Origin of the sequence: Micrococcus sp. GbtcB5, assembly GCF_019091605.1 — a bacterium.
Taxonomy (GTDB): Bacteria; Actinomycetota; Actinomycetes; order Actinomycetales; family Micrococcaceae; genus Micrococcus; species Micrococcus luteus.
Genome location: NZ_JAGXJK010000004.1, coordinates 1 through 110671 on the forward strand (window position 1 = coordinate 1; position 110671 = coordinate 110671).

99 protein-coding genes and 1 pseudogene are annotated in these 110671 nt (G+C 74.0%); 51 read left to right on the plus strand and 49 right to left on the minus strand.

The genetic code is table 11. The annotated features are described in order from the left end of the window. Nucleotides 1–52 precede the first annotated feature (52 nt). The 4 genes and pseudogenes from KVS67_RS02120 to KVS67_RS02135 all read right to left on the minus strand — a co-directional run bounded on the left by KVS67_RS02120 (nucleotide 53) and on the right by KVS67_RS02135 (nucleotide 4237). Nucleotides 53–1255 (minus strand): IS256 family transposase, encoded by a 1203-nt coding sequence (locus tag KVS67_RS02120; RefSeq protein WP_063190268.1) that lies wholly within the window; start codon nucleotides 1253–1255, stop codon nucleotides 53–55. Between the two features lie 343 nt (nucleotides 1256–1598). Continuing rightward, the gene (locus KVS67_RS02125) at nucleotides 1599–2720 is read right to left on the minus strand and encodes an L-dopachrome tautomerase-related protein (RefSeq protein ID WP_036334589.1); all 1122 of its coding nucleotides are present in this window, start codon (nucleotides 2718–2720) and stop codon (nucleotides 1599–1601) included. A 227-nt stretch (nucleotides 2721–2947) separates the two neighbouring features. Beyond that, nucleotides 2948–3316, minus strand: a pseudogene (locus KVS67_RS02130) (NAD(P)/FAD-dependent oxidoreductase); the annotation flags it as partial. Next, nucleotides 3313–4237, minus strand: a protein-coding gene (locus tag KVS67_RS02135) for an IS5 family transposase (protein ID WP_197458600.1) whose coding sequence is annotated in 2 segments (ribosomal slippage) — nucleotides 3313–3861 and nucleotides 3863–4237 — 924 coding nt in all. Because the reading frame shifts where the segments join, the coding sequence is not laid out codon by codon here. The pseudogene KVS67_RS02130 and the gene KVS67_RS02135, both read right to left, overlap by 4 nt. Nucleotides 4238–4563: 326 nt before the next feature. On the opposite strand from KVS67_RS02135, the gene KVS67_RS02140 reads away from it, so the two are divergent. Genes KVS67_RS02140 through KVS67_RS02150 form a run of 3 tightly spaced genes read left to right on the plus strand, consistent with a single transcriptional unit; the run spans nucleotide 4564 to nucleotide 5647 of the window. Next, the gene (locus tag KVS67_RS02140) at nucleotides 4564–4824 is read left to right on the plus strand and encodes a type II toxin-antitoxin system Phd/YefM family antitoxin (protein ID WP_036340860.1); all 261 of its coding nucleotides are present in this window, start codon (nucleotides 4564–4566) and stop codon (nucleotides 4822–4824) included. Then, a complete protein-coding gene (locus KVS67_RS02145) occupies nucleotides 4825–5079 on the plus strand; it encodes a Txe/YoeB family addiction module toxin (protein WP_041103932.1) in 255 nt (84 codons plus the stop codon). It begins immediately after the preceding gene. Between the two features lies 1 nt (nucleotide 5080). Then, nucleotides 5081–5647, plus strand: coding sequence for a mismatch-specific DNA-glycosylase (locus KVS67_RS02150; RefSeq protein WP_041103934.1), 567 nt, complete (start codon nucleotides 5081–5083; stop codon nucleotides 5645–5647). A gap of 43 nt (nucleotides 5648–5690) precedes the next feature. On the opposite strand, the gene KVS67_RS02155 is transcribed toward KVS67_RS02150, so the two are convergent. The 6 genes from KVS67_RS02155 to KVS67_RS02180 form a co-directional block, all read right to left on the minus strand. After that, complete coding sequence (locus KVS67_RS02155; RefSeq protein ID WP_063190267.1) at nucleotides 5691–6473, minus strand: SCO1664 family protein; 783 nt, start codon at nucleotides 6471–6473, stop codon at nucleotides 5691–5693. Then, nucleotides 6473–7015 (minus strand): DUF3090 domain-containing protein, encoded by a 543-nt coding sequence (locus KVS67_RS02160; RefSeq protein ID WP_063190266.1) that lies wholly within the window; start codon nucleotides 7013–7015, stop codon nucleotides 6473–6475. The genes KVS67_RS02155 and KVS67_RS02160 overlap by 1 nt, the downstream gene beginning before the upstream one ends. Further along, nucleotides 7012–7737: a histidine phosphatase family protein gene (locus KVS67_RS02165; protein ID WP_197458599.1), complete on the minus strand. Its 726-nt coding sequence runs from the start codon at nucleotides 7735–7737 to the stop codon at nucleotides 7012–7014. Before KVS67_RS02165 ends, KVS67_RS02160 begins: the two co-directional genes overlap by 4 nt. A gap of 355 nt (nucleotides 7738–8092) precedes the next feature. After that, nucleotides 8093–9499, minus strand: a complete 1407-nt coding sequence (locus KVS67_RS02170; RefSeq protein WP_063190265.1) for a Dyp-type peroxidase — start codon at nucleotides 9497–9499, stop codon at nucleotides 8093–8095. A 1-nt stretch (nucleotide 9500) separates the two neighbouring features. Beyond that, entirely contained in the window at nucleotides 9501–10196 is a 696-nt protein-coding gene (locus KVS67_RS02175; protein ID WP_063190264.1) for a hypothetical protein, read from the minus strand. Between the two features lie 53 nt (nucleotides 10197–10249). After that, complete coding sequence (locus tag KVS67_RS02180) at nucleotides 10250–11338, minus strand: catalase family protein (RefSeq protein WP_197458598.1); 1089 nt, start codon at nucleotides 11336–11338, stop codon at nucleotides 10250–10252. Nucleotides 11339–11548: 210 nt separating this feature from the next. Here KVS67_RS02180 and abc-f point away from each other — a divergent pair, with 210 nt between their 5' ends. The 4 genes from abc-f (at nucleotide 11549) to KVS67_RS02200 (ending at nucleotide 15860) form a co-directional block, all read left to right on the plus strand. Further along, nucleotides 11549–13201, plus strand: a complete 1653-nt coding sequence (gene abc-f, locus KVS67_RS02185; protein ID WP_036316399.1) for a ribosomal protection-like ABC-F family protein — start codon at nucleotides 11549–11551, stop codon at nucleotides 13199–13201. Nucleotides 13202–13286: 85 nt separating this feature from the next. Continuing rightward, complete coding sequence (locus tag KVS67_RS02190) at nucleotides 13287–13970, plus strand: type 1 glutamine amidotransferase domain-containing protein (RefSeq protein WP_163721249.1); 684 nt, start codon at nucleotides 13287–13289, stop codon at nucleotides 13968–13970. A 46-nt stretch (nucleotides 13971–14016) separates the two neighbouring features. After that, on the plus strand, nucleotides 14017–15027 hold the full coding sequence (locus KVS67_RS02195) for an NADP-dependent oxidoreductase (RefSeq protein ID WP_163721251.1): 1011 nt from the start codon (nucleotides 14017–14019) through the stop codon (nucleotides 15025–15027). A gap of 26 nt (nucleotides 15028–15053) precedes the next feature. Then, entirely contained in the window at nucleotides 15054–15860 is an 807-nt protein-coding gene (locus KVS67_RS02200; RefSeq protein WP_254629178.1) for an alpha/beta fold hydrolase, read from the plus strand. A gap of 31 nt (nucleotides 15861–15891) precedes the next feature. On the opposite strand, the gene KVS67_RS02205 is transcribed toward KVS67_RS02200, so the two are convergent. Further along, nucleotides 15892–16383: a MarR family winged helix-turn-helix transcriptional regulator gene (locus tag KVS67_RS02205; protein WP_036382885.1), complete on the minus strand. Its 492-nt coding sequence runs from the start codon at nucleotides 16381–16383 to the stop codon at nucleotides 15892–15894. Nucleotides 16384–16494: 111 nt separating this feature from the next. Here KVS67_RS02205 and KVS67_RS02210 point away from each other — a divergent pair, with 111 nt between their 5' ends. Together KVS67_RS02210 and KVS67_RS02215 are read left to right on the plus strand one after the other, a co-directional pair. Next, nucleotides 16495–16914 (plus strand): organic hydroperoxide resistance protein, encoded by a 420-nt coding sequence (locus KVS67_RS02210; RefSeq protein ID WP_002855232.1) that lies wholly within the window; start codon nucleotides 16495–16497, stop codon nucleotides 16912–16914. Next, nucleotides 16914–17339 carry a hypothetical protein gene (locus KVS67_RS02215; protein ID WP_095694796.1) on the plus strand — a complete coding sequence of 142 codons (426 nt, stop codon included), beginning with the start codon at nucleotides 16914–16916 and terminating at the stop codon, nucleotides 17337–17339. The genes KVS67_RS02210 and KVS67_RS02215 overlap by 1 nt, the downstream gene beginning before the upstream one ends. Before the next feature lie 115 nt (nucleotides 17340–17454). Here the strand turns inward: KVS67_RS02215 and KVS67_RS02220 are convergent, their stop codons facing one another. Next, complete coding sequence (locus KVS67_RS02220; protein ID WP_217564732.1) at nucleotides 17455–18969, minus strand: acetyl-CoA hydrolase/transferase family protein; 1515 nt, start codon at nucleotides 18967–18969, stop codon at nucleotides 17455–17457. Nucleotides 18970–19156: 187 nt separating this feature from the next. Here KVS67_RS02220 and KVS67_RS02225 point away from each other — a divergent pair, with 187 nt between their 5' ends. From KVS67_RS02225 to KVS67_RS02235, 3 genes are all read left to right on the plus strand, one after another. Then, the gene (locus tag KVS67_RS02225; RefSeq protein WP_036316411.1) at nucleotides 19157–20167 is read left to right on the plus strand and encodes an NADP-dependent oxidoreductase; all 1011 of its coding nucleotides are present in this window, start codon (nucleotides 19157–19159) and stop codon (nucleotides 20165–20167) included. 70 nt (nucleotides 20168–20237) lie between these two features. Then, on the plus strand, nucleotides 20238–21560 hold the full coding sequence (locus tag KVS67_RS02230) for a DUF4921 family protein (protein WP_170747997.1): 1323 nt from the start codon (nucleotides 20238–20240) through the stop codon (nucleotides 21558–21560). Nucleotides 21561–21603: 43 nt separating this feature from the next. Continuing rightward, on the plus strand, nucleotides 21604–23256 hold the full coding sequence (locus KVS67_RS02235; protein ID WP_217564733.1) for an AarF/ABC1/UbiB kinase family protein: 1653 nt from the start codon (nucleotides 21604–21606) through the stop codon (nucleotides 23254–23256). Between the two features lie 28 nt (nucleotides 23257–23284). On the opposite strand, the gene KVS67_RS02240 is transcribed toward KVS67_RS02235, so the two are convergent. Beyond that, nucleotides 23285–24415: a trans-acting enoyl reductase family protein gene (locus KVS67_RS02240; protein WP_217564734.1), complete on the minus strand. Its 1131-nt coding sequence runs from the start codon at nucleotides 24413–24415 to the stop codon at nucleotides 23285–23287. A gap of 143 nt (nucleotides 24416–24558) precedes the next feature. On the opposite strand from KVS67_RS02240, the gene KVS67_RS02245 reads away from it, so the two are divergent. Next, nucleotides 24559–25548 (plus strand): cation diffusion facilitator family transporter, encoded by a 990-nt coding sequence (locus KVS67_RS02245; RefSeq protein ID WP_217564735.1) that lies wholly within the window; start codon nucleotides 24559–24561, stop codon nucleotides 25546–25548. A gap of 27 nt (nucleotides 25549–25575) precedes the next feature. Here KVS67_RS02245 and arfB read toward each other — a convergent pair whose 3' ends face one another. The 3 genes from arfB to KVS67_RS02260 form a co-directional block, all read right to left on the minus strand. Beyond that, complete coding sequence (gene arfB / locus KVS67_RS02250; RefSeq protein ID WP_020626297.1) at nucleotides 25576–26031, minus strand: alternative ribosome rescue aminoacyl-tRNA hydrolase ArfB; 456 nt, start codon at nucleotides 26029–26031, stop codon at nucleotides 25576–25578. Continuing rightward, entirely contained in the window at nucleotides 26024–27469 is a 1446-nt protein-coding gene (locus tag KVS67_RS02255; RefSeq protein ID WP_141843615.1) for an MFS transporter, read from the minus strand. The genes arfB and KVS67_RS02255 overlap by 8 nt, the downstream gene beginning before the upstream one ends. A 137-nt stretch (nucleotides 27470–27606) precedes the next feature. Further along, entirely contained in the window at nucleotides 27607–29343 is a 1737-nt protein-coding gene (locus KVS67_RS02260) for a bifunctional 3'-5' exonuclease/DNA polymerase (RefSeq protein ID WP_141843617.1), read from the minus strand. 249 nt (nucleotides 29344–29592) lie between these two features. Between KVS67_RS02260 and KVS67_RS02265 the strand changes: the two genes are divergently transcribed. Next, nucleotides 29593–31074, plus strand: a complete 1482-nt coding sequence (locus tag KVS67_RS02265) for a sugar porter family MFS transporter (protein ID WP_141843619.1) — start codon at nucleotides 29593–29595, stop codon at nucleotides 31072–31074. 73 nt (nucleotides 31075–31147) lie between these two features. On the opposite strand, the gene KVS67_RS02270 is transcribed toward KVS67_RS02265, so the two are convergent. Next, on the minus strand, nucleotides 31148–32449 hold the full coding sequence (locus KVS67_RS02270; RefSeq protein ID WP_036316429.1) for a dicarboxylate/amino acid:cation symporter: 1302 nt from the start codon (nucleotides 32447–32449) through the stop codon (nucleotides 31148–31150). Nucleotides 32450–32677: 228 nt separating this feature from the next. Between KVS67_RS02270 and KVS67_RS02275 the strand changes: the two genes are divergently transcribed. Genes KVS67_RS02275 through KVS67_RS02290 form a run of 4 tightly spaced genes read left to right on the plus strand, consistent with a single transcriptional unit; the run spans nucleotide 32678 to nucleotide 36076 of the window. Further along, a complete protein-coding gene (locus KVS67_RS02275) occupies nucleotides 32678–33319 on the plus strand; it encodes an ABC transporter permease (protein ID WP_002855197.1) in 642 nt (213 codons plus the stop codon). Continuing rightward, on the plus strand, nucleotides 33316–34323 hold the full coding sequence (locus tag KVS67_RS02280; protein WP_134416722.1) for an ABC transporter ATP-binding protein: 1008 nt from the start codon (nucleotides 33316–33318) through the stop codon (nucleotides 34321–34323). Before KVS67_RS02275 ends, KVS67_RS02280 begins: the two co-directional genes overlap by 4 nt. After that, complete coding sequence (locus tag KVS67_RS02285; protein WP_036316433.1) at nucleotides 34320–35072, plus strand: ABC transporter permease; 753 nt, start codon at nucleotides 34320–34322, stop codon at nucleotides 35070–35072. The genes KVS67_RS02280 and KVS67_RS02285 overlap by 4 nt, the downstream gene beginning before the upstream one ends. Beyond that, a complete protein-coding gene (locus KVS67_RS02290) occupies nucleotides 35069–36076 on the plus strand; it encodes a glycine betaine ABC transporter substrate-binding protein (RefSeq protein WP_134416720.1) in 1008 nt (335 codons plus the stop codon). Before KVS67_RS02285 ends, KVS67_RS02290 begins: the two co-directional genes overlap by 4 nt. Before the next feature lie 27 nt (nucleotides 36077–36103). On the opposite strand, the gene KVS67_RS02295 is transcribed toward KVS67_RS02290, so the two are convergent. The 5 genes from KVS67_RS02295 to KVS67_RS02315 all read right to left on the minus strand — a co-directional run bounded on the left by KVS67_RS02295 (nucleotide 36104) and on the right by KVS67_RS02315 (nucleotide 42029). After that, nucleotides 36104–37741, minus strand: coding sequence for an alkaline phosphatase (locus KVS67_RS02295; protein ID WP_052520106.1), 1638 nt, complete (start codon nucleotides 37739–37741; stop codon nucleotides 36104–36106). Nucleotides 37742–37851: 110 nt separating this feature from the next. Continuing rightward, nucleotides 37852–39024 (minus strand): cysteine desulfurase family protein, encoded by a 1173-nt coding sequence (locus KVS67_RS02300; protein WP_041104960.1) that lies wholly within the window; start codon nucleotides 39022–39024, stop codon nucleotides 37852–37854. Then, complete coding sequence (nadC, locus tag KVS67_RS02305) at nucleotides 39021–39941, minus strand: carboxylating nicotinate-nucleotide diphosphorylase (protein ID WP_041104958.1); 921 nt, start codon at nucleotides 39939–39941, stop codon at nucleotides 39021–39023. Before nadC ends, KVS67_RS02300 begins: the two co-directional genes overlap by 4 nt. Next, nucleotides 39938–41266 carry a quinolinate synthase NadA gene (gene nadA / locus KVS67_RS02310; RefSeq protein ID WP_061867051.1) on the minus strand — a complete coding sequence of 443 codons (1329 nt, stop codon included), beginning with the start codon at nucleotides 41264–41266 and terminating at the stop codon, nucleotides 39938–39940. Before nadA ends, nadC begins: the two co-directional genes overlap by 4 nt. 28 nt (nucleotides 41267–41294) lie before the next feature. After that, nucleotides 41295–42029, minus strand: a complete 735-nt coding sequence (locus tag KVS67_RS02315) for an NUDIX hydrolase (RefSeq protein ID WP_041104954.1) — start codon at nucleotides 42027–42029, stop codon at nucleotides 41295–41297. A gap of 128 nt (nucleotides 42030–42157) precedes the next feature. Between KVS67_RS02315 and KVS67_RS02320 the strand changes: the two genes are divergently transcribed. Continuing rightward, the gene (locus tag KVS67_RS02320; RefSeq protein WP_041104952.1) at nucleotides 42158–42991 is read left to right on the plus strand and encodes an alpha/beta fold hydrolase; all 834 of its coding nucleotides are present in this window, start codon (nucleotides 42158–42160) and stop codon (nucleotides 42989–42991) included. A gap of 126 nt (nucleotides 42992–43117) precedes the next feature. Here the strand turns inward: KVS67_RS02320 and KVS67_RS02325 are convergent, their stop codons facing one another. Together KVS67_RS02325 and KVS67_RS02330 are read right to left on the minus strand one after the other, a co-directional pair. Then, nucleotides 43118–44065: a DUF808 domain-containing protein gene (locus tag KVS67_RS02325; RefSeq protein ID WP_041105414.1), complete on the minus strand. Its 948-nt coding sequence runs from the start codon at nucleotides 44063–44065 to the stop codon at nucleotides 43118–43120. A 145-nt stretch (nucleotides 44066–44210) separates the two neighbouring features. Beyond that, a complete protein-coding gene (locus tag KVS67_RS02330) occupies nucleotides 44211–44729 on the minus strand; it encodes a ferritin (protein WP_041105037.1) in 519 nt (172 codons plus the stop codon). Nucleotides 44730–44858: 129 nt separating this feature from the next. On the opposite strand from KVS67_RS02330, the gene KVS67_RS02335 reads away from it, so the two are divergent. After that, the gene (locus tag KVS67_RS02335) at nucleotides 44859–45398 is read left to right on the plus strand and encodes a PACE efflux transporter (RefSeq protein WP_041105039.1); all 540 of its coding nucleotides are present in this window, start codon (nucleotides 44859–44861) and stop codon (nucleotides 45396–45398) included. Between the two features lie 24 nt (nucleotides 45399–45422). On the opposite strand, the gene KVS67_RS02340 is transcribed toward KVS67_RS02335, so the two are convergent. Further along, complete coding sequence (locus tag KVS67_RS02340) at nucleotides 45423–46325, minus strand: patatin family protein (protein ID WP_041105041.1); 903 nt, start codon at nucleotides 46323–46325, stop codon at nucleotides 45423–45425. Nucleotides 46326–46406: 81 nt separating this feature from the next. Here KVS67_RS02340 and tpx point away from each other — a divergent pair, with 81 nt between their 5' ends. Both tpx and KVS67_RS02350 read left to right on the plus strand, forming a co-directional pair. Next, entirely contained in the window at nucleotides 46407–46907 is a 501-nt protein-coding gene (gene tpx, locus KVS67_RS02345) for a thiol peroxidase (RefSeq protein ID WP_044659388.1), read from the plus strand. A gap of 2 nt (nucleotides 46908–46909) precedes the next feature. Then, the gene (locus tag KVS67_RS02350) at nucleotides 46910–48091 is read left to right on the plus strand and encodes a S1C family serine protease (protein ID WP_044659389.1); all 1182 of its coding nucleotides are present in this window, start codon (nucleotides 46910–46912) and stop codon (nucleotides 48089–48091) included. A gap of 15 nt (nucleotides 48092–48106) precedes the next feature. Here the strand turns inward: KVS67_RS02350 and zupT are convergent, their stop codons facing one another. Then, entirely contained in the window at nucleotides 48107–48895 is a 789-nt protein-coding gene (zupT, locus tag KVS67_RS02355) for a zinc transporter ZupT (protein WP_044659390.1), read from the minus strand. A gap of 65 nt (nucleotides 48896–48960) precedes the next feature. On the opposite strand from zupT, the gene KVS67_RS02360 reads away from it, so the two are divergent. From KVS67_RS02360 to KVS67_RS02405, 10 genes are all read left to right on the plus strand, one after another. Further along, entirely contained in the window at nucleotides 48961–50439 is a 1479-nt protein-coding gene (locus tag KVS67_RS02360; protein ID WP_044659391.1) for an NAD(P)/FAD-dependent oxidoreductase, read from the plus strand. Between the two features lie 251 nt (nucleotides 50440–50690). Further along, nucleotides 50691–52547, plus strand: coding sequence for an ABC transporter family substrate-binding protein (locus tag KVS67_RS02365; RefSeq protein WP_044659392.1), 1857 nt, complete (start codon nucleotides 50691–50693; stop codon nucleotides 52545–52547). Between the two features lie 162 nt (nucleotides 52548–52709). Further along, complete coding sequence (locus tag KVS67_RS02370) at nucleotides 52710–54230, plus strand: ABC transporter permease (RefSeq protein WP_044659393.1); 1521 nt, start codon at nucleotides 52710–52712, stop codon at nucleotides 54228–54230. A gap of 5 nt (nucleotides 54231–54235) precedes the next feature. Then, the gene (locus KVS67_RS02375; protein WP_044659397.1) at nucleotides 54236–55426 is read left to right on the plus strand and encodes an ABC transporter permease; all 1191 of its coding nucleotides are present in this window, start codon (nucleotides 54236–54238) and stop codon (nucleotides 55424–55426) included. Next, on the plus strand, nucleotides 55423–57303 hold the full coding sequence (locus tag KVS67_RS02380; protein ID WP_052833441.1) for an ABC transporter ATP-binding protein: 1881 nt from the start codon (nucleotides 55423–55425) through the stop codon (nucleotides 57301–57303). Before KVS67_RS02375 ends, KVS67_RS02380 begins: the two co-directional genes overlap by 4 nt. Nucleotides 57304–57451: 148 nt before the next feature. Beyond that, nucleotides 57452–59362 carry a translational GTPase TypA gene (typA, locus tag KVS67_RS02385; RefSeq protein WP_002855163.1) on the plus strand — a complete coding sequence of 637 codons (1911 nt, stop codon included), beginning with the start codon at nucleotides 57452–57454 and terminating at the stop codon, nucleotides 59360–59362. Next, nucleotides 59355–59921, plus strand: a complete 567-nt coding sequence (locus tag KVS67_RS02390) for a hypothetical protein (RefSeq protein WP_135019381.1) — start codon at nucleotides 59355–59357, stop codon at nucleotides 59919–59921. The genes typA and KVS67_RS02390 overlap by 8 nt, the downstream gene beginning before the upstream one ends. Further along, nucleotides 59918–60244, plus strand: coding sequence for a ferredoxin (gene fdxA / locus KVS67_RS02395; protein WP_002855160.1), 327 nt, complete (start codon nucleotides 59918–59920; stop codon nucleotides 60242–60244). Before KVS67_RS02390 ends, fdxA begins: the two co-directional genes overlap by 4 nt. A 5-nt stretch (nucleotides 60245–60249) precedes the next feature. After that, on the plus strand, nucleotides 60250–61401 hold the full coding sequence (gene dapC / locus KVS67_RS02400; protein WP_217564736.1) for a succinyldiaminopimelate transaminase: 1152 nt from the start codon (nucleotides 60250–60252) through the stop codon (nucleotides 61399–61401). Nucleotides 61402–61549: 148 nt separating this feature from the next. Beyond that, nucleotides 61550–62836 carry a citrate synthase gene (locus KVS67_RS02405; RefSeq protein ID WP_081339279.1) on the plus strand — a complete coding sequence of 429 codons (1287 nt, stop codon included), beginning with the start codon at nucleotides 61550–61552 and terminating at the stop codon, nucleotides 62834–62836. Nucleotides 62837–62932: 96 nt separating this feature from the next. On the opposite strand, the gene KVS67_RS02410 is transcribed toward KVS67_RS02405, so the two are convergent. Then, nucleotides 62933–63928, minus strand: a complete 996-nt coding sequence (locus KVS67_RS02410) for a DUF559 domain-containing protein (protein WP_368669032.1) — start codon at nucleotides 63926–63928, stop codon at nucleotides 62933–62935. A gap of 262 nt (nucleotides 63929–64190) precedes the next feature. Next, on the minus strand, nucleotides 64191–65156 hold the full coding sequence (gene dapD / locus KVS67_RS02415) for a 2,3,4,5-tetrahydropyridine-2,6-dicarboxylate N-succinyltransferase (protein WP_063190246.1): 966 nt from the start codon (nucleotides 65154–65156) through the stop codon (nucleotides 64191–64193). Nucleotides 65157–65225: 69 nt separating this feature from the next. Between dapD and dapE the strand changes: the two genes are divergently transcribed. Beyond that, nucleotides 65226–66362: a succinyl-diaminopimelate desuccinylase gene (gene dapE / locus KVS67_RS02420; RefSeq protein WP_063190245.1), complete on the plus strand. Its 1137-nt coding sequence runs from the start codon at nucleotides 65226–65228 to the stop codon at nucleotides 66360–66362. Between the two features lie 91 nt (nucleotides 66363–66453). On the opposite strand, the gene KVS67_RS02425 is transcribed toward dapE, so the two are convergent. The 4 genes from KVS67_RS02425 to KVS67_RS02440 all read right to left on the minus strand — a co-directional run bounded on the left by KVS67_RS02425 (nucleotide 66454) and on the right by KVS67_RS02440 (nucleotide 69799). Continuing rightward, nucleotides 66454–67341, minus strand: coding sequence for an amino acid ABC transporter permease (locus KVS67_RS02425; protein WP_061867039.1), 888 nt, complete (start codon nucleotides 67339–67341; stop codon nucleotides 66454–66456). Then, complete coding sequence (locus KVS67_RS02430) at nucleotides 67338–68018, minus strand: amino acid ABC transporter permease (RefSeq protein WP_063190244.1); 681 nt, start codon at nucleotides 68016–68018, stop codon at nucleotides 67338–67340. The genes KVS67_RS02425 and KVS67_RS02430 overlap by 4 nt, the downstream gene beginning before the upstream one ends. A gap of 105 nt (nucleotides 68019–68123) precedes the next feature. Then, a complete protein-coding gene (locus KVS67_RS02435; protein ID WP_041105310.1) occupies nucleotides 68124–69017 on the minus strand; it encodes a glutamate ABC transporter substrate-binding protein in 894 nt (297 codons plus the stop codon). Nucleotides 69018–69064: 47 nt separating this feature from the next. Further along, entirely contained in the window at nucleotides 69065–69799 is a 735-nt protein-coding gene (locus tag KVS67_RS02440; protein WP_179288613.1) for an amino acid ABC transporter ATP-binding protein, read from the minus strand. 178 nt (nucleotides 69800–69977) lie between these two features. Between KVS67_RS02440 and KVS67_RS02445 the strand changes: the two genes are divergently transcribed. The 3 genes from KVS67_RS02445 (at nucleotide 69978) to KVS67_RS02455 (ending at nucleotide 71473) form a co-directional block, all read left to right on the plus strand. Beyond that, nucleotides 69978–70781, plus strand: coding sequence for a TIGR00730 family Rossman fold protein (locus KVS67_RS02445; protein WP_063190243.1), 804 nt, complete (start codon nucleotides 69978–69980; stop codon nucleotides 70779–70781). After that, nucleotides 70778–71122 (plus strand): hypothetical protein, encoded by a 345-nt coding sequence (locus KVS67_RS02450; RefSeq protein ID WP_049146621.1) that lies wholly within the window; start codon nucleotides 70778–70780, stop codon nucleotides 71120–71122. The genes KVS67_RS02445 and KVS67_RS02450 overlap by 4 nt, the downstream gene beginning before the upstream one ends. Nucleotides 71123–71302: 180 nt before the next feature. Next, a complete protein-coding gene (locus KVS67_RS02455; RefSeq protein WP_002855133.1) occupies nucleotides 71303–71473 on the plus strand; it encodes a DUF3117 domain-containing protein in 171 nt (56 codons plus the stop codon). Between the two features lie 22 nt (nucleotides 71474–71495). Here KVS67_RS02455 and KVS67_RS02460 read toward each other — a convergent pair whose 3' ends face one another. Then, the gene (locus tag KVS67_RS02460) at nucleotides 71496–72146 is read right to left on the minus strand and encodes an O-methyltransferase (protein WP_036316483.1); all 651 of its coding nucleotides are present in this window, start codon (nucleotides 72144–72146) and stop codon (nucleotides 71496–71498) included. Between the two features lie 196 nt (nucleotides 72147–72342). On the opposite strand from KVS67_RS02460, the gene KVS67_RS02465 reads away from it, so the two are divergent. Continuing rightward, on the plus strand, nucleotides 72343–73209 hold the full coding sequence (locus KVS67_RS02465; protein WP_061867036.1) for an anti-sigma factor: 867 nt from the start codon (nucleotides 72343–72345) through the stop codon (nucleotides 73207–73209). A gap of 60 nt (nucleotides 73210–73269) precedes the next feature. Next, a complete protein-coding gene (locus KVS67_RS02470; protein ID WP_063189572.1) occupies nucleotides 73270–73878 on the plus strand; it encodes a twin-arginine translocase TatA/TatE family subunit in 609 nt (202 codons plus the stop codon). Between the two features lie 48 nt (nucleotides 73879–73926). On the opposite strand, the gene KVS67_RS14330 is transcribed toward KVS67_RS02470, so the two are convergent. The 3 genes from KVS67_RS14330 to KVS67_RS02485 are packed head-to-tail and all read right to left on the minus strand — an operon-like array spanning nucleotide 73927 to nucleotide 77159. After that, entirely contained in the window at nucleotides 73927–75075 is a 1149-nt protein-coding gene (locus KVS67_RS14330; RefSeq protein WP_063189570.1) for an Mrp/NBP35 family ATP-binding protein, read from the minus strand. Next, entirely contained in the window at nucleotides 75072–75851 is a 780-nt protein-coding gene (locus tag KVS67_RS02480; protein ID WP_063189568.1) for a DUF1003 domain-containing protein, read from the minus strand. The genes KVS67_RS14330 and KVS67_RS02480 overlap by 4 nt, the downstream gene beginning before the upstream one ends. Before the next feature lie 39 nt (nucleotides 75852–75890). Next, nucleotides 75891–77159: a CBS domain-containing protein gene (locus tag KVS67_RS02485; RefSeq protein ID WP_036339212.1), complete on the minus strand. Its 1269-nt coding sequence runs from the start codon at nucleotides 77157–77159 to the stop codon at nucleotides 75891–75893. Between the two features lie 92 nt (nucleotides 77160–77251). Between KVS67_RS02485 and KVS67_RS02490 the strand changes: the two genes are divergently transcribed. Then, a complete protein-coding gene (locus KVS67_RS02490) occupies nucleotides 77252–78028 on the plus strand; it encodes a general stress protein (protein ID WP_036339215.1) in 777 nt (258 codons plus the stop codon). Nucleotides 78029–78034: 6 nt separating this feature from the next. Here KVS67_RS02490 and KVS67_RS02495 read toward each other — a convergent pair whose 3' ends face one another. Beyond that, the gene (locus tag KVS67_RS02495; RefSeq protein ID WP_063189566.1) at nucleotides 78035–79840 is read right to left on the minus strand and encodes a pyruvate kinase; all 1806 of its coding nucleotides are present in this window, start codon (nucleotides 79838–79840) and stop codon (nucleotides 78035–78037) included. Between the two features lie 33 nt (nucleotides 79841–79873). After that, nucleotides 79874–81472 (minus strand): aminopeptidase P family protein, encoded by a 1599-nt coding sequence (locus tag KVS67_RS02500; protein WP_063189564.1) that lies wholly within the window; start codon nucleotides 81470–81472, stop codon nucleotides 79874–79876. Between the two features lie 64 nt (nucleotides 81473–81536). On the opposite strand from KVS67_RS02500, the gene KVS67_RS02505 reads away from it, so the two are divergent. Then, nucleotides 81537–82397, plus strand: coding sequence for a PHP domain-containing protein (locus KVS67_RS02505; RefSeq protein ID WP_063189562.1), 861 nt, complete (start codon nucleotides 81537–81539; stop codon nucleotides 82395–82397). 118 nt (nucleotides 82398–82515) lie between these two features. On the opposite strand, the gene KVS67_RS02510 is transcribed toward KVS67_RS02505, so the two are convergent. The 5 genes from KVS67_RS02510 to KVS67_RS02530 all read right to left on the minus strand — a co-directional run bounded on the left by KVS67_RS02510 (nucleotide 82516) and on the right by KVS67_RS02530 (nucleotide 88589). Then, complete coding sequence (locus tag KVS67_RS02510) at nucleotides 82516–84324, minus strand: DEAD/DEAH box helicase (RefSeq protein ID WP_063189560.1); 1809 nt, start codon at nucleotides 84322–84324, stop codon at nucleotides 82516–82518. Nucleotides 84325–84575: 251 nt separating this feature from the next. Further along, complete coding sequence (locus tag KVS67_RS02515; protein ID WP_063189558.1) at nucleotides 84576–86141, minus strand: RNB domain-containing ribonuclease; 1566 nt, start codon at nucleotides 86139–86141, stop codon at nucleotides 84576–84578. Between the two features lie 68 nt (nucleotides 86142–86209). Beyond that, complete coding sequence (locus KVS67_RS02520) at nucleotides 86210–86434, minus strand: DUF3107 domain-containing protein (RefSeq protein ID WP_002854967.1); 225 nt, start codon at nucleotides 86432–86434, stop codon at nucleotides 86210–86212. A gap of 120 nt (nucleotides 86435–86554) precedes the next feature. Next, nucleotides 86555–87211 carry a TetR/AcrR family transcriptional regulator gene (locus KVS67_RS02525; RefSeq protein ID WP_044659417.1) on the minus strand — a complete coding sequence of 219 codons (657 nt, stop codon included), beginning with the start codon at nucleotides 87209–87211 and terminating at the stop codon, nucleotides 86555–86557. Nucleotides 87212–87236: 25 nt separating this feature from the next. Beyond that, a complete protein-coding gene (locus KVS67_RS02530) occupies nucleotides 87237–88589 on the minus strand; it encodes a glutamyl-tRNA reductase (protein ID WP_063189557.1) in 1353 nt (450 codons plus the stop codon). A 137-nt stretch (nucleotides 88590–88726) separates the two neighbouring features. Between KVS67_RS02530 and hemE the strand changes: the two genes are divergently transcribed. Genes hemE through KVS67_RS02560 form a run of 6 tightly spaced genes read left to right on the plus strand, consistent with a single transcriptional unit; the run spans nucleotide 88727 to nucleotide 95550 of the window. After that, on the plus strand, nucleotides 88727–89950 hold the full coding sequence (hemE, locus tag KVS67_RS02535) for a uroporphyrinogen decarboxylase (protein WP_063189555.1): 1224 nt from the start codon (nucleotides 88727–88729) through the stop codon (nucleotides 89948–89950). Next, complete coding sequence (locus KVS67_RS02540; RefSeq protein ID WP_063189553.1) at nucleotides 89947–91455, plus strand: NAD(P)/FAD-dependent oxidoreductase; 1509 nt, start codon at nucleotides 89947–89949, stop codon at nucleotides 91453–91455. Before hemE ends, KVS67_RS02540 begins: the two co-directional genes overlap by 4 nt. A 50-nt stretch (nucleotides 91456–91505) precedes the next feature. After that, nucleotides 91506–92222, plus strand: coding sequence for a hydrogen peroxide-dependent heme synthase (gene hemQ, locus KVS67_RS02545; RefSeq protein WP_036314319.1), 717 nt, complete (start codon nucleotides 91506–91508; stop codon nucleotides 92220–92222). Next, a complete protein-coding gene (locus tag KVS67_RS02550; RefSeq protein ID WP_063189551.1) occupies nucleotides 92222–93571 on the plus strand; it encodes a ferrochelatase in 1350 nt (449 codons plus the stop codon). Before hemQ ends, KVS67_RS02550 begins: the two co-directional genes overlap by 1 nt. 4 nt (nucleotides 93572–93575) lie before the next feature. After that, the gene (gene hemC / locus KVS67_RS02555) at nucleotides 93576–94709 is read left to right on the plus strand and encodes a hydroxymethylbilane synthase (protein ID WP_036381109.1); all 1134 of its coding nucleotides are present in this window, start codon (nucleotides 93576–93578) and stop codon (nucleotides 94707–94709) included. A gap of 1 nt (nucleotide 94710) precedes the next feature. Further along, on the plus strand, nucleotides 94711–95550 hold the full coding sequence (locus tag KVS67_RS02560) for a uroporphyrinogen-III synthase (protein ID WP_063189549.1): 840 nt from the start codon (nucleotides 94711–94713) through the stop codon (nucleotides 95548–95550). 27 nt (nucleotides 95551–95577) lie between these two features. On the opposite strand, the gene KVS67_RS02565 is transcribed toward KVS67_RS02560, so the two are convergent. The 3 genes from KVS67_RS02565 to brnQ form a co-directional block, all read right to left on the minus strand. Next, nucleotides 95578–95859 (minus strand): hypothetical protein, encoded by a 282-nt coding sequence (locus KVS67_RS02565; protein ID WP_049147275.1) that lies wholly within the window; start codon nucleotides 95857–95859, stop codon nucleotides 95578–95580. A 99-nt stretch (nucleotides 95860–95958) separates the two neighbouring features. Next, complete coding sequence (locus KVS67_RS02570) at nucleotides 95959–97023, minus strand: NYN domain-containing protein (RefSeq protein ID WP_041103338.1); 1065 nt, start codon at nucleotides 97021–97023, stop codon at nucleotides 95959–95961. A 10-nt stretch (nucleotides 97024–97033) separates the two neighbouring features. After that, on the minus strand, nucleotides 97034–98428 hold the full coding sequence (brnQ, locus tag KVS67_RS02575; RefSeq protein WP_063189547.1) for a branched-chain amino acid transport system II carrier protein: 1395 nt from the start codon (nucleotides 98426–98428) through the stop codon (nucleotides 97034–97036). Between the two features lie 107 nt (nucleotides 98429–98535). On the opposite strand from brnQ, the gene hemB reads away from it, so the two are divergent. Together hemB and hemL are read left to right on the plus strand one after the other, a co-directional pair. Beyond that, nucleotides 98536–99522, plus strand: coding sequence for a porphobilinogen synthase (gene hemB, locus KVS67_RS02580; RefSeq protein ID WP_063189545.1), 987 nt, complete (start codon nucleotides 98536–98538; stop codon nucleotides 99520–99522). Further along, a complete protein-coding gene (gene hemL, locus KVS67_RS02585) occupies nucleotides 99522–100859 on the plus strand; it encodes a glutamate-1-semialdehyde 2,1-aminomutase (protein WP_063189543.1) in 1338 nt (445 codons plus the stop codon). The genes hemB and hemL overlap by 1 nt, the downstream gene beginning before the upstream one ends. A 28-nt stretch (nucleotides 100860–100887) precedes the next feature. Here hemL and KVS67_RS02590 read toward each other — a convergent pair whose 3' ends face one another. Continuing rightward, entirely contained in the window at nucleotides 100888–101574 is a 687-nt protein-coding gene (locus KVS67_RS02590) for a 3'-5' exonuclease (RefSeq protein WP_036339262.1), read from the minus strand. 44 nt (nucleotides 101575–101618) lie between these two features. Here KVS67_RS02590 and KVS67_RS02595 point away from each other — a divergent pair, with 44 nt between their 5' ends. From KVS67_RS02595 to KVS67_RS02605, 3 genes are read left to right on the plus strand one after another with little or no spacing between them, the layout of a single operon-like run. Next, nucleotides 101619–102029 carry an MGMT family protein gene (locus tag KVS67_RS02595; RefSeq protein ID WP_036314337.1) on the plus strand — a complete coding sequence of 137 codons (411 nt, stop codon included), beginning with the start codon at nucleotides 101619–101621 and terminating at the stop codon, nucleotides 102027–102029. Beyond that, a complete protein-coding gene (locus KVS67_RS02600; RefSeq protein WP_036339266.1) occupies nucleotides 102026–105466 on the plus strand; it encodes an ATP-dependent DNA helicase in 3441 nt (1146 codons plus the stop codon). Before KVS67_RS02595 ends, KVS67_RS02600 begins: the two co-directional genes overlap by 4 nt. Then, entirely contained in the window at nucleotides 105454–108984 is a 3531-nt protein-coding gene (locus KVS67_RS02605) for an ATP-dependent DNA helicase (protein ID WP_036339269.1), read from the plus strand. The genes KVS67_RS02600 and KVS67_RS02605 overlap by 13 nt, the downstream gene beginning before the upstream one ends. On the opposite strand, the gene KVS67_RS02610 is transcribed toward KVS67_RS02605, so the two are convergent. After that, a complete protein-coding gene (locus KVS67_RS02610; protein WP_036339271.1) occupies nucleotides 108959–110065 on the minus strand; it encodes a macrolide 2'-phosphotransferase in 1107 nt (368 codons plus the stop codon). The genes KVS67_RS02605 and KVS67_RS02610 overlap by 26 nt on opposite strands. 9 nt (nucleotides 110066–110074) lie before the next feature. Then, the coding region (locus tag KVS67_RS02615; protein WP_217564737.1) for an integrase core domain-containing protein at nucleotides 110075–110671 on the minus strand (597 nt) is incomplete at its 5' end.

Genomic DNA, 110671 nt, shown 5'->3' on the forward strand with positions numbered 1-110671 from the left:
GCTCGCCGCGGCCTACCCCGACCGGATCAACCCCTACCTGTGACCACCCCGCTTACACAGACAAGTTGACACGCCCGCAGCGGGCCAGGACTTCGAGACCGAGGTAGCGTCGACCCTCGGCCCATTCATCGGTCTGCTCGGCCAGCACCGCACCCACTAGCCTGACGATGGCCGCCCGGTTGGGGAAGATGCCCACCGCGTCGGTGCGACGGCGGATCTCCCGGTTGAGCCGCTCGGCCGGGTTGTTCGACCAGACCTGCGTCCAGACGTCCTTCGGGAACGTGGTGAAGGCCAGGATGTCCGCCCGGGCGGCGTCGAGGTGCTCAGCCACGGTGGGCAGCTTCTCGCTCACGTAGTCCAGGAGCCGGTCGAACTGCGCGTGCACGCTGGCCGCATCGGGCTGGTCATAGACCGAGTGCAGCATGGCTTTCACGGCCGGCCACATGTTCTTCGGGGTGATGCCCATCAGGTTCGCCGCGTAATGGGTGCGGCAGCGCTGCCACGTCGCTCCGGGCAGGTTCGCCGCGATGGCGTCCTTGAGTCCGGTGTGGGCGTCAGAAGTGACCAACCGGACCCCGGCCAGGCCGCGGGCGACCAGGTCGGCGAAGAACTCGTTCCACGCCGCCCCGGTCTCCGAGGTGGCGACCCGCAGGCCCAGGACCTCGCGGTGGCCGTCAGCGTTGACCCCGGTGGCCAGCAGCACCACGGCGTTGACCACGCGCCCGCCCTCGCGGACCTTCATGCTCAGCGCATCGGCGGCCACGAACGTGAACGGGCCGGCCACCCCGAGCGGGCGGTGGCGGAAGGCCTCGACCTGCTCGTCGAGCTCGGTGGCCATCCGGGAGACTTGGGACTTGGACAGGGCGTTGACGCCCAGAGTCTTGACCAGCTTGTCCATCCGTCGGGTCGAGACCCCGGCGAGGTAGCAGTCAGCGACCACGGTGATCAGCGCCGACTCCGCTCTCTTCCTGCGTTCAAGTAGCCAGTCTGGGAAGTACGTGCCCGATCTGAGCTTGGGGATGGCCACGTCCAGGGTGCCGACCCGGGTGTCCAGGTCCCGGTGGCGGTACCCGTTCCGCTGAGCAGTGCGCGAGGAGCTGGGCTTGCCCCATTCGGCACCGACCACCGCGTCGGCATCCGCGGACAGCAAGGTGTTGATCATGGTCTGCAGCAGATGGCGCATCATGTCCGGGGACGCTTCAGACAGGGCTTCTCCGAGCAGGCCGGCAGGGTCGAGAATATGAGGAGCGGTCATCGTGATGACTCCATTCGAGGATTCTGTGGAAGGTTGACTCGACGGATCACACGGTGGCCGCGTCCACGTCTGAGACGACACGCCCGACCACCGGGCGTTACACCACTATGCGGGACTCAACTCCAGGCCCATGCCGTAATGCCGGTCAGGGCCAGCAGGCGTGGAACATGTGCTGCTGTCCCTGACTGGCCCGGCGGTACAAGAACATCCCCGCAGGAGGAGAACTCGACGTGTCAAAGACAGAGCACAGCAGTGACCTGTAGCGCCCGTTGCGTCCTGACCTCGGAACGAAACCCAGGCGCTTCACTTGTGCATGGCTGCATCCAGTTCCGTCCCGCTGTGGTCAGCGCAGCAGGACGGGTCGGGCGTCGATGCGGGTGCGGAAGAGGGTGTAGGGCTTGACCCGTTCATCCTGCCCCTGCCGGTAGTCGGCCTGGCGGTGGAGCTGGTTCGCGGTGATGTAGAGGTAGCCGTCGGCCGCGACCGAGAGCGTGTCCGGCCACAGCAACCGAGGGTCGCTGACCACGGTCTCCCACGCCCCGACGGTGTCGACCCGACGCCGCAGCACCGCGTTGTGCTCGTAGTTCGTCGCATACACGTTGCCCTGTGCGTCGGACTCCAGGCCGTCGCCGGCCCCGCCCTTGTCGCCTTCATCACGCACGGTCGCGGCCACCGCCGCCTCATCCAGGGCTCGGTCCACCAGCGCGTCGGTAGCCACACTGTAGAGCCGCCGGGATGCCAGCGGGCAGTAGTAGAGGCGGGCGCCGTCGGCGCCGATGGCGATTCCGTCCGCGCCCATCGCGATCGCCGGCGCCACGGTCCCGTCCTCCTGGCGGGCGACCATCGGGCGGCCCTCGACAACCGGCACGAAGTCTGTGAGCGGCTCGGCCTTCGTGGAGGGGTGCTCGTGCAGCCGCCGCCAGCTCTGACCGGTGGCCAGGTCCACCACCACCAGCGCGTTGGGTCCCTGGTCGGAGGAGTCGGTGAGGTAGGCGACGCCCTCGGCTCCGCGGCGCAGGTCGAAGCGCACGTCGTTGAGGTAGCTGGTGGGCAACGCGACATCCTGGGGGAACAGGATGGTCTTGACCACTGTGTCGCTGGTCAGGTCGACGCAGACGAGCTTGGGCCCGCCGTAGGTCGTGGGCTTGAATAGCGGGCTTCCGGTGTCCAGGATCCACAGCCGGTCGGCAGGGTCCACCACCACGCTCTGCACCGAGACCAGGGTGTTCGCCAGGTCGTCGGAATCGGTGCGATTGATGGCCTCGTTCGGGTAGGCCACCGCCTCGCCGTCGCGAATTTCGGCCACCGTGAAGGCGACGTCATCGCCCCACTTCGGATAATTGACGAAGATCCGCCCCCGGTGCGAGACCGTGACGCCGGTGAGCATGGGGCCGTGGAAATGGGCCACCTCCTCCAGCTCGCCCACCGGCTGCTCCGCGGGCAGGCTTTCCGATCGATTCTCCATCACATCGCTCCTGTCGGTCGGGCTCGTGCTCGAAACGGTACACCGGGTTCCCGGCCGCCGGGGCGGGAGCCTTCGGGCAGGACCAGTTCTGCCCGGCAGTCCCAGTGGGTCGCGGTGTGCGGTGCCCAGGGCCCCGGTGCATGGAGAGCCCCCGTCCAAGTCACGTAAGGGGAGTGGTGCGCCGGTCAGCTGGTCCGGGCCACGGCGCTGAGCAGGGTGACCGCGACCGCGTCGATCTCGTGCGCTTCCACGCCGCCGACCTGGTTGAGCACCCGCAGCCGCGCCAGGACGCTGTCTCCGATCGCCAGGACACCGTCTGATGAGACCAGCTCGACGTCGAAGTGTTCGGCCCACTCATCCCAGACGCCGCGGCTTTCGCGCGCGAAAGCAACGAGTCGCGGGTCGTCGTGGGCATGTCGGAAGATCCGCGACTCGCCTCCGGACTGACCCGTCCCGGGCAGACCAGCCTCGTACAAGCGCACCGGCACGCCCTGCTCCCGCAGCGCGTACGCCGTCGACAGACCAACGATCCCACCCCCGATCACTGCTACCTCGGGTGAACGCGTCGTGGCAACGCCGTCGTCAGTTCCTGTCATCGTGGTTCCTCGATCTGTTGGTGATGAGCGATACGCCGCAGGAGAAGGGCCGCTGCCACGACGCCAGCGGGCTGTGTAAGCCCGCAGTCGCCGCGCCATTGCTTGGCTAGGGCGAAGTGGCGTTCCACGACGTTGCGCCCGCGGTAGGCCTGGGCGTCGAAGGCCGGCGGCCGCCCGCCGCGGCTGCCGCGACGGGCTCGGGCCGCGATCTGGTCCCGTTTCTCCGGAATTACCGCGGTGATTCGGCGGCGGCGCAGCTCGTTGCGAATCACTCCGGTGGCATAGGCCCGGTCGGCGATCACCGCCTCCGGGCGGGCTCGGGCGGCGCCGGCGCCGAGTCGGGGAATCTGGATTTCGGCCAGCACCTGCGCCAGCACGGCCTCGTCGTTGCGCTGCCCGCCGGTGACGATCGCGGCCAGCGGCCGGCCGCGGCCATCGACGGCGTGGTGAATCTTGGTCGTCAGCCCGCCGCGGGAACGCCCGATGCCGTGCCCGGGCGGCTCAACCTCATCCAGCGGCAGTTTCTTGTGATTCGCCCCGGCCCCCTGTGTCCTGGTCCGGACGAGTGGTGTTCGTGGCGTGCTGATGGGCCCGGGCGATGGTCGCATCGACCGAGACGGCCCAGTCAATCATCCCGGCCGCATCGGCCTCGGCCAGCACGTGGGTCAGCACCCGATCCCAGGTCCCATCCGCGGCGTAGCGGCGGTGGCGCTTCCACACCGTCTGCCAGGGCCCGAACTGCTCCCGGGGCAGATCCCGCCACGGGACCCCGGTCCGATACCGGTAGGCGATGCCCTCCACCACCCTGCGGTGCTCCCCGAAGGGATGCCCACGCCGGCCCTGATTCGAGGGCAGCAACGGCTCGATCCGCTCCCACTGCTCGTCCGTGAACACCTGATACCGCGACCCTGTCGACCTCACCCGACCAGCCTGCCGCGAGCCTCACCACCGATAAGGGAGACACGCCCTAGGGCAGATGGGACTTCAACGGCGATGTTGTGGCGAACAGGGTTCGGCCGTCTCGATGGTCCTCAGGACAATAGAACGGCCCGCGGGGGCCTGCGTCAGGAGAGCGGGTGTGGACATCTTCGGGAAGCCCAAGGCGCTCCTGGGAGAGCAGGGGACGCCGTCGCCGCGCCCACGGACCACGAGGGCAAGGAGATCTGCATCCCGCACGGCACCCCCCGAGTTCGACAGCCCCAACTGGTACCATAAGCAAGTACCACATCGCACCCGAGGAGGCCAGCATGTCCATCAGCGCCAGTGAAGCCCGCAAGACCCTGTTCCCGCTCATCGAGCGAGTGAATGCGGACCGCGACGCCGTAGAGATCGTCTCCCGCAAGGGGAATGCCGTCCTCATGCCCGCGGACGAGTACGCCGCCTGGCAGGAGACCGCCTACCTGTTCCGCTCCCCGGCCAACGCCCGCCGGCTGCTGGACGCCTACGAGCGCGCCCGCGCAGGGAGCGTCGAGGAGCACGCTCTGGACCGCATGGACGGGGACGCCTGAGTGCGCCTCGTGTGGGACCGCTCGGCCTGGGAGGACTACACGCACTGGCAGACCACGGACCGCAAGGTCCTCAAGCGGATCAACACCCTCATCGACGCCGCCCTGCGTGATCCCTTCGACGGGATCGGCAAGCCCGAGCAGCTGAAGTACGGCGCGCCCGGGGCATGGTCCCGACGCATCACGGAGGAGCACAGGCTCGTCTACCTCGTCGACGGCGAGGACCTGATCATCCTCCAGGCGAGGTATCACTACTGACATGCGCTTCACCCAGGCCGAGCTCCAGCAGTTCCGCGACCGCACCGTCCCCGACCTGCTGCCGGACCCGCTGCGGCTGCTGTTCATCGGCATCAACCCCGGCCTGTGGAGCGCCGCCACCGGTGCGCACTTCGCCCGCCGCGGCAACCGCTTCTACCCGGCCCTGCACCGCGCCGGGCTCACCCGACACCTGATCGACGCCTCCGACGGCTACAAGGCCGAGGACCTCGCCGAGCTGCACGCCCGCGGCATCGGGATCTCCAACCTCGTCCCGCGGGCCTCCGCCCGCGCCGACGAGCTCACCGCGGAGGAGCTCGCCGCCGCCCCCGCCCGCCTGGACGCGCTCGTGGCAGCGCATGCGCCGGCCGTCGTCGCTGTGTTGGGGGTGACGGCCTACCGGCAGGCGTTCGGACGCCCGAAGGCGGTGCTGGGGGAGCAGCAGACGCCGTGGCCGGGCACGCGGCTGTTCGTGGCGCCGAACCCCAGCGGGCTCAACGCTCACGCCACCCTGGACTCGCTCGCCGCGGACTACCGTGCGGCCGGTGCCGCGGCGGGGCTCGTGGACTGAGTGAGCCCGCTGTCCCTGCGGCCGCGCTGACGCCTCAGGCCCGTCAGAAGAGCGGCCAGGGCACGGCCGGCGTCAGCCCGCTCGGGGCAGGGAAGATCCCGTCGTCGAGCAACCGGGTGCAGCGTTCGGCGAGGGCGTCGACTTCCTCGGCACCCAGCAGCTCCGCCAGCCCCTGCCCCAGCTCACCGTCGAGCCCGTCGAGAACCCGGGCGACGCCGTCGCGCTCCTCCTCGCTCAGCGCCTCGCCCAGCCACCCCCAGAGCACGGTCCGCAGCTTGTCCTGCACATGGAACGTCAGCCCGTGGTCCACGCCGTGGCGGTGGCCGCCGGGCATGGCGAGGATGTGGGCGCCCTTGCGGTCGGCGTTGTTGACGAGCACGTCGAACACCGCCATGCGGCGCAGCGCCGCCGAGTCCTCGTGGGCCAGGACCAGCCGATTCCCGCCCTCGTCCTCACCCTCCAGGACCGTGAGCCATCCCGAGGCCGGCACTTCGTCCGCCGGGAACAGGTCCACGGCGTCCTGCTCAGGATCCTGCTCCTGCCAGAGCTGCACCATGCCCTTACCGAACGGGCCGTCGCGCAGCCAGGTGCGCGGCACAATGTCCCACCCCAGCGCCTCGGACACCAGGGACGCGGCCACCTCCCGGCGGGCCAGGGTGCCCGCGGGGAAGTCCCACAGCGGGGCCTCGCCGGCCACCGGCTTGTAGACCACCGGGGTGTCACCGATCGCGCCGAGGAACGTGGCGTTGGACGCCGTCGTGATGCGGCCGGTGAGCATCAGCTCCCCGGACACCAGCTCGCCGGCGGGCACGTCCGCGGCGCTCATCAGGAGTCGGGGAAAGTGCAGTCGTGGCCGTCGGGGTCGATGGGCTGGCCGCAGTCCGAGCAGACCGGACGCCCGGCGTCCACGACCTCCCGGGTGCGCCGAGCGAACGCCCGGGCGGCGCCGACGGGCATCCGCACGCGCACGGCCTCGGCGTCCGCCTCGAGCGCCGGGTCGGCGTCGTCGTCGGTCAGGGGGTGCGCGTCGACGAGCACCTGCGCGGTGGTGGGGTCCCAGCCCAGGCCGATGGCCCCCACCCGGAACCACTCCTGCACCGGGTCCAGCGGATCGTTGTCCACGAGTTCCACGGGCGTGCTGGCCGGGACGCTGTGCGGGTTGCCCTCCAGCGCCATGAGATCGTCGAGGATCTCGTCGATCATCTCCGCCATCAGGGCCGACTGCTGCTTCTCCAGGGCCAGGCTCACCAGCCGGGGTCCGGTGCGCACCTGCAGGTAGAACGTGCGGGCTCCGGGACGCCCGAGCGTCCCGATCACGACCCGATCCGGCCAGTCGAACTCATGGGCGGGGGCAGGTGCATCAGTCATGCCACGATCCTAGGCGTCTGCTCGTCCACTGCACCGGCGCCCGTGCCTGCGCCGCCGCCCACCGGGGCGTCGTCGGACGGGCCGAGGGTCGCCAGCCAGGACAGGTCCCCGGCGTCGGTGTTCATCGCCCAGACCCGCGGGCGGTTCGGGCCGTAGCTCACGATGGACACGGAGGCGGGTCCCACCTCGATCCGCTGGAACAGATCCAGGTGCGTGCCGAGCGCATCGGCCAGGATCGACTTGATGACGTCCCCGTGGCTCACCGCCACCCACACCGCCCCAGGCCCGTGCTCGGCCTCGACCGCGGCGTCGTGCCGGCGGATCGCCGCCACCGCGCGGGCCTGCATGCCCGCCATGGACTCCCCACCGGGGAAGACGACGGCGGACGGCTGGGTCTGCACCGTCGCCCACAGGGGCTCGGTGGCCAGGTCGCTGAGCGCGCGCCCCTGCCACTGGCCGTAGTCGCACTCGGTGAGGTCGTCGTCGACCAGCGAGGGCACCGCCCCCGACTGGCGATCGAGGAGTGCGCGGGCCGTCTGCGCGCACCGCTCCAGGGGACTGGCCACCACCGCGGCCACGGGCACGGCCGCGACCCGATCCCCGGTGCGGGCCGCCTGCTCCCGTCCGTGGTCGTCCAGGCTGACCCCGGGGGTGCGGCCCGCCAGCAGTCCGGTCGCGTTGGCCGTGGTGCGGCCGTGCCGCACGAGAAGTACCGTCGCCATCACTCCAGCCTACTGACGGGGCGGACGCGCCTCAGCGGGACGGGTCACGGGACAGGGGAGTCCACCGCAGGGTGAGGCCCTCGACGGCGGCCATCGCCGCGTGGACGTCGTCGGCGGCGTCCTCCAACCCGTCCGCCACGTCTTCACCGGCCGAGGTGAGCAGCAGGACGGCGTGGTCGTCCGCGCCGGGCTGCTCGCCCGGGTCGGCGCGCCAGCCGCCCCTGCCCCGGACGCCGTCCTCGTCCCCGGGCAGGGAGCTCAGCCACGTGGCCGCGGCCCGGGCCGCCCCGCAGCCAGTCGAGGTTCACCTGTTACGGCTGGGCGCCTGCGGGGCCGCCCGGGGACGGGGGCTGCATCACGCCTCGGCGTCCGACTGCTCGGAGGTCCAGCCCGCCTCACCGATCCACCGCAGGGCGCTGAGCGAGGGCATGAAGAGGTACTCGCCCCCGGCCATCCGGTTGAAGGTGGTGATGCCGTCGATGCGCTTGCGGGCCGGCTCGGCGGGGATGGTGAACCGTCCCTGCGTCGGGTCGTCCTCGTGCAGACCGACGATCGGGTCCCGCTCGGAGCCGAGGTCGACGAAGTTGCCTCCGTTGATCCACTCCTGCTGCATGAACTCGATCGTGTCGAAGGCCCGGGCGCTGATGAAGATGAAGTAGATCCCGCGGTCCTCCTTCGCGTCGTCGGCCGAGGTCACCTCCGGCGACCACCCGGGACCGTAGGTCGAGGAGCGCCGGATGATCCGCTTGATGTTCACGTCCGTCATGATCGACAGGTCGCTGTCCCGCGGGTTGAGGCGACGCATGTGGCTGGAGTGCGGGCACATCAGGCCCTTCGGGTCGTCCTCGAAGGTGAAGTCGTTGCGCCGCTCCGGGTCGTTGCCCAGCTCCTCGTCGTCGTGGTCCGGGGAGAGCACCAGCGGGGCGCCGCTGCGCCACCGGCCGAACATCTTCGCGGCGATCCGGTGCTGCTCCTCCGGGTCCGGGCTCTGCGAGGCCAGGTACTCGTTGAAGGCGCCCACCCGACTGGCGAACTTGCGCAGCACCACGTAGGTCCCGTTGCGGCCCAGCACATCCGGCTGCGGCACGGCCAGCGGGGAGCCGGTCTCGCTGTTCTCGCCCAGGATGAACTCGCCGGCGGAGATGGAGCGCTCCTGGCCCGGCTGAGGCCGCACCCCGCTGCCGGCCACCGTCGGCTGCGAGATGGAGTCCCGGAAGCCGAAGGGGTTCTTGTTCAGCTCGTCGACCCCGAACCGGTGGGTGGCCACCAGGGTCACTCCGGTGGAGTGCTCCAGCACCTTCTCCGCCTGGTCCAAGGCGGCGTCCAGGGCGTCGGCGTCGGCCGCGTAGATCGTCAGCGCGATGTGGCAGGCGTCCTGGGTGAACGCCTCGTCCCAGTGCTCCGGGGCGTTCGGCCCGGTGTCCATGAGCTGCTGAGCGCGGGCGGCCATCCCCTGCTGGTAGGGCAGCGGGAAGCTGGACAGGGAGTCCTCGGGCAGCCCCAGGGCGCGCAGGCCGGCATAGCTGATCGCCACGCCGGTCCAGGACTGCAGGTCGTCGGCCCAGTCCTGCGCGGAGGTCACGTACTCGGCCAGGCGACGGACGAAGTCCCGACCGCCTTCGGCCTCCTCCACGGTCAGCATGGCGTGGGCGCCGACGTAGGGCTCAGGCCGCGACCGCAGCACCAGGCCCTGGATGTCGTCCAGGTCCAGCTCGACCCGCTCCCGATCGAAACGTTCCTTCAGGTCCTTGAGCACGCCCATCTCAGTAGTCCACCGCCTCGGGGGTGGAGATCGTGTCGGTGAGCTGCTTCAGGGCGGCCGCGGTGTCCTCGTCCAGGTCGGTGCGCCCGGCCATCTGGTCCAGGAAGGTGTTCACCGCGTCCTCGGTGCGCTGCAGTCGACGCGTGTCCACCACGGTGACCTGCGGGTTCGCCACGAACCACCCGGAGGCGGTGATCTGGTGGTCGGCGATGAAGTCCTTCACGGTCGGGCTGTCGATGCCCGGCCACCCCTCCACGTTCTGGAAGAGGAGGTCCATCAGCTCGGGGATCTTGGTGGCGAAGTCGTTGATGTACGCGTCCCAGTCGCCGTCGTAGGCCGTGGCGAAGAGGATGCGGGTGTTGTCGTCGAAGAAGACGAAGCGCATGTCGTGCAGCGTGGACACGCGCTGGGCGCCGTCCATGTTGCCGCGGGTCAGGTCGAAGATGCGCTGCAGCCGTTCGGCGCCGCCCGGCTTGAGGCGGGCGATCGCGGTCAGCTCCGAGACCTTGCCCGAGCGCATCCCCACGCGGCCGGCGGAGTCGGCGGTGCCGGACAGGTCCGGGTTGTGCTCACGGATCATCGCCTCGAGGGCGATCTTGGCCAGCGTGGGGGCGTCCTGGGCGACGTCCTCGACGGCGCGCTTGACGGCGTCGAGGCGGCTCTCGTCCTGCAGTCGGGGGTCGGGGCGGTCAGTCATGAGGTCCTCCTTCGAGAATCCTTTGGGGTGAATGGTGAGGGGTGGGGCCGGGATCAGTCCGGGATGTCGTCGAGCGACGACGGCTCGGGGGCCGGGCGGTCGTTGAACTCGTGGCGGAAGCGAGTGGACTGCTCATAGGCGCGCTTGCGGACGCGCATGATGGAGCCCAACGGCTGGTGCTCGACCACGCCGTTCCACGGGTTGAAGGTGAGGGCGTCGTCGCCGTAGACGCGGCGGGGATGGCTGTAGCTCTCCTGCGCCTCGATGCGCAGGGTGGCGACGGGCTGGTGCGGGGCCTCCTCCTCGTCCCACAGGACGGAGGCGTCCTCCACCGGCATGCGCTCCGGGTCGGTCGCCAGCTGCGCCCGCAGGACGTATTCTGCGCTCTCACGCGAGAAGAAGTCGGCGACGATCTCGCTGATCGAGGAGAAGTCCTCCACCTTCATGTCCTGACCGGTCAGGGTGCGCACGTTCTCGGACGCCGGGGCCAGCGAGATCTTCGCGACGTGGTCCCCGTAGCGCAGGGCGCCCTGGGTGAAGTACGTCTCGCCGAGGACGTGGGCGTTGTCCCGCCCCAGGCCCTCCAGGGTGGCGCTGGGGGTCCCCCCGACGGTCTCCACCGCACCCCGGACCACGCGCGCGGCGCCCGTCGTCAGGCGCTGCAGCAGCTCGGGGGACTGGGAGTTCTTCTCCAGCAGGCTCAGCATCTCCTTGTAGCGGGCCACGGTGCCGAAGGCGAGCGTCGGGAAGTTCACCATGAGGAAGTCCTGATTGTGGCTGTCCAGATCCGGCAGCAGCCGCTTGCCCTCCACCCCCAGCACCTTCAAGGCCCAGCCCCGCGGGGCGGGAGTGCGGTCGGTGTGGATGTCCCCGGGTGCGGAGGAGAGCCGCGCCACCGCCTCGTAGGTGCCCGGACGGGCGAAGATGCCCTTCGCCAGCTCGGGAGCCAGGCCCTCGTGCACCTCCAGCGTGGCCTTGAGGACGGCGTGGCTTTTGGCGTGGGCGTCGCGGTGGGCGTGCTTGTGCTCTCCCGCCGCGCGGCGCTGTGCCGCGCCCATCTGGGCCAGGATCTCGCGGGTCAGGTCCTCCTCGCGGTCGACCGAATGCTCGATGTCGGGCGTGTACTTCACCGGTTCAGTCATCAGTGCTCTGCCTTCCCTCTCTGGAGCGCCGTGTGCGCCGCGCGGAGCCGCGCACCTGACCCTGGCGACGCTATGACTCTCCCCCTGTCAGGGCAAGGAAGGAAGCGCGCCGCAGGTCTGGGAGTCGGGGCCCGGGGGCGGTGCCCCGGGGGATCTGTGACAGTGTGGCGGTGACCCGCCCCAGGGAAGCGCACTCGAGCCAGGAGAAGCATGACCGCCACCCTTGTCGCCTCCGGCCTCGCCGGCGGCCACGGTCACCGCACGCTCTTCGAGGATCTGGACCTCACGGTCGCGCCCGGGGACGTCGTCGGCGTCGTGGGGGCCAACGGCGCGGGCAAGTCCACCCTGCTGCGCATCCTCGGCGGGGACCTCGCGCCGCAGGCCGGCACGGTCAGCCTGGCCCCGGCCGACGCGTTCGTGGGCTGGCTGCCGCAGGAGCGCGAGCGGGTGCCGGGGGAGACGGTCGCCGGGTACATCGCCCGCCGCACCGGCTGCGCCGAGGCCACTCGAGAGATGGACGCCTCCGCTTCGGGCCTGGCGGACCCGGACGTCACGGACGCCGCCGCAGACCGCTACAACACCGCCCTCACCCGCTGGCTGGCCTCCGGCGCCGCGGACCTGGAGGAGCGCATCCCCGCCGTCCTGGCCGACCTCGGCCTCGACCTCTCCGCCTCCCCGGAACAGGTCCTCATGACCTCCCTCTCCGGTGGGCAGGCCGCCCGCGTCGGCCTCGCCGCGCTGTTGCTCTCCCGCTTCGACGTCGTGCTCCTGGACGAGCCCACCAACGACCTGGACCTCGACGGTCTGACCCGCCTGGAGGCCTTCGTGCAGGAGCTGCGCGGCGGCGTCGTGCTGGTGAGCCACGACCGCGAGTTCCTGGCCCGCTGCGTCACCCGCGTCCTGGAGCTCGACCTCGCCCAGCGCACCAACCGCGTCTACGGCGGCGGCTACGAGGCCTACCTCGAGGAGCGGGCCACCCTGCGCCGCCAGGCCCGGGAGAAGTACGAGGAGTTCGCCGAGCAGAAGCAGGACCTCGTCTCCCGCGCCCGCATCCAGCGGGAGTGGTCCAGCCAGGGCGTGCGCAACGCGATGAAGAAGTCCCCGGACAACGACAAGCTGCGCCGCAGGGCCAACAGTGAGTCGAGCGAGAAGCAGGCCCAGAAGGTCCGGCAGATGGAGAGCCGCATCGCGCGCCTGGAGGAGGTGGAGGAGCCGCGCAAGGAGTGGAGGCTGGAGTTCACCATCGGTGCGGCGCCGCGCTCCAGCTCGGTGGTCGCCACCCTCAACGACGCCGTCTTCCGGCAGGGAGGCTTCACGCTCGGCCCGGTGTCCCTCCAGGTGAACGCGGGGGAGCGGATCGGCATCACCGGGCCCAACGGGGCCGGCAAGTCCACCCTGCTGCGCGGGCTGCTGGGCCGCCAGGCCCCGGACGAGGGCACGGCCGCCCTGGGGTCCAGCGTGCAGATCGGGGAGATCGACCAGGCGCGCTCGCTGCTGGCCGGGACCGTCCCGCTCGCCGCGGCCGTCGAGGCGCTCGTGCCCGAGATGGCCTCCGGGGAGGTGCGCACCCTGCTGGCCAAGTTCGGCCTCAAGGCCGACCACGTGAACCGCCCCGTGGACGAGCTCTCGCCCGGCGAGCGCACCCGGGCATCCCTGGCCCTGCTCCAGGCCCGCGGGGTGAACGTCCTGGTGCTCGACGAGCCCACCAACCACCTGGACCTGGAGGCCATCGAGCAGCTCGAACAGGCCCTGGAGACCTATGAGGGCGCCCTGCTGCTCGTCACCCACGACCGCCGCATGCTGGACACCGTCCGCACCGACCGTCGCTGGCAGGTCCAGGACGGGCGGGTGACGGAGCGCTGACGACCCGGGCACCGTCACCCTTGCCCGAGATTCGGTTGTGTACGACCATGAGAGTTCAGTCCCCACCGACGAAAGGGCCCCAGACATGTCCCGCATCCTGATGATCCTCACCTCGCACGACCAGCTGGGCGACACCGGCCGCAAGACCGGGTTCTGGCTCGAGGAGTTCGCCTCGCCCTACTACGTCTTCACGGACGCCGGCCACGAGGTCACCCTCGCCTCGCCCCGCGGCGGCCAGCCGCCCATCGATCCGACGAGCTCGCAGCCGGAGATGCAGACCGAGGCCACCCGCCGGTTCGACCAGGACGAGGAGGCCAAGGCCGCCCTGGCCCACACCACGCCCCTGGCCCGGGTGGACGTGGACGGGTTCGACGCCGTCTTCTACCCGGGCGGTCACGGCCCGCTGTGGGACCTGGTGTCCGACGCCGACTCCACGCGGATCATCCTCGACAGCGACGCGGCCGGGCGCCCGCTCGGCCTCGTCTGCCACGCGCCCGGGATCCTGCACCCGATCACCGCGGCCGACGGCACCCCGTTCGTGCGCGGCCGTCAGGTCGCCGGGTTCACCAACGGCGAGGAGGAGGCCGCCCAGCTGACGGACGTCGTCCCGTTCCTCGTCGAGGACGCGCTGATCGCCGCCGACGCGGACTACCGCAAGGGCCCGGACGGGGAGAGCTTCGTGGTCACGGACGGCACCCTGGTGACCGGTCAGAACCCGGCCTCCTCCGCCGACGCCGCCCGCCGCGTCCTCGACCTGCTCGCGCGCTGACCCCCCTCCGCCGAGCCCACCACTTCGACCCCGAGGAGACCACTCGATGAGCACCCCCACCCACACGCGCGAGATCCACCTCGCCTCCCGCCCCCACGGCGCCCCGACGCCGGAGAACTTCCGCCTCACCGAGGTCGAGCTCCCCGAGCTCACCGAGGGCCAGGTCCTCGTGCGCAACACCGTGATGTCCGTGGACCCGTACATGCGCGGCCGCATGAACGACGTCGAGTCCTACGTGCCCCCGTTCCAGCTCGACGCCCCCCTCGACGGCGGCGCGGTGGGCACCGTGATCGCTTCGCGCCACGCGGACGTGCCGGAGGGCACGTCCGTGCTCCACGGCCTCGGCTGGCGCGAGCACGCCGTCCTCGACGGCGACACCGTCCAGGCCGTGGACACCTCCCAGTTCTCGGACAGCACCTACCTGGGCGTGCTGGGCATGACGGGTCTGACCGCCTACACCGGCCTCGTGCACGTGGCCGAGATGCAGGAGGGCGACGCCGTCTTCATCTCGGGCGCCGCGGGGGCCGTCGGCTCGGTCGCCGGCCAGATCGCCCGCCTCCTGGGCGCCTCGCGCGTCGTCGGCTCGGCCGGCACGCCCGAGAAGGTGGCGTGGGTGAAGGAGCTGGGCTTCGACGCCGCGTTCAACTACCACGACGGCTCGCCCACGGACCTGCTGGCCGAGGCCGCGCCGGAGGGGATCGACGTCTACTTCGACAACGTGGGCGGCGACCACCTCGAGGCCGCCATCGCCGCGATGCGGGTCGACGGCCGCGTGGCGATGTGCGGTGCGATCGCCCAGTACAACTCGACGGAGCCGCCGGCGGCCCCGCGCAACCTCGCCCTGGCGATCGGCAAGCGGCTGACCCTGCGCGGCTTCGTCCTGCAGAAGTACGCGGCGCAGGTCCGTCCCGAGTTCCTCGAGCGCGTGGGCCCGTGGGTCGCCGACGGGAAGATCCAGTGGGACGAGACCGTCCGGGAGGGTCTGGAGAACGCGCCCCAGGCGTTCATCGACCTGCTCGAGGGCGCCAACACGGGGAAGATGGTCGTCCGGCTGTGACGAGCGACGGCGCACTCGGGGGCGGCATGGCCACCTTCCGGCATCAGGGCCTGACCTTCGATGTCCGCGACGGCGGGCCGGCCGAGGGGGAGGTGGTCCTGCTGCTGCACGGCTTCCCGCAGGACGCCACGTCCTGGAGGCACGTCGAGCCGCTGCTGCACGCCGCGGGGCTGCGCACCCTCGCGCCGGACCAGCGCGGCTACTCCCCGGGGGCCGCGCCGCGGGCGACGGCGGCCTATCGCCTCCCGGCGCTCGTGGGGGACGCCGTCGCGCTGGCGGACGCGGCGGGGGCGCGGCGCGTCCACGTCGTCGGCCATGACTGGGGTGGCGCCGTCGCCTGGGCGCTGGCCACCGCCCACCCCGAGCGCGTCGCGTCCCTGACGGTCCTGTCCACGCCGCACCCGGCCGCCCTGGCCCGCGCCCTGCGCGGCCCGGACCAGCTGCGCCGCAGCTGGTACATCGCCGCCTTCCAGGCGCCGGCCCTCCCCGAACGAATCCTCGCCCGACGGCTGGGCTCCCTGCTGCAACGGGGGCAGGTCCCCGGGGCGGAGCACTACGCCCGCCGGTTCTCCACCCCGCAGAGCCTGCGCGGCCCGGTGAACTGGTATCGGGCGAACCCGGATCTGGTGACCACCACGAGCAGCGCGCCCGTGTCGGTCCCCACCACGTATGTGTGGGGCACCCGGGACGCGGCCCTGGGGCCGCGGGCCGCCGAGCTCACGGCGGGGCAGGCGGCGGGGGAGTACCGGTTCGTGGCGCTCGACGCGGACCACTGGCTGCCCGAGCGCGAGGCGGACGCCGTCGCCCGGGCGATCCTGGACCGGGTGCGCTGACCCGCGCTCCGCGCGGGCCGCTCCCGCCGTTTCAGCGCGGCCCGGCGGCCTCGGTGATCCGGTTCAGCAGGTCCATGAGGACCTGGCGCTCGGTGGTGTCGAGGGGGATCCGGGTGAGGGCGTCCACCGGGACCGTCCGGGCGGACGCCCGCAGCGCTCGTCCCTCGTCCGTCAGCCGGACCAGCACGCGTCGCTCGTCGTGGACGTCGCGCTCCCGCGTGACGAGCCCCATGCCGGCCAGGCGCCGCACCAGGGGTGTGATCGTCCCGTTGTCCATGCCGAGCCGGTCCCGCAGCGCGCCGACCCCCAGCGCGCCGGCGGCGTCCGACGTCGACGCCTCCGTCTCAGCCGAGGCGTCACTCTCCACCTGCCACAGGGTGAGCATCACGAGGTACTGCGGGTAGGTGAGGCCGAGGCGGGAGAGCAGGGGGCCGTAGCCGCGCGTGACGGCGCGCGCCGCCCGGTGCAGGGCGAAGCAGAGCTGGTCCTCGAGGGCGAGGCTGGGGGTCGGCGCGGCATCCATGGGAGCGATTCTAGTGGTCGCTGGGGAGCGACTTGGTTGCGCGCGACCTAACCGGGTGGCAGGCTGGAGCCGACTCGTCCCGCACGGGGCGGGCGGATGAAAGGACCTCTCATGGAGACCATCTACACCGCCGAGGCGCTCAGCACCGGCGCCGGCCGCGACGGCCATGTCCGCACCACCGACGGGCGGGTCGACCTCGACCTCGCGGTGCCCACCGAGATGGGCGGCTCCGGCCAGGGCACCAACCCCGAGCAGCTGTTCGCCGCCGGCTACGCCGCGTGCTTCCACTCGGCCCTGCAGATGGTCGCCCGGGCCTCCCGTGCCGACATCACCGACTCCTCCGTCGGCGCGCGCGTGGGCATCGGCCGCCAGGGTGAGGGCTTCGGCCTGGAGGTCACCCTCGAGGTCGTGCTGCCCAACGTCCCCGCGGACCAGGCCCGCGCCCTCATGGAGCAGGCGCATCAGGTGTGCCCCTATTCGAACGCCACCCGGGGCAACATCGACGTCGTCCTCGAGCTCGGGGAGGCGTGATGACGAAGCGCCGGCAGTCCGCCCCCCTCTCCCAGACCGCCGCCCGCCTCGGCCTCGGCGGGTTCATGACCGCCGCGGGGCTGTCCCACCTCACCGTGGCGCGCCGTGAGTTCCGCGCCCAGGTGCCCTCGTGGGTCCCGCTCCCGGCGGACCTCGTGGTGCTCGGATCCGGCGTGGCCGAGATCGGCCTCGGGGCCGCTCTCCTGGCGCTCCCCGGGCAGCGCCGCCTGACCGGCACCGCCCTGGCGGCCTTCTACACGGCGATCTACCCCGGGAACATCGGGCAGTACGCCGAGCGCAAGGACGGCTTCGGGCTGGACACCGACGGCCGCCGCCTGGCGCGGCTGTTCGGCCAGCCCGCCCTCATCGCGGCCGCCCTGTGGGCCGCGGGAATCCCCGAGCGGGAGCAGGGCGGGCGCGGCTGACGCCGTCGCCGGTCCTGCGGCCCTGGGCCGGCTCCGGGCACGTGCCCGGAGCCGGCATGACGTCAACCCGTCGCGAGGCGCGGCCCGTTCCGCAGGTGTCCGGTCCGGCGGGCCGTCAGCCGTGACGCATCGTCCCGGTCTCGAGGAAGCGCTGGTGCCAGGACAGGGCCTCGCCCAACAGGTGCGGGGTGTGCAGGCCGTCCGACCCGCGCATCGCGCGGTCGAAGTAGTCCCGCAGCGGATCCCTGTAGTCCGGGTGCGCGCACGTGTCGATGATCGTGCGGGCGCGCTGCTTGGGGGAGAGGCCGCGCAGGTCGGCCAGTCCCTGCTCGGTGACCACCACGTGCACGTCGTGCTCGGTGTGGTCCACGTGCGAGACCATCGGCACGATGCAGGAGATGTCCCCGCCCTTGGCCGTGGAGGGGGTGAGGAAGAACGAGGTGAACGCGTTGCGGGCGAAGTCGCCGGAGCCGCCGAGGCCGTTCATCATCTTCGTGCCCATCAGGTGCGTGGAGTTCACGTTGCCGTACAGGTCGGCCTCGAGCATGCCGTTCATGGCGAGGATGCCGAGGCGACGCACGAGCTCGGGGTGGTTGGAGATCTCCTGGGTGCGCAGGATCAGCTTGTCCCGATACTTCGCGGCGTTGTCGTTGAACCGTTCGGCGGCCTCGGTGGACAGGGAGAACGCGGTCGCGGACGCGGTCGCCAGGGTGCCGGAGTCCAGGGCGTCGAGCATGCCGTCCTGCACCACCTCGGTGAACGCGGACAGGCCCGTGAACCGGGACTTCACCAGCTCGGACATCACCGCGTTCGCGATGTTGCCCACGCCCGACTGCAGCGGCAGCAGTCGCTCGTCGTACCGGCCCTGGGCCACCTCGTGCTCGAAGAACTCCACGAGGTGCTGGGCGATCGCGATCGAGTCCGCGTCGGCGGGCTTGAAGGCAGAGTTCCGGTCCGGGGCGTGGGTCTCGACGACGGCCACCACCTTGGCCGGATCGCACCGCAGGTACGTCTCACCGATGCGGTCCGCGGGGTGGGTGAGCATGATCGGCGTGCGGTGCGGGGGCAGCGCGGTGCCATAGTAGACGTCATGCAGACCCTCGAGGTCCTCGCTCTGCCACGAGTTGACCTCGAGGATCACCTGATCCGCCAGGTCGATCCAGGACTTGTTGTTGCCCACGGAGGAGCTGGGGACGAGACGGCCGTCCTCGCGGATCCCGGACACCTCGATCACCGCGGTGGTCATGGGCCCGTAGAAGCCGTTCCACACGGTCTGCGCCAGGTGGGACAGGTGTGTGTCGATGTACTCGATCGCGCCCGCGTTGATCTTGGCGCGCATCGTCGGGTCCGACTGGAACGGGGTGCGCAGCGCGACGGCGTCCGCCTCGGCCAGCGCACCGTCCATCTCCGCGGAGGTGGACGCCCCCGTGTGGAGGTTGATGCGGAACTCCTCGCCGCGCGCGTGCAGCTCCTTGGCCCGCTCGGCCAGCGCCGTCGGCACGGCCTTCGGGTAGCCGGACCCCGTGAACCCGCTCATGCCCACGGTGGTGCCGTGCTGGATGAACGCCGCCGCCTCCGCGGCGGACATCACCTTCGACCGGAGGCCGGGGTGGTGGATGCGGGACGACATGGGTGAGGCCTCCGTGCGGGTGAGACGAGTCGAGCGAGAGCGCTGTGACGTGGAACAGCGATCAGCGTACCCGCGTCACGGGTGGCCGTGGGGATGATCACGCCGGAGGTCGCCGAGCCCGACCTGCGTGATCGACGACGGCGAACAGGGCTCGGCACTCCGGGGCGGCGCGCCTAGGCTCGGCGTCATGCGAGCACTCGTCCTCCAGTCCTACGGCGGCCGTGAGGCCATGGCCCTCACCGACGTCCCCGCCCCCACGGTCGGCGCCGGTGAGGTGCTGATCCGCACCCGCGCGGTCGGCCTCAACCCCGTCGACGCGATGCATCGCGAAGGCGACTTCAAGGCCATCGCCCCCGACGACTTCCCCACGGTCGCCGGCAACGAGCTCAGCGGCATCGTCGAGACCGTGGGCGCCGGGGTGACCGCGTTCGCCCCGGGTGACGCGGTGATCACCCGCGTGGACCCCTCCGGCCACGGGGCGTTCGCCGAGCTGGCCGCGGTGCGCGCGGACTGGGTGGCCGCCGCGCCCGCCCGCATGCCCCTGACGGACGCGGCCGGCCTGCCGCTCGCCGGCCTGACCGCCCAGCAGGCACTCGGCCCGGAGCACCTGGACCTGCAGCCCGGGGAGCGGTTGCTGATCACCGGGGCCGCCGGCGGCGTCGGGCTGATCGCCACGCGCTTGGCACACCTGCGCGGCGCGCACGTGACCGTGACCGCCTCCGCGGCGGGTGAGCCGTACGTCCGCGAGGCCGGCGCCGACGCGGTGATCGACTATCGCGCCCGCACCGTCGCAGAGGGGGGCGAACGCTTCGACAAGGTGTTCGACCTCATCGGCGGTGATCAGATGGCCGAGCTGCTCGGCTCGATCGAGCCCGGCGGCCGGCTGGTGACCATCGCGGGCCCGCCGAGCCCCGGCAGCCTTCGTGAGACCGCGCGCCCGTCGCGTCGGCCGCTGGCCGCCGTCGTCTCCCGGGTGGCCAGTGCGAAGGTGCGCCGGGCCGCGAAGAAGGCCGGGGTGACCTACGAGTTCTTCCTCATGCATCCGGACGGGGCGGGCCTGGCCGAGCTCGTTCGGCTCGTGGACGCCGGCGAGCTGGCCGTGACCGTGGACAGCCGCTACCCCCTGGCCGACTGGGAGCAGGCGTTCGAGCGTCTCGAATCCCACCATGCCAAGGGCAAGGTGCTGCTCGAGTTCTGACCGGCGGGCGCGTCGGCGCCGGCCTGCCCGGGCCGGCACCGCCTCGTATCCTGGCCTCGTGCACCCGTCTGTGAGCGAGCCCCTCACCCGACTGCCGGACGGCACCGTCAAGCAGCGCAACCCCTTCACCGGTACCGAGGTCTGGACCGTGCCCGGCCGCGGCCACCGCCCGCTCGGCCTCGTCCGGCCCGCCCCGCAGCCGCTCGACCCCGCCCAGCACGGCCGGCACTGCGCCTTCTGCGAGCACCGGATGCTGGAGACGCCGCCGGAGAAGTCACGCATCGTCTCCATGAGGGCCGACGACGGCGCCCCGGCCTGGCAGATCCTGCGGCACCCGGCCGCGGAGCGGCTCGAGGAGACGACCCCGGCCTTTCGCCGGGTCCCCAACCTCTTCGAGATCCTCAGCTACGACTACTGGCGTCTCAACCACGGCTATGAACTTCCCCCGGACGCGCGCCGCCGCCGTGACGAATACCTGGCCACCGAGGCCGGCCGCGCCCACGTGCGCGCCGTCGTCGCCGCGAAGCTGCGCGCCTCCGGCCGCTCCACCGAGGAGGCTGCAGCGATGTCCGAGGCGGAGCTGATCGCGGCGTCGGCCGCATTCTTCGGCGGCACGCACGACGTGGTGATCGCCCGGCGGCACTTCGTCGACGACGCCGTGGACGACCACCAGCTCGCCTCCTCGGGCACCCTCACCCCGGACGAGCACCACGCCTTCCTGGCCCTCACCGCCGACGCGATGCGGGACCTCTACGCGACCACGCCCGCCGTGCGGTACGTCTCCGTGTTCCAGAACTGGCTCAAGCCCGCCGGCGCCTCCTTCGACCACCTGCACAAGCAGCTCGTGGCCATCGACGAGATCGGCGCGCAGAACGCCGCCGCCCTCGACCGGCTGCGCGAGGACCCGCAGGTCTTCAACCACGCCGCGCTGGACGTCGCCGTGGCGCACGACCTCGTCATCGCCGAGAACGAGCACGCCGTGATGTTCGCCGGCTTCGGCCACCGGTACCCGACGGTCGAGGTCTACTCCACGAGCCCGGTGGGGGAGCCGTGGCGGCAGGACCCGGCCGAGCTGCGCGGCATGTCCGACCTGCTGCACGCCGCCCACGCGGCCACCGGCCCGGACGTCCCCTCCAACGAGGAGTGGCACACCCGCCCGCCCGGCGTCGCGGACCCGATGCCGTGGCGCGTGATGCTCAAGTGGCGCGTCTCCACTCTCGCCGGCTTCGAGGGCGCCACCAAGATCAACGTCAACACCCTCAGCCCGTGGGACGTGCGGGACCGGGTGCTGGCGAGGCTGCGGGAGCTGCGGGCGGCGGGCGCGCTCGCGGACGGGATGCGGATCGGGGCCGACGCGCGGGTCCGGCCGGGCATGCTCCGGTACGCGGACTGAGCGGCGGGGCCCGTCCCTCCGCGCGGTCGGTAGCGTGGGCGTCATGGCCCTCCACCTGCAGCGCTACCGCGAGATCGCCCACGTCATGGCCCGCAACGGCCTCATGGCCACGGCCGTGCAGGCCGGGCTCTCCCGGTGGCTGCCCCTCGAGGAGGGGGAGCCGCACCTGGGCATCGACGCCGAGGCCCGCCCCGAGCTGTTCGTGCGCACGTTCGAGGAGCTGGGCGTCACCTTCGTGAAGCTCGGGCAGCTGATCTCGGCGCGCCCGGACGTGTTCCCCGAGGCCTACTGCGCGGCGTTCGCCCGCCTCACGGACAGCACGTCGGCGGTGCCCTTCGAGGCCGTCGCCCGGACGGTCGAGGAGGACCTCGGCGCCGACGTCGACACCCTGTTCGCCTGGTTCGACCGGGCGCCCCTGGCCACCGCCTCCATCGGTCAGGCCCACCGCGCGCGCCTGCATGACGGGCGCGCCGTCGTCGTGAAGGTCCGCAAGCCCGGTGTGGTGGAGCAGGTCCAGGCGGACCTGGAGATCCTGCGGACGCTGGCGGCCACGTGGTCGCGGGCCTCACGGACCTTCGCCGACCTGGACGTGCCGGCCATGGTGGACGAGTTCGACCGCTCGCTGCGCGCCGAGCTCGACTACGTGGTGGAGGCGCGGGCCTGCGAGGAGATCGCCGCCGGCTTCCGGGACACCCCGGGCGTGCGGTTCCCGTGGATCGAGTGGGACCTGACCACCTCGCGCGTGCTGACCATGCAGGAGCTCTCCGGGCTGCGCGTGGACGATCTGGCCGGACTCGACGCCGCCGGCATCGACCGGGAGGAGCTGGCGTACCGGGCCGCCGAGGTGCTGCTGGCCATGGTGTTCGAGCACGGCGTGTTCCACGCGGACCCGCACGCGGGCAACCTGTTCATCGAACCGGACGGGACCGTCGGGTTCATCGACTTCGGCTCCGTCGGGCGGATCTCCCCGTCCCTCCGGCGCCGGTTCGCGGGCCTGGCCATGGCGCTGGCCCGGCAGGACACCGACGGACTGGTGCGGGCCCTGCTGGACATCGCCCCGCCGCGCGGGCCGGTGGACCGCCGTCGGCTCCGGCTGGAGGTGGCCCGGATCGTCGGCCGCCTCGAGGGGCGCGAGCTCGAGGACATCCGCGTGGCGCAGCTGATCTCGGAGATCTTCGCCCTGGTGCGGCGCCACCGGCTGTCCCTGCCGCCCGAGCTCGTGCAGCTGCTGCGGATGCTGATCATCGTGGACGGCATCGGCCGCCGCCTGCACCCCGGCTTCGACTACACCCGCGTGCTCGACCCGTTCGCCCTGCGCCTCGTGGGGGAGCACCTCGACCCCCGGCGGGTGGCGGGCCGGATCGGCCGGGCCACGATCGCGGCGGCCGAGCTCGGCATCGACCTGCCGGAGTACGCCCGCAAGGTGATGGAACGCATCGACGACGGCGGGATCGACGTCACCGTCCGCGCGAGCGAGCTCGAGCCGCTCGTGACGCGCCTCGAGCGGACGGGCGACCGGGTGGTGGCCGCCATGGTGGTGGCCGCGATGATCACCGGCGGCACGAACGTGCTCGTGGCGTACAAGGACCGGCTCGGCCGCTTCGCCGGGCCGGTGGTGGCCGCCGGCGGCGCCGCCCTGACCGGCGGCAGCGCCTATCTGGCCTGGATCAGCCGCCCGCGGCGTCGCCCCCGCTGAGGGCCACGGGCGGGGTCAGTCGTCGGGATCATGCCCGCACCAGGCCGACCGCGGCGCAGGCCGTCTCGAAGTCGTCGAGGCCGAACGCCTGGATCGGGCTGACGACGCCGGCCTCGCGGGCCCGGCCTGCGGCGAGCTGACGGGCGCCCCAGGCCATGAGGTCCCCGGTCAACGTGTAGGCGTTGGGGCCGCGCAGGTGCACGTCCGCCACGACGCGGCCGGCCGCGTCCCGCGCGATCGCCCCGACTCGGGAGCCCGTGCGGGCCCGGTCTGCGGCGTCGGGGCCACCCGGGTCCCCGGCCAAGGGCCGCAGCAGGGCCTGCACGCCGCGGGCGACGCCGGGGAGCCACCCCACCGCGCCGAGGGCGGCGGCGCCGATCTGCGTGGGCCGGGCCGGGAACCAGCCGTTGAAGACCTCGACCTCATCCAGGCCGGGCTGCATCCGCGGCAGGAACAGGGACTCCGTGCCGCCGAACAGCACGCCGCGGCGATCCTGCCCGTCGACCCGGAAGACGGCCGACCGGCTGGCCGGGCCCGTCGTCGCCAGCCGCCCGCCGCGCCACGTGATCGTCCGCTCGGTGAGGGCGTCCACCATCGTCTGGCGCGTCCCGTGGCTGAGGTCGACGCGCGGGTCCAGCTCGCCGTCGGCGAAGTAGCCGATCTGCAGGGACCGTGCGCGTCCACCGGCCTGCGCCAGCGCGAGCCCGCCCGCGAGCATGCCCGGCGCGTAGTCGAAGCCGAGGGCGGGCAGCAGGGTGGCGCCCGTGCGTCGGGCGGTGGCGTCCAGGTCCGCCTTGAGGTCCTTCACGAAGCCGATCTCACCGGTCGAGTCCACGTAGTGCGCGCCCCTCTCCGCGACGGCGCGGGCGACGGGCCGGCCGTAGCGTTCGAAGGGGCCGACCGTGGAGACCAGCACATCGCCCTCCGTGACCAGGGCCCTCAGCGAGGCGGGGTCCCCGGCGTCGGCGACGGCGACCTCCAGCCCGTCGTGCCGCCTCGCCGCGTGCTGGAGCGAGTCCCGGTTTCGGCCCGCCAGCACGGGCCGTGCGCCCTGGGCCACGAGGGCGTCCACGACGAGGGATCCGGCGTAGCCCGTCGCGCCGAGCACGATGATGCGGGGGGCGTCGGGGTGGTCGAGGTGCAGGGGAGAATCCGTCATGGCCCCACGCTAGGCCGCGCACGCGGAGACCTCACGGGCTCGGCGACGCCGATCCGCGTGGACCCCCTCTCGCGCTCCCGGACCGGCGGACCCGGACATGGCGAGCCTGGCCCGGCACCCGCCTGCAGGGGCAGACTCGGGGGATGACCCGTACCCCGCCCGCCGTCGCCCCGCCCGCCGCCGAGTCCGGCGGCGAGAGCCTGCTGACCGTCCTGATCGCCCTCGGCGTGAACACGGTGATCGCCGTCGTCAAGTCGATCGTGGGCGCGGTCACCGGCTCAGCCGCGATGGTGGCGGAGGCCGCGCACTCCTGGGCCGACGCCGGCAATGAGGTCTTCCTGCTGCTGGCGGAGCGTCGGGCCGGCCGAGCCCCCGACGCGCGGCACCCGCTGGGCTACGGGCGCGCGGCCTACGTGTGGTCGATGGTCGCGGCCTTCGGCCTGTTCGCGGTGGGCTCGGCGGTCTCGGTCTGGCACGGGATCACGGCCTGGTCCGCCCCCGAGGAGGAGGCGGAGTACACGATCGCGTACATCGTGCTCGCCGTCGCGTTCGTGCTCGAGGGCATCTCGTTCCTGAACGCGCACCGGCGCGTCCGCCGCGACGCGGAGCGGCGGCACATCAGCGATGCCACGTTCCTGCGCCAGACCTCGGACCCCACCCTGCGCGCCGTGTGGGTGGAGGACGCCTCGGCCCTGATCGGCCTGGCCATCGCGGCCGCCGCCCTCGCCCTGCACCAGCTCACCGGGGACCCCCGGTGGGACGCCGCCGGCTCGATCCTCGTGGGCGTGCTGCTCGGGGTCGTCGCGATCTTCCTGCTCTCGCGGAACATGGCGTTCCTCGTCGGCGAGGTCGCCGACCCGGCGGTCCGGACCCGGGTGCTGCGCTGGCTGCTGGAGCGGCCCGAGGTGCTCTCCGTGAGCTACCTGCACCTCGAGTACGTCGGCCCGGAGAAGCTCTTCGTCGTCGGGGCCGTGGACCTGGCCGGGGACGAGCGGGAGAGCGAGGCCGCGGTCCTGCTCCAGCGCGTGGAGGACGCCCTCCTCGAACACCCGCGCGTGGCCGCCGTCGTGCTCTCCCTGTCCAACCCCGCCCACGCGCCCCTGGCCCCGGAATCGCAGAACACCCGCGTCTGAGCCCGCGCGGCCGGCGGGCGAGCGGCCTCAGTCGAGGCCGGGGCGGCGGCGCGTGCGCTTCACCTCGGAGCGACGGCGTTTGGCCTCCAGGCGGCGCCGCCGGGAGCCGCGCGTCGGCGTCGTGGCCCGCCGCGGCGTCGGCGGGGCCAGGGCCTCGCGCAGCAGCGCCGCGAGCCGCTCGCGGGCGGCCACCCGGTTGCGCCACTGGGCCCGGTGCTCCGCCACGCTGACGGTGAGGACCGTCCCGGCCAGCCGGGGCGCCAGCCGCGCGAGGACGCGGGCGCGCTGGACGTCGTCGAGGGCGGAGGTGGCCGCCAGGTCCAGGCTGAGCTGGACCCGCGAGTCCGCCGTGTTCACGCCCTGACCGCCCGGGCCGGAGGCGTGGGAGAAGCGTTCGACGAGTTCGCCCGCGGGGATGACCAGCCCGCGGGGTGCGCCGGGGCCGGGGGTGACGCGCACGTCGCCGGGGCGGGGCTCAGCCACGGGGGGCCGCCGTCCGTGGTCCGCGCAGGTCCGCGAGTGCGACGAGGAGCGCGAGGGCCATGCACCCGGCCACCAGCGCGAAGGCGGCCATGAACGCCCCGTCCCAGTCGGCACCGGAGGCGACGCCCAGGAACACCCCCACGATCACGGCGGTGCCGACGGCCGTGCCGACGCGCTGGCCGGTCTGCAGGACGCCGCCGGCCGTGCCGGAGTGCCGCGGCGGGACCTCGGCCAGGCTGAGGGTCTGGTTGGGGGAGACCACCAGCCCCTGCCCGGCACCCAAGATGGCGAGGGTGAGCAGCAGCCACCACGGACTCAGGCCGAACTCCCGGTTGGCCCACGCCACCCCGATGGAGCCCACGACGGCGAGCAGCGCCAGCGCGATGCCGAGGACGACGATCTTCCGGCCCGTGCGCAGCACCACGCGCCCGGCCACGGTGGACATCACGCTCGACATGACCGCCGAAGGCAGGCCGATGAGCGCGGCGTGCAGCGCCGGGTAGCCCAGCCCGTTCTGCATGAACATGGCGATCACGACGAACATGCTGGTCGAGCCGGTGAAGTAGATGGCGATCAGCAGGGCGCCGCACGCGAAGCTGCGGGTCTGGAACAGGCGCAGGTCCACCATCGGGGCGCGGCCCCGTCGTGCGTAGCGGGCCTCCCACCGCGTCCAGAGGGCGGCCAGGCCGATGCCGACGGGCACGAGCACGAACCGCCACGGCCCGAGCCCCCGGTCCAGGAACGGGAGCATGACGGCCACGAGGGCGCCGGCCAGCAGGACGACGCCGACCGGGTCCAGGTCCGGACGCCGCGCCCGCTCGGGGACGGTGCGCGGCAGCCACTGGCGGGCCACGATCAGGGCGCCGAGGGCGATGGGCACGTTCACCAGAAAGGTCGCGCGCCAGCCGAGGTCGCCGCCGAGCCACGCGATGAGCCCGCCGCTGAGCAGCGGCCCCACCGCCACGGACACCCCGACGACGGCGCCGAGCGCCCCGAACGCCCGGGCGCGGGAGGCGCCGGAGAACTCGCCCTGGATGAAGCCGGTGACCTGCGGGTTGAGCAGGCCCGCGCCCACGCCCATGACCAGGCGCGCGAGCACGAGCAGGACGCCCGTGGGCGCCAGGCCGGACAGGAGCGCACCGAGCGCGAACACGCCGAGGCCCACCAGGAACAGCCGGCGGCGGCCGAAGAGGTCACCCGCCCGGCCCGCCGGCACGAGCACCATGCCGAACACGAGGGTGTAGCCGGAGATGGCCCACTGCAGCTCCGCGTCGCTGGCGTCCAGGCCCCGCTGCAGGGCGGGCAGGGCCACGTTGATGCTGGACACGGCCAGCAGGGACATGAAGATCGGGATGAGGAGCACCGCGAGGATGCGCTGCTGGTGCGGGGTGAAGACCGAGGACGCGGCGCCGTCGGACGGACGCGGGGCGACGGGCATGCGGTCTCCTTCACAAGGGTGTCTCGGGCGCTCTCCAGGATCGGCCCTCGTCCCGCATCGTGCCAGGTCCGAGGGTCCTCGGCCCGGTGCGGCGCACGGAGGCCATGACCGCGACCGTCGCCCTGCCGCCCCGTCGCTCACTTCGCGTCCGCGTACGACCCCACGCTGGAGACGGTGAGCGGGAAGTCCACGGGGGCGGGACCGAACAGCAGGCGGCCGGCGGCGCTCGCGGACTCCGCCACGACCGTCCGCACGGCCTCGGCCTCCGTGGCCGGGCCGTGCAGGACGACCTCGTCGTGGACGAAGAACACGAGTTCCGTGCGCATGCCGGCCGAGCGCAGTCGACGGCGGATCTCGCCCATCCAGCACAGCGCCCACTCGGCCGCGGTGCCCTGCACCACGAAGTTCCGGGTGAAGCGGCCCTGGGAGCGCCGCCGTCGCCGGGCCGCGGACTCGGCGGCCTGGGTGCCGACGTCGGACACGGACTCCTGCCACTTCCGCCCCGGCGCGGGGGACCAGCGGCCCAGCCACGTGGACACCTGGCCGCCTCCCTCGCCGACGGAGGCCGCCCGCTCGAGCAGGCCGATCGCTCGGGGGTAGAGCCGGCGCAGGTGCGGCATGAGCGCCGCGGAGTCGCCCGTCGTCGAGCCGTACATCGCACCCAGCAGGGCGATCTTCGCGCGCCCGCGGTCGGCCAGCGCGGTGCCGGCCGCCCGGCCCTGCTCCGCCACCTCCCGGTACAGGTCGGGCGTGGTCCCGGCACGGGCCAGCGCCTCGTCGGCGGCCATCGCGGCGAGGATGCGCGGCTCCACCTGGGAGGCGTCGGCCACGGTCAGCGTCCACCCGGGGTCTGCGCGGACGGCGTCGCGCACCCCGGCCGGGACCTGCATGGCCCCACCGCCGTGGGCGGCCCACCGCCCGGTCACCACGCCGCCGACCAGGTAGGCGGCGTGGAACCGGCCGTCGTCGCCGATCCACTGGTCCAGCCAGTGCCAGCCGTTGGCCGTCCACAGCCGGGCCAGGGCCTTGTACTCCAGCAGCGGCGCGAGCAGCGCGGCCCGCGCCTCGCGCTCCGCGCCGCCGGCGTCGATCCAGTGCTTCAGGTCCCACTGCCGCGTGGACTCCACGGCCACGCCCGCCGTCTGCAGCGCCCGCAGCAGGCTCGGCTGCGAGTCGGGGCTCAGCCCGGGGGAGCCCAGGACCTCGGCGATGCGTTCGGCCAGGGCCTGCAGGCGGGCCGGACGCTCGCCCGGTGCAGGCCGGGGGCCGAGCTGCTCGGCGAGGAGCGCCTCGTGCACGCCCCGGTCCCACGGCAGACCCGCCGCCCGGATCTCCGCGGCCACGAGTGCGCCCTGCGACTCCGCCGCCGCGAGCAGCCGCAGCCGGTGCGGGTGGGCCGAGCCCTCGACGGCCGCCCGCTGCGCGGCCAGCTCGGCCGCGAGCACGGTGACGTCCGGGGCGTGGCCGGACTCGTCCGGCAGGTCGAAGAAGGACTCCTGACCGGCGGGCACCCGCGCGGGGCGCTCGGGCTCCGTCGGGTCGGCGACCTCGAGCTGCGCCACGGGCGTGTAACGCACCCCGCTGCCCGGCGCCATCGCCGCGTGCCGCAGGATCCGCTGGACGAGGGTCAGGTCCCAGCATCGATCCGCCCGCACCCCCGCCGCCAGCCAGGCGGTGTACTCTGTCCCGACGTCGGCGAGCACCCAGCGGACCGTGCTCGGGTCCACGCCCAGACGGGCGGGCAGACCGGCCACGAGCGCGGCCACGGACCCGGCGGGGCAGGAGCCCAGGGGAGTGGCGTCGTCCCCGTCCACGGCCCACCAGGCGCCGGGGCTGCCGACGGAGGCGGGGGCGGGGCCCAGGACGACGAACATGGCCCTCATTCTGCCCCGTGGCAGGGTCGTGACCCGAGGCGCCGTCTGCCGCAGCCCTGTGCGGCAGACCTCCCGGCACGGCGGCGACCACGGCGGGCACAGCGGGCACGGTTCCCCCTGACGTTCCGCCGCCTCACCGTGGGCGGGGCGAGGGGCTGTGCGACTTGCACGCTCGCTGAGCGGAGAACACACTGTGCGGACGCACCGGCGCGCAGCGGGCCGTCGGGCGCGACCCAGAGAGGACCCACCATGACAGCGACCCGGTCCGGCGGCGCCGCGACGTCGCGCCTCAACGCCAAGGTGGTCGGCATCTCGGTCGCCGCCGCGCTCGGCGGCTTCCTGTTCGGCTTCGACACCTCCGTCATCAACGGCGCCGTGGACGCGCTCGCCGGGGAGTTCGGCCTCGGCGCCGGTCTCACGGGCTTCGCCGTCTCCTCGGCGCTGATCGGCTGCGCGCTGGGCGCCTGGTTCGCCGGGCCGATCGCCAACCGCCGCGGCCGCGTGCCCGTGATGGTGATCGCCGCGATCCTGTTCCTGGTCTCCGCCATCGGCTCGGGCCTGGCGTTCGGCGTGGTCGACCTGATCGTCTGGCGCATGGTCGGCGGCCTGGGCGTGGGCGCCGCGTCCGTGATCGCCCCGGCGTACATCGCGGAGGTCAGCCCGGCCCATGTGCGCGGTCGCCTCGGCTCGCTCCAACAGCTGGCGATCGTCCTGGGCATCTTCGTCGCGCTCCTCACGGACGCGCTCTTCGCGACGATGGCCGGGGGAGCGGCGCAGCCGTTCTGGCTCGGCGTCGACGCCTGGCGCTGGATGTTCCTGGCCGAGGCCGTCCCGGCGGTGCTGTACGGCCTGTTCGCCCTGAAGTTGCCGGAGTCCCCGCGCTACCTGGTCGCCCGCGGTCGCACGGACGAGGCGGCCGAGGTCCTGCACGAGTTCACCGGCGTGGACCGGGTGAACCTGATGATCGAGGACATCCGGCGCTCGCTGGACTCGGAGCACCGCGAGTCGTTGGCGGACCTGCGCGGACCGGCGGCGGGCCTGCAGCCGATCGTGTGGATCGGCATCCTGCTCTCCGTCTTCCAGCAGGCCGTGGGCATCAACGTGATCTTCTACTACTCCACCACCCTGTGGCGCTCGGTGGGCTTCGGAGAGTCGGACGCCCTCACGGTCACCGTGATCACCTCGGTCACGAACATCGCCGTCACCTTCATCGCGATCGCCCTGGTGGACCGCGTCGGCCGTCGCCCCATGCTGATCGCCGGCTCCGCCGGCATGGCGGTCAGCCTCGGCCTGATGGCACTGGCCTTCTCCTTCGCGGAGACCGGCGGCGCCGAGTCCGTGTCCCTGCCGCAGCCGTGGTCCACGGTGGCGCTGGTGGCCGCGAACGCCTTCGTGGTGTTCTTCGGTGCCACCTGGGGTCCGCTGGTCTGGGTGCTGCTGGGCGAGATGTTCCCGAACCGCATCCGCGCCGGCGCGCTCGCCGTGGCCGCCGCCGCGCAGTGGGCGGCCAACTTCACCGTCTCCACCACGTTCCCGTGGTTGGCGGACATCGGCCTGACCCTCGCCTACGGCCTGTACGCGGTCATGGCGGCGCTGTCCCTGGCCTTCGTGGCGGCCTTCGTGCCCGAGACCAAGGGCAAGACGCTCGAGGAGATGAGCGACGTCGTCGTGCGCTCCCCGGGGCAACGGCGCGCGGTGCGCGCCGAGGCGGAGCAGGGCCTGCGCGGCTGACACCGCCAGTCCCGACGACGGCCCCGTCCCGGAGCTGCAGACAGGGAGGGGGCCGTGGTGTGTGCGGGGCGGGTCAGCCGGCGTCGGCGCCGGTCGCGGCCCCCTCGTCGTCGAGGCGCTCCAGGCCCTCGTCCTCGGAGTCCTCGATGAGACGGTCTCCGGCGATCTTGTCGACGATCATCGCGATGGCGGCGTCGCCGGTCACGTTGGTGGCGGTGCCGAAGGAGTCGATGGCGATGTACGTGGCGACCATGAGCGCGACCTGCGGCTCGGTGAAGCCGAGCATCGAGGTCAGCAGGCCCGAGGCCGCCACGATCGCGCCGCCGGGCACGCCGGGCGCCGCGACCATGGTGACGCCCAGCATGAAGATGAAGCCCACGAACACCGGGACGTCGATCGACTGGCCCGAGAGGAACAGCACCGCGATGGAGAACGAGACGATCTTCACGGTGGAGCCGGCCAGGTGGATCGTCGCGCACAGCGGCACGACGAACGAGGCGATCGGCCGGCGCACGCCGAGCAGCAGGGTCTGGCGCAGGGTCACCGGGATGGTCGCCGCCGAGGACGAGGTGCCCAGGGCCGTCGCGTAGGCCGGCAGCATCGTCTTCAGTGCCGTGAACGGGTTGCGGCCCGCGATCGCGCCCGCGACGACGTACTGGAGGAGCAGCAGCACCACGGTGAGGCCGAAGACCAGCAGGATCACGCCGAGGAACGTGGTGATGACCTTGAAGACCTCGCCGGCGGCGGTCATGTTCAGGAACACGCCGAAGATGTAGACGGGCAGCAGCGGCACGATCAGGCCCATGACGACCCGCTCGATGATCGATCGCAGCTGGTCGAAGCTCTCGTGCAGGGCGCCGCGCGGCAGCATCGTCAGGCCGATGCCGAGCACGAACGCGAGCAGCAGGGCCGTCATCACGCCGAAGGGCGGGTCCATCTGCACCTCGAACAGCGGGCCGAGCAGCGCGTCCTCGGGGTTGGCCATCCCCTCGAAGGACCCGGGCGTGAGGATCAGCGGGAAGACGAGCAGGCAGACCAGCAGGGCGCCGAAGCCGCCGACCAGGGTGGAGCCGTAGGCGATGCCGCCGGTCAGGGCCAGCAGCTTCCCCGCGCCCCGGCCGATGTCGCCGATGGCGGGGGCGACGAGCGCCAGGATCAGCACCGGGACGATGAAACCCAGGAAGTTCGAGAACAGCCCGTTGAAGGTGGCGAAGGCCTGCACGAGCCAGGTCGGCGCGACCAGGCCGACGAGGACGCCGGCCACGATCGCGACGAGGATGCGGGGCAGCAGGCCGACGCGGCGGCGGGGCACGGCGACGGCGCCCCCGGAGTCGGGGCCGGACGCGTCGAGGGCATCGGAGTGGGAGCGAGACATGGCCGACACGCTAGCGCAGGCCGTCCTGCCCGTCGCCCGGTCGGTAGGCCATCCTTGGCGGTGCCGGCGACCCCCGTCGTGGCGCAGAACACAGGGAGCGCCACCGTCTCGGGGAGCGTGCAAGAGCACGCCCGACCCACCCGGACCGAAGGAGACGACGATGACGGTCCTGCCCCGCCCCGCAGACGCCCGGGCCGCCCAGGGGCGCGCTGCCGGCGTGGAGGCCGCATGAGCGAGTTCCTCGCCTCACGCTGGCCCGACATCCTCTTCCGGGCGTGGCAGCACGGGTGGCTCGTGCTGCAGGCGCTGGCCATCGCCACCGTGCTCGCCATCGCGCTGGCCGTGATCGCCACGCGGATCAAGGCCCTGACCCCGATCGCGAACGCCTTCACGGCCGTCGGGCTGACCCTGCCCTCCTTCGCGCTCATCGGCGTCCTGATCCCCCTGGTGGGCATCGGGACCGTCCCCGCCGTCGTGGTGGTGGTCTTCTATGCCCTGCTGCCCATCCTCCGCAACGCGCTCGTGGGTCTGCGCGGCGTGGACCCGGAGGTGCTGGAGGCCGCCCGGGGGATGGGCATGGGGCCGGTGGCGCTGTTCACCCGGGTGCGTCTCCCGCTGGCCTGGCCCGTGATCCTCACCGGCATCCGGGTCGCGGGCCAGCTCGGCATGGGCGTGGCCGCGGTCGCGGCCTACGTCCTGGGGCCCGGACTGGGCTCGTACATCTTCACGGGGCTGGTCTCCCTGGGCGGCGCCAACGCGTTGAACTACGCCCTCGTGGGCACCCTCGGCATCGTCGTCGTCGCCCTCGTCCTGGACGGGCTGCTCGTGCTGCTCGGCCGGCTCACCATCTCGAAGGGACTGCGCGCATGAGCACCGACCGTGACGCCGGGGCCGAGATCCGTCTCGAGTCCCTGACGAAGCTCTTTCCGGGGCAGGACCGTCCCGCCGTGGACGCCCTGGACCTCATCATCCCCGCGGGGGAGACCGTGGTGTTCGTCGGCCCGTCCGGCTGCGGCAAGACCACCTCGCTGAAGATGATCAACCGCCTCATCGAGCCCACCTCCGGGCGGATCCTGATCGGTGGGGAGGACATCACACGCCGCGACCCCACCCGGCTGCGCCGTCAGATCGGCTACGTCGTGCAGGGTGGCGGGATGATGCCCCACCTGTCCGTCGCCGAGAACGTCGGCCTGGTGCCGCGCCTGCTCAAGTGGGACCGCCGGCGCATCGCCGACCGCGTGGACGAGCTGCTCGACCTGGTCGGCCTGGACCCGGCGATCTACCGGGACCGTTTCCCGCGCGAGCTGTCCGGCGGACAGCAGCAGCGCGTCGGCGTGGCGCGGGGCCTCGCGGCGGATCCACCCGTGCTGCTCATGGACGAGCCCTTCGGCGCCGTGGACCCCCTCACCCGCCAGCGCCTGCAGAAGGAGATGCTCGACATCCAGGCCAGGGTGGGCAAGACCATCGTGATGGTCACCCACGACGTGGACGAGGCCGTGCTCCTGGGCGACCGGATCCTGGTGCTCGAACCCGGCGCGCACGTGGCCCAGTACGCCACCCCCGAAGAGGTCCTGGCGCGGCCGGCCACCGAGTTCGTGGCCGACTTCGTGGGGTCGGGGGCGGGGCTCAAGCGGCTGGGGCTGCGGTCGGTCGACTCGCTGCCGCTGCGCCCGATCGCACAGCACCCGACGGGCACGCTGCCGGGCGGGCCCGTGCTCGACGCGGCCACCCCGATCAGCGAGGCCCTCGCCGTGCTGGTCACGGCCCCGGCGGAGGAGATCGCCGTGGTCCGTGATGGCACGGTCATCGGTCTGCTCGACTATCCGACACTGCGCGCGCACGCCCGCGCCGGCGACGAGCAGGCTCGGCCGTGATCGCCCGGCTGCGTGCGGCCTCCGCCGAGGACCGCCTGCTCCTGATCGGCCTGCCGCTGCTGGTGGCCGCCCTGCTGATCGGGTGGACCGTCTGGGTGCGCGGAGCCGCCCTCGACGACGTCGAGGCCCGGCTGCTGACCTGGCCCACCGTCCTGCGCCTCACCGCCGAGCACCTGGCCCTCGTCGGCGTGTCCACCGTTCTGGTCGTGGCGACGGCCGTCCCGCTCGGCGTGCTGCTGAGCCGCCCCGCCGCCCGGCGGTTCACCCCCGTCGCCATGGGGCTGGCCAACGCCGGCCAGGCCGCTCCCGTGATCGGTGTGATCGTCCTGCTCGCCATGGCGTGGGGGTTCGGCTTCCGGGTCGCCGTCCTGGCCCTGTCCCTCTACGCGTTCCTGCCCGTGCTGGCCAACACGCTGGCCGGGCTGCGGGGCGTCGACCCCACCGTCGTCGAGGCGGCCCGCGGCATGGGCATGTCGCCGCTGCAGACCCTGCTCCGGGTGGAGCTGCCCTTGGCCCTGCCCGTGATCATGGCGGGTCTGCGGACCGCCCTGGTGCTGCTGGTGGGTACCGGGGCGTTCGCGACGTTCATCGACGCCGGCGGCCTCGGCCTGCTCATCCAGACCGGGATCGTCCTGTTCCGTTTCCCGCTGCTCGTCTCGGGGGCGATCCTCGTGGCCGCCCTCGCCCTGATGATCGAGTGGATCGGCCGCCTCGTCGAGACGCTGGCCACGCCGAGGGGGCTCGCATGACCACCCCGCGCGCGACCACCCCGTCCCGCCGCCGCGGCCGGACCCCCGCTCGTGCCGCGCTCGCCGCGCTCGGCCTGGCGGCCTCCCTGGTCCTGTCCGGGTGCGGGCTGAGCACCGCCGGCGGCTACCTGCCCTCGGGCACGCCCGCCGGCGACGTCGCCGGGATCGACCTCGAGGGCGCCCACGTGGCGGTGGGCTCCAAGAACTTCAACGAGGGCGTCGTGCTCGGCAAGATCACCGCGATCCTGCTGCGCTCCGCGGGGGCCGACGTCGAGGATCTGACCAACATGCCGGGTTCGCTCAGTGCGCGCCAGGCCCAGGTCGCAGGCGTCGTGGACGTCGAGTGGGACTACACGGGGACGGCCTGGATCACGTACCTGGGCCACACCGATCCGATCCCGGACGCCCAGGCGCAGTGGGCCGCGGTCCGGGACGAGGACGCGCAGCAGGGCCTGGTGTGGCTGCCGCCGGCCGAACTCGACAACACCTACACCTTCTCCGTGCGCCAGGACCGGGCGGAGGAGCTCGGCCTGGAGACCCTGGCGGACATCAAGGACCTCCCCACGGAGGACCAGTCCTTCTGCGTGAGCGCCGAATTCGCCGCCCGCAACGACGGGTTCCTGCCCATGCTCGAGGCCTACGGGATCGAACGGCCCACCGGATCCCGGCTGCGCCAGATGGACATCGGGGCGGTGTTCGCCGCGGTGGCGGACGGGTCGTGCACCTTCGGGGAGGCGTACGCCACGGACGGGCGGATCGCCGCGCTGGACCTGACGACCCTGCAGGACCCGCTGAGCTTCTTCCCGAAGTACAACGCGGCCCCCATCGTGCGCGAGGAGGTCCTGGCCGAGCACCCCGAGATCGCCGACCTGCTGGCGCCCGTGACCGCGCGCCTGGACAACGCGACGGCCGCGCGCCTGAACGCCCGGGTGGACGTCGACGGCGAGGAGCCCACCCAGGTCGCGTGGGACTGGCTCCGCGAGGAGGGCCTGATCACCGACTGACGGTCACCCGCCGCGTGGCACGGCGGATCAGGCCGCCGTCAGCGTGCGCGAGTAGACCGTCCGGCCGGCGGCGTTGATCAGACGCACCCGGAACTCGCGGCCGTCCTCGGGGATCTCGACGTGGCCGAAGTACTGGTGCTCGCCGGAGCGCGGCGAGCCCATGACCGGCCCGTGCGCCTCGAAGTCCAGGCGCGGGCCGAAGGTGCCGTCCAGCGTGTTCGGGCCGAACGATCCGGCGTTGATGGGGCCGGCCACGAACTCCCAGAACGGCTCGAAGTCGGTGAACGCCGCGCGGTCGGGGGAGTAGTGGTGCGCCGCGCAGTAGTGGACGTCGCCGGTGAGGAACACGACGTTCTTCACGCCGTGGTCCTTGATCGCCTTCAGGAGGCGGGCGATCTCCAGCTCGCGGCCCAGCGGGGCGCCGTCGTCGCCGTTGGACAGGGACTCCTGCCCCGTGCCGTCGGGGACGATCAGGCCCAGAGGCAGGTCGTTGGCGATGACCTTCCACGTGGCGGTCGACGCGCGCAGCCCACGGATGAGCCACTGCAGCTGCTCGTCGCCCAGGATCGGGGTCTCGTGGGTCTCGAGCCCCGGGGTGTTCTCGCCCTTGTGGGTGCGCATGTCCAGGGCGAACACGTCGAGGGTCGCGCCGCGGGGGATCCTGCGGTAGATGCGGGCGGGCTCGAAGCCCGAGCCGCGGCGCAGGGCTGTGGAGTCGGCGATCGGCATGTACTCCTGCCACGCGCGGCGGGCGCGGGCGGCCAGCGTGTCCACGTCACGGACCTGGGTGTAGCGCGGGTCTTCGAGGACCTCACCCGGCCACCAGTTGTTGGTCGTCTCGTGGTCGTCCCACTGGGCGATGACGGGGACGTCCGCGTACAGGGCGCGGAGGTTGTCGTCCATCATGTTGTAGCGGTGGCGGCCGCGGAACTCGTTCAGCGTCTCGGCGACCTTGGACGTCTCCTCCGTGACGAGGTTGCGCCAGGTGGGCTCGCCGGCCACCTCGAGGGTCTCCGGGATGGGGTTGTCCGCGTAGATCGTGTCGCCGGAGTGCAGGAAGAAGTCGGGCATCGTGGCGTGCATCGCCGCGTAGCCGCGCATGCCGCCGATCTCCGGGTTGATGCCGTAGCCCTGCCCCGCGGTGTCCGCGGTCCACACGAAGGACTGGGCGGCGGAGGTCTTCCGGCCGAACCGCGCGCCGGGCGCCGTCGTGAAGCGGGCCACGGCCGACTCGCCCAGGCGGCCGGCCTCGTCCTCGAACGCGTACGTCACCTCGAAGCGGGTGTCGGAGGGCAGCGTGTCCGCGAGGATCTTCGCGGTGTGGTCGGTGGCCCCGTCGACCCAGCCGGAGCGCAGGGTCAGCCCGCGGGCGAAGCGGCCGCGCAGCACCTTCCCGTCCTCGTCGACCGCGCGCAGCGTGGCGTGCAGGCGCGAACGGCCGGACGAGCGCGCCCACAGCACGGCCGAGTTCGAGGTGACGTCGCCGGTGGCGACGCCGGACGGCAGCGTCAGACGGGACGCGACCAGGCCACCGGGGGTGTGGCGGGCCGGACGGGCGGCGGCGGGGCCGGCGAGGGCGGCGGGGGCGAGTACGGCGGCGGACGCCGCGGCGAGCACCGAACGGCGGGAGGCGGAGTGGGACAGGGGTGCGGTGGTCTGCTTCACGGGGCCAGGGTGGGGCACGCAGGCGAGGGACATGTGGCCTCGGGCTGACCCCCGGGTGAACGTCCGACGCCGGCCCCCGGCGGCATCGGGGTCGACCGGCCCGGGGCCGCTCAGCGCAGGGCGGTGACCGTCCGGACGGCGTCGACGATCGCGTCCGCCGCGGCGTCGAGCAGCGGGGCGTCGGCGTCCGGGCCGAACGTGCAGCGCAGGGCCGTGCGGGCCTCGTCCTCGCTGAGGCCCAGCGCGAGCAGGGCCGGGGACGGCTCGGCGTCGTGGGCCGAGCACGCGGACCCCGCCGAGGCCAGCACGCCCCGGCGGGCCGCCTCCTCCAGCACCGACTCGCCGTTCACGCCGGGCAGCACGAACGAGGCGTGACGCGGCAGCCGCCGCGCGGGATGGCCGGTCAGCCGCGCGTCGGGCACGAGCGCCCGGACGCCGTCGAGCACGCGCGCCGCGAACCGGTCCCGCAGCCCGGACCACGCGTCCGCGGCCGCGGTGCGCTCCGCCTCGGCCTCCTCGAAGGCCGCCGCGAACCCGGCGGCACCGGCCACGTTCTGCGTCCCGGACCGCCGGCCCCGCTCCTGGCCGCCACCGGGCACGAGCGGTTCCAGGGCGTGACCCGGGCGCACCCACAGCGCGCCGACCCCCTTGGGCCCGCCGACCTTGTGCCCGGACAGCGCCACGAGATCCGCCCCGAGGGCGCGCACGTCCACCGGGATCTGCCCCGCGGCCTGCACCGCGTCCACGTGCAGCGGCACGCCCGCCTCCCGGGCGACGGCGGCCAGCTCGGCCACCGGCTGCACCGTGCCCACCTCGTTGTGGGCCAGGTGCACGCTGACCAGCGCGGTGTCCGGGCGCAGGCGGGCGGCGAGGTCGTCCGCCGAGGTCAAACCGTCACGGTCCAGCGCGAGGTGCTCGACCTCGACGCCGTGCAGCCGGGCCAGCTGGTCACAGGACTGCCGCACCGCGCTGTGCTCGATCCCCGTGGTCAGCACGTGGCCCGCCGGGCGTCCGGCGAGGATCCGGGCGCGCACCGTGCCGAGCACGGCGAGCGCGTCGGCCTCCGTGCCGCCCGAGGTGAACACGACCTGCCCGGCCCGGGCGCCGATCGCGCGGGCCACCCGCGCGCGGGCGTCCTCGAGCAGGGCCGCCGCCGCCCGGCCGGCCTCGTGCGCCGAGGACGGGTTGCCGTAGACGCCGGTGAGGGCGGGCCACATCGCCTCCAGCGCGCTGCGCCGGACGGGCGCGGTGGCCGCGTGGTCCAGGTCGAGGGTGGTGCTCATCGGCGCGGCGAGCCCTCCTCGACCACGGCGTCCAGGCCCAGGTCCAGGGACTGGACGGTATGGGTCAGTGCTCCCACCGAGATCACGTCCACGCCCGTGGCCGCGATCGCCCCGATCGTCTCGAGGCTCACCCCGCCGGAGGCCTCGACGACGGCGCGGCCCGCCACGAGCTCGACGCCGGCCCGCAGCTCGGCCGGCGAGAAGTTGTCCAGCATGATCGTGTCGACCCCGGCGGCGAGCACCGCCGGGATCTGCTCGAGCCGGTCGACCTCCACCTCCACGTGGGTGGTGTGCGGCAGGCGGGCCATCCCGGCGCGCAGGGCCGCGGTGAGGGCCTCGCCCGGGTCGCCGGCACCGCCGAACCCCAGCGCGGCCAGGTGGTTGTCCTTGAGCATCACGGCATCCGAGAGGCTGAAGCGGTGGTTGTGCCCGCCTCCGTCCCGCACCGCCTGCCGTTCGAGCACGCGCAGACCCGGGGTGGTCTTGCGGGTGTCCACCACCCGCGCGTGCCCGCCGCCGGCGCGCGCGGCGGCCACGTGGGCGGCCGTCGTCGTGGCGATCCCGGACTGCCGTTGGACGAGGTTCAGCGCCACGCGCTCGGCGCGCAGCACCGAGCGGGCGGGGCCCGCGACCTCGGCGACGACGGCGCCGGGGGACAGGTCGGCGCCGTCGGTCAGGTGCAGGGTGACGGACACGGCCGGGTCGACGAGCCGGAAGGCGGCCTCGAGGGCGTTCGTGCCGGAGAGCACCCCGGGCTCGCGGGCCACCACGCGCGCGGTGATCCGGGCCTGCTCCGGGACGAAGGCCTCCGAGGAGACATCACCCCAGGGCGCGTCCTCGGCGAGCGCGGCGGCCACGATCCGCTCCACGTCCGGCTGCGGGGCCGGCGTCGCCGGGGCGCGGTCGGCCGGGGTCACGTCCCGGCCCCGGCGGACTGCGCGGCCGACTGCTTCGGCGCGACGGCCAGCATCCGCTCGAGCGCGGTGCGGGCCGGGTCGGCGACGGACGCGGGCACGGTGATCCGGTTGACCACGCGGCCGGCCACGAGCTCCTCGAGCACCCACGCGAGGTAGCCGGGGTGGATGCGGTACATGGTGGAGCACGGGCAGATCACGGGGTCGAGGCAGAAGATCGTGTGCTCGGGGTGCTGGGCGGCCAGGCGCTGCACGAGGTTGATCTCGGTGCCGATCGCGAAGGTCGAGCCGGCCGGCGCCGCCTGGATCGCCTTGACGATGAAGTCGGTGGACCCGGAGGAGTCCGCGGCCTCCACCACGGGCAGGGGGCACTCGGGGTGCACGATCACCTGGACGTCCGGGTGCTCGGCGCGGGCCTGCTCGATCTGCGCCACGGTGAAGCGGCGGTGCACCGAGCAGAAGCCGTGCCACAGCAGGACCTTCGCGTCCCGCAGGGCGTCCTCGGAGTTCCCGCCCAGCGGCAGGCGGGGGTTCCACGTCGGCATCTGCTCGAGTGGGATCCCCCTGGCGCGGCCCGTGTTCCGGCCCAGGTGCTGGTCCGGGAAGAACAGGACGCGTTGGGCACGCTCGAACGCCCAGTCCAGCACGGCCGAGGCGTTGGAGGACGTGCACACGATGCCGCCGCGCTCGCCGACGAAGCCCTTGAGGGCCGCGGAGGAGTTCATGTAGGTCACGGGCAGCAGGGGCACGCGCCCGTCGTCGTCCGGCTCGGTGCCGTAGACCGCCTCGAGCTGCTCCCACGCGTCCTCGACCGAGTCCAGGTCGGCCATGTCCGCCATGGAGCAGCCGGCGGCGAGGTTGGGCAGGATGACGGCCTGGTCCGGGGTGGAGAGAAGGTCCGCGGTCTCCGCCATGAAGTGCACGCCGCAGAACACGATCGCCTCCGCCTCGGGCCGGCCCTGGGAGGCCCGCGCGAGCTGGAAGGAGTCGCCCACGAAGTCGCCGTGCTGGACGACCTCGTCGCGCTGGTAGAAGTGGCCCAGCACGACGACGCGTTCGCCGAGCGTCTGCCGCGCCGCGCTGATCCGGGCGTGGAGCTCCTCGTCGGAGGCCCGCTGGTACTCCTCGGGGATGCGGCCCTGCACGGGGGCGTCGGCCGGGACGGCGTCGTCCTGCGATGCGCCGGGGCCGTAGGCGGGCAGGCCGGCGTCGAACGCCCAGGGGCCGCGGGTCAGGTCGGGGGAGCACGAGGAGCCGCGCGCGGCGTCCTTGTCGATCAGGGTCAGGGTGCGGGCCACCGAGGCGGTGGTCCCGGTCGGGGTGGTCATGGGTGACTCCTGGGTCGGGGCTGGTGGGTCAGCGGCGGGCGTCCGGCCCGGCGGGATCGGGGTCGGTCCCGGGCCCGGCGGGCCGGTAGCGGTAGAGCTTGGGCGGGCGGTGCGGGGTGCCGCCGCGGACCTCGCCGGTCTCCTCGAGGGCCCCGGCGGCGAGGGTGGCGCGGCGGAAGTTGGCGGCGTCGAGGCCGCGGCCGAGGACGGCCTCGTGCACGGCGCGCAGCTCGGCAAGGGTGAAGGAGGGCCCCAGCAGCGCGTGCCCGACGCCGGCTCGCGGCAGGTCCGCGCGCAGACGCGCCACGGCCGCCGCCAGGATCTGGGCGTGGTCGAACGCCAGCGCGGGCGGCGCGTCGGCCCGGTGCCAGCGCACATGGACCCCGATGGGCAGCCCGGCCACGTCCGGGTCCGGGCGGGACGCCGGGGCGGCGCCGTCGTCGTCCAGGACGGGGCTGAGCGCCCAGTGGGCCACCGTGAGGACGCGTCCGGTGGGGGAACGGTCCACGGCGCCGAACGCCGCCAGCTGCTCGAGGCGACGGACGGGACCGGGCACGCACTCGGCGGCCACGCGTGCGGCGACGTCGGCCAGCTCCTCGTCCGCGCCGAGCCACGCGCCCGGCAGCGCCCACCGGTCCAGGAACGGCTCGCGCATCCGCGGGACGAGGGCGACGCAGAGGCGGGGCACGCCGTGCGGGTCCGGGCGCACGCCGAAGACGGCCGTGGACACGGCGACGCTGACGCGGGCCTCAGCGACGGGCATGGGACCTCCCGGAGTGGACTGGCGGGGCTGTTCTGGTCAGTATGACACTGTTCCCGCCCATCTCAGAGGGTCAAGATGACTGGAAGTCGGGGGAGGCGCCGGTCCGGTCCCGCGCTAGCCTGAGTCGGGTGAACACGACCGCCGCCTCCGCCCTGTCCGACGCACCCCTGGCCTCCACCCGCATCGGGGAGGGCTCGCGCCGCGTCGCGTTCCTGCATGGCCTCATGGGCCGCGGCCGGAACTTCACCGGCCCGGCCAAGGAGCTGGGGGACGACTTCACGGTGGAGCTGATCGATCTGCCGGACCACGGCGCCTCGCCCTGGACGGACCGGGTGGACTACCGCGAGATCGCGGACCGGGTGGCTGCCCACCTGCGGGGCGGTCTCGCCGCCGACGGGCCGGTCCACCTGCTGGGCCACTCGATGGGCGGCAAGGTCGCGATGGTGCTCGCCCTGCGGCACCCGGAGCTCGTGGACCGGCTGATCGTGGAGGACATCTCCCCGCGGCTCTCACCGCAGGCCACGGACGAGTTCGTGCACCTGCTGGGCACCATGCTGCGCATGGACCTGGACGCGTACGACTCGCGGGCCGAGGCCGACGCGGCCATGGCCGAGCACGTCCACGACGCGCGGGTGCGCGGCTTCCTGCTGCAGAACCTGCGGCGCGCGGCCGGCCACTTCGCGTGGCAGCCCAACGTGGCCATGCTCTTCGAGCACCTGCGGGAGATCGGCTCGTTCCCGGACCCGGTGGTCCCCGAGGACCCGGCGCGCGTGTTCGACCATCCGGTCCTGTGGCTGGCCGGCGCCGAGTCGGACTACGTCCAGGACGAGGACGTGCCGCGGATGAAGGAGCTGTTCCCGCGCGTCGTGCGCGTGACCGTCCGTGACGCCGGCCACTGGCTGCACGCCGACCAGCCCGAGGCCTTCGTCTCCGCGGTGCGCACCTTCCTCACCGCCGACTGACGGGGCCCGTCGGGAGACGGAGACAGCGCCGAGGCCCGCAGACGCGCCGCTACGTTCCGTGCGTAGCGGCGCGTCTGCGGGCCTCGGCGTCGGGCGCGGGTGGGAGTAGACCCGTCAGCCGCCGCATCAGTGGGCGGGCGCGGCCTTCTTCCCGCGCAGGCGTCCGACGAGCAGGACCACCCCGAGCGCGACCGAGCCCCAGAGCAGGCCCCACACAGCCGACGTCGCAGTCTCCGTGAGCCAGCCGAGGAACGCGCCGGCGGCGTGTGTGACGGGCTCGACGATCCCGTGCTGCACGGCGTAGGGCCACGGCACGCCCAGTGCGTCCAGCTCCACGAGGGCGATGTGGCCGCCCACCCAGAGCATCGCCACGGTGCCGATGACGGTCACCACGCGCAGCACGTGCGGCATGGCCTTGACCAGCCCGGCGCCGAACGAGCGGCCGCCGGAGGTCGAGGCGTTCTGGTGCAGGTGCAGGCCGACGTCGTCCATCTTCACGATCAGCCCCACGGCCCCATACACGCCCACGGTGATGAGGACGGCCACCACCGCCAGGACCGCCGCCTGCATCCAGAAGCCCAGGTCGGCCACCTCGTTCATGGAGATGACCATGATCTCCAGGGACAGGATGAAGTCCGTGGTGATGGCCCCGCGCACCACGGTGTCCTCGGCCTCCGGACCCCGCTCGACGGCGGGCTCCTCGTCGTCGGCATGCCCGTGGCCGGTGAGCTTGCCCCACACCTTGTGCGCGCCCTCATAGGACAGGTAGGTGCCGCCGGCCAGCAGCAGCCACGGCAGGATCCAGGGGGCGAGCCAGTCGAGCAGCAGCAGGGCGGGCAGGATGAACACGAGCTTGTTGCGCAGGGAGCCCTTGGTGATCCGCCAGATCATCGGCAGCTCGCGGGCCGCGGCTGCGCCGGCCATGTACTGCGGGGTCACCGCGGCGTCGTCGACCACCACACCCGCCGCCTTGGCCGCGGCGCGTCCCGCCCCTGCGGCCACGTCGTCCACGCTCGCGGCGGCGAGGCGGGCGAGGGCGGCGACGTCGTCGAGCAGGGCTACGAGTCCGACCATGGTTCCTCCTGGGGTGGGGCCGACGGGCGCGCCGGTGCGCGGGCAGGGCGCAGGTCGAGCATAGCGGCGGGGACGGACACGCACCGGCCCGGTCCCGTGGGGGACCGGGCCGGTGCGTGCGCGGCCGACGAGGCCGCCGGTGGGCTCAGGCGTCGTTCTCGGTGGTCTCCACGGGACGGGAGCCCAGGCGGCCGTCGATGCGGAGCAGGCCCGAGCCGTCATCGCCGACGAGCTCGAGCTGGCCCACGATCTCGGAGACGGTGGCCTCCTCCTCGATCTGCTCGTCCAGGAACCAGTTCAGCAGCGGGCGCGAGTTGAGGTCGCCCGCGGACTCGGTGGCCCGGTACAGCTCGCGGATCGCCTCGGAGACCTTCTGCTCGTGCGCGAGCGCGGCCCGGAAGATCTCCAGGGCCGACAGGCCGGCCTGCACGGGCGGGGCCGGGATGGCGCCGATCGTCGGGAAGCTGTCCCGGTCGGCGACGTGGTCGATGAACTTGTTCGCGTGGACGATCTCCTCGTCCGCCTGGTGCCGCAGCCACGCGGCCATCCCGGACAGGTCCAGGTCGTCGGCGGCGATCGCGAGCTGGCGGTAGACCATGGACGCCTCGAACTCGAGGGTGATCTGTTCGTTGAACTTCTGCAGCAGGTCATCGGTGAGCTTCATGCCTCGAACTCTAGGCAGGCGGCCGGGGCGCGGTGAAGGCGCGCCCGCCCCTCATCGAGGAGCGACGACGGCGGGCGGCCGGTTCCGCCGGATTCGGCGCCCCGCGGTGCCAGCCCTAGGCTGGGCGCCGTGTCCGAGACCCGCCGCGCCCGCCCGGGCGTCGACCCCGTGTCGACGCCGCCCTCCGACGTGCCGCGGGGCCCGGGGGGCCGGGACGCGCTCGTGCGCCGCCGCGTGTTCCGGACGCCCCTGCTGCGCCGCGTGGTCTACGCGGTGGTCTTCGAGCTGCTCGCCATCCTCTTCACCACCGTGATCCTGGCGGCGCTCGGCAACGGCGGCGGGCCCTCGCTCGCCGTGGCGGTCGTGTCCTCGACCGTGGCCCTGCTGTGGAACATCGTGTTCAACTCGGTGTTCGAGACCCTCGAACGCCGCCTCGGGATCACGGGCCGGCCCTGGTGGGTGCGCGTGGCCCACGCCGTCGGCTTCGAGGGCGGGCTGATCGTGTTCCTCGTGCCCGCGGTGGCGCTGATCCTCGGCATCGGGCTGGGGGAGGCGTTCCTCATCGAGGCCGGCCTGCTCGTGTTCTTCCTCGTCTACGCCGCGGTGTACGCCTATGCGTTCGACTCGGTGTTCGGCCTGCCGGACTCGGCCGCCCGCGCCGAGGCCTGACCCGCCGCTCGGAGCAGGCGCGGCTCAGCGGGACGCCGGCAGCCCCAGGAACGCGCGGATCGCGGGCATCTCGCGGCGCACCTGGTCCAGGCCGAGCTCGTGGGCGGCGGCCAGCTTGGCCACGGACCGCTCGCCGTTGGCGATGGGCATGGTCTCGGGCACGAACAGATAGGCCCGTCCCTGCCGCTCCATCTCGAACAGGCGCTCGCGGGTGGCGTTGTACCGGCGCCAGCGCGTGAGCAGCGCGTCCGCGACGGCGGGGTAGCGCCGGAAGGTGCGCTGATAGAACGAGGGGAACCGCTCGGGCCGCTTCACGTACCCGCGCTCCCGGGTCAGGACCACGAGGACCTTCTCGAACCCCGCGTCCTCCGCCGCGGTCAGCGGGATCCCGCCGTCCACGCCGAGGGCGCCGTCCACGAACACGGTGCCCTCGGCGTGCACGGGGGGCATGAGGACCGGCATCGTGGACGACGCGCGGACGCGGACCATCAGGTCGGTCAGGGTGGTCATGTCGGAGCGGTCCCACCAGCGGGTCTCGCCGCTCGCGGCGTCGAACCCGCCCAGCACGAGCCGGGCGGGGTTCGCGCGGAACGTGGCGAAGTCGTAGGGCAGGTCCGCCTCGGGCAGGCCGGCGTGCTCGTAGATGTACTCGGCGTTGAACAGGCCCTTGCCGCGCACGAAGCTCAGCCAGTTGCCGAACCGAGGATCGTCGGCGAAGTCCACGAACGAGCGCCGCGCACGGGCCGGGTCGCGGGACAGGTAGTTCACGGCGTTGGACGAGCCCGCCGAGATGCCGGCCACGAAGTCCACGTGGATCCGCTCGCGCAGCAGTTCCGCCACCACGGCCGAGGTGAGCGCGGCGCGCATGCCCCCGCCCTCGAACAGCAGGGCCGTGTCGGTGACGTTGGACGTCATGGGCTCGGTCATGGTCGGTCCCTCCGTGTTCGCCGTCCGCCGAGCCGGGCGGGGAGTGCTCCCGTCCGGCCGCGCCCATCCTAGGCTGTCCCCATGGCGACGACCCACATGAAGAGCACCCCCGTCCACACCGTCGGTGAGCTGCCCCAGGTGGGTTCCCCCGCCCCCGACTTCACCCTCACCGGGGCGGACCTGTCCCCGGTGACCCTGCGGGAGCTGCGCGGCCGCCGCGTGATCCTGAACATCTTCCCGTCCCTGGACACCGGCGTGTGCGCCGCCTCCGTCCGCGAGTTCGACTCCCGCGTCGCGGACCTCGGGGACACCACCGTCGTGGCCGTGTCCGCGGACCTGCCGTTCGCCGCCGCGCGCTTCTGCTCGGTCGAGGGCATCGACCACGTCCGCAGCGGCTCTGTGTTCCGCTCGTCGTTCGGCGGCGACTACGGCGTGCGCATGACCGACGGTCCGCTCGAGGGCCTGCTGGCCCGCGCCGTCGTCGTGGTCGATGCCGACGGCGTGGTCCGTCATGCCCAGCTCGTCCCCGAGATCTCCGAGGAGCCGGACTACGAGGCCGCCCTGGCGGCCGCCCGGGGCTGAGCGTGACGCCGCCGGGCTGGCCGCCGCGCGCACGACGCTCGCCCCTGGCGTTCGTCATCGCGCTGTTCGGCGTGCTCGGGGCGCTGGTCCTGGCGGGGGGCCTCACCGCGCTCCTCGCCGGCCGGATGGTCGACGTCGCCGCGGACTCCGCCCCGACCGTGCCCGCCGCCGAGGCCCCGGCACGGGAGGCGGGCGAGCTCGCGGCGGGCCTGACCCACGTCCACGACGGCGTGACGGTGGACTGGTCCGCATCGGCCCACGACGGCTCGTCCCTGGACCCGGGCCAGCCGGTCGCGGACGCCCCGGGCATCCTCCTCGTGGAGACCGCCCTCGGCGCCCGCACCGGCACGGGGACCGGCATGGTGCTCTCCCCGGACGGGCTGGCGGTGACCAACTACCACGTGGTCGAGGACTCCTCGGAGGTGCACGTGGTGGTCGCGGACACCGGCGCGCGGCACACGGCCACGGTGCTCGGGCGCGATGCCGAGCACGACATCGCGGTGCTCGACGTCGAGGGCGTCTCAGACCTGCCGGTGGCCAGCGTCTCGCTGGACCCGGTGCGGCGCGGGGACCAGGTGGCCGCCGTCGGCAACGGCGGAGGCCAGGGTTATCTGACGGCCGTGCGCGGCACCGTGCTCGGCACGGACCGCTCGATCATGGCCGCGGCCGAGGGCACCGATCAGTACGCGCGCCTGTCCGGCCTGATCCAGACGGACGCGGACGTCGTGCCCGGCTACTCCGGCGGCCCGGTGGTGGACGACGCCGGCCAGGTGGTCGGCGTGACCGTGGCAGCCAGCGACGGGACCACCGCAGACGAGGTGGACGGCTTCGCGATCCCGCTGGAGGTGGCCTTCGACGTGGCGGACCAGGTCCTCTCGGGCGAGGAGACGGACACCGTGAGCATCGGTGCGGACGGCGCCCTGGGCATCATGGTCGGCGCGGATCCCGACGTCGGCGTCGTGGTCATGCAGGTGGACGCGGGCTCCGCCGCCGAGCAGATCGGCCTGGTCGAGGGCGATGTCATCCTCGAGATCGAGGGGCGGACCGTCGGCGACGACGCCTCCCGGATGTCCCGCCTGGTCAACGACCACAACGTGGGGGACCGGATCACCGTCCAGTGGCGCACCGCCGACGGCGAGGTGCGCGAGGCCGAGGCGGTCCTGCAGCCGGCCCTCGTGAACTGACCGGCCCCCCGGCGCTCAGGAGAGCAGGTCCAGTGAGAGGGCCATCGCGGCCACGCCCAGCAGCACGCCGCCCAGCGCCGCGGCGCGGCCCCCGGCCGCCCGGGCGGCGGGCAGCAGCGCGTCGAGGCTCACGGTCACCATCACGCCCGCCACGGCCGCGAAGACGGCGGCCAGGAGCGCGGGTGTGAGGAACGGGGCCAGCAGCAGCCAGCCGATCAGCGCGCCCAGCGGCTCCGCGATCCCCGTGAACGCGGCCCACGCGAAGGCCTTGCGCCGCGATCCGGTGGCCTGCCGCACGGGCACGGCCACGGCCACGCCCTCGGGAACGTTGTGCACGGCCATCGCGACGGCCAGCGCGAGGCCCACCGACGGATCCTGCAGGGTGCCGGCGAAGGTGACGAAGCCCTCCGGCAGATTGTGCAGGCCGATCGCCAGGGCCGTCACCGTGCCCAGGCGCAGCATCCGCCGCCGGTCCAGGCCGGCCGGGTCGTCGACGTCGCCCGGCATCTCCGAGACGGGGTCGGGGACGGCGCGCTCGAGCAGCACGTAGGAGCCTGCGCCGAGGATCAGGGCGGCCACCGCGACGGCGGTCGCCGCGGGGCCGACCGCCCCGCCCAGCCCCTCGACGGCGGCCGGCAGCATCTCCAGGAAGGAGACCGCGAGCATGACGCCCGCGGCGAGGCCGAGGGCGGCCCCCAGCCCGCGGCCCGAGGGCGCGCGTCCGACGATCGCCAGGACGCCGCCCAGCACCGTGGCCAGCCCGGCGAACGTCGTGAGAGCGAGCGCGGTCCAGAACGGGTCCACGGGGGAGGGCCTCCTGACGGGCGGCGGGCGGGGTGCGACCATCCTAGGGACTACAGGAGGAGACCATGACCGAAACCGCCACCGGCCCCGGATTCGCCCTGCCCCGGGGCGTCGAGCCGGGCCGCGCCGTCGTCGTGGGCGCCGGACCCAACGGCCTGACCGCCGCCGCCCTGCTGGCCCGCGAGGGCTGGGAGGTGGACGTGTTCGAGCGGGCCCCGGTGCCCGGCGGCGCGTGCGCGTCCGCGCCGGTGCTGGGGGAGGGGACCGTGGTGGACCTCGGGGCGGCGGGCCATCCGTTCGGCGTCGCCAGCCCCGTGTTCCGGGAGCTGGGGCTGACGGACCACGGGCTCGCCTGGCTGCACCCGGCCGTGCCGATGGGACATCCGCTGCCGGACGGGCCGGCCGCCCTCCTGCACCGGGACCTCGAGGCCACCGCCGTGGGTCTCGGCGTCGACGCGCGGGCCTGGCGGGCCGTGCACGGGGCCCTGGTCGACCACGTCGACGAGATCCTGGCGGGCGCGCTCGGCCCGGTGTTGCGACCCCCGCCCCATCCGGTGGCGATGGCCCGCTTCGGCCTGCGCGCCCCGTGGCCGGCCGATCTGCTGGGCCGGGCGATGTTCCGCACGGCGGCCGCTTGCGCCCTGTTCACGGGCTCGGCGGCCCACGCGATCCTGCCCTCGAGCCGGCCCCTGACGGCGGCGTTCGGTGCGCTCTTCGGCGCGCTCGGGATGAGCTCGGGCTGGCCGGTGGCGCGCGGCGGGTCGGGGGCGATCGTCGAGTCGCTCGTGGCGGTGCTGCGGGCGCACGGCGGGCGGCTGCACCTGGGCCACGAGGTCACGGACCTGCGCGCGCTGCCCGCCGCGGACGCCGTCGTGCTGGACCTGACCCCGCGCCAGGTGCTGCGCGTCGCCGGCACGGGCCTGCCGCCGCGCTACGCCGCGGCCCTGCGCCGGTGGCGCCCCGGGCCGTCCGTGTCCAAGGTCGACTTCCTGCTCGACGGGCCGATCCCGTGGCGCGACGCCCGGCTCGCGGGCGCGGGGACGGTGCATCTGGGCGGGACCGCCGCCGAGATCCGGCGGGCCGAGGACGACGTCGCGGCCGGCCGGATGCCGGCGCGGCCCTTCGTCATGCTCTGTCAGCAGCAGGCGGCGGACCCCACACGGGCCACCGGGCCCGCCCGGGGGCACACGGTCGTCTGGTCCTACGCCCATGTGCCCCACGGCCACCCCGGCGACGTCCGTCCGCTGATCGAGGCGGAGGTGGAGCGGCACGCACCCGGCTTCCGGGACCGGATCCAGGCCGCGGTCGCGATGCGCCCGGCCGACCTGGAGGTGTGGAACCCGAACCTCGTGGGCGGCGACATCGCGGGGGGATCGCTCGCGGGAGCGCGCGCGCTCCTGCGCCCCACTGCGTCGCCCCGGCCGCACCGGGCGGGCCGGGCCGGGCTGTATCTGGCCTCCGCCTCCACCCCGCCGGGCGCCGGCGTCCATGGCATGGGCGGGGCGTGGGCCGTGCGGACTCTGTTGGCGGACCGTCGTCGCTGACCGCGCCGCCGCCCGGGCGGAGCGGCGCCGTGCCGGGGTCTGCCGGGGTGTCGGCGACCGCTGTGCGCCACGGCTGAGACTGATCCGGATCCGGACTTTCGCGAATCGGAATGTGCCCGCTACAGTGTGGTTCATCTCACGGAACGTCCCGTCTCGGCGGAACGGCCCGGGGGTCGTCTCGCACCATCGGATCCCCACAGGGATGCGGGCGCGCGACGTCCTTGCACCTCTCATGAACGGAAGCACCTTCCATGAAGTACACGAAGCTCTCCGCTGCCGCGGCCCTGGCCGCCGGCTCGGCCCTCATCCTCTCCGCGTGCGCCCCGGGCGGCGGCAACGCAGGCGAATCCAGCAACGGCTCCGGCGCCAGCCAGGGCGGCGACTCGGGCGCCGGCAACGTCATCGAAGGGGACAAGGGCCAGAAGCTCACCGCCGAGGCCTCCGGGCCGGAGATGGCCGACCTGGGCGACGTCAAGACCCAGGACGGCTCCATCGCCTACTCGGTGGGCGCCGACGACTTCCTGTCCTACAACGGCCTGCAGTCGAACACGTACACCACGTACAACTCGGCCGTCGCGGACCGCATGTTCTCGTCCTTCTGGTACTTCGGCACCGACGGCTCGATCATCCCGAACGAGGACTTCGGCACGTACGAGAAGACCTCGGACGACCCGCTGACCGTGAAGTACACCATCAGCGACGACGCCAAGTGGTCCGACGGCACCCCCGTCACCGCCGGCGACTTCATCGTGCACTGGGCCGCGAACAACGACACGGTCAAGGCCGAGGGTTCCGAGACCCCGCTGTTCGACTCGATCTCCTTCGAGCAGGGCAAGTACATCCCGGAGGCGCCCGAGGGCGAGGCCGACGGCAAGGAGTTCACCGTCACCTACCCGGAGCCCTACGCGGACTGGGAGATCCTCATCAGCACCGCGCTGCCGGCGCACATCGTCGCCAAGGAGGCGGGCATGAGCTTCGAGGAGCTCGTCACCGCTGCGAAGGAGAAGGACGTCGAGGCGCTCACCCCGGCGGCCGAGTTCTGGAACGACGGCTGGGACTTCAGCCCCGGCGAGCTGCCGGACGCCTCGCTGGTGCCCTCCATGGGCCCCTACAAGTTCAAGGACGGCGGCTGGCAGGCCGGCCAGTCCATCACTCTCGAGGCCAACCCTGAGTACTGGGGCACCCCGCCGGCCACCAAGGAGCTCGTCCTCCGCTTCGCCGACCCGAAGACCCACGTGCAGGCCCTGCAGAACGGCGACCTCGACGTCATCGAGCCGCAGGCCACCGTGGACACCCTCCAGCAGCTCGAGGGCCTCGGCGAGGACGTCAACGTCCAGACCGGTGACCAGCTGACCTGGGAGCACGTGGACTACAACCGCGGCGAGGGCTCCGTCTTCGCGGACTCCCCGGAGCTGCGCGAGGCCTTCGCCCTCTGCCTGCCCCGCCAGCAGATCGTGGACAACCTGATCAAGCCGATCTATGCGGACGCCCAGGTCATGAACCTGCGCGAGGTCTTCCCCTTCCAGGACAAGTACCAGGAGGTCGTGGACGAGGCCTACCCGAAGGAGATGGACGAGCCGAACATCGAGAAGGCGAAGGAGCTCGTCGAGAAGTCGGGCGTCTCCACGCCCACGGTCCGCCTCGGCTACCAGGCGGGCAACCAGCGTCGCACCGAGACCGTCGCGCTCATCAAGAGCTCCTGCGACCAGGCCGGCTTCGACGTGCAGGACGCCAACTCGCCGGTGTTCTTCAAGGAGGTCATGCCGGCCGGTGACTACGACGCCGCCCTCTACGCCTGGGCCGGCTCGGGCCAGAAGGCCTCCGGCGCGAACATCTACCAGTCGGACGGCGCTCAGAACCAGCAGAGCTACAACAACCCCGAGGTGGACGCGGCCTGGGACAAGCTCGCCACCTCGCTGGACGAGAACGAGCAGCTCGAGCAGGTCAAGACCATCGAGAAGCTGCTCTGGGAGGACTTCCAGGCCATCCCGCTGTACGCTCACCCGGGTCTGGTCGGCCACAAGGCCGACGTCGCCAACGTGCGCGACACCGCCGCCCAGTCGGGTGCGCTGTGGAACGTGGAGCAGTGGGTCCGCGTCCAGGAGTGACGCCCCGCTGACCTCTGACCCGGCGGTCCGCCTCCCGCGGACCGCCGGCGTCGGGATCGAGGACAGAGCCCGGCCGGGCACCGGCCGGGCTCTGGCCGTGAACCGCGGCGAACCCGCACCCCTCCCTTTCCCTTGCACTCGCACGGAAGGTCACCCCCTGTTGTGCTGAAATTCATCCTCAAGCGCCTCGGCAGCTCCCTCCTGGTGCTGTTCGGCGCGTCGATCCTGCTCTTCTTCCTCGTGGCCCACTCGGGTGACCCCCTCCAGGACCTGCGAGAGTCACAGAACCCCAACCGCGAGACCCTCATCGCCGCCCGCACCGAATTCATGGGGCTGGACCAGCCCTGGTACGCCCGGTACTGGGACTGGCTCCAGGGCATCGGCGGCTGCGTCACCGGTCAGTGCGACCTCGGCCTCAGCCGGAACGGTCAGTCCGTCGGTGACCTGCTGAGCAACGCCGCGGCCTCCACGCTGCGCCTCGTGGTGCTCGCGACCGTCCTGGCGATCATCATCGGCATCGCGATCGGCATCGTCACCGCGATCCGCCAGTACTCCGGCCTCGACTACGTGGTCACGTTCCTGATCTTCCTCTTCTTCTCGCTGCCCGTGTTCTGGGCGGCCGTGCTCCTGAAGGAGTACATGGGGATCCGGTTCAACGACTGGATCCGCAGCCCCGAGCTGAACTGGCCCCTCCTCATCGGGGTCGCCGTCCTCGCGGGCCTGGTCCTGCAGGCCGTCATGGCGGGCGACCTCAAGCGGCGCGCCTTCACGTTCGGCGCCACCGCCGCGTTCATCCTGCTCGCCGGCTGGGTGCTGTTCGCCGTCGACTTCTGGCGGCATCCGCAGATGGGCCCGGTCGTGCAGCTGGTCATCGGCCTGGCCGCCGCCGTCGGCGCCACCGCGGTGATCTCCGGTCTGCGCAACCGATCGGTCCTCAAGGCCGCCCTGGTCACGGCCGCGATCGGCCTCGTCTCCTACTACGCCACCTACAGCCTGCTGTGGCGGACGCCGTCCGCGCTGCTGCTGGCCGGCCTCGGCGTCATCCTCGTGCTGGTGGCCATCCTGGTGGGCCGCCTGCTCGGCGGCTTCTCCAAGGGCTCGGCCGTGTCCGCCTCGCTGGTGACCGCCCTGATCATGGGCGTGGCGATCGTGGCGGAGCACCTGATGAACTACTGGCCGACCTTCCTGAAGGTCAAGCCGCGCCCGATCTCCACGATCGGCTCGGGCACCCCGAACCTGGACGCCCACTTCTGGGTGGTGTTCCTGGACCGCGGTGCGCAGCTGCTGCTGCCCACCATCCTGCTGACCATCATCTCGGTGGCCACGTACTCGCGGTATACGCGCTCCTCCATGCTCGAGGTCTCGCGCCAGGACTACATCCGCACCGCGCGCGCCAAGGGCCTGCCGGAGCGCCAGGTGATCCTGAAGCATGCGTTCCGCAACTCCCTGATCCCCATCACCACGATCATGGCCTTCGACTTCGCCGGCCTGATCGGCGGCGCCGTGATCACGGAGCAGGTGTTCGGCTGGAAGGGGATGGGCGAGCTGTTCGCCACCGGCCTGCGCGACGTGGACCCCATGCCCGTGATGGCGTTCTTCCTCGTGACGGGCACCGCCGCCGTGCTGATGAACCTCGTGGCGGACGTGCTCTACGCCGTCCTCGACCCCCGGATTCGAGTGTGAGCCAGATGACCACCAACAACTCCTCGACGACGGGCGCGCAGCTCGACGAGAAGCAGATCTTCGACCTCGCGGAGGCGGAGGACGCCAAGCTCCGCGCCAAGGCCGGGAAGTCCTACTCCCAGGGTGCCCTGGTCCGCAAGCGGTTCTTCCGCCACAAGGCGGCGATGATCTCCCTGATCGTGCTGGTCTTCATCACGCTGATGGCGTTCTCCTCCATCGGCTTCGCCGGCATCCCCGGCTGGTGGGACAAGTCCTACACGGCCGCGGCGTCCGTGGTGAACGGCGGTCGCCCGACGCTCTCGGTCGTGCCGCAGGCCTTCGGGGGCGAGGGCATCCGCTGGGGCGAGCATCCCTTCGGCCAGGACACCACGGGCAAGGACTACTTCGCCCTCGTGATGCGCGGGACCCAGCAGTCCATGATCATCGCGGCCATCGTGGGCCTGCTCTCCACCGTGATCGGCGCGGTCGTCGGCGCCGTGTCCGGCTACTTCGGCGGCTGGGTCGACTCCGTGCTGATGCGCCTGACCGACCTGATCATCGTCATCCCGCTGCTCGTGCTCGCCGCGGTGCTCGGCCAGATGGCCAGCGGCATGAAGATGGGCATCCTCCCGCTCGCGGTGGTGCTCGGCCTCGTGTCCTGGACGTCCCTGGCCCGCCTCGTGCGCGGCGAGGTCCTGTCCCTGCGCGAGAAGGAGTTCGTGGCGGCCGCCGTCGCCATGGGCGCCAAGCCGGGCCGCCTGATCTTCAAGCACCTGCTGCCCAACACGATCGGCGTGATCGTCGTGAACGCGACGTTCGCCATCGCGGGCGCGGTGCTGCTGGAGACCTCGCTGTCCTTCCTCGGCTTCGGCGTGAAGGCGCCGGACTCGTCCCTGGGCCTGCTCATCTCCGACTATCAGAACGCGTTCACCACCCGTCCGTGGCTGTTCTGGTGGCCCGGCATGATCATCCTCGCGATCGCCCTGTCCGTGAACTTCCTCGGCGACGGCCTGCGCGACGCCTTCGACCCGCGCCAGGGCGCGGGCGCCCACCGCAGGCCCCGCTTCTTCGGCCGCCGCGCGGCCGCCACCGAGGCCGGTGCGACGACGGCGGGCGGTCTGGCCGCGGCCCCGACGGCCGGCCGGATCGAGGCCCCCGCGGAGGAGGCCGGCGGATCCGCACGGATCTCCGACGCGGACGAGGACGGTCAGCGATGAGCGCGAACGACAAGAAAGGCCGATCCATGTTCGGCAAGAAGAACGAGAACGACGTGACCGCCGGCGGGCAGGGCTCGCACGCGGCGTCGTCGGCCGACCTCGAGGCGCGCGGCGCCGCCGTGCCCGGCTCCTCCGGCGACGGCGGCGTGCCTCCGGGCCCCGCGACGAGCGCGATGGGCGTCGTGGCCCGCCACGACGACCTGGGCGGCGAGCCGGTGCTCGCCTTCCGCGACGTGGACGTGAAGTTCGCGACCGAGTTCGGCGAGGTGCACGCGGTCAAGGGCGTGACGTTCGACGTCAAGCCCGGCGAGGTCGTCGCCCTCGTGGGCGAGTCCGGCTCCGGCAAGTCCGTCACGAGCGCCACCGCCATGGGCCTGCTCCCGGGCAATGCGGACATCACCGGCTCCGTGCAGCTGGCCGGCCGCGACGTGCTCACCATGACCCCGGGGCAGCTGCGCGACATCCGCGGCGACGAGGTGGCGATGGTGTTCCAGGAGCCCATGACGGCCCTGAACCCCGTCCTCACCGTGGGCGACCAGCTCACGGAGGCCCTCGAACTGCACGGCATCGCCTACGGCACCGAGGCGGACAAGCGCGCCGTCGAGCTGCTCACCATGGTGGGCATCCCCGACGCCGCCACCCGGCTCAAGCAGTACCCCCACCAGTTCTCGGGCGGCCAGCGCCAGCGCATCGTCATCGCGATGGCGATCAGCTGCTCGCCGAAGGTGATCATCGCGGACGAGCCCACCACGGCGCTCGACGTGACGGTCCAGGCCGAGATCCTGGAGCTGCTGCGCTCCCTGAAGAACAAGATGAACACCGGCATCCTGCTCATCACGCACAACATGGGCGTGGTGGCGGACATGGCGGACCGGGTGTGCGTGATGCTCCACGGCGAGCTCGTGGAGCAGGGCTCGGTGCACCAGGTGCTCCAGCACGCCCGGCACCCGTACACCCAGAAGCTGCTCTCGGCGGTGCCGCGCCTCGGCGAGCCCCTCGAGGTGGCAGAGCCGGAGCCGGTCACGGCCACGCAGACGCAGGCCCGGTACGCGATCGAGGCGGAGAACCTCCACCTCGAGTACGACCACCGCGGCAAGAAGAACCGCGTGGTCCACGACGTCAGCTTCCAGGTGGCCCCGGGCGAGATCCTGGGCCTGGTGGGCGAGTCCGGCTCGGGCAAGTCCACCATCGCCAAGTCGGTCCTCGGCCTGCTCACCATCGCGGAGGGCTCGCTGCGCATCCAGGGCCACGACCTGGCGACGATGCCCAAGGCCGAGCAGCGCGCCCTGCGCAAGAACATCGGCGTGGTCTTCCAGGACCCGGCGGCCTCGCTGGACCCGCGGTTCCCGATCGGCGACATCATCACCGAGCCGATGGTCGTGCACAAGGTGGGGGACCGGCGCTCGCGCCTGGCCCGCGCCGAGGAGCTGCTGGACGCGGTGCGTCTGCCGCGCTCCGTGGTGAACCGGTACCCGCACGAGCTCTCCGGCGGTCAGCGCCAGCGCATCTCGATCGCCCGCGCCCTGACCCTGGACCCCCAGGTGCTCATCGCGGACGAGCCGACCTCGGCCCTCGACGTGTCCGTCCAGGCCGCCGTGCTGGACATGTTCGCGGAGCTGCAGCAGCGCTACGAGTTCGCGTGCCTGTTCGTGTCCCACGACCTCGCGGTGGTGGATATGCTGGCCCACAAGGTGCTCGTCCTCAAGGACGGCCGCCAGGTGGAGCAGGGCCCCACGGAGGAGGTGCTCCACCGTCCGAAGGAGGAGTACACCCGTCGCCTCCTGGCGGCGGCGCCCGTGCCGGACCCGGACCAGCAGGCGGAGCGTCGCCAGGAGCGCCGCGAGTTCCTCGCCTCCCTCGGCGAGGGCGTCTACTGACCGCGCGGGTCGGCGGCGGGCGCGTCCCGCCGCCGACCCCGGGCCCACCGGCCCGCCTGTCCACGGCGGCCCCTGCGCGTACAATCGCACGGGGGCCGCCGTCGTCGTGCGCCTCCACCCCTTTGATGTCGAACCGGACAGGACGCCCATGACCTCGACCGAAACCCGCCGCTCCGATCTGCGCAACGTGGCCATCGTGGCCCACGTGGACCATGGCAAGACCACGATGGTGGACGCCATGCTGCGCCAGACCGGTGCCTTCAACACGCACGGCGACGTCGCCGAGCGGGTCATGGACTCCGGGGACCTGGAGAAGGAGAAGGGGATCACGATCCTCGCCAAGAACACCACGGTGTTCTACTCCGGCCCGTCCGCCCCCGAGGGCGAGACCGTCACCATCAACGTGATCGACACCCCCGGCCACGCCGACTTCGGCGGCGAGGTGGAGCGCGGCCTGTCCATGGTGGACGGCGTCGTGCTGCTCGTGGACTCCTCCGAGGGCCCGCTGCCCCAGACCCGCTTCGTGCTCCGCAAGGCCCTCGCCGCCAAGCTGCCCGTGATCCTCGTGGTCAACAAGACGGACCGCCCGGACGCGCGCATCGACGGGGTCGTCTCCGACTCCATGGACCTGCTGCTCGGCCTGGCCTCGGACCTGGCCGAGGAGGATCCGGACCTGGACCTCGACTCGGTGCTGGACGTCCCCGTCGTCTACGCCTCGGGCAAGGCCGGCCGCGCCTCCCTGACCCAGCCCGCCGACGGCGCCCTGCCGGAGGCCGAGGACCTCGAGGCCCTCTTCAACGTGATCATGGAGCACATCCCGGCCCCGTCCTACACCGAGGGCGAGGTCCTCCAGGCGCACGTCACCAACCTGGACGCCTCCCCGTTCCTCGGCCGCCTCGCGCTGCTGCGCATCTTCAACGGCACCCTCCGCAAGGGCCAGCAGGTCGCGTGGGCCCGCCAGGACGGCGCCCTGAAGACCGTGAAGATCACCGAGCTGCTGGCCACCAAGGGCCTCGAGCGCGTGCCCGCGGAGGAGGCCGGCCCGGGCGAGATCGTCGCCGTCGCCGGCATCGAGGACATCATGATCGGCGAGACCCTCACCGACGCGGAGAACCCGAAGCCGCTGCCGCTGATCACGGTGGACGACCCGGCCATCTCCATGACCGTGGGCATCAACACCTCCCCGCTGGCCGGCCGCGTCAAGGGCGCCAAGGTCACAGCGCGCCAGGTGAAGGACCGCCTGGACAAGGAGCTGATCGGCAACGTCTCGCTCAAGGTGCTCCCCACCGAACGCCCGGACGCGTGGGAGGTGCAGGGCCGCGGCGAGCTCGCCCTGGCTATCCTCGTGGAGCAGATGCGCCGCGAGGGCTTCGAGCTCACCGTGGGCAAGCCGCAGGTGGTCACCCGGACCGTGGACGGCAAGGTCCACGAGCCGATGGAGCGCATGACCATCGACATCCCCGAGGAGTTCATGGGCGCGGTCACGCAGCTCATGGCCGCCCGCAAGGGCCGCATGCAGGAGATGTCCAACCACGGCACGGGCTGGATCCGCATGGAGTTCCTGGTCCCGGCCCGCGGCCTGATCGGCTTCCGCACCCGCTTCCTCACCGAGACCCGCGGCGCGGGCATCGCCTCCTCCTACGCGGCCGGCTACGAGCCGTGGACCGGTGAGATCGAGTACCGCACCAACGGCTCCCTCGTGGCCGACCGGGCGGGCTCCGCCACGCCGTTCGCCATGATCAACCTGCAGGAGCGCGGCACCTTCTTCGTGCAGCCCGGCGCCGAGGTGTACGAGGGCATGATCGTGGGCGAGAACTCGCGCGCCGACGACATGGACGTGAACATCACCAAGGAGAAGAAGCTCACCAACATGCGTGCGGCCTCCTCCGAGTCGTTCGAGGGCCTGACGCCCCCGCGCCGGCTCACCCTTGAGGAGTCCCTCGAGTTCGCCCGCGAGGACGAGTGCGTGGAGATCACCCCCGAGGACATCCGCATCCGCAAGGTCGTCCTGGACGCCAATGAGCGCCTGAAGGCCGCGCGCGCCCGCGCCCGTGCCTGAGCGTCCCCGCCGCCGCGCCCGGCCCGCCGACGTGGTGGGCGGGGCGTTGCTCGGCGTCGTCGCCGGCGCGCTCGGCACCGCCGTCCATCTGAACCTGGCCTCCCTGCCGGGCGGCTGGACCCTGCCCTGGGGTGCGGTGCTGGCGCTTGTGCTCGTGGGCTCGACACAGCGCTGGTGGATGGTCCGACGCGCGGGCCGCGGCGGGCGCGCCCTGCCGGCGGGGGCCGCGGTCGTCGCCGGCGCGTTCACCGCCGTCCTGGCCCTGCAGCGCCTGCCGGTGGACGACGCCCTGGGGTTGTCCTGGACGGCCGGCCTGTGGGCGGCGGCGCCGGGCGCCGTCGTCGCCTCCGTGGCCTGGAACGTCGGCCAGCCGGCGCTCGGCCTGGTCCTGCTGGCCGCGGGCCGGCGGCTGGACCGCCGACCCGCGGAGGCCGCCGAGGCCGCCACGCGCCCCTGCCGGGCCACTGTGACCGCCCGCGAAACGCGTCCGGGGGAGCGAGTACCCTGGACCGCAGCCCCGCAACCCCGTGCCCAGAGAGAGGTGGACGGTCAGCCATGACCTACGTGATCGCGTTGCCGTGTGTGGACGTCAAGGACAAGGCGTGCATCGACGAATGCCCCGTGGACTGCATCTACGAGGGTGAGCGCATGCTCTACATCCACCCGGACGAATGCGTCGACTGCGGTGCGTGCGAGCCGGTGTGCCCCGTCGAGGCCATCTACTACGAGGACGACACCCCCGACGAGTGGGCCGAGTACTACAAGGCCAACGTCGAGTTCTTCGACGACCTGGGCTCCCCGGGCGGGGCCGCCAAGCTGGGCATGATCGCCAAGGACCACCCGATCATCTCCGCCCTGCCCCTGCAGAACGCCGACGCCTGAGCCCCATGCTGACGCTGCCGGACTACCCGTGGGACACGCTCACCCCCTACCGTGAGCGTGCCGCCGCCCACCCGGACGGCGTCGCGGACCTGTCCATCGGAACGCCGGTGGATCCGACGCCGGCGCTGATCCGCCGGGCCCTGACCGAGGCCGCCGACGCGCACGGCTACCCGACGACGCACGGCACGGACGCCCTGCGTCGCGCGGTCGTCGACTGGTACGCCCGGCGCCGCGGGGTGCCCGGGCTGGACCCGGCGGCCGTGGTGCCCACGGTCGGGTCGAAGGAGTTCATCGCGTGGCTGCCCACGCTGCTCGGGCTCGGCGCAGGCGACGTCGTCGTCCACCCCGAGGCCGCCTACCCCACCTATGCGGTGGGCGCGCTGCTGGCCGGGGCGGAGGCCGTGGCCGCGGACGACCTCGACGCGCTGGCGCCCGAGGTGCGTGAGCGGGTGCGCCTCGTGTGGACCAACTCGCCGGCCAACCCCACCGGCGCCGTGCTGGACGCGGCGGCGCTGCGCCGCACGGTCGACGCCGCGCGCGCCGTGGGCGCCGTGGTGTGCGGGGACGAGTGCTACGCCGAGCTCGGCTGGGACGCGTGGGACGGGGCCGTCGTGCCCTGCATCCTGTCCGACGAGGTCTCCGGCGGCGACCTGACGGGCCTGCTGAGCGTCTACTCGCTGTCCAAGCAGTCCAACCTCGCCGGCTACCGCGCCGCGTTCGCCGCGGGGGATCCGGAGCTCGTGGCGACCCTGGTCAACACCCGCAAGCACGCGGGCATGATCGTGCCCGCCCCGGTGCAGCACGCGATGGCCGTGGCCCTGGCCGACGACGCGCACGTCGCGGAGCAGAAGGACCGCTACCGCCGCCGTCGGGACGCGCTGCGCACCGCGCTGGAGGCCTCCGGCCACACGGTGGACCACTCCGAGGCGGGGCTGTACCTGTGGGCCCGGCGGGCGGACCTGGACCCGGCCGACGCCACGGCGCAGGACTCGTGGGACCTGCTGGGCGAACTGGCGGACCTGGGCATCATCGCCGGGCCCGGCGTGTTCTACGGAGCCGGCGGCGACGGCTACGTCCGCGTCGCGATCACCGCCACGGACGAGGCGGTCGCCCGGGCCGCGGCGAGACTCACCGCCCGCGGGCCGCGGACCGGCTGAGCCGGGGCCGAGGGCCGTCGTCGGGGGAAGCGACCGCGCGCCCCGGGCCGGTCCTTGATAGTTTGGAGCAGAGTCGTCCCCGTGTGGGCGCGCCCAGGCCGGCGCGCGAACCCGGGCCATCGAGAAGAGAAGACGAGGGAGCACACCCGTGACCCATCACGAGTCCGTCCGGCTGACCGTCGGCGAGCAGAGCCTGGACCTGGGCGTCGAGCACGCCACAGAGGGCAACAACGGCATCAACATCGCCCCGCTCCTGAAGGAGACCGGCGACGTCACCTACGACCCGGGCTTCATGAACACGGCGAACGCCAAGTCGGCCGTCACGTACATCGACGGCGACCAGGGCATCCTGCGCTACCGCGGCTACGCCATCGAGGACCTCGCCGAGCACTCCTCCTTCATGGAGGTGGCCTACCTGCTGATCTACGGCGAGCTGCCCGAGTCCAAGGAGACCCTGGAGGCCTGGGAGACCAACATCCTGCGCCACAACATGGTGCACGAGGACCTCAAGCTGTTCTTCAACGGCTTCCCGCGGGATGCGCACCCCATGCCGGTGCTGTCCTCCTCCGTGTCCGCGCTGTCCACGTTCTACCCGGACTCCCTGGACCCGCACGACCCGGAGCAGGTCCACATCTCCACCGTGCGTCTGCTGGGCAAGCTGCCGGTGCTGGCCTCCTACGCGTTCAAGAAGTCGCTGGGCCAGCCGTTCATGTACCCGCACAACTCACTGAACTACGTGGAGAACTTCCTCCGCCTGTGCTTCGGCGTGCCGGCCGAGGAGTACGACATCGACCCGGACGTGGTCAAGGCCCTCGACCTGCTGCTCATGCTGCACGCCGACCACGAGCAGAACGCCTCCACCTCCACGGTGCGCCTGGTCGGCTCCACCCAGGCCAACCTGTTCGCCTCGGTGTCCGCCGGCATCAACGCCCTCTACGGCCCACTGCACGGCGGCGCCAACGAGGCCGTGCTGAACATGCTCCGGAAGATCAAGTCGGAGGGCATCACGCCCGAGGACTTCATGGAGAAGGTGAAGAACAAGGAGGACGGCGTCCGCCTGATGGGCTTCGGCCACCGCGTGTACAAGAACTACGACCCGCGGGCCAAGATCATCAAGAAGACCGCCGAGGACATCCTGGGCAAGATGGGCGGCAACGACGAGCTGCTGGAGATCGCCCAGCGTCTCGAGGAGAAGGCCCTCGCCGACGACTACTTCGTGGAGCGCAAGCTCTACCCGAACGTCGACTTCTACACCGGCGTGATCTACAAGGCCATGGGCTTCCCGGAGAAGATGTTCACCGTCCTCTTCGCCCTCGGCCGCCTGCCCGGCTGGATCGCCCAGTGGCGCGAGCTCATGGAGGACCCGGCCACCAAGATCGGCCGCCCGCGCCAGATCTACGTGGGCGAGCAGCTGCGCCAGTACCCGCAGCGCTGACCCGGGGGCGCTGACCCTGCGTTGGGGGGCGGTTTCGGGTGGTATTCGGACGGAATACCACCCGAAACCGCCCCCAATGCGTTCGCCGGAGCGTGCTCACGTCGAGGCGGAGGGGCTGAGGCGGCGTCGGACCACCGCGACGACGCCACGGAAGTCCTCGCGCCCATCCGCCCAGGTGACGCGGAGCGTCGTCCAGCCGCGCGCCTGGCCGTAGCGGTCCCGGCGGGCGTCGCGCGCCTGCTGCTCCCGCGTGCGGTGCCCCGCACCGTCGTACTGCAGGGCCAGGCGCACGTGGCGGTAGGCCAGGTCGGCCACGGGGGAGAAGGGGTCCCCGGGTTCGAGCGCGGCCTGCAGCTCCGGCTCCGGCAGCCCGCCGGCCACGAGGGCGAGGCGCAGGCGGGTCTCGGGCGGCGAGTCCGCCCCGACGCGAACGGAGTCCAGCGCCTCCCGGGCGGCCGGGCGGCCATGGAAGCGTCCGGACGCGCGCAGCGCGGACCGCAGCGCGGCGATCGTGGTGGCCGGATCCGTCCGGCCCGCGGGCGTCCACGGGTGCCGGACGGCGTGGTCGCCGGCGGCCACGAGGTCCTCGAACGTCCACGGGGGCGTCAGGGAGCACAGGTCCAGCCAGGTGCGATCGACCGTGGTGACGCGCAGGCCGTGCACGTGCGTGACGAACTCGGGCGCCAGCGGCCGCCGGTGGTCCATCAGACCAGCCCGCCGGACGCGTCGTGTCCCCCGGGCCACGGTGAGGTGAACCGGCGGGTCGACGTCGAGCTCGCCGGTCGCCGGGTCGCGCCGCCGCCAGGCACGCGCGGGCATCGGCAGACCGTGCAGGTGGGCCGCGGTCTCGTGGGAGAGGACGGCATCCGGGCGTCGGCGCAGAAGCGCGGCAAGGTGATCGGGGGAGAAGCCGTGCCCGGGCTCGGGCAGGCCCAGGTCGGCCCATCCCGTGCCAGGGTGCGCCCGCTGCCGGTGGAAGCCCTGTCCGACCCGCTCCAGGTCCGACCGGCGGGCGCGGTCGGGCGGCAGCCCCAGTCGGGCCAGGTCCGTGGCCAACAGGACGGCGGGCTGGTCGGGCGGCAGAGGAGTCACGACGCGCGGCATGCACCCATCGGACGACGCCGGCGGGGCGCCCGGGGCGCGCTGGCCGCGGCACGGGGATGACGCGCGGGGCGGGCGCTGCTGTGCAGGAGCCGACGGCCCGCGCCGCGTGCCGCCGTCGTCGCCCCGCCCCCGGACCGCCGTGGAGCTCCGGGGGCGATAGTGGGCGTTATCCCGACGGGATACCACCGGAAATCGCCCCCAAACGCGGCGCGGAGGGAAGGGTCGCGGGCTGGCAGCCGGGTGCGCCGGGTCAGTTCGCGTGCAGCGCCGCGTTCAGTTCGACGGTCCGGCCGGCGCGGGGGAGGGCCTCGACCCCGCCCGTGGTGGAGTTGCGGCGGAACAGCAGGTTCGGCACGCCGGAGAGGTCCACGGCCTTCACGGTCCGCGCCGCCTCGCCGTCCTGCAGCACGCTCACGCGCGTGCCTGCGGTGACGTACAGACCGGCCTCGACCACGCAGTCGTCGCCGACGGAGATGCCCACGCCGGAGTTCGCGCCGAGCAGCACGTGCTCGCCGATCACGATCCGCTGGGTGCCGCCGCCGGAGAGCGTGCCCATGATGGACGCGCCGCCTCCGACGTCCGACCCGTCGCCCACCACGACGCCGGCCGAGATCCGGCCCTCCACCATCGAGTGCCCCAGGGTGCCCGCGTTGAAGTTCACGAAGCCCTCGTGCATCACGGTCGTCCCCTCGGCCAGGTGGGCGCCCAGGCGCACCCGGTCCGCGTCGCCGATGCGCACCCCGGAGGGCACGACGTAGTCCGTCATGCGCGGGAACTTGTCCACGCCGTACACCTGCACGGCGCCGCGGGCACGCAGCTTCGCCCGCGTCAGCTCGAAGTCGGCGACCGCGCAGGGGCCGTGGTTCGTCCACACCACGTTGGTGAGCAGCCCGAAGACGCCGTCGAGGTTGAGCTCGTTCGGCCGCGCCAGGCGGTGCGAGAGGGCGTGCAGGCGCAGCCACGCGTCCGCGGTGGAGGCCGGGGCGGCGTCCAGGTCGACCTCCAGCTCGACGACGGCCTGGGTGGTTCCGCGGTCCGCGTCGTCCGCGGCGAGGGCGCGCAGGGTGTCGCACAGCGAGGCGTCCGCAGCGGAGAGCGGACCGGCCACGGGGGCGGGGAACCACACGTCCAGGACGGCGCCGTCGGCGGCGGTGGTGGCCAGGCCGTGGCCGGAGACGAGACGGGGGGAGGGCTGCTGTGCAGCGGTCTGGGTCATGCGCCTCAGCCTAATGAGCGGCCGGGGCACGCTGCGGGGCGGTGGGAGGAGCGTCCGTAGACTGGACGCATGAGTCTCACCCCCGTGTCCCTGCCCGACCTCGCCGATCCGGACCTCGACGTCACGGCGCTCACCGCCACCCTGCTGGACGTGCGCTCCGTCTCAGGGGAGGAGGGTCCGCTGGCCGACGCCGTCGAGCAGGCCCTGCGCGCCCTGGGCGGCCTCGAGGTGCGGCGGTTCGGCGACGCCGTCGTCGCCCGCACCGCTCTGGGGCGGCCGACCCGCGTGATCCTGGCCGGGCACCTGGACACGGTGCCCCTGCCCACCGTGCCGGGCTCGCGCGGGACCGTGCCCTCGGCGTGGGACGGGGACGTGCTGTACGGCCGCGGGGCCGTGGACATGAAGTCCGGCGTCGCCGTGCAGCTGGCCCTGGCCGGCCGCTTCGGCCGCGCGGACGGCCCGACCCCCGTGCACGACGTCACGTGGGTGTTCTACGACCATGAGGAGGTCTCCTCGGACCTCTCGGGCCTCGCCCGCGTGGCCCGCCAGGCCCCCGAGCTGCTGGAGGGCGACTTCGCGGTGCTGCTCGAGCCGACCGACGGCGTCGTGGAGGGCGGCTGCAACGGCACGTGCCGGTACCGCGTCACCTTCCCCGGTGTCGCGGCGCACTCGGGCCGCGCCTGGCGCGGCGACAACGCGATCCACAAGCTGGCCCCCGTGCTCACCGCCCTGGCGGCGTACGAGCCGGCCACGGTCACGGTGGAGGGCCTGGAGTACCGCGAGGGGCTCCACGCGATCCGCGTGACCGGCGGCGTCGCGGGCAACGTCATCCCGGACGAGGCGTCCGTGGACCTGAACTACCGGTTCGCTCCGGACAAGACCCTCGAGCAGGCCCACGCGCACGTCCGCGCGGTGCTGGAGGGGGCCGGCGTGGACTGGGACGCCCAGGTGCGGATCGACGACGCCTCGCCCGCCGCCCGCCCCGGTCTGGACCGGCCGGCCGCCGCCGCGTTCGTCGCCGCCGTCGGGGGAGAGCCCCAGCCCAAGTACGGGTGGACGGACGTGGCGCGGTTCTCGCAGCTGGGCGTGCCCGCGGTCAACTTCGGCCCCGGCGACGCCCTCCTGGCCCACACGGACGACGAGCACGTGCCCCGCGAGGCGGTCCACGCGTGCCTCGCGGCGCTCGCGGCCTGGCTGGCCGGCTGACCCGACGACGTCGGCCGCCACCGGCCACCGGCCACCGGCCGTCGGCCGCCGCCACCCGCCGGACCCGCGGGCCCGCCGCGGCTCCGCCGGGTCAGGCCGCCGTGGCCGTGGACGCCCCGACGAGCGGGGTCGTGGGGGTGCTGGCGTCGCCGGCCGTCCGCGACGACAGCCGGCGCGAGAGCCGGGTGGCCGCCCAGGTGAGGAGGAAGTTGATGACGATGAAGATCACCGCGGCCACCACGAGGGACTGCAGGATGTTGCCGTTGCCGGAGCCGAGCTGGCGGGCGTACTGCAGGAGTTCGAAGAAGCCGATGAGGTAGCCCAGCGCCGAGTCCTTGAGGATCACCACGAACTGGCTCAGCAGTGAGGGCAGCATGGCGATGAGGGCCTGGGGCACCTCCACGAGCCGCAGGGACTGCATGCTCGTCATGCCCACCGCCGCGGCCGCCTCGCGCTGGCCGCGCGGCAGCGAGCGCACCCCGGAGCGCACCAGCTCCGCGATCACGGACCCGTTGTACAGGGTCAGCGCCGCGATCACCGCGTAGTACGGGCCGTCCTGGGGCTGGATCGCCCCGGTGCGCGCGACCTGCGCGAACAGCTGGTAGAAGAACACCATCATCACGAGCACCGGCACGGCCCGGAAGAACTCGACGACGACGGCGGCCAGCCAGCGCATCGGGCCGAACGGGGCCAGCCGCAGGAAGCCGAACACCAGGCCGAACACCACGGAGGTGACCACGGCGATGCCCGCGGACTGCAGGGTGAACTGCAGGCCCGGCAGGTAGTAGTTCCGCCACGCGTCGCCGTCGACGGCGGCCAGCCAGCGGCGGCCGGAGAGCTGGCCGGTGGCGTTCATCTGGATCAGCACGAGCACCGCCACGACCAACACCGCGGCGAGGGAGACGAGGTTGGCGAGGAGGATCCGCCGGCGGGCGATCGGACCCGGGGCGTCGAAGAGGACGGAGGCCTGGGCACTCATCGGGCCACCGCCCACTTCTCCGAGGCCCACGTGGTCAGCAGGCCGATGGGGATGACGATCAGGCAGAAGCCGATCGCGAAGGTCAGGAAGATCGCCACCATCACGTCCGGGCTGAACTCGATCATGCGCTTCATCAGGCCCGAGGCCTCCGCCACCGACGCCGCGGCGGCGACGGTGGTGTTCTTGGTCAGCGTGATCACGGTGTTGCCGAGCGGGGTGATGGCCCCGCGCAGCGCCTGGGGCAGGATCACGTGGCGGGCCGCGGGCAGGAAGCCCAGGCCGATGGAGCGGGCGGCCTCGGCCTGCCCGAGCGGGACGGTGTTGACGCCGGAGCGGATCGCCTCGCACATGAACGCCGCGTGGTAGAGCGAGAGCGCGATCACGGCGTAGATGAAGAAGTTCAGCGTGAAGTCGGACGAGAAGCTGACCTTCAGCTGCCCCCAGACGGCGAGCACGCCGAGCAGCATGATGATCGTCAGCGGGGTGTTGCGGACCACGTTGACGTAGCCGGTGCCGAGGGCGCGCAGCGAGGGGACGGGCGAGATGCGGAACAGGGCGAGCACCACGCCGAGGGCGAACGAGCCGAGGGTCGCGAGGAACGCGAGCCTGATGTTCGTCCAGAACGCGAGCGGGATGTCCGCGCCGTAGTCCGCGAGGAGCGAGGAGATCGATTCCATGTCTTCTCCGAGGGTCGGGACAGGGCTGACGGGCAGGGGAGCCGCCGGGCGGGCCGAGGGTGACGGTTCAGGTCACGCCCTCGGCCCACCCGGCGCAGGAGGCCGTCAGGCGCAGGGCTCGAACTCAGCGTCCTCGCCGGAGTTCAGCGTCTCGTCGTAGGTGTAGCCCGTGCCCTCGGTGTTGGACTCGAGGGCCTTCTTCCACTCGCCGGAGTCCTTCATCTCCTTGATCGCCTCGTTGATGTCCTCGCAGCGCTCCGAGTCCTTCGGCAGGCCGACGCCGTAGCGCTCCGTGGTGAAGGTGTTGCCGACGACCTTGAACTTGCCCTTGTTGGCGTCGGCGGCGGCCAGGCCCGCGAGGATGATGTCGTCCGTGGTCACGGCGTCCACCTGGCCGGACTCGAGGTAGGTCACGCATTCGGCGTAGCCGCCCTGCTCCACCAGGTTCACGCCGGAGGCGAACTGGTCCTTGATCTTCTGGGCCGAGGTGGAGCCGGTGACGGAGCAGAGGTTCTTCCCGTCGAGGGACTCGGGGCCGGTGATCGCGGTGTCGTCCGCGCGGACCAGCAGGTCCTGGCCGGCCACGAAGTACGGGCCCGCGAAGGCGACGCGCTCCTTGCGGGCGTCCGTGATGGAGTACGTCGCGAAGATCATGTCGACCTCGCCGTTCTCCAGGGCGTTCTCCCGGTTCGCAGACGGGGTCTGGACCCACTCGATGTCCTGCTCGGCCACGCCGAGCTTGTCCGCCACGTAGCGGGCCACGTCCGTGTCGAAGCCGGTGGGCTGGGCCGAGCCCTCGCGGTAGCCCAGGCCCGGCTGGTCGAACTTGATGCCGATGCGCAGGCTCTCGCCGGAGCCGGACGACGTCGACTCGCCGGCCGAGGACGAGCCGGCGGCGTCGCCACCGCCGCCCTGCGAGGACGACGGCGCGCAGGCGGTGAGGGACAGCGCGGCCGCGGCGGTGACGGCGGACAGGGTCAGGAGCTTCGTGCGGAGCATGGTGCTCTCCTCTGGTTCGGTGCGGTGGGGTGCGACGGGGGACGGGGTCAGTGCGCGAGGATCTTGCCCAGGAAGTCCTGGGCACGCTCGTGTCGGGGGTTCGTGAAGAAGGTGTCGGGGTCGGTGTCCTCGAGGATGGCGCCGTCGGCCATGAAGACCACGCGGTCCCCGGCCTTGCGGGCGAAGCCCATCTCATGGGTGACCACGACCATGGTCATGCCGCCCTCGGCGAGCTGGACCATGACGTCGAGGACCTCCTGCACCATCTCGGGGTCGAGGGCGGAGGTCGGCTCGTCGAAGAGCAGGGCCTTCGGCTCCATCGCCAGGGCACGGGCGATGGCCACGCGCTGCTGCTGCCCGCCGGAGAGCTGGGCCGGCATCTTCCTCGCCTGCTGGGCCACGCCCACGCGCTCGAGCAGCTCCATGGCGTGCCGCTCGGCGTCCGCCCGGCGCTTGCCCTTCACCTTGATGGGCCCGAGGGTCACGTTCTCCAGGATCGACTTGTGCGCGAAGAGGTTGAAGGACTGGAAGACCATGCCGATCTCGGCGCGCAGCTGGGCGAGCTGTCTGCCCTCGGTGGGGAGCGGCCGCCCGTCGATCAGGATGCGGCCGCCGTCGTCGTCGATGGTCTCGAGCCGGTTGATCGTGCGGCACAGCGTCGACTTGCCGGAGCCGGACGGGCCGAGGACGATCGCCACCTGGCCGCGCGGGATCCGCAGGTCGATCTGTCGGAGGGCGTGGAAGTCGCCGAAGTGCTTGTTGACGCCCTCAAGGACGATCAGGTCATCGCCCGCGGCACCGCGACGGCGCCGCACACCGGCCTCGTCGGGGAGGTGGGCGCCGTGGGGCTGCTCAGGCGTGATCTGCGTCATGCCAGTGGAATATAGCGCACGCCACACCCGGCGCGGTGCGCCGTGCGACGCCGGCCCCGGCGGCCCGCCGGCTCGTTAGGCTGGCGCCATGGCCCCACATGAGCACCCCTCGGGCGGCGACGTCGCCGCCAAGCCCCAGCGCGTCCGCCGCGGCGGGCAGGTCCTGCGCGGGGAGGCGGCGCGCACCCCCACGTTCGACCAGCTCCTCCTCGACGGCCGGCGGCCCGGCGACGCCGCACGCCCCGCCGCCGACGTCGCCTCGACGACGTCCGAGGCCTGGCGTGTCCTGCGCATCCAGGCCGAGTTCGTCGAGGGCTTCGGCACTCTGGCGGGGCTGGGTCCCGCGGTCTCCGTGTTCGGCTCGGCGCGCACGCCCGAGGGCAGCGCCGAGTACGTCCTGGCCCACGAGGTCGGGACCCGCCTGGCCCGGGCCGGGTACACGGTCATCACCGGCGGGGGGCCCGGCGCCATGGCGGCCGCCAACCGGGGCGCCCACGAGGCCGGTGGAGAGTCCGTGGGCCTGGGGATCGACCTGCCGTTCGAGACCGGTCTGAACCCCTGGGTGCACGTGGGCGTGGACTTCCGCTACTTCTTCGTCCGCAAGGTCATGTTCCTCAAGTACGCGCAGGGCTTCGTCGTGCTGCCCGGCGGCCTCGGCACCCTGGACGAGCTCTTCGAGGCCCTCACCCTCGTGCAGACCGGCACCGTCACCCGCTTCCCCGTGGTCCTCGTGGACCGCGGCTTCTGGGGCCCGCTCGTGGACTGGATCCGCGGCACGCTCGTGGAGCGCGGCATGATCTCGCCCGAGGACCCGGACCTCGTCCAGCTCGTGGACACGGCCGAGGAGGCCGTCGCGTGCGTGCTCTGCTCGGCGGGGAGGGCCGACGCGTGAGCGGGCCGCAGTGGATCGTCCTGGTGGCCGTGCTCGTCGTCGTGCTGGCGGCCCTGGCCGCCGCCCTCGCGGGCCGGCTCACGCTCCGGGCCGGCGACCCGGCCGGACGGACGCCCGGGCACCCCGTGCTGCTGCCGGAGCGGCCGCGCGCGGCGGATGTGGACCTGCTGCGGCTGGCCGTCGCGGTGCCCGGCTACCAGCGGGACCAGGTGGACGCCGTCCTGCTGCGGCTGCGGGACGCCCTCGCGGAACGTGAGGACGAGGCGACCGCGCTGCGGGCCCGGGTGGCCGAGCTCGAGGCCGCCGACCCCTCCCGGGGCGATCCGGCGGGGTACGCCTGAGTCGTGGGCCGGGCTCGGTGCGGGCCATCGTTTGGCGCGCGCACGCGGAATCCGCGATAATGGTGATGTGACCGGCCTCGCGCACGCCCGCGTGCGGGGGCGCCGGAGGCGTCCGGTCAGTGCCCGCTCCCGCGGTCGCCGGACGCCGTGACGGGAACATCATCCAGAAGGGAAGTCGCAATGGCCGCCATGAAGCCCCGCACCGGGGACGGTCCCATGGAAGTGACCAAGGAGGGGCGCAGCCTGATCATGCGCGTGCCGATCGACGGCGGCGGCCGTCTCGTGCTGGAGATCAACGCGGACGAGGCCCGCGAGCTCAAGGAGTGCCTCGAGGGCGTCATCCAGGCCTGAGCCCGGACCCCTTCGACGCGGATCAGCGGCGCACCGCGATCAGCACGCCCGTGCCGGAGGGGACGACGGCGGACAGCCAGTGCTCGTCCTCCCGGATGAGGCGGTCCACCGCCCGGGCGGACACGGTGGACTCGTCGCGCACGGCGGGCCGGGGAACGCGGTCGCCGTCGAGGGCGTCCACCACGACGAGCACGCCGCCGGGGGCGAGCATGCGCGCGGCCTGCTCGACGTCGAACTGACGCGCGGCCGGGTCCCCGTCCACCAGGACCATCTCGTAGGCGCCGCTCGTGAGCCGGGGGAGGACGAGCCGGGAGCGCCCCGTGATCATGCGGGTGCGGCTCGTGGGCAGGCGGGCCTCCGAGAACGCCTCGCGGGCCGCACGCTGGGCCTCCGCGTCCGGATCGACGGTGGTGAGGACCGTGCGCTCGGGCAGACCGCGCATCAGGGCGAGGCCCGAGACGCCGGCGCCCGTGCCCACCTCCACGACCGCCGCGGGGGCACGCGTGGCCGCCAGCACCGTCAACAGGGCCGCCGTCCCCTCGCTCACCGGCGGCACGTCCAGCTCGGCGGCGCGCTCGCGGGCGCGCAGGACGACGTCGTCCTCGGTGGCCCGGCTCTCCGACCAGGCCCAGGACGCGTGCTTGTCGGTGGGCTGGGGCTGCAGGGCGCTCATGGCTGACTCCGGGACGACGACGGCGGGACCTCGCCCGCGGCACGGGCGACGCGGGCCAGTGTACGGGCCGGCACGCGGCCGCGACCCAGTGTTCTCCCAGGAGGCGGGCCGATGATGGGACACGGCACGAACCGGCTCCCGCCGTGCGGGAGGCCGTTCGCCGGACCGAGGACGCGAGGACCGAGGAGGTGGCCGCATGGGACGTCGACACACCCAGCGCCACATGGACGCCTACCTCGAGGGCTCCCTCCCCGCCGCGTCCCGGGCGCGCATCGCCCGCCACCTGGACCGCTGCCCCGAGTGCCGCGCCACCGTCCAGGCCCGGGCCCGCGTGCTCGACGCCGCCCGCACGGTGCACCAGCGTCCGGCCGGCGCCGTCGTCGCCCCGGTGCTGCGCGCCCGCGGCGTCTCCGGCCGCCTGGTGGTGGGGCTGCTGACCTTCGTCGTCCTGCTCGGCGGGCTGTTCACCGCGGTCTGGGTGGCCGGCGCGCCCCGCACCACGGCCCAGCGCACGGCCCCGACGGACACCGTCGCCCTGCCGGCGGCCGGGACCGCGTCGACGGACCGGCGCGGCACCGTCGCGGAGCTGCGGGGTCAGGGCTGGACGGTGCCCTCCCTCGTGGGGGCCGGACTGGAGCCGCTCACCGTGGACACCACCCAGACGGCCGAGGACGTGGAGGTCGTCGTCGGCTGGGGCCGGGACGAGCCGACCGTGACCGTCCGCGAGTGCCGACCCCGGATCGAGGGAGCCACCCCGGAGGGCTGTGCCTCGACCGCGCCCCTGAGCACGGGGGCACAGGAGCGTCGGCTGGCCGGCGGCGGCGTCTACCGGATCGTCCCGGCGGGGGAGCAGGACGGCTGGACGGCCGAGCTGACCACGCCCCAGGCCGCCTACCGCGTGGAGGCCAGCCTGCCGGACGAGCGCGCCGACGCGGTCCTCACCCACCTGCTGGTCTCCGAGCGGGCACGGGTGCTCGAGCTGGGCGGCGGCGACGCCGTCGAGGAACGCCTCGAGCGAGGCCTCGAACGCATCGCGGACGCCGTGCCGCGCCCCCGCGGCTGAGCCGCCCCGCCCCCGCGGCTCCGGGCTGTGGGGCGGTGCCGCTCTAGTAGAGTTGGGAGGGTGTTTGGTATCAACGGCGGCGAGTTCATCATCTTGGCGGTGCTCGCGATCGTCATCCTCGGGCCGGAGAAGCTCCCCGAGTACACGCGCGCCTTCACCGACTGGCTGCGCGTCATGCGCGACAAGGCCGAGGGTGCCAAGGCGCAGTTCAAGGAGGAGACCGGCACGGACTTCGACGAGGTGGACTGGCGCAAGTACGACCCCCGCCAGTACGACCCGCGCCGCATCATCCGCGACGCGCTCCGCGAGCCTGCCGGCGGCTCGTCCACGCCCGCGTCCCGGGCGGCGCAGGCGACGGGCGTCAGCGCCGAGGACGTGCACGGCGGCCTCACCCGCCAGGACCTGGCGGACATGGATCCGCGCACGCTCTTCCGCCGCCCCGCCGGGGCCGGCAGCACCGCCGCCGCGGAGTCCGGTGCCGCCGCACAGACCCGGTCGACCGCGCCCGCCGCCGGGGCGGCCGCCGTGGGCGGCGCCGCCGCAGCCCTGATGGCCTCCGGCCGCGCCGAGGCCCTCGCCGAGGAGCGTCCTGCCGCCGTCGAGACCGAACCGGACCCCCTCGAGCTGCTCGGGCTGGCGCCCGCCCCCTTCGACGTCGACGCGACCTGACGCCGTCGCGCGCGTCGGGTGCCCCGGCCGGGGCGCCGGCACCCGAGGTCAGCGAGGGGTGAACGGCAGGGGTCGCCCGGCCAGCCCGCGCGGTCGCACGGCCACCCGCTGCGCGATCTGCGTCAGCGCCCGGCCCGCGGGGCTCTCCGGCGCGGACACCACCACGGGTTCGCCGGCGTCGCCGCCCGCGCGCAGCGCCGGGTCCAGGGGGACGGTGCCCAGCAGCGGCACCTGAGTGTCCAGCACCCCGGACAGCCGCTCCGCCACCTCGGCACCGCCGCCGGTCCCGAACACATCCAGCACGGTGCCGTCCGGCAGGGTCATCGGCCCCATGTTCTCCACGACGCCGGCCACGGTCTGCCCCGTCTGCTCCGCCAGCTGACCGGCGCGCGCGGCCACCTGCGCGGCGGCGTGCTGCGGCGTGGTCACCACGAGCAGCTCCGAGGCGGGCAGCAGCTGCGCCGTCGAGATCGCGATGTCCCCGGTGCCCGGGGGCAGGTCCACGAGCAGCACGTCCAGGTCGCCCCAGTGCACGTCCGTGACGAACTGCTCGAGCGCGCGGTGCAGCATCGGCCCGCGCCAGGCCACCGGCCGGTCCGCGTCGAGGAACATGCCGATCGAGATGACCTTCACGTCCCGCACCACGGGGGGCAGGATCATCCGGTCCAGCTTGGTCGGGGTGGCGGTCACGCCCAGGAGCCCGGGGATGGAGTAGCCGTGCACGTCCGCGTCGATCAGGCCGACGGCGAGCCCGCGCGCGGCGAGCGCGACCGCGAGGTTGGCCGTGACCGAGGACTTGCCCACGCCGCCCTTGCCCGAGGCCACCGCGAGGACGCGCGTGAGCGTGTCCTTCCCGAACGGGTTCGTCGGCCGGGCCGCGCGCAGGGCGTCCTGCAGCGCCAGGCGGCGCTCGGGCTCCATGACCCCGACGCGCACGTCCACGGACCCGCAGCCGGGCACGTCGGCGACGGCGGCGGCCACGTCCGTCTGGATCGTCCCGCGCAGGGGGCACGCGGCGATCGTGAGCAGGACCGCGACCTCGACGACGCCCGGGGCGGTCTCCAGGACCGACTCCACCATGCCGAGGTCGGTGATCGGGCGGCGGATCTCGGGGTCCTGGACCGTGGCGAGCCGTTCCAGCACCCGGCGCTCGAGGTCGGTGCGGACCTCGGGCACGGGCAGGCCCAGGGCGCTCATCGGCCGCCCCCGTCCACCGGGCCCGCACCGTCGGCGGGACCGGCCGCCGGACCGGACCCCCCGGCCTCGCGGGCCTCCTGGGCCGCGAGGGTGGCGAGCGTGGTGGTCGTGGGCTCGGCGCCGGCGTCGCCGCGCCGCGCATCCCGGCCGCGGCCCTTGGTCTTCTTGTTCTTGCGGGGCTGGGCCTCGGCGCCCGGGAGGCCGGCGCGCAGCTCCTCCCGGATCTCCTCCCGGATCTCCTCCCGCAGCTCGGCGCGCAGCGCCTCGCGGAGGTCGTCCCTGAGGTCGTCCTGGACGCCGCGCAGCTCGCCGCGCACGAAGTCGCGCGTGGCGACCTCCTGGACGGCCAGCCGCAGACCGGCGATCTCGCGGGTGAGGAACTCGGTGTCGGCGAGGTTGCGCTCGGCGCGGTCACGGTCCTCGCGCAGCGCGACCCTGTCCCGGTCGTCCTGGCGGTTCTGCGCCAGCAGGAGCAGGGGTGCGGCGTAGGACGCCTGGAGGGAGAGCATGAGCGTGAGCGCGGTGAAGCCGAGCTCGGCGGAGTCGAACCGCCACTCCATCGGGCCGAACGTGTTCCAGCCCAGCCAGGCGGCGCAGAACAGCGTCATCCAGACGAGGAACTGCGGGGTGCCCATGAAGCGGGCGATGCCCTCGGTGGCCTCGCCGAAGGCGTCCGGGTTCGGGGCCAGCCGGGGCACGCGGCGCCCGCTGGCGCTCAGCGGGGTGTCCAGGCCGGTGCCGCGGCCCGGGCGCAGGTCTCGCGCGGTCTGGGTCATGCTCACACCTCCGGTGTCGTGCGGCGGCGGGCCGCGGGGTCAGGTTGCGGGGCGGGTCTCGGCGTCGTCGAGGTCCATGGCCCGCCAGTCGTCGGGCAGGATGTGGTCGAGCAGATCGTCCACGCTCACGGCCCCGACGACGCGGTCCTGCTCGTTCACCACGGGGATGCACGTGAGGTTGTAGGTCGCGAGCTCGCGGGTCACGTGGGCGATGGGGGCGAGGTCCGAGACGGGCTCGAGGTCCTTGTCCATGATGTTGCCGATCGCCTCCGGCGGCGGGTAGCGCAGCAGGCGCTGGAAGTGGACGACGCCGAGGAACCGGCCCGTCGGCGTCTCCAGCGGCGGCCGGGCCACGATCACGAGCGAGGCCAGCGCGGGGGAGATCTCCTGCTGTCGGATGGTCGCCATGGCCTCGGCCACGGTGGCCTCCGGGGGGAGGATGACCGGCACGGGGGTCATGAGCGAGCCCGCCGTGCCCTCCTCGTACTCGAGCAGGCGCCGGACGTCCTCGGCGTCCTCCGGCTCCATGCGTTCGAGCAGCAGCTCCTGCTGGGAGTCGGGCAGCTCGTGGAGCAGGTCCGCCGCGTCATCCGGGTCCATCTCCTCCAGGACGTCGGCGGCGCGGTCGATGTCCAGCTGGGAGAGGATCTGCACCTGGTCGTCGTCGGGCAGCTCCTGGAGCACGTCCGCGAGGCGTTCGTCCTGCAGCTCGCTGGCGACCTCGACGCGGCGCTTCTCCGACATGTCGTGGAGCATGTCCGCCAGGTCGGCGGGCTTGAGGTCCTCGTGCGCGGCGAGGAAGCTCGTGGCCCCCTGCGGGTCGGCCTGCGCCGTCCAGCGGGCCTCGTCCCAGTTCAGCAGGAGGTGCTCGCCCCGCTGGGCGCGGCCGAAGGGGCCGCGGCCGACGATGCGGCGCACGTACAGGTCCGAGACCAGCCAGTCGCCGTTGCGCTGCTGCTCCAGCCCGATGTCCTCCAGGAAGGCCTCGCCCGACCCGTCGGAGAGGCGCACCTTCCGGTCGAAGAGGTCGGCGGCCACCATCTGCTCGGCGCCACGGCGGGAGAACCGGCGCAGGTTGATCAGCCCGGTCGTGATGATCCGGCCCGAGTCCATGGACGTCACCCGCGTCATCGGGACGAAGACGCGCTTCTTGCCGGGGACCTCGATCACGAGGCCGGTGGCGAACGGGGCTGCGGCGGGGCCGCGGTCCAGCACGACGACGTCGCGCAGCCGTCCCAGGCGGTCGCCGAGGGGGTCGAAGACGTCCAGGCCCAGCAGGCGGGCCACGAAGATCTTGGGGGAGCTCACCGACCCAGCCTACGGCGTGCCGGACCGCGGCTCCGTGTCCGCGTACGGCGGACCGCCGCCCGCCCGGGCGCCGGGCCGGGCACAATGGGTCCATGTCGTTCATGATGTCCAACCCTCAGCCCGGCGCCGAGCAGGGCCTGCCCCGCGGAGAGCTGCTGGCCACCTACGCCACCTACGCGCAGGCGCGCGAGCAGGTGGACCGCCTCGCCGCCACGGACTTCCCCGTGAGCGCCGTGTCGATCGTGGGCAAGGACCTGCGGGTCGTGGAGCGGGTGCGCGGCCGGCTGAACTACGCCCAGGTGGCGTTGTCCGCGGGAGTGCGCGGCGTGTTCTTCGGTGGACTGATCGGCGTGTTCCTCTACCTGCTGGCCCCCGAGGCCGGCCCGGGGCAGATCCTCACCTCCATGCTGCTGGGCCTGGCGGTGTGGCTGATCTTCGGCGTGATCGGCTTCGCGATGCGTCGGGGCCAGCACGGCTTCGCGTCCTCGCAGGCCGTCGTGCCCACGGCCTTCGACCTCGTGGTCGCGTTCGACCACGCCGCCCGCGCCCGCCAGGAGCTGGGCCTGGGCGGTGCCGCGGCCCCGACGCCGCCCGCGGCCCCGCAGCCGGCGCCCGCGCCCGCCGCGGAGGAGGCCGAGGACGGGCCCGTGCAGGCCACCCCGGCCGCCGCGCCGTCGTCGGGCGGGTCCCACGCGGCGCCCGCTCCCGGCGGACCCGAGGCGCCGGCCCGGCCCGTCCCGGAGGCGGACCCCGCGCCCACCGGCCTGGACCGCTCCTACGGCGTGACCCTGCCCCCGGAGGAGGTCGCCAAGCTCATCGAGGCGCGCGGCGGCCACCCGCCCCGGCCCCAGGACGAGCCGCGCGGCTGAGCCCCGTCAGAGGGACCAGGACTCGAGCCGCCGGAGCATGTCGCGCTTCTTGCTCGCATGACCGTGCATCCGGCCCAGGATGTCGCCGAGGACGGTGACGGCGCGGTCGATGTACGGGCCCTTGTTCAGCATCGCGGCCTCGGCCCGCTGCGCCATCGCGGCGTCCGTGATCTCCGCCCGTGAGGGCAGGCCGGTCTTGGCGAGGGACTCGAGGACCTGGGTGGCCCAGATCGCGGGCACGTGCGCCGCCTCGCACAGCCACAGGATCTCCTCCTGCAGCTCGGCCATCCGTGCGAAGCCGGCCTCCACCGCCAGGTCGCCCCGGGCGATCATCACCCCGACGTCCCGCCAGCGCATCGCCTCGAGCAGCATCCGCGGCAGCTGCCGGAAGGCCTCCACCGTCTCGATCTTCAGCGTGATGTCCACGTCCGGCGCGTCCTCGGCCTCGAGCGCGTCGATCAGCTGGGCCACGTCCTCGGCCGAGCGGACGAAGGACATGTTCACCATGTCCGCCTGGCGGGCCGCGAACGGGATGTGGGCGAGGTCCTCGTCCGTGAGGGCCGGGATGTCCAGGTGCGTGTCCGGGAAGTTCACGCCCTTCTCCGCCTTGAGCTTCGCCCCGCGCGGGCCGGCCTGGGTCACCTCGAGGGTGATCTCGTCGTCGGACACCCCCGTGATCCGCGCGCCGATCCGCCCGTCGTCGAGGGAGACCCGGTCGCCGACCGCCGCGTCCGCGAACGCCTGCGCCAGGGTGAGGCCGATCCGGTAGGGCGGCGCGTCGACCGCGGGGACCGGCTCGAGCGAGCGGGTCAGCACGATCTGCTCGCCCTCATGCACGCGCATCGACTGCTCGAGCGGGGGCAGCTGGCCCACCTCGAGCGGACCGTGCGGCGTCGTCAGCGCCGTGCCCGTCGCCCAGTAGACCGTCTTCTCCGCCCGCACGAGCACGCCCTCGCCGTCCACCTGCTCGACCTCCAGCCTGCGGTGTGCACCCCGCGCGTCGGTCAGCTCGATCTCGTCGCCGCGCTGCAGGCCCGCCAGGGTCGTCCCCTCCGGGGCCGCCAGCGGCACGACGACGGCGCCCTCCGGCCCGTGAGCCGCGGCCACGGCGTCGTGGGGCCCGGCGGTGAGCCACACGCGGGAGGGCTCGGTGACGGTCCCGGAGGCGTCCCGGGTGGGCTTCACCTTCACGACGCGCGGTCCCGGCTCGATGGGGCCCGTGCGCACCTTCGGCCCGGCCAGGTCCATCGCGACCAGGGGCGCGGGCCGGCCCGCACCGGCGCACCGGCGGACCGCCGCGATCATGGCGGCCCACGCCTGCTCGTCGTCGTGGGCGCAGTTCACGCGCGCCAGGTCCATGCCGGCCTCGGCGATCCGGACCACGAGCTCCGGGTCCGTGGCGGCCTCGGAGGGCATGGTCACCATGATGCGCGCGTCCCGGTCGCCGCGGGCCGGACCGAGCAGGCTCGCCGCGTTGCGGGCGAGGATGGCGCGGCCCTCGGCGGAGGTCAGGGCGTCGTCCTCGGGCGCGGGGGCGGGGTCGCCGTCGAGCGCGCGGGCGGCGGCCAGCACCGCGTCCACGTGGCCCAGCACGCCGGCCTCCATGCGGCCCAGAGAGGACAGTCCGGCGTCGCTCAGTGCCTCCTGCAGGGGCCGCAGGTCGGTGCCGCGCAGGGCGACGTAGTGCACGAGGTTCCGGGCCGAGGCCCGGTGGCGCTCCCGGACGCGGGAGATGAGGTCGGCGTGCTCCGCCTCGGCGGAGAGGAGGCGGTCGCGGAGGGCGGTAAGCTCGGTGGTCAGGTCGATACCCATGGTCCGAACCCTAGGGGCGCCCTCCGCGCCGGATCACGCCTGGAGCCGCGCCATCCAGGCCTCGATCTCGTCCGGGGTGCGGGGGAGGACCGCGGAGAGGTTCTCGGCCCCGTCCTCGGTCACGAGGATGTCGTCCTCGATGCGCACGCCGATGCCGCGGTACTCCTCGGGGACGGCCAGGTCCTCCTCCTTGAAGTACAGACCCGGCTCGATCGTGAAGACCATGCCCGGCTCGAGCACGCCGTCCAGGTAGAGCTCCCGCTTGGCCTGCGCGCAGTCGTGCACGTCGAGGCCGAGGTGGTGCGAGGTGCCGTGGGGCATCCAGCGCCGGTGGTGCTGGCCCTCGTCCGAGAGCGCGACCTCGGCCGAGACCGGCAGCAGGCCCCAGCCGTCGAGGCGGTCGACGAGCACCCGCATGGCCTCGGCGTGGAGCTCGCGGAACCGGATGCCGGGGCGCACGATCGCGAAGGCGGCGTCCGCGGCGTCGAGGACCGCCTGGTAGATGCGGCGCTGCACGTCCGTGAACGTGCCGGACACGGGCAGGGTGCGGGTGATGTCCGCGGTGTAGAGGGAGTCGTCCTCGACGCCGGCGTCGAGCAGCAGCAGCTCACCCGGGCGCACGGCGCCCGTGTTGCGGATCCAGTGCAGGATCGTGGCGTTGTTGCCGGAGGCCGCGATCGTGTCGTAGCCCAGGTCGTTGCCCTCGAGGCGGGCGCGGGCGAAGAAGGCGCCCTCGACCACGCGTTCGCCGCGGTCGTGTCCCACGGCGCGCGGCAGGGCCCGCACGACGTCCTCGAAGCCCGCGATGGTCGCGGCCACCGAGGCGCGCATCCGCTCGACCTCCCACGCGTCCTTGACCAGGCGCAGCTCGGAGAGGAACTCGGCGGTCTGGGCGTCGGCCTCGGCCGCGGCGGCCAGGTCCACGCCGGCCTCGGTCCGGACGGCGGCCAGCAGCGCGTCCACGTCCTGGTCGGTCTCGGCCAGCAGCCGCACCGCGGTGCCGTCCGCGGCCACGTTCTTGGTGACGGCGGACTCGAGCTCCTCGAGCCCCACCGTGCGCAGACCCGTGCGGGCGGCCAGGCCGGCCAGGGTCGGACGGGGGCCGATCCAGAACTCGCCCGAGCGCGAGTCCGCGTAGAACTGCTCGGTGTCCCGGCCGGCCAGGGGACGGAAGTACAGGGTGGCGGTGTGGTCCGTGCCGTCGTCGCCGGCGCCCGGGTCCGCGGGCTCGAGCACGAGCACGGCGTCCGGCTCGTGGTCCACGCCGAGGCCCGTCAGGTGGGCGAACGCGGAGTGCGCGCGGAAGCGGTAGTCGGTGTCGTTCGAGCGGACCTTGAGGCGGCCGGCCGGCACCACGATCCGCTCGCCCGGGAAGCGCGCGGAGACGGCGGCCCGCCGCCGGGCGGCGTACGGGGCAGAGGCGTCGGGATCGGGCAGGGCCTGCGACGAGGGCGCCCAGCCGGAGGCCATGAAGTCGCGGAAGGCGTTCGAGGCGGGGCGCTGCGAGCGGTTGTCGACGCGCTCGGCCAGCGGCTGGGGGTTCACCGCGCCGGCGCCGTCGGCGCCCGCCTCGGGGGTGGCGGCGGGCTGGTCGGGGGCGGTCTGGGCGGGGTGCTGTGCGGCATCGGTCATGCCCTCCATCATGGCACCGGTGGGCGCGGGCAGGTCGGGGCCGCCGCGCGCGGGTCTCGGTACCATGGCCGCCATGGCCCGCTACGACCTGCACACGCACTCGACCGAGTCCGACGGCACCGAGCCGCCGGCCGACGTGGTGCGTGCGGCGGCGCGGGCCGGGCTGGACGGCCTCGCGCTCACCGACCACGACACGACCGCCGGCTGGGCCGAGGCCGCCCAGGCCGCGCGGGAGACCGGGCTGACGCTCGTGCCCGGCATGGAGATGTCCTGCACCTCCGCCGACGGCGTGAGCGTGCACGTGCTCAGCTACCTGCACGACCCCGAGGACCCCGCCCTGCTGCGGGAGGTCGGCCTGGCCCGCGACGCGCGGCTGATCCGGGCGCAGGAGATGGTGCGGCGCCTGGGCGCGGACTTCCCGATCACGTGGGAGCTGGTCCAGGAGCACGCGGCGGAGAACGCGACGATCGGCCGGCCCCACCTGGCCGACGCCCTCGTGACGATCGGGGCCGTCCCGGACCGCTCCGCGGCGTTCCGGGAGATCCTCGCCGGCCGGTCCAAGTACTACGTGCCGCACTTCGCCCCGGACCCGGCCGAGGCGGTCGCGCTCATCCGGGCCGCCGGCGGGGTGCCGGTGTTCGCGCATCCCCGGGCGCGCATGCGGGGCCGCGTGGTGGGCGACGAGGTGTTCGAGCAGATGGCCGAGGCCGGACTGGCGGGGGTCGAGGTCGAGCACCGGGACAACCCGGCGGAGGAGCGCACCTGGCTGCGCGCGTTCGCGGACCGGCACGGGCTGTTCGTCACCGGCTCGTCCGACTACCACGGCACGGGCAAGCCCAATCCGATCGGCGAGCACACCACGGGCGCGGAGGTGCTCGCCGAGATCGAGCGGCAGGGCACCGGCACGGCGATCATCCGCGGCTGAGCCCGGACGGCCGGGGCGACGGCGGAGGATCCGTTGCGCGAATGACCCTTCCGGCCGCCTGCACGGCGGTCAGAAGGGTCATTGGCGCAGAAGACTCCCGGGGGCCCGGAAGGGAGGGTCAGCCGTCCACGACCTCGCCGTTGCGGCGGCGCGTGCGGGTGCGGCCGCCCCGGCGACGACGGGCCTCGGCCCGCGCCTCGGCGCGCTCGGCCCGGCGGGCCTCCGTCAGCTCGACGCCGGCCACCGGCTCCGGCGTCCGGGCTGCGGGGGCCTCGGAGCGCGAGGCGGTGCGCTCGCGGCCCTCGCCGCGACCACGGCCCCGGCCCTCGGCGCGCTGCTCGGCGGGTACCTCACCACGCCCGCGGGCCGAGCGCTCGCCGCGGCCTCCGCCGCGTGCATCGTCGCGGCCCTCGCCGGAGCGGCCGCCCCGGTTCCGTCCGCCACGTCCGCCGCGGCCGCCCTCACGGCCGCCGCGCTCGCCGTCGCGGGACCGACCGCCCTCGCGACCCCGTCCGCGGCCGCCGTCGCGCTGCTTCGCCTCGGGGCCGCCGAGGTCCTCGAGCGTCTCGCCCTCGAGGCCCTCGAGCACGCGCTTGGCCTGCGGCAGACGGCCCTTCGTGCCCTTCGGGATGCCGAGGTCGGAGAACAGGTGCGGGGAGGAGGAGTAGGTCTCCACCGGCTCGGGCTGGCCGAGGCCGAGCGCCTTGTCGATCAGGGACCAGCGCGGCATGTCCTCCCAGTCCACGAGGGTCACCGCCACGCCCTTGTTGCCGGCGCGGCCCGTGCGGCCCACGCGGTGCACGTAGGTCTTCTCGTCCTCCGGCGCCTGGAAGTTGAACACGTGCGTGACGTCGTCGACGTCGATGCCGCGCGCCGCGACGTCGGTGGCCACGAGGATGTCCACCTTGCCGTTGCGGAACGCGCGCAGCGCCTGCTCGCGGGCGCCCTGGCCGAGGTCGCCGTGCAGCGCGCCGGCCGCGAAGCCGCGCGCCGTCAGCTCGTCCGCCACGCGAGCGGCCGTGCGCTTGGTGCGCGTGAAGATGATGGTCCGGCCGCGGCCCTCGGCCTGCAGGGCGCGGGCCACGAGCTCGTCCTTGTCCATGTGGTGGGCGCGGTAGACGAGCTGACGGATGTCCTTCTTCGTCAGGCCCTCGTCCTCCGGGTCCGCCGCGCGGATGTGGGTCGGCTGCGTCATGTAGCGGCGCGCCATCGCGACCACGGGACCCGGCATGGTGGCCGAGAACAGCATGGTCTGACGCACGGCCGGGACGGCGGCGAGCAGGGTCTCGACGTCGGGGAGGAAGCCGAGGTCCAGCATCTCGTCGGCCTCGTCCAGCACCACCGTGTTCACCAGGTCCAGGCGCAGGTGGCGCTGGCGCATCAGGTCGATGAGGCGGCCGGGGGTGCCGACGACGATCTCGACGCCGCGCTGCAGCTCCTCGATCTGCGGCTCGTAGGCGCGGCCGCCGTAGATGGTGGCGATGCGCAGGGGGCGCCGGGCCGCGGCGGCCGTGAGGTCGCCGGCCACCTGGACGGCGAGCTCGCGCGTCGGGGCGACGATCAGGGCCTGCGGGGCGCCCGCGGTGCCCTTGGCCTCGAGGCCGTCCCAGCCGGGCTCGCCCGGGCCGATGGCGCGCTGCAGTGCGGGGATGCCGAAGCCGAGGGTCTTGCCGGTGCCGGTCTTGGCCTGGCCGATGATGTCGTGGCCGCCGAGGGCGACCGGCAGGGTCATGGCCTGGATGGGGAAGGGATGGACGATGCCCTTGGCCTCCAGGGCCTCGACGATCGCGGGGTGCACCCCGAAGTCGGCGAAGGTCTGCTCGGGGGCCACGGGCACGGCGTCCTCGGTGACGATGTCCTCCGCGATCGCGGCGACCGTCGGGTCGAGGTCGGCGGAGGCGGGGGTGTGCTCGGAGTTCTGGGTCATGGCGACTCGCGTTCCTGGTCGGGCGTCGTCACGGCGGGCGGGAGGCCCGGCTCCGCCGTGCGCGCGGTTCAAGCGGAAGCCGATCGCGAGGCAAGCACGCGGAGCGGCCGACGGGCGGCGCCCCGTGGAACCGGGCCGGGCGCGCCGTGCGAGGCGGGCCGTGCCGGATCCGGCAGGTCATGGTGCCGTCCCGGGCGTCAGGGGCGCGGGCGGCGGGTCAGGGTGATCAGAGAGCGACCGGTCATCCTGGGTCAGCGTGAGCTGTGCGGCCAGTCTACCCCCGCGGCCGTGATCGCACCCGAGGCGCGGTCCACGCCCTCGATCCGCACGCGCACCCGGGTGCCCGCCGGGACGCTGCCCGGCACCCGCAGGCTCACGGCCGGGTCGAGCAGCCACACCTCCGTGCCGTCCTTCGCCTCGCGCACCGCGATCCCCTCGAGCTCCGCGCCGACGCGGGACTCGAGCGCCGCCGCCTCCACGAGGTCCGCCGCCGTCCGGCTGGCGGCCGAGGCCCGGCGCGACGAGTCCGCCATGAGGGCGGGCAGCGCGGGCAGGGCGCTGCGGACCCATGCGGGGGCGGGGGCGCCGATGGCATGGGCGTGGCACAGGGCCAGGACGAAGCGGTCCACGAGCCGGCGCAGCGGAGCGGTGGCGTGGGCGTAGGGGGCGGCGAGCGCGGCCTGGGCCGGTTCATCCGGCGGTGTGCGCAGGGCCGGGTCCTCGGCCTGCGCGTCGAAGGCCGTGTACCCGGCGCCGCGGAACAGCCCGGTCGCCGCGTGCAGCACCGCCAGGTGCCGCGCGTCGGCGGGGTCGAGGGAACGCAGGTAGGCGCCGTAGTCCTGGCCCTCGTCCCACGGGGCGCCCAGGGCGCGTGTGCGCTCTCGGAAGGCGGCGACGGCCTCGGCGTCCGGCGCCGGCATCGTGCGCAGGATCCCGACCCCGGCGGCCAGCATCAGCTCGGCCGCGGCCATGCCGGTCAGCAGGGAGAGCTGGGCGTTGTGCTCCTCCGCCGGCAGCGGCGCCCGGTGCACGAGCTCGTGCGCCCCGTCCTCGGTGACACGGACCTCCTGGTCCGGCAGGTTCAGGGAGGCGCCGCCGCGGGCGGCCTCCTGCGCGGCCCGCCGTCGGCCCACCTCCGGCAGCAGCGTCAGCGAGTCGCGCACCTCGGCCGGCCACCCCTCGGCGGCGGCCCGGTCCGCGTCGGTGACCCCGGGACGCGGCGTCGTCTGCGCCTGCGCCCCCGGCTGTGCGTCGAGGAAGGCCTGCACCTGCCCGTACGTCAGCTGCGCCCGGGAGCGGATGCGGGCGCGTTCGAGGCCGGTCTCGACGACGGCGCCCGCGGCGTCCAGCAGGAACGTCCAGACGAACGCCGGGCGCTCGCGGTCGGGGAGCAGGGAGGCGGCGTCCTCGCTCAGCACCTCCGGGTGCAGGGGGACCCGGCCGTCGGGCAGGTAGACGGTCTGGCCGCGGCGGCGGGCCTCGGCGTCCACGGCGCCGCCCGGGGCCACGAAGGCGGGCACGTCCGCGATCGCGTAGCGGACGAGGATGCCGTCGTCGTCGGCGGGGGTCAGGAGCAGGGCCTGATCCAGGTCCGTGGAGCCGGCGGGGTCCACGGTGACGAACGGCAGCGCCGTGCGGTCCGCGTGGTCCGGGCTCCCGGTCAGGCCCGCGTGCACCTCACGCGCGGCCGCCTCCGCCTCGGCCAGGACGGGGGCGGGGAAGGCCGGCGGCAGCTCGAGCTCCGTCCGCAGGGCGGCGAGGCGCTCGAGCAGGGCCGGGTCGGCGGGGCCGCGGAGGCCGAGGGCGTGAGGCGACATGGCGATGCTCCTGGGCAGGGGGCCGAGACGACGCACGCCCCGGCGGATCACCGGGGCGTGCGGGCGGGTCAAGAGGCGGCGAACCCGAGCGGGCCCGACTTCTTCGCGCCGATCTCCACGAAGCCGATGCGGTCGCCGGGGACGACCACCTGGCGGCCCTTGGCGTCCGCCAGGACCAGCGGGGTGCCGTCGGCGACGGCGGCGTCCACGAGGGAGCGGACCTCGTCCGCCGACTGCTCGCTGTCGATGACGACCTCGCGGCCGACGTGCTGCACACCGATGCGGATCTCCATGGGGAACCTCTTCTCTTCGTCGCGTCCTGTGCGGTCCACCGTCAGCCTACGGGACCGCTCGGCGGGGTGGACGGGCGCCCACGAGGTTCACCCGCGGGCGAAACGGGCCGGACGGCCGGGTCAGCGCGGCGCGTCGTCCGCGGAGGGCAGCGAGGCGAGGCCGCGCCAGACGAGCGCGTCCACCGTGCGGGCCATCTCGGCGGCGGCGGGGCGGGCGTCGGCGTCGAGCCGGTCCGCCCAGTGGCGGGCGGCGCCCAGGAGATAGCCGACGAGTCCGCGGGAGAGCACCTCGGCCTCGGCCTCGGCTACGGTGGTGTCCGCGCGGATGGTGCGCGCGACCTCGGAGGAGAGCAGCCGGTGGACGGCCTCGCTGCGCGTGCGCACCTCCGGGTCCGCGTCGATGCCGGAGTCGAAGATGAGGCGGTGGGTCCGCTCGGGGGAGGCCATGTACTCGAACACGGCGGCGACGGTGGCCCGCACCCGTTCGCGGTTGTCCCGGCGGGTGTCCATCGCCGCCTCGAGGAGCGCGCGCAGGCTCGCGACCTCGGCGTCCAACAGCTCGAGGAAGAGCTCGTGCTTGCTGGGGAAGTGCTGGTAGAGGACCGGCTTGGAGACCTCGGCCCGCTCGGCGATCTGCTCCATGGAGGCCCCCGCGTACCGCTCGGCGGCGAAGACCGCGCGGGCGCAGTCCAGCAGCTGGCGGCGACGCTTGTGCCGGGGCAGACGACGGCCTCGCCCGGGCTCGTCGGGCGCGGTGGCGGCGGGGTGGGCGGTCACGGGGTCTTCCTGGCGCGGGGCGGGCTCACGCGATGCGCGCGGCGCCGCCGTCGTCCTCGTGCGCGGGGCAGGCCGCCTCGACCGTGCCCACGGCGGGGGCGGGGCGGCCGGGGGCCTCGATCCCGAAGACCGCCTCGAGGGCGTCCTCATAGCGGTCGAGCCGGCCCTCGGCGGCGAGCCGCTTGGCGCGCACGCTGGGCTCGTGCAGGAGCTGGTTCACCATGCGGCGCAGGGCGAACTCCACCTCCTCGGCGGCCGCCGTGCAGCCGTGGCGGGCGCGCACGCGCTCGAGCTCCCGGTCGAGCACACCGAGGGTGTGGCGGCGCAGGGCCTTGATCGCCGCGTCGGCACTGCGGCCACGCTGCGCGGCGCGGTACTCCTCGACGGCGTCGTCCACGAGCGCGCGGGCCTCCGCGACGGCGACCTGGGCCTGCTCGGGTGCGGCCAGCCGCACCGACTCGAGGGTGATGAGATCGACGTCCGGCAGGTCCGCGACCGCCGGGTCGAAGTCGCGCGAGAGGGCCAGGTCGACCACCGTGAGCGGACGCCGTCCGCCCTTGCGCAGCTCCTGGAGGCGCTCGGGGCTGATCTGGCGTTCGCCGCCGGAGGAGCCGATGATCACGTCCGCCTCGGCGACGGCGCCGGCCACGGCCTCGCCGCCGAGCGCGAGGGCCCAGCCGCCGCGGTCCGCGACGAACTGCTCCGCGCGGCCCGAGGCCGAGTGCACGCCGACGGTGGTCGCGCCCCGGTCCGCCAGCTGCGCGAGCGTGGTGCCGGCGTAGGCGCCCGTGCCGATCAGCAGGATGGTGGCCCCGGCCCAGAAGTCGCGCTGGGCCGCGGCGTCGGTGAGACCGCGCAGCTCCTCCGCGAGGTCCAGGGCGACGGAGACGACCGAGCGGCCGGCCGCGCCGAGCGCCGTGCGGGAGCCGACGTCCTTGGCCGTGCGCGTGGCGGACTCGAAGAGGCGGACGAGCGGACCCGAGGCGGTGCCGGCCTCCTGGGCCGCCGTCAGGGCGCGTCGGACCTGACCGGCGATCTCGCGCTCGCCCACCACGGCGGAGTCCAGTCCGGCGCCGACCTCGAAGAGGTGACGGGCCGTGGCGTCGGCGTCGAGTGTGCGGAACGCGGCGTGCACGTCCTCGTCCGGCAGGGAGGTGGAGGCGGCGACGGCGGACAGCAGCCCCGCGCGGGCGACCTCGACGCCGACCCCGTCGGCCTCGGCGTAGATCTCCACGCGGTTGCACGTGGCCAGCACGACGGCGCCCGCCGCACCGCTGCCGGGCAGGGCGGGCCCGACCCCGGTCGCGCCGGCGCTGAGGCGGGCGACCGTGTCCAGGTCCAGATCATGGTGGGAGGCGACGAGAGAGAAGACAGTCACAGCGGGCCAAGTCTAGCCCCGACCGCCCCGCCCGTCCGGGAAGGCGGACCTGACCCGGGCGCCGCCGGCCAGTGTGACGACGCTCACGGAGGACGCGGATGTGCCACCGCGACACGACCGGTGGGACACTGGGGGGCATGTCCGCCCTGTCCCAGACCCCCGAGACCCCCGCGGCCGTCCCGGCACTGCCCGCCGAGCACCCGCTGCGCACCGAGGATCCATCACGCTCGACCGTGGCCAGCCCGCTCCTTCGCGCGCTACGCGGCCAGCGCCCCGACCGCCACCCCGTGTGGTTCATGCGGCAGGCCGGCCGTTCGCTGCCCGAGTACCGCCGGGTGCGCGAGGGGATCGGGATGCTCGACTCCTGCCTCATGCCGGACCTGGTCCGGGAGATCACGATGCAGCCGGTGCGCCGCCACGACGTCGACGCGGCGATCTTCTTCTCGGACATCGTGGTCCCCCTGCGCCTGGCGGGCGTGGACGTGGAGATCCAGCCCGGCGTGGGCCCCGTGCTCGGCCAGGCCGTCCGCACCGCCGACGACGTCGCCGCGCTGCCCGTCCTCGAGGACGCCGCCCTGGACGTCATCCGCGAGGCCGTCGCGGCCACCGTCGCCGAGCTGGGCCCGCGCCCCCTGATCGGCTTCGCCGGTGCCCCCTTCACGCTGGCGGCGTACATGGTGGAGGGCCGTCCCTCCCGCGACCACTTCGGCCCGCGGCGCATGATGCACGCCGACCCCGAGACGTGGGCCGCCCTGGCCGGCTGGGCGGCCACCGTGTCCGGCCAGTTCCTGCGCGCCCAGCTCGAGTCCGGCGCCTCCGCCGCGCAGCTGTTCGACTCGTGGGCCGGTTCGCTCTCGGCGGACGACTACCTCGAGCACGTGCAGCCGCACTCGACGGCGGCCCTCGCCCATGTCGCCGACCTCGCCGGGCCCGGCGTCCCCGACGGCGCCCCGCTCCTGCACTTCGGCACGGGCACCGGAGAGTTCCTGCACCACCTGCGTGACGCGGGCGCGACCGCCGTTGGCGTAGACCACCGCCTCACGCTCGCCGAGGCGCACCGCCGGCTCAGCGCGAACCCCGGCCCCGACGGACGCGGCGCCGTGCCCCTGCAGGGCAACATCGACCCGGCCCTGCTCGCCGCCCCGTGGGAGGTCCTCGAGGCCCACGTGCGCGACGTCGTCGCCTCCGGCGCCGTCGCGCCCGGTCACGTCGTCAACCTCGCCCACGGCGTGCCGCCGGAGACGGACGCGGCCGTGCTGACCCGCGTGGTCGAGCTGATCCACTCCCTGCCCGTGCCGGAGCGGGAGGGCCAGGACCCGGCACCGGGGGCCGAGACCGCCGAGCGGGAGGAGCGCGCATGAGCGGCACGGCGCTCGTGGTCGGCGGCGGCATCGCCGGCCTCGTCGCGGCCCACCGACTGTCCGCGGCGGGCTGGGACGTGACCCTCGCCGAGGCCACCTCCGTGCTCGGGGGCGCGGTTTCCCCGCGCTTCCTCGACGTCCCCTCGCACGGCGAGACCGGGGCCCCCGAGACCCAGACCCTCGAACTCGACGGCGGCGCCGAGTCGTTCGCCGTCCGCGGCGCCGCCGTGCGCGCGCTCGTGGAGGAGCTCGGGTTGGGCGAGAAGATCGTCGCGCCCGAGCCCCTCGGCTCGTGGCTGCACGGTCCCGCCGGCCCCGTGCGTGCCCCGCGTCTCGGCATCGTCGGCATCCCCGGCGACCTCGACGCCGAGGACCTCGCCGCCGCCCTCACGCCGGCCGGCCTGGAGCGCGCCCGGCAGGACGCCGAGGCCCCCATGGATCGCTGGGCCGCCGCGCTCGCGGCCGGTGAACCGGTGACCGTCGCGCAGGTCGTGGCCGACCGCCTCGGCGACGAGGTGCTCGAACGCCTCGTGGCCCCCGTCGTCGCCGGAGTCCACTCGGCCGACCCCGCGGTCGTCGAGCTGGCGCGCGTGGCCCCCGGCCTGCTCGCCGCCGCCGTGGAGCACGGCGGGCTGGCCGCGGGCGTCGCCGCGCTGCGGTCCACCGGGACACCCGGCTCGCTCGTGGCCGGGCTGGACGGCGGCATGGTCCGCCTCACCGGTCGGCTCGTCGAGGCGCTGCGCGAGGACGGGGCCACCGTCCTGCGCGGCGTCCGGGTGGCCGCCCTGTCCCGCGTGCCCGCCACCGGCGGCTGGTGGGCCCAGATCTCGGACCGGGACGACGAGGTCGTCCGCGGGCTCGACGTGGACCGCGTCGTGCTGGCCGTGGACGGCGTCACCGCCTGGGACCTGCTGGCCCCGCTCTCGGCCGAGGCCCTGGACCCTGACGCCGGCCCCGCCCTCGGCGAGGGCATCGCGCTGGCCACGCTCGTCGTCGAGGCCGCGGGCCTGGACGACGCGCCACGCGGCACCGGAGTGCTGGTCGGCGCCGGGACGGACGTGGCCGCCAAGGCCCTGACCCACGCCACCGCCAAGTGGGCGTGGCTGCGCGAGGTCGTCGCGCGGCCGCAGGAGGACGGCGTCGCCCGTCACCCCCACCGCCATGTGCTGCGCCTGTCCTACGGCCGCCAGGGCGGTGGGCCCGAGGCCCTGGGCCACCGCAGCGCGGACGAGGAGCTGCTCGCGCAGGCGCTCGTGGACACGGCGACTCTCACCGGGGTGCCGCTGGCGGAGGAGGACGTCGTCGCCCGCACCGTCACCCGCTGGCGCCGCTCCATCCCGCCGCAGGCCGGCCCCGACCGCGCGAAGGCGGACACGCTGATCGACTGGGCACGGGACGTGCCCGGCCTCGACCTCGTGGGCAGCTGGGTGCACGGCACCGGGCTGGCCGCCGTCGTCGCCGGCGTGGACCGCACCCTCGGCGCCGACGCACCGCCCGCCGGCTGACCTCGCCCCCAGACCACCCCTGACGCAATCGGATCCCAAGGAAGAGGACCATGACCAAGGACAGCACCACCACCCCTGCCGAGGCCGGCAAGGACTGGTTCACCACCTACACCGTGTTCGCCCGCCCGCAGGGCGAGCCAGGCTGGCTGGGACTGGAGGGCCGCGACGCGAAGAAGGCCGCCAAGGAGTTCGACGAGGCCGTCGCGCGGGTGGCCCAGACCGGCGTGACCGTGCGCGGCGTCTACGACGTCTCGGGCATGCGCGAGGCCGGCGACGTCATGGTGTGGATGTACGGCCAGGTGCCCGAGGACCTGCAGGCCGCCATCCGCGAGCTGCGCCGCACCCGTCTGCTCGAGGGCACCACGATGGTGCTCTCGGCCATGGGCGCAGATCGCATGGCCGAGTTCAACAAGGACCACGTCCCCGCCTTCGCCATGGGCCGCAAGGCCCTGAAGTGGCTGTGCTTCTACCCGTTCGTGCGCTCGTACGACTGGTACCTGCTGGACCCGAAGGAGCGGGCCCGCATGCTCCGCGAGCACGGCCAGCTCGGCCAGGACTTCCCGCAGGTGTGGGCGAACACCACCAGCGCGTTCGGCCTGAACGACTGGGAGTGGCTGCTGGGCCTCGAGGCGGACGAGCTGACGGACCTGGTGGACATGATGCGCCACCTGCGCAACAACGAGACCCGCCTGCACGTGCGCAGCGAGGTGCCGTTCTACACCGGACGCCGTCTGGAGACCGCCGAGATCGCGGAGGTGCTGGCCTGATGACTACCGCCCCCGAGCCCCGCGCCGACGCGCCCGTCCACACCGGCCCGGACGCCGGCGTCGCCCCGGCCCTCCGGACGCCCGAGAAGGCCGCCGCCGGCGTCGACTACGACGTGTGCGGCGTGATGGCCCCCAAGGACTACGACGCCCTGCTGCTCGCCTCCTTCGGCGGGCCCGAGGGCCAGGACGACGTGATCCCGTTCCTGCGCAACGTCACGCGCGGGCGCGGCATCCCGGACGAGCGCCTCGAGGAGGTCGCCACCCACTACCGCGCCAACGGCGGCGTCAGCCCCATCAACGCGCAGAACCGCGCGCTGAAGGCGGCCATCGAGGCCGAGCTGGCCGCCCGCGGCCTGGACCTGCCCGTGTACTGGGGCAACCGCAACTGGGAGCCCTACTTCCCGGACACCCTCGCGCGGATGCACGCCGACGGGCACCGCCGCATCCTGACGGTCACCACATCCGCGTACTCCTGCTACTCCTCGTGCCGCCAGTACCGCGAGGACATGGGCATGGCCCTGGAGCAGACCGGCCTGACCGGGAAGGTGGACCTGGACAAGACGCGCCAGTACTTCAACCACCCCGGCTTCATCGAGCCGTTCCGGGACGGCCTGCGCGCGGACCTGGCCTCGTTGCGCGCGGAGCTGGGGGACGACGCGCGGATCCACGTGCTCTTCGCGACCCACTCGATCCCCACCTCCGACGCCGCCGCCGCCGGCCCGCGCGGCCTCGCCGCCGACCTGCGCGCGCAGGCGGGGGCGGAGCCGGGCGATGAGGGTGCGGACGTGTACTCGGCGCAGCACCTCGATGTGGCCCGCGAGATCCTCGCCGGCGTGCCCGAGGCCGCGGACGTGCCGTGGTCGCTCGTGTACCAGTCGCGCTCCGGCCCGCCCTCGGTGCCGTGGCTCGAGCCGGACATCAACGACGCGATGGAGCACCTCGCGGGCGAGGGCGCCGAGACGGACGCGCAGGGGCGCGCCGTGGCGGGCTTCGTCGTCGTGCCGCTGGGCTTCGTCTCGGACCACATGGAGGTGGTCTGGGACCTCGACACCGAGGCCAAGGAGACCGCCGAGGGGCTGGGCGTGGGGTTCCGTCGCAGCCCCACCCCGGGCACCGACCCGCGGTTCGTGGCCGGGCTCGTGGACATCGTGGAGGAGCGGCTGGGCCGCCGCGAGGGCCGCGCCGCGGCCGGCTGCTTCCCGGCCTGGTACGACGTGTGCCGGCCGGACTGCTGCGCCAAGGTGATGCGGGACGGCTCGACGCGGCCGACGACGTCCGCGGTCGACGCCGCCGTGCGCGGGCTGGCCGAGCACGAGGCGGGCGCCGCGGCCCCCGCCGAGGAGGCCTGAGACCGTGACCCCCCTGCGCATCGGCACCCGGGGCTCCGCCCTGGCGACCACGCAGACCAGCCACGTGGCCGAGGCGCTCACGGAGCGATCCGGCCTGGCCCACGAGCTGGTGGTGATCCGCACCGAGGGCGACGTCACCACCGGCTCGCTGGCCTCGCTGGGCGGCACCGGCGTGTTCGCCTCGGCGCTGCGGGCCGCCGTGCTCGACGGCGTCGTGGACGCGGCGGTGCACTCGCTCAAGGACCTGCCGGCCGCCCAGCCGGAGACCCTCGAGATCGCCGCGGTGCCGGCCCGGGCCGACCTGCGGGACGCCCTGTGCGCCCGCGACGGCCTCACCCTGGCGACCCTGCCCGAGGGCGCCCGGGTGGGCACGGGCTCGCCGCGCCGCGTGGCCCAGCTCAAGGCGCTGCGCCCGGATCTGGAGCTGGTGGACATCCGCGGCAACGTGCAGACCCGCCTGGCCCGCGTGCCCGGGCTGGAGCAGCACGACGACCACGCCCCGGCAGCCGCGGGTTCGCCCCGCGGTGACCTCGACGCCGTGATCCTGGCCTGTGCCGGGCTCGACCGCCTCGGCCTGGACCACGTGATCACCGAGCGGATCGACCCGGAGGTCATGGTGCCCGCCCCCGGGCAGGGCGCCCTGGCCGTGGAGATCCGGGCCGAGGACGAGTCCTTCCTCGGCCGGGCGCTCCTGGACCCCCAGGCGCCGGTCGGAAGGATGCACGCCGCCCTCGAGCTGGTCGACGATCGGGACACCCACGTGGCGGTCACCGCCGAGCGGGCCCTGCTGCGTCGCCTCGAGGCCGGCTGCGCCGCGCCGATCGGGGCCGTGGCCCGCGTGAGCGACGGCGAGGCGGGCGCGCCGCGCATCGAGATGACCGCGATGGTGGCCGCCCTCGACGGCTCCCGCGTGCTGCGCCGGACCTCGTCCGTGCAGCTCGACCCGGTGCCGGCCGACGTGGCCGGTGACCCGGCGGCCGCCGACGAGTGGCTCGAGGACACCCTGTTCGTGGCCGCGGAGGCACTCGGCGTGCACGTGGCCGAGCAGTTCGTGGCCGAGGGCGCCGACCTGCTGCCCGGCACGGTGCGCGGGGTGGACCGGGGCGACGGCGCCCCACGGCCCGACGACCCGGCCTGAGATGCGCGTCCTGCTCACCCGCCAACCGGCCCAGGCCGGCGACCTGGAGGCCGGTCTCGCCGGCGCCGAGGTGGCGGGGCGGCGGCTGCGGGTCGGCTTCCTGCCGCTGACCGACTTCGCGCTGCCCGACGACGACGGCCCGCTGCGCGCGCTGCTCGCGGACTGGGCGGGTGCCGACGGCGATGCGGTCGGGCCGGTGCGCTCGGACGGGCCCCGCTGGCTCGTGGTGACGAGCCCCAACACCGTGCGCGCGCTCAGGGCCGTCGGCTGGGACGGTCATGTCCCGGCGGGCGCGCGGATCGCGGTCACCGGACCGGGCACGGCACGGGTGCTGACCGAGGCGGGCTGCGACGCGGCGCCGTGGCTGCCGCCCGAGGACCGCTCCGCCGAGGGCCTGATCGCCGGACTCGCCGCCCTGCATCCCCGCGGCGCCCGCGCGTGGCTGCCCCAGTCCGATCGGGCCCGGCCCCGCCTCGCCGACGGCCTGCGCGCGGCGGGCTGGGACGTGCGGACCGGGCTCGCCTACCGGACGGTGCCGTATCCGGCGCAGGCCGGCAGGCGACTGCTCGACGGGGCGGCGGACGAGGGCCGGGGGGACGTCGTGACGCCCGCGCGGCTGGCCGCGGTCGCGGCGGGGACCGCCGTGGTGCTCACCAGCTCCTCCGCGGCGGAGGAGTTCGTGGCCGCGGGTCTGACGCCACTGGTGGGGGAGCGGGTGCGGCTCGTGGCGATCGGCGCGCCGACCCGTGACACGTGCGCGCGGCGGGGTCTGCCCCTGCTCGGGACGGCCCCCACGCCGGACGCGGCCGGAGTGCTGGCCGTGCTGCGCGGTGCGGCCTGAGCCGCCCGGCCGCACTCGAGGCGAGGCTCAGTCGGGGCGGTCGCCGTCCGGGTCGGGCGCGTCGTCCTCCGACGGCGCCGGGCCGGCGTCGTGCTTCTCGTCCTGCGGCACGCCGGTGGCGGCGGCCATGATGTCCACCCGCGGGCCGCGCAGGATGGCGACCGAGACGTTGGTGAAGCCCGTGTTGGCGAGCAGCTCCGAGGCCTCCTCGTCCGTCAGGTCGTACGCGTGCGCGAGCATGCGCACGTTCTCCGTGTAGAAGGCGTGCAGGCGGTCGACGCCGCGCAGGAAGCCCAGAGTGTTCCCCATGGCGGGGAGCCTACCGGGCGGGCGTGGTGGGCGGGTGGCCGGCGGGTGAACGGCCGGTGGACCGGCCCGCCGGCCGCGGGGGACGACGGGCCGTGCCGCTCAGCCCTCAGCGCGGCGGCTGCGGCGGCGGACCAGCGAGACCTCCATGGTGCGGCCCTCGGTGCGGGTGCGCAGGTACGGCTGGTCCTCCACGAGGGTGGAGAGCTTGGAGTGCCCGAAGTCGCGCGGGTCGAAGTCCACGTGGGTGCGGCTCAGGTGCTGGCCGATCAGGGACAGCGTGGCCCAGCCGTCGTCGGTGCTCGTGGCGTTGACGGCCTTGGTGAGCGCGGCCTGCAGGTCGATGCGCGGGGCGGCGTCGGCCTCGTCGTGCTCGGGCTCGGCCTCGACCGGCACCTCGGGCGGGGTCGGGTCCTCGGTGACGTCCGACGACGACGCACGGCGGCCCCGCCGACCGGCCCCGGACTTCGCCTCCGCGGCCTTCCCGTCCTTGCCGGCGGCGGCGTCCCCGGCGGGCGCCTCGTCGGCAGCGGGGGCCTCGGCGTCCGCGTCCGTGGCCTCGGGGGTGTCGGCGGCGTCGGTGGTCTTGGACCCGCGGCCGCGGCCTCGACCACCGCGGCGGGACCCCGAGCGGCCGGAGCCCTCGGACGCCTTGGCGTTCTCCTCCTTGGCGGGGGCGTCCTCGCCGGTCTCGTCGTCGTCGACGTCGTGGTCCGTGGCGGTGCCGAGCAGCTCGAGGTAGATGAACTGGTCCACGGCGTTGCGCAGGGAGGCGGGGGTCTTGCGGGCGCCCAGGCCGATCACGCGCTTGCCGCCCTCGCGCAGGCGGGTGGCCAGGCGCGTGAAGTCGGAGTCGGAGGAGACGAGGGCGAACGCGTCCACGTTGCCCATCCAGAGCAGGTCCATCGCGTCGATGATGAGCGCGGAGTCCGAGGAGTTCTTGCCCACGGTGTAGGCGAACTGCTGGACCGGCTGGATCGCGTGGTGGTTCAGCGCCTTCTTCCAGCCGTTGAGGTTGGTCGTGGTCCAGTCGCCGTACGCGCGCTTGATCGTGGGGGTGCCGTAGGTGGCGAGCTCCTCGAGGATCAGGGGGGCGAACTTGGGGGAGACGTTGTCGCTGTCCATCAGGACGGCGATGCGCAGGGATGCGGGGGTGGGTTCGGGCATGTGTCCCACCCTAGTCGGCGGCGGTGCGCCCGTGGCCGGCGGTGACCGGGGTCGCCTCCCGCTCGCCCCGGCGCGGGCGGGTCCGCGAGGCGGCGGCCACCGTGCCGACGACCAGCCCGACGAGCGCCGGGACCACCCAGCCGAAGCCGACCGCGTAGCCGGGCAGCACCCGGCCGGCCAGGCCCGTCAGGGCGGTGACGGGCGGCGTCGTCGCGAGCGCCTCCGGCAGGGCGCCCAGCAGGTCGAAGAAGGCGGCGAGCCCCGTGCAGGCGACCACCCAGCGGGCCACCGCCGGGCGGTCCCGCACCCAGGCCCAGGCGAGGCCGAGCAGGATGACGACGACGGCGATCGGGTAGAGGAACATCAGCACCGGGACGGACCAGGCGATGATCGCCTCCAGGCCCAGGTTGGCGAGTGCGAAGGACACCACGAGGAAGAGGCTCGCCCACAGCCGGTAGGACCCGGGGAACATCTCCGCGAACATCTCGGCGCACGCCACGATCAGTCCGATGCAGGTCTTCAGGCACGCGACGAAGACGATGGCCGCGTCGAGGTACGCGCCCGCCGTGCCGAAGAAGTGGCTCGCGGTGCGGGCGAGGACGTCGCCGCCGTTCGCGGCCTGTGCGAACGCGCCGTGGCTCGTGGCGCCGACGTACGCCAGCGAGGCGTAGACCACCGTCATCGCCGCGCCGCCGAGCAGCCCCGCCTTGCCCAGCTCCACCGCCATGCGGCGCGGGCCCGTCACGCCCAGGCGCCGGGCGGCGTCGACGATCACGACCGCGAAGGCGAGCGAGGCGAGCGCGTCCATCGTGGCGTAGCCGTCCAGCAGGCCCCGCACGAGCGCCCCGTCGGCGTAGGCGGGGGTCGGCGAGGGCAGGGCGCCCGTGCTCATCGGGGCCACGACGGCGGCCGCCACCAAAGCGCCGAGAAGGACCAGGAACGCCGGGGTCAGGTACCGCCCCACCCACTCCATGAGCCGGCCCGGACGGAACGCCGCGACCGCGGCGACCGCGAAGAACGCCGCCGTGAAGCCGAGCAGCCGCAGGCCGCCGTCGCCCGCCAGGGGCGCGACACCGATCTCATAGGACACCGTGGCGGTGCGGGGGATGGCGAAGAGGGGGCCGATCGTCAGGTACAGCAGGCACGTGAACGCCACGGCGAAGCGCCGGGAGACGGGCGCCGTCATCTCACGGACCGAGCGCGCCCCCGTCACCGCCGAGGCGACGATGCCCAGGACCGGCAGCCCCACCGCCGTGACGAGGAAGCCGAGCGTGGCCGGCGTGACCGCGGCGCCCGCATCCCGGCCCAGGCCGGCGGGGAAGATCAGGTTGCCCGCGCCGAAGAACAGGCCGAAGACGAGCGAGGCCAGCAGCAGGGTCTGACCGGGGCGCAGGCGCGGGGGCATCACGGGCCTCTCGACGGCGGACGGGGCGCCATGACTGTACCCGGCGCGCGGTCAGCCTCCGCGCCTAGACTGGACGGGTCCCCGAACCAGGAGCGTGTGACCCCGTCATGTCCTTCCCGCTGCACCGTCCCCGGCGTCTGCGCCGGTCCGCCGCGATGCGCCGCCTCGTCGCTGAGACGCGCCTGCACCCCGCCGAGCTGATCCTGCCGGCCTTCATCAAGGAGGGCGCCGCCGAGCCCGTGCCGATCGCCTCGATGCCGGGCGTCGTGCAGCACACCGCGGACTCGCTCAAGGCCGCCGCGGCCGAGGCCGCCGAGCTGGGCCTGGGCGGCATCATGCTGTTCGGCGTGCCGACCACGCGCGACGCCGTCGGCAGCGCCGCCCTGGACCCGGACGGCGTCCTGAACCGGGCCATCCGGGACGTGAAGGCGGAGGTGGGGGACGGGCTCGTCGTGATGTCCGACCTGTGCCTGGACGAGTTCACCGACCACGGCCACTGCGGCGTGCTCACCGCCGAGGGCACCGTGGACAACGACGCGACGCTGGAGATCTACGCCCGGATGGGCGTCGCGCAGGCCGAGGCCGGTGCGGACGTGCTCGGCCCCTCCGGGATGATGGACGGCCAGGTCCGCGTGATCCGGGAGGCCCTCGAGGGCGCCGGCCACCACGAGACCGCGATCCTCGCCTACGCCGCGAAGTACTCCTCGGCGTTCTACGGGCCGTTCCGCGACGCCGTCGACTCCCAGCTCACGGGCGACCGCAAGACCTACCAGATGGACCCCGCGAACCGGACCGAGGGGCTGCTCGAGGTCGCCCTCGACCTCGAGGAGGGTGCGGACATGGTCATGGTCAAGCCCGCCATGAGCTACCTGGACATCGTGCGCGACGTGGCGGACATGGCGGACGTGCCCGTCTCCGCTTACCAGATCTCGGGGGAGTACGCGATGATCGAGGCCGCCGCGGCCAACGGCTGGATCGACCGGAAGGCCGCGATCATCGAGTCCGTGCTCTCCATCCGGCGCGCCGGCGCCGACACCGTGCTGACCTACTGGGCCGCCGAGCTGGCCCGCTGGATCCAGGAGGACTCGCTCTGATGACGACCACCCCGAACGCGTCCCAGCCGACCACCAACGCCGCCGCCTTCGCCGCGGCCCAGGCCGTCATCCCCGGCGGCGTCGACTCGCCCGTGCGCGCCTTCGGCTCGGTGGGCGGCACGCCCCGGTTCATGGCCGGCGCACGCGGCCCGTACCTGACCGACGTCGAGGGCAACGAGTACGTGGACCTGGTCTGCTCGTGGGGCCCCATGCTGCTGGGCCACCAGCACCCCGAGGTCGTCGAGGCCGTCCACGCCGCCGTGGACCGCGGCCTCGGCTTCGGCACCTCCACGTTGGAGGAGACCGCGCTGGCCGAGCTGATCGCCTCCAAGGTCCCGGTCGAGCGCGTGCGCTTCGTGTCCACCGGCACCGAGGCCACCATGACGGCCCTGCGCCTGGCCCGCGGCGTGACCGGCCGCAACCTGATCGTGAAGTTCGCCGGCTGCTACCACGGCCACTCGGACGGCCTGCTGGCCGCGGCCGGCTCGGGCGTGGCGACCGCCGCCCTGCCCGGCTCCGCGGGCGTCACCGAGGCCGCCGCCTCCGAGACCCTCGTGGTGGACTACAACGACCGCGCCGCCGTCGAGGCCGTGTTCGCCGAGCACGATGAGCGCATCGCCGCGCTCATCACGGAGGCCGTGCCCTGCAACATGGGCGTCGTGGAGCCCGCCGAGGGCTTCAACGCGTTCCTGCGCGAGATCACCCGCCGCCACGGCGCGCTGCTGATCTGGGACGAGGTGCTCACCGGCTTCCGCGCCACCGCCACGGGCGGCTGGGGCCTGTCCGGACAGCCCGAGGGCTGGACCCCGGACATCTGGTGCTTCGGCAAGGTGATCGGCGGCGGCATGCCCGCGGCCGCCCTGGGCGGCTCCGCCGAGATCATGGACCACCTGGCCCCGCTCGGCCCCGTGTACCAGGCCGGCACCCTCTCCGGGAATCCGGTGGCCATGGCCGCCGGCCACGCCACGCTCTCCCGCGCCGACGAGGCCGTCTACGCGGCCGTGACGCGCGCCTCGGACGCCGTGCGCGAGGGCCTCGTGGCCGCGCTCGACGCCGAGGGCGTGGACCACTCGATCCAGCGGGCCGGCACCCTGTTCTCCCTGGCGTTCGGCACCTCCGGCACCGGCGTGCGGGACTACCGGGACGCCCAGGGCCAGGAGGTCTTCCGCTACGCCCCGTTCTTCCAGTCGATGCTGGCCTCCGGCGTGTACCTGCCGCCGTCCGTGTTCGAGGCCTGGTTCGTCTCCGCCGCCCACGACGACGCGGCGGTCACCCGGGTGCTCGACGCGCTGCCGGCCGCGGCGAAGGCGGCCGCGGCGGCGACGCCCCAGGGCTGAGACCCGGGTGCGGGTCGGGGCCGGGCGCTCAGCGCTCGGCCTCGACCGGCCAGTGGCGCGAGACGGTGGCCTGCGGGTCCTTGCGTCGCAGGTACTGCTCGAAGCTCTGCGCCTGCTCGGCCTTCCAGCGGACCTGCCGCTCGTGCAGGTCCGCCGGCGCGACGCGCAGCTGCTCGTACTGGGCGGCCAGGGCGTCGGCCACCTGGACGGCGGCGAGGGCGTCCGCCGCGGAGGTGTGCGCGTTCTCCAGGGTCACCCCGTAGTGCTCGGACACCGCGGAGAGCGTGCGCTTGCCCTTGCGGAACCGGTCCACCTGCTTGTCCAGCACGAACGGGTCGATCACGGGGCGGGCCTCGAGCGGCGTCAGCCCGTGGCGGCGCGCCTCCCGGTCCATCACCGTGAAGTCGTACACGCCGTTGAACGCCACCACGGGGATGCCCGCGGCGAACAGGTCCCGCAGGGTCTCGGTGATCTCCGTGACACCCTGCGCGGCGGGCATGCCCTCCGCCTGCGCCCGCTCCGTGGTGACGCCGTGGACCTCGGCCGCCTCGGCCGGGATGGGCACGCCCGGGTCCACAAGCCACTCGGCCGACGACGCGGCGCGGCCCTGCTCGTCCACCATCACCAGGGTGGCGGTCACGATCAGCGCGGTGCGCGGATCACGTCCGGTGGTCTCGAGGTCGAAGCCGGCGCGGATGCTCTCATGCCAAGTCACGCGCCTCACGCTACCCGGAGCGGCGGACACGACAGGATGGGGTCGTGACCGATCACCCTGTGCTCCCCGGCGCCCGCCACCGCGACGACGGACCGCTCACCCTCGGCGAGGGGCTCGAGGCGCTCGCCCGTCTGGTCCCGCCCGGACGCGCCGTCAGCTACGGGGGGCTGGCCGGCCTGCTGGGGGTCGGCGGTCCGCGGCAGGCCGGCCGGGCGATGGCCGAATCGAGCCCCGGCACGCCGTGGTGGCGGGTGGTCCGGGCCGACGGCTCGCTGCCTCCGGAGCTGGCCGCGCGGGCCGCCGTCGAGCACGAGCGGGAGGCCATGCCCCGCACCCCGGCCGGGCGCGTGGACCTGCCCCGGGCCCGCTGGGAGCCCGACGACGGCGCCGCGCGGGCGATCCGTGCGATCGCCGACCGTATCGTGTCCGGGCCCGGTGCGAGGATGAGGCCATGACCAGGGAACACGGGGTGGACCCCTTCGACGACGACGCGGCGGCGCCGGAACGGGCCGCCCGGCTGGTGCGCATGGCCGCCGCGCCCGAGGACCGGATCACGCTGACGGACGAGCAGGAGGCGATCGCCTCGCTCGCCCCCGGGCACGGCCCCGTGCTCGTGCTGGGCGCCCCCGGCACGGGTCGCACCACCGTGGCGGTCGAGTACGCGGCCCGCCGGATCGAGGCGGGGCTGGACCCCGAGTCCCTCCTGCTGCTGGCCCCGAGCCGGGACGCGGCGGCGCGGCTGCGCGACGCCCTGACCCGCCGGCTCGCCGCCGCCGGTCGGGGCACCCGGGCCGTCACTCCCGTGCGGACCTGGTCCTCCTACGCGTTCGACCTGCTGCGCCGCGCCCGCGTCACGGGTCCGCTGAGGCATCTGGAGGTCGCCCCCCGGCTGCTCACCGGCGCCGAGCAGGACACGGTGATCGCCGAGCTGCTCGAGGGCTACGCCGCCGGCCTCGCCGCCGCGCCGGACTGGCCGGCCGACGTCGCCCCCGCCGTGGAGGCGAGGGGATTCCGCCGTGAGGTCCGCGAGCTCGTGGACCGCATGAGCGAGCTCGGCCTCGAGCCGGGCCGCCTGCAGGAGCTCGGCACTGCCCACGGGCGCCCCGAGTGGGAGGCCGCGGCCGTGCTGCTGCAGGACTACCGGGACCGGATCGACCTGGGCATGGCCGAGGCGTTCGACGCCGCCGGGCTGCTGTCCGCCGCCGTCCGCGTGCTCACCGAGCGGCATCCGCAGGACCCGGAGCGCGATGCCGCGGCGCGGGCGTTCGTGGCGGAGGAGCGGGACCGCCTGGCCGTGCTCGTGGTCGAGGACCTCCACGAGGCCACCCCCGCCGTGCACGACCTGCTCAGCGTGCTCGGCCGCGGGCGGGACGTGCTGCTCACCGCGTCGCCGGACACCACCGTGGAGGGCTTCCGCGGCGCCCGGCCCGACCTCCTCGCCCGGTACCCCGGGGTCCTCGACGCCGATCCCGTGCCCGGGGCGGCCGGGCCCGCGTCCCCGGACGGACGCGTCCGGGTGCTGACGCGCGGGCACCGCATGCGCGCCGAGGTCCAGGACGCCTATCTGCGGGTGGCCCGGCGGGTCCGCCAGCGCACCGCCGCCGTCGAGCGGACCCGCACCGAGACCGTCCCGGCGGACGGCGACGGCGCCGTCCGGGCGCACGTCGTGCCCACCCGCGCCCACGAGGACCAGCTCGTCCTCGAACGGGTGCTGCGGGTCCACCACGAGGACGGGGTGCCCCTGGACCGGATCCTCGTGGTCGCCCGCTCCGGCTCCCGTGTGGCCGCGCTCGCCCGTCACCTGGAGGCCGAGGGCGTCCCTGTGCTGCGGGACGCCGCCGGGCTCGTGCTGAAGGAGGAGCCCGCCGTCGCGCCCCTGCTCACGCTGCTGGACGCGGCGGGGGCGCTCGCGGAGGATCCGGAGGCCCGGGTCGAGGACGTGCTCGATCCGGACGAGGTGGTGGGACTGCTCACCGGCCGGTACGGGATGGCCAGCGCGCTGCACGTGCGGCGGCTGCGCCAGGATCTGCTGGCCGCCGAGCGGGGCCGGGGCGGCCGGCGCACCTCGGACGCGCTGCTCGCCGCGGCCCTCCTGGACCCGAGCCTGGCCGGCCCCGAGCACGAGCGGCACCGCGCCCTGCGCCGCGTCCACTGGATGCTCCGGGACGGCCTCGAGGCCGCCCGCGCCCCCTCGGCCTCGCCCGAGACCGTGCTGTGGGCGCTGTGGTCCGCCTCCGGTCGGGCCGAGCGGTGGCGTTCGCTCGCGCTGCGGCCCGCCGAGCATGCGAACGACCGCCGCGAGTCCCGCCGTGCGGACGCGGATCTCGACGCCGTCGTCGCCCTGTTCAAGGTGGCCGAGCGCTTCGTGGACCAGTTCCCGGGCGCGTCGCCCGAGTCGTTCGCCGTCTACATGGAGTCCCAGGACCTGCCCGTGGACACCCTGGCCCGCCGGGCCGAGTCCGGCGACGCCGTGCACGTGCGCACCCCCGCCGCGGCGGCCGGCCAGGAGTGGGACACGGTGATCGTCGTGGGCCTGCAGGAGGGCGTGTGGCCGAACACCCGGCTGCGCGGCCAGCTGCTCGGGGCCACCGACCTCGTGGACCTCGTGACCCTGCCCGCGGACGCCCCGTGGCCCACGGACCACCGCACCCGGCTGCGCGAAGTCCGTCAGGACGAGCTGCGCATGCTCGCGGCCGCCGTCTCCCGGGCACGGCGCCAGGTGGTCGCCACGGCCGTGCGCTCGCCGGATGAGGGACCCTCCGACTTCCTCGACCTGGTGGACCCGCCCGAACGGCTGCCCGCCGAGGCGCGCGACGCCGCCGGCGTCCGGCGGCTCACCGCGGTCCCCGACCCGATCACGGCGCCCGCGCTCGTCGGCCGGCTGCGCCGCGTCCTGGAGGCCGGGGACGAGGCGGACGCGGCCGACGGGGCGACACCCCGGGCGGCGGCGGCCGCCGGCCTGGCGGTCCTCGCCGCGGACGGCGTGGGCGTCGCGGACCCCCGACGCTGGTGGGGCCTGCTGCCGCTGTCCACCGAGGCCGCGCTCGTCGACCCGGAGCGCGAGGTCGTCGCGCTCTCGCCCTCCCGCGTGGAGACGGCCCTGCGCAATCCGTTGGACTGGGTGCTGTACCACGTCGGCGCGAACGCGGGCGGGACCCTCGCCCAGTCCGTGGGCACGCTCGTGCACTCGGTGGCCGAGCACCATCCCGAGGGCGTGCCCGAGGACGTGCGTGCCGAGCTGGAACGCCGCCTGCCCGAACTCGGCCTGCCGGAGGGCTGGATCACGGAGATCGAGCACGACCGGGCCCGTGGCCTGGTGGACGCCTACATCGGCTACTGGAGCATCGCCCGGGCGGCCGGGCGTCGGCCCGTGGCCCAGGAGGTGCGGCTCCTCGCGGACCTGACGTGGGGCGGGACCACCGTCCGGATCACCGGCGTCGTGGACCGGCTCGAGGCGGACGCGCAGGGCCGACCCTTCATCGCCGACCTCAAGACCGGCCGCAGCGCGCCCACCGGTGCGGAGATGGCGCGCCAGCCCCAGCTGGCCGCCTACCAGGTGGCCGTCCGCGCCGGTGGTCTGGAGCAGGTCCGGGACGACCCCGCCACCGACCCCGCCCTGCGCGCCGCGCTCGCCGGGCTGGAGCGGCCCACGACGCCGGCCGGCGCGGCCCTCGTCCAGCTCGGCGCCGGCACCCAGAAGACCAAGGTGCAGGACCAGCCGGCCCTCGAGGACGAGGACACCTGGGCGCTCGAGCAGGTGTTCACGGCGGCCCGCCGCACCACGGGGCCGCGCTTCCTCGCCCTCCACGAGGCCGGCGCCCGTCGGTGCGCGCTGCCCTCCGTCTGTCCGCTCTGCTCCGAAGGAAGGCAGGTCACCGAATGGCCCCGCTGACCGGCGATCCCGCCGCCCCGACCGATCGTCCGCGCGTCGAGGACGCGGTCCACTCGCCGGAGGACATCGCGGCGCGGCTGCGGCTGCCCCCGCCCACGGAGGAGCAGGCCGAGGTGGTCACCGCCCCGCTCACTCCGCGCCTGGTGCTGGCCGGCGCGGGCTCCGGCAAGACCTCCACCATGGCCGACCGGGTGGTCTGGCTCGTGGCCAACGGTCTCGTGCGCCCGGACGAGGTCCTCGGCGTCACGTTCACCCGGAAGGCGGCCGGTGAGCTCGCCGAGCGGATCAACGGGCGCGTGGACGCCCTGCTGCGCTCCGGCCTCGAGATCCCCGGCTTCGACGGCGAGCCCGAGGACCTGGGCCGCGCCTCGGTGTCCACGTACCACTCCTACGCGGGCGCGCTCGTCAGGGACCACGGCCTGCGGATCGGCGTGGAACCGGAGGCGCGGCTGCTGGGGGGCGCGGACGCCCACCGGCTCATGGGCGCCGTCGTGCGTTCGCATCCGGTGGTCGCGGACACCCTCGGCGTGGCCCCGTCCCGGCTCATCACACAGGCCCTGCGGCTGGCCGGGGACATGGCCGAGCACCTGGTGACCGCGGACGAGGTGCGCGGGTTCCTGGCCCGGCTGGCCGAGCAGGGGAGCGCCCTGCCGCTGCCCCCGCGCGCCAAGACCCCCTCGAAGGAGATCCAGGAGTTCCTGACCGGCCTGGCGGACCGCGCCCTCATGGCGGACCTCGTGGCCCGCTACGACGAGGTCAAGCGCGAGCAGGACGTCATGGACTTCGGCGACCTGCTGCGCCACGCGGCGCGCATCGCCGTCGAGGTGCCGGCGGCCGGCGAGCAGGAGCGCGCGCGGTTCCCCGTGGTGCTGCTGGACGAGTTCCAGGACACCTCCCACGCCCAGATGCGGATCTTCGCCGGGCTGTTCGGCCCGCGCGGCCCCGAGGACGACGCGCCCGGGCTGGGGCACTGCGTCACCGCGGTGGGCGACCCCCACCAGTCGATCTACGGCTTCCGCGGCGCCTCCGCCGGACAGCTCTTCGCCTTCCCGCACGCCTTCCCCCGGCTGGAGACCGGTCCCGGCGGCGCCCCGCGGCGTGTGAACGCGGACGTCTCGCACCTGACGATCGCGTGGCGCAACGAGGAGTCGATCCTGGCGGTCGCCAACGCCGTCGCCGCGCCGCTGAACGCCCACGCCGCCGCGGCGGGCGGCGCGCCGGTGGAGGTGCGCACCCTGCGACCCCGACCGGGCGCGGGGGAGGGCGTCGTCCGGGTGGACCGGTTCGTCACCGCGGAGGAGGAGGCCGCCGACGTCGTCGCCCGCCTCGGCGCCCTCACCGGGTCCGGGCCTGGGGGGACCACCCCGAGCCGCGCCGTCCTGTGCCGCACCCGCGCCCAGTTCGGCCCCGTGCTGGACGCGCTCGACGCCGCCGGCCTGCCCTACGAGGTGCTCGGGCTCTCCGGGCTGCTGGCGCTGCCGGAGGTCGCCGAGGTGCTCGCCGTCCTCCACGTGCTGGCCGACCCCACGCGCAGCGACCAGCTCGTCCGCCTGCTCACCGGCCCGCGCTGGCGCATCGGTGTGGCCGACCTCGAGGTGCTCCAGGAGCGCGCCCGGTTCGTCTCGCGGCTGCGGGCCCAGCGGGCCGCCGGTGGGCGGGAGGACCCCGCCGGGGCTGCCCCGGACGCGGCCCCGGACCGGGACGTGAGCCCCGAGGAGGACGCCGACGCCGCCGCCCTGCTGGAGGCCCTCGACTCCCTGCCCGGGGAGGGGACGGACTGGGTCGGCTCCCGCGGCCGCGGCTTCTCACCCGAGGGCCTGGCCCGGCTGAGGGCCGTCAACGCCGAGCTGCGCCGGCTCTCCACGCGCACCGGGGAGGACCCGGCCGACCTCATCGCGGAGGTGATCCGTGAGACGGGGTTGGACGTCGAGGTGGCCCTGCGGCCCGGCGTCTCCGCGGCCGCGGCCCGGCGGCACTTGAACGCGTTCCAGGACGCGGCCCGCGACTTCGGCGCCGGCACCACGGCGACGGACCTGACGGCGTTCCTGGCCTGGACGGAGTCCGTCCTCGAGCACGAGGACGGCCTCGGCGTCGAGAACGCCGAACCCACCCCCGGCCTGGTCCAGGTGCTCACCGCGCACGCCTCGAAGGGGCTCGAGTGGGACGTCGTCGCGGTCCCCGGCCTGCAGGAGGGCACGTTCCCGTCCACGCGGGCGGACCGCTGGACCAGCCCCGGGGCCGGCGCGCTGCCGTGGCCCCTGCGCGGGGACCGCGCGTCGCTGCCGCAGTGGGACGGCTCGTGGGCCCAGGACCAGCGGGACTGGGTCCAGTCGGCCGGCACCAAGTACAGCTCCAAGGCGGCCCAGGAGGGCAACCCGGACCCCTATGCCGTGGCCGTGGCCGCCCACGCCGAGCGCGAGGAGCGGCGCCTGGCCTACGTCGCGTACACGCGCGCGCGATCCGCCCTGTGGCTGAGCACCTCCCTGTTCAAGGGAGTCAACAAGGAGCCCCTGCCGGCCTCGGCCTTCCTCGAGGAGGTGGCCGGTCTGGCGGGGGAGGTGCCCGGCGTCGCGCTCGGCCCCGCCCCCGCCGAGGACGACCTGCCCGAGGCCAACCCCGCCGCGGCCCGGACGCTGGTCGCCCGCTGGCCCTTCGACCCGCTCGACGGCCCGGAGGCCTTCGTCGCCGACCCGGAGGACCCCGAGGACGAGGAACGCTGGCAGCCGCTGCCGCACCGCTCCCGGGCCCGCCGGCACGGGGTGGAGGCGGCCGCCGCGGCCGTGCACGCCGCGGACCCGGCGGCGCTCGGGGACGACCCGGAGCTGGCCCGCCAGGTGGACTGGGTGCTGCTGCGCCGCCGGGACGTCGCCGGGACGGGCGGGGAGACCGCCCTGCCCGAGCACGTCTCCGTGTCCCTCTACGGCGAGCTCGCCGCCGACCCGCAGGCCGTGGCCGAGCAGCTGCGCCGGCCCCTGCCCCGGCCGCCCGCGCACGCGGCGCGACGCGGCACGGCGTTCCACGCGTGGCTCGAGGAGCGCTTCGGGGCCACCGGCATGCTGGACATCGGCTCGGCCGAGGACGCCGCGGACCTGTGGGTCGACGAGGCCCTCGACCTCGGCCCGATGCAGGAGTGGTTCCGCTCCTCGCGCTGGGCGGAGCGCACCCCGGCCTTCGTCGAGGCCCCGGTCGAGACGACGGTCGGCGGGATCACGCTGCGCGGCCGGGTCGACGCGATCTACCGCTCCGGCGGGGACCCCCGCCTGCCCTTCGACCCCGAGGCCGACTGGGAGCTCGTCGACTGGAAGACCGGCGCCGTGCCGCGGGGCCGCGACCTCGAGCTCAAGTCGCTGCAGCTGGCCGTCTACCGGCTCGCCTGGTCACGGCTGCACGGGATCCCGCTGGAACGGATCGGGGCCAGCTTCGTGTACGTGGCCCACGGGCAGGAGCGCTCCTTCCCGGACCTGCCGGGGGAGGAGGAGCTCGAGCGTCACATCACGGACGCCCTGGCCCGCCGTTGATCGGCCGCACCACCTCGACGGCGGGCAGCGACCCCGTCTCCGGGTCCGCGCTCCTCACGGCCGCGGCCTCCCGGGCGTCCTCCGCCGCATCCCGGGCGTCCTCGGCGGCGTCGGCGGCCGCGTCGGCCTCCGCCTGGCGCGCGGCCGCCTCCTGCGCGGCGCGCACGTCGCCCTCGAGCTCGGCCAGCATGGCCTCCGCCTCGGCGACCATCCCCTCGTCGTGCCGGTCCAGGCCCCGCGTGAGCCACTGGGAGAGGGCGAACTCGGCGAGCAGCGCCGCACGGCGCATCAGGTGGGCGTCGCCGTCGTCGGCGGCCCCCGCGTCGGCCCGCCGGGCCGCGTAGGCGTCGAGGACGCGGTCGGCCAGGTCCGGGTCCGTGGCGGCGGCCAGCCAGGCGACGTCGCCGGCGGGGTCGCCCACGTGCAGGTCCGTCCAGCCCGTCACGCCCACCACGCGGCCGCGCTCGAGGAGCAGGTTGTCCTCGTGCAGGTCACCGTGCACGGGCACCGGGGTGAACCGCCACAGGGCCTCCTCCTCCATGGCCTCCTCCCAGCGGCGCAGCAGCAGGGGTGGCACGCGGCCGGAGGTGGCCGCCTGGTCGAGGGCGTGGAGGTGGCGCTGCCGGATCTGCTCCGCCGTGTAGGAGGGCAGGTCCGCGTGGTCCACGACGTCCGAGGGCAGCGTGTGGATCGCGGCCAGCACACGGCCCACGTCCTGCACCGCGGGCTCGCCGAGCCGGGCCAGCTCGTCCAGGGTGACGGGACGCCCGGGCATGTCCTGGTAGACGAAGGTGCGCAGCCCCTCGAGCCGCACCGCGCCCGCCACGGAGGGCGTGCGGAACGGCAGGCCGGCGCGCACCGCCGGGGTCAGGCCCGCCAGCACCTGCAGCTCCGTCTCGAGACGGATGCCCGCCTCCGGGGTGCGGGGCGAGCGGACACGCCACCGCTGGCCCTCACCGTCCACGACGACGGCGGTCGAGAAGTCCGCGGGGTCGTCCGGGCTCGCCTCCACGGAGACGGGGGCGAGGCCGGGGACGGCCGCGGCGGCCAGGGCTGCGAGACGAAGGGGCTGACGATCCACCCCTCCAGCCTAGGTGTAGGAGGGCATGACGTTGTTGACTCGGGTCGGTGCCAGTGAGGCCGGAGGAGCGTCTCCGCAGGAGGTATGAGGCCGATGGTAGTTGTAGTGGTTCACCCACACCGCCAGGGCCTCACGCCGAGCTTGCTCTGAGGAGTACGGGCGGGCGTAGAGGACCTCGTCCACCATCAGCCGGTTGTACCTCTCCACCTTCCCGTTATGGCGCGGGGTGTAGGGGCGGATCCGGTGGTGCCGGCCCCCGAGCGAGACCACCTTCGCGGTGAAGTCCACGGCCCGGTAGTTGTTTCCGTTGTCCGTGATCACCCGGTCCACGGTGATGCCGTGCGCGGCGAAGAACGCCCTCGCCCGGCAGTAGAAGCTCACGGTCGTGGCCGCCCGCTCGTCCTCCAACGCCTCGGTGTAGGCCAGCCGGGTGAACCCGTCGATCGCCGAGTGCAGATAGGTGTAGCCGACCCGCCGGCCAGGCCCGCGCTTGGAAGCACGGCCTGCTTCACTGTCACGTCCGTGAGCACGCCAGCCGCCCCCGTCTGGGATCTTCCCGATCTTCTTCACATCCAGGTGCACCATGTGCCCCGGCCCTCTCGCGGT

Excerpts from the sequence above, each read along its gene's own strand:
- KVS67_RS02260 (WP_141843617.1), bottom strand. The coding sequence starts at position 29,343 with ATGTTCGTCGTCCTGGGCCCCGCCCCCGCCTCCGTCGGCAGCCCCGGC.
- KVS67_RS02515 (WP_063189558.1), bottom strand. The coding sequence starts at position 86,141 with ATGTCGCCTCACGCCCTCGGCCTCCGCGGCCCCGCCGACCCGGCCCTG.
- KVS67_RS02340 (WP_041105041.1), bottom strand. The coding sequence starts at position 46,325 with ATGACCGAGCCCATGACGTCCAACGTCACCGACACGGCCCTGCTGTTC.
- KVS67_RS02245 (WP_217564735.1), top strand. The coding sequence starts at position 24,559 with ATGACCCGTACCCCGCCCGCCGTCGCCCCGCCCGCCGCCGAGTCCGGC.
- KVS67_RS02280 (WP_134416722.1), top strand. The coding sequence starts at position 33,316 with ATGAGCACCGACCGTGACGCCGGGGCCGAGATCCGTCTCGAGTCCCTG.
- KVS67_RS14330 (WP_063189570.1), bottom strand. The coding sequence starts at position 75,075 with ATGAGCGCCCTGGGCCTGCCCGTGCCCGAGGTCCGCACCGACCTCGAG.
- KVS67_RS02220 (WP_217564732.1), bottom strand. The coding sequence starts at position 18,969 with ATGTCGTCCCGCATCCACCACCCCGGCCTCCGGTCGAAGGTGATGTCC.
- dapC (WP_217564736.1), top strand. The coding sequence starts at position 60,250 with ATGCTGACGCTGCCGGACTACCCGTGGGACACGCTCACCCCCTACCGT.
- KVS67_RS02265 (WP_141843619.1), top strand. The coding sequence starts at position 29,593 with ATGACAGCGACCCGGTCCGGCGGCGCCGCGACGTCGCGCCTCAACGCC.
- KVS67_RS02120 (WP_063190268.1), bottom strand. The coding sequence starts at position 1,255 with ATGACCGCTCCTCATATTCTCGACCCTGCCGGCCTGCTCGGAGAAGCC.
- KVS67_RS02210 (WP_002855232.1), top strand. The coding sequence starts at position 16,495 with ATGGAGACCATCTACACCGCCGAGGCGCTCAGCACCGGCGCCGGCCGC.
- KVS67_RS02175 (WP_063190264.1), bottom strand. The coding sequence starts at position 10,196 with ATGACTGACCGCCCCGACCCCCGACTGCAGGACGAGAGCCGCCTCGAC.
- hemB (WP_063189545.1), top strand. The coding sequence starts at position 98,536 with ATGTCCTTCCCGCTGCACCGTCCCCGGCGTCTGCGCCGGTCCGCCGCG.
- KVS67_RS02565 (WP_049147275.1), bottom strand. The coding sequence starts at position 95,859 with ATGGGGAACACTCTGGGCTTCCTGCGCGGCGTCGACCGCCTGCACGCC.
- KVS67_RS02195 (WP_163721251.1), top strand. The coding sequence starts at position 14,017 with ATGAGCACCCCCACCCACACGCGCGAGATCCACCTCGCCTCCCGCCCC.
- KVS67_RS02255 (WP_141843615.1), bottom strand. The coding sequence starts at position 27,469 with ATGCCCGTCGCCCCGCGTCCGTCCGACGGCGCCGCGTCCTCGGTCTTC.
- KVS67_RS02125 (WP_036334589.1), bottom strand. The coding sequence starts at position 2,720 with ATGGAGAATCGATCGGAAAGCCTGCCCGCGGAGCAGCCGGTGGGCGAG.
- KVS67_RS02455 (WP_002855133.1), top strand. The coding sequence starts at position 71,303 with ATGGCCGCCATGAAGCCCCGCACCGGGGACGGTCCCATGGAAGTGACC.
- KVS67_RS02520 (WP_002854967.1), bottom strand. The coding sequence starts at position 86,434 with ATGGAGATCCGCATCGGTGTGCAGCACGTCGGCCGCGAGGTCGTCATC.
- tpx (WP_044659388.1), top strand. The coding sequence starts at position 46,407 with ATGGCGACGACCCACATGAAGAGCACCCCCGTCCACACCGTCGGTGAG.
- KVS67_RS02240 (WP_217564734.1), bottom strand. The coding sequence starts at position 24,415 with ATGACGGATTCTCCCCTGCACCTCGACCACCCCGACGCCCCCCGCATC.
- KVS67_RS02275 (WP_002855197.1), top strand. The coding sequence starts at position 32,678 with ATGAGCGAGTTCCTCGCCTCACGCTGGCCCGACATCCTCTTCCGGGCG.
- KVS67_RS02460 (WP_036316483.1), bottom strand. The coding sequence starts at position 72,146 with ATGAGCGCCCTGCAGCCCCAGCCCACCGACAAGCACGCGTCCTGGGCC.
- KVS67_RS02300 (WP_041104960.1), bottom strand. The coding sequence starts at position 39,024 with ATGAGCACCACCCTCGACCTGGACCACGCGGCCACCGCGCCCGTCCGG.
- KVS67_RS02270 (WP_036316429.1), bottom strand. The coding sequence starts at position 32,449 with ATGTCTCGCTCCCACTCCGATGCCCTCGACGCGTCCGGCCCCGACTCC.
- KVS67_RS02190 (WP_163721249.1), top strand. The coding sequence starts at position 13,287 with ATGTCCCGCATCCTGATGATCCTCACCTCGCACGACCAGCTGGGCGAC.
- KVS67_RS02570 (WP_041103338.1), bottom strand. The coding sequence starts at position 97,023 with ATGCCCGAACCCACCCCCGCATCCCTGCGCATCGCCGTCCTGATGGAC.
- KVS67_RS02365 (WP_044659392.1), top strand. The coding sequence starts at position 50,691 with ATGAAGTACACGAAGCTCTCCGCTGCCGCGGCCCTGGCCGCCGGCTCG.
- abc-f (WP_036316399.1), top strand. The coding sequence starts at position 11,549 with ATGACCGCCACCCTTGTCGCCTCCGGCCTCGCCGGCGGCCACGGTCAC.
- hemE (WP_063189555.1), top strand. The coding sequence starts at position 88,727 with ATGTCCGCCCTGTCCCAGACCCCCGAGACCCCCGCGGCCGTCCCGGCA.
- KVS67_RS02160 (WP_063190266.1), bottom strand. The coding sequence starts at position 7,015 with ATGACTGATGCACCTGCCCCCGCCCATGAGTTCGACTGGCCGGATCGG.
- KVS67_RS02430 (WP_063190244.1), bottom strand. The coding sequence starts at position 68,018 with ATGGAATCGATCTCCTCGCTCCTCGCGGACTACGGCGCGGACATCCCG.
- KVS67_RS02180 (WP_197458598.1), bottom strand. The coding sequence starts at position 11,338 with ATGACTGAACCGGTGAAGTACACGCCCGACATCGAGCATTCGGTCGAC.
- KVS67_RS02445 (WP_063190243.1), top strand. The coding sequence starts at position 69,978 with ATGGCCCCACATGAGCACCCCTCGGGCGGCGACGTCGCCGCCAAGCCC.
- KVS67_RS02500 (WP_063189564.1), bottom strand. The coding sequence starts at position 81,472 with ATGACCGATGCCGCACAGCACCCCGCCCAGACCGCCCCCGACCAGCCC.
- KVS67_RS02150 (WP_041103934.1), top strand. The coding sequence starts at position 5,081 with ATGCGCTTCACCCAGGCCGAGCTCCAGCAGTTCCGCGACCGCACCGTC.
- KVS67_RS02480 (WP_063189568.1), bottom strand. The coding sequence starts at position 75,851 with ATGACCCAGACCGCGCGAGACCTGCGCCCGGGCCGCGGCACCGGCCTG.
- KVS67_RS02540 (WP_063189553.1), top strand. The coding sequence starts at position 89,947 with ATGAGCGGCACGGCGCTCGTGGTCGGCGGCGGCATCGCCGGCCTCGTC.
- KVS67_RS02560 (WP_063189549.1), top strand. The coding sequence starts at position 94,711 with ATGCGCGTCCTGCTCACCCGCCAACCGGCCCAGGCCGGCGACCTGGAG.
- KVS67_RS02435 (WP_041105310.1), bottom strand. The coding sequence starts at position 69,017 with ATGCTCCGCACGAAGCTCCTGACCCTGTCCGCCGTCACCGCCGCGGCC.
- brnQ (WP_063189547.1), bottom strand. The coding sequence starts at position 98,428 with ATGCCCCCGCGCCTGCGCCCCGGTCAGACCCTGCTGCTGGCCTCGCTC.
- KVS67_RS02165 (WP_197458599.1), bottom strand. The coding sequence starts at position 7,737 with ATGGCGACGGTACTTCTCGTGCGGCACGGCCGCACCACGGCCAACGCG.
- dapD (WP_063190246.1), bottom strand. The coding sequence starts at position 65,156 with ATGACCCAGACCGCTGCACAGCAGCCCTCCCCCCGTCTCGTCTCCGGC.
- KVS67_RS02380 (WP_052833441.1), top strand. The coding sequence starts at position 55,423 with ATGAGCGCGAACGACAAGAAAGGCCGATCCATGTTCGGCAAGAAGAAC.
- KVS67_RS02200 (WP_254629178.1), top strand. The coding sequence starts at position 15,054 with ATGGCCACCTTCCGGCATCAGGGCCTGACCTTCGATGTCCGCGACGGC.
- KVS67_RS02505 (WP_063189562.1), top strand. The coding sequence starts at position 81,537 with ATGGCCGCCATGGCCCGCTACGACCTGCACACGCACTCGACCGAGTCC.
- KVS67_RS02600 (WP_036339266.1), top strand. The coding sequence starts at position 102,026 with ATGACCAGGGAACACGGGGTGGACCCCTTCGACGACGACGCGGCGGCG.
- typA (WP_002855163.1), top strand. The coding sequence starts at position 57,452 with ATGACCTCGACCGAAACCCGCCGCTCCGATCTGCGCAACGTGGCCATC.
- KVS67_RS02425 (WP_061867039.1), bottom strand. The coding sequence starts at position 67,341 with ATGAGTGCCCAGGCCTCCGTCCTCTTCGACGCCCCGGGTCCGATCGCC.
- KVS67_RS02205 (WP_036382885.1), bottom strand. The coding sequence starts at position 16,383 with ATGGATGCCGCGCCGACCCCCAGCCTCGCCCTCGAGGACCAGCTCTGC.
- hemQ (WP_036314319.1), top strand. The coding sequence starts at position 91,506 with ATGACCAAGGACAGCACCACCACCCCTGCCGAGGCCGGCAAGGACTGG.
- KVS67_RS02170 (WP_063190265.1), bottom strand. The coding sequence starts at position 9,499 with ATGGGCGTGCTCAAGGACCTGAAGGAACGTTTCGATCGGGAGCGGGTC.
- KVS67_RS02315 (WP_041104954.1), bottom strand. The coding sequence starts at position 42,029 with ATGCCCGTCGCTGAGGCCCGCGTCAGCGTCGCCGTGTCCACGGCCGTC.
- KVS67_RS02225 (WP_036316411.1), top strand. The coding sequence starts at position 19,157 with ATGCGAGCACTCGTCCTCCAGTCCTACGGCGGCCGTGAGGCCATGGCC.
- KVS67_RS02140 (WP_036340860.1), top strand. The coding sequence starts at position 4,564 with ATGTCCATCAGCGCCAGTGAAGCCCGCAAGACCCTGTTCCCGCTCATC.
- fdxA (WP_002855160.1), top strand. The coding sequence starts at position 59,918 with ATGACCTACGTGATCGCGTTGCCGTGTGTGGACGTCAAGGACAAGGCG.
- dapE (WP_063190245.1), top strand. The coding sequence starts at position 65,226 with ATGAGTCTCACCCCCGTGTCCCTGCCCGACCTCGCCGATCCGGACCTC.
- KVS67_RS02605 (WP_036339269.1), top strand. The coding sequence starts at position 105,454 with ATGGCCCCGCTGACCGGCGATCCCGCCGCCCCGACCGATCGTCCGCGC.
- KVS67_RS02490 (WP_036339215.1), top strand. The coding sequence starts at position 77,252 with ATGTCGTTCATGATGTCCAACCCTCAGCCCGGCGCCGAGCAGGGCCTG.
- KVS67_RS02510 (WP_063189560.1), bottom strand. The coding sequence starts at position 84,324 with ATGACCCAGAACTCCGAGCACACCCCCGCCTCCGCCGACCTCGACCCG.
- KVS67_RS02325 (WP_041105414.1), bottom strand. The coding sequence starts at position 44,065 with ATGGTCGGACTCGTAGCCCTGCTCGACGACGTCGCCGCCCTCGCCCGC.
- KVS67_RS02235 (WP_217564733.1), top strand. The coding sequence starts at position 21,604 with ATGGCCCTCCACCTGCAGCGCTACCGCGAGATCGCCCACGTCATGGCC.
- KVS67_RS02375 (WP_044659397.1), top strand. The coding sequence starts at position 54,236 with ATGACCACCAACAACTCCTCGACGACGGGCGCGCAGCTCGACGAGAAG.
- KVS67_RS02495 (WP_063189566.1), bottom strand. The coding sequence starts at position 79,840 with ATGGGTATCGACCTGACCACCGAGCTTACCGCCCTCCGCGACCGCCTC.
- KVS67_RS02215 (WP_095694796.1), top strand. The coding sequence starts at position 16,914 with ATGACGAAGCGCCGGCAGTCCGCCCCCCTCTCCCAGACCGCCGCCCGC.
- KVS67_RS02330 (WP_041105037.1), bottom strand. The coding sequence starts at position 44,729 with ATGAAGCTCACCGATGACCTGCTGCAGAAGTTCAACGAACAGATCACC.
- nadA (WP_061867051.1), bottom strand. The coding sequence starts at position 41,266 with ATGACCACCCCGACCGGGACCACCGCCTCGGTGGCCCGCACCCTGACC.
- hemL (WP_063189543.1), top strand. The coding sequence starts at position 99,522 with ATGACGACCACCCCGAACGCGTCCCAGCCGACCACCAACGCCGCCGCC.
- KVS67_RS02155 (WP_063190267.1), bottom strand. The coding sequence starts at position 6,473 with ATGAGCGCCGCGGACGTGCCCGCCGGCGAGCTGGTGTCCGGGGAGCTG.
- KVS67_RS02550 (WP_063189551.1), top strand. The coding sequence starts at position 92,222 with ATGACTACCGCCCCCGAGCCCCGCGCCGACGCGCCCGTCCACACCGGC.
- KVS67_RS02290 (WP_134416720.1), top strand. The coding sequence starts at position 35,069 with ATGACCACCCCGCGCGCGACCACCCCGTCCCGCCGCCGCGGCCGGACC.
- KVS67_RS02465 (WP_061867036.1), top strand. The coding sequence starts at position 72,343 with ATGGGACGTCGACACACCCAGCGCCACATGGACGCCTACCTCGAGGGC.
- KVS67_RS02360 (WP_044659391.1), top strand. The coding sequence starts at position 48,961 with ATGACCGAAACCGCCACCGGCCCCGGATTCGCCCTGCCCCGGGGCGTC.